The following is a 115,343-nucleotide window of genomic DNA, read 5'->3' on the forward strand; positions in this document are numbered from 1 at the left end:
AGCGGAAATACCGGCCGATCTTCATCTGGTCCAACAGCGGTGCGACGAAACGCTCCGGCTTGTTGGTGATCAGGGCCATTTCCACGCCCTGCTTGTGCAGCCATTTCAGGGTGTCGCGCACGCCGGGATAAACCACGGTCAGTTCGTGGCCGTTTTCGTAGGCCACGTTGAACAGCTCAAGCGCATGCTCGGCTTCCACATCATCGACACCCTCGGCCTCGATGTTGTTGGCCAAGGCCCGACGCACCAGCATCTGCGCGCCATTGCCGACCCACTCGCGCACCGACTCGATACCCGCCGGCTTGCGCCCCAGCTTGAGCAGCATCTGGTCCACCGCCGCGGCCAGGTCCGGCACTGAATCGATCAACGTACCGTCCAGATCGAACATCACCAGCCGTGGCAGTTTGCCGGGGAACAGTTGCTCAAAGCCACTCATGGACGCGCCAGCGCCAGTTCTGCACGCATCTTGGCGATCACTTCCTGATAGTCCGGGGCATTGAAGATTGCCGAACCGGCCACAAAGGTGTCGGCACCGGCCGCGGCGATTTCGCGGATGTTGTTGACGTTGACGCCACCGTCGATCTCCAGGCGGATATCACGGCCCGACGCATCGATCAGCGCCCGCGCTTCACGCAGCTTGTTGAGGGTGCCGGGGATGAACTTCTGCCCGCCGAAGCCCGGGTTGACGCTCATCAGCAACACCATGTCGACTTTGTCCATCACGTACTCAAGCACGCTCAGCGGCGTGGCCGGGTTGAACACCAGGCCCGCCTTGCAACCGCCCTCGCGGATCAGTTGCAGGGTGCGGTCCACGTGCAACGTGGCTTCCGGGTGGAAGGTGATGTAGGTCGCGCCGGCTTCGATGAAGTCACCGACGATGCGGTCCACCGGGCTGACCATCAAGTGCGCATCGATAGGCGCGGTCACGCCGTATTTACGCAGGGCGGCGCAGACCATCGGACCAATGGTCAGGTTCGGCACATAGTGGTTGTCCATGACATCGAAGTGAACGAAGTCGGCACCGGCGGCCAACACCTTGTCCACTTCCTCGCCCAGGCGGGCGAAGTCGGCGGAGAGAATCGATGGAGCAATGACGAAGGGCTGCATGACGCACCTTTTTGAGCTAAATCACGATGGCGCGCATTGTATACCTCATGCTTTGCCGCGCGCACCGTGACCTCGCTCAATGGTTAATAAGCTGCCCGGTAGATTTTCTCGATATCAGCGGCGCTGAGCTTGCGCGGATTGTTGCGCATCAGCCGCTCGATCCCCGCCGCTTCTACCGCCATGGCCGGGATCGCGTCTTCAGGCACACCGAAGCTGCGCAGGCCGGACGGAATCTCGACTGCGGCACACAGTCGCGTCATCGCATCGACGGCCTGGTCGGCGGCATCCACCGCACTCAACCCCGTGATATTCACGCCCATGGCCTCGGCTATCTCCTGCATGCGCTCCACACACGCCAGCTTGTTCCAGTGCATCACGTAGGGCAGCAGCAAGGCGTTGCTTACGCCGTGGGCGATGTTGAAACGCCCGCCCAACGGGTAGGCCAACGCATGCACCGCGCCCACGCCGGCATTCCCGAACGCCATCCCGGCCATCAGGCTGGCGGTGGCCATGTCGTCCCGGGCCTCAAGGTTGGCGGGGTTGGCGTAGGCCTTGGGCAACGCCTTGGCGATCAGTTTGATCGCCCCGATGGCCAGCGCATCGGTGATCGGCGAGGCATTCAGCGACAGGTAGGATTCGATGGCGTGCACCAATGCGTCCACCCCACTGGTGGCGGTGACGCTGCGGGGGCAAGTCAGGGTCATCTGCGGGCTGATCAGGGCCACGTCCGGCAGCAGGTAATCACTGACGATGCCTTTTTTCAGTTGCGCGACCTTGTCCGACAGAATCGCCACGTTGGTCACCTCCGAACCGGTGCCGGCGGTGGTGGGAATCGCGATCAGCGGCGGGCCTTTGCGCGGCACCTGGTCCACGCCGAACAGGTCGGCCAGGGCGCCGTGGTAACCGGCGTAGGCCGCCACGCTCTTGGCGATGTCGATGGCACTGCCGCCGCCGACGCCGATCAGGCCGTCATGCCCGCCTTCGCGGTAGACGCGCATGCAGTCCTCGACGATGGCGATTTCCGGGTCGGGCAGCACGCGGTCGAAAATCTCGTAGGTCCGTTCGCCCAGGTGTTCCAGCGCCAGCGCCACGGTGCCGGATTTGACCAGTGCCGCATCGGTGACAATCAGCGGGTTGTCGACATCCAGCCGCGTCAGCTCGGCGGCCAGTTGCTCGATGGCGCCTGGGCCGGTGAGCAGTTTGTGGGCGATCTTGAATGAGGAAGTACTCATGTGCGCGGCCTCTTATCAGTTATGGGCTGGCACAAGATTAGCTGACTTGGGCTGGTTGTCTTGCATTCAGCTACTGAATAGACACAAACCCAATGTGGGAGCGGGCTTGCTCGCTAAGGCGGTAGGCCAGTCGATATCTCTGTTGACTGACACACCGCCTTCGCGAGCAAGCCCGCTCCCACATTTTGATCTCTGTTTGGCTTTAGACCTGGGCCGTACGCAGTTTCTCGCTGCGCCCGCGCAGCCATTCCAGGGTCAGCAACAACACCACCGAGAACGCGATCAACAAGGTCGCTGCGGCGGCAATGGTAGGGCTGAGATTTTCACGGATGCCGCTGAACATCTGCCGTGGCAAGGTTGCCTGCTCGGGCCCGGCGAGGAACAGCGTCACTACCACTTCATCGAACGAGGTGGCAAAGGCGAACAGCGCCCCGGAGATCACCCCCGGGGCAATCAACGGCAAGGTCACCCGACGAAACGCCGTCAGCGGTGACGCGCCCAGGCTGGCCGCCGCCCGCACCAGGTTATGGTTGAACCCCTGCAAGGTCGCCGACACGGTGATGATCACAAACGGCACGCCCAGTACCGCGTGCACCACGATCAGCGAGAAGAAGCTGTTGCCCAGGCCCAGCGGCGCGAAGAACAGGTAACTGGCCACACCGATAATCACCACGGGCACTACCATCGGCGAAATCACCAGGGCCATCACCAGCGCCTTGCCGGGAAAGTGCCCCCGGGTCAGGCCAATCGCCGCCAGCGTGCCGAACACCATCGCCAGCACTGTAGCCGCCGGAGCCACGATGATGCTGTTCTTCAGGGCGCGCATCCATTCCGCCGAGCCGAAGAAATCCTGGTACCAGTGCAGCGAGAAACCTTGCAGCGGGTAAACCAGGAAACTTCCACTGTTGAACGACAGCGGGATGATCACCAGCACCGGCAAGATCAGGAACAACAGGATCAGGCCGCAGAGGATCCGCAAGCTGTAGAACCAGACCCGTTCCACGGGCGACATATAAGGGCTCAGCATCGCAACGGTCTCCTTAGCTCAGGCGCAGGCGGCTGGCGCCCACCAGCCAGTTGTAGATCAGGTACAGCACCACGGTGGCCAGCAGCAACAAGCCGCCCAAGGCCGTGGCCATGCCCCAGTTGATGCTGGTGTTGGTGTAGAAGGCCACGAAGTAGCTGACCATCTGGTCGTTCGGGCTGCCCAGCAAGGCCGGGGTGATGTAGTAGCCGATCGCCAAAATGAACACCAACAAGCAGCCGGCACCAACGCCTGCGTAGGTCTGCGGGAAGTACACGCGCCAGAAGCTGGCGAATGGGTGGCAGCCCAGGGAGATTGCCGCCCGCATGTAGGTGGGAGAGATGCCTTTCATCACGCTGTAGATCGGCAAGATCATGAAGGGCAGCAGGATGTGCACCATGGAGATGTAGACCCCCAGCCGGTTGAACACCAACTCGACGGGTTTATCGATCAGCCCCATGCCCATCAGCGCGCTGTTGATCAAGCCGCCGGACTGCAGCAACACGATCCAGGCCGCCACGCGCACCAGCACCGAGGTCCAGAACGGCAGCAGCACCAGGATCATCAGCAAATTGCTTTGCCGCGCCGGCAAGTTGGCCAGCAGGTAAGCCAACGGATAGGCCAGCAGCAGGCAGCACACGGTGATGACCAGGCCCATCCAGAACGTACGGGCGAAGATATCGAGGTAGATCGCCTGGTCCGGGGTGGCCGGGGCGATTTCGCCGAGGTCGTCGATGCGGTGATCGACGGCGGCCAGCAAGTAGTATGGCGTGAGGCTGCTGGTGTTGCGCCGGATCGCCTGCCAGTACGCCGGGTCGCCCCAGCGTTCGTCGAGGTTTTCCAGCGCTTCTTTATAGGAGGCAGGCGCTTCGGTGAACGGCAGCGCCCGCGCGGTTTTCGTCAGCAGGCTGCGATAGCCCGCCAGCTCCATGTTCAAGCGTTTGGAGAGGTCGCCCAGGGTCGAGTTTTTCCGGGCTTCGCCCAGGTCCTCGCTGATGGCTTGATACACCGGCTCGCCCGGCAAGCCACGACCGTCCCAGGCCGTCACCGCCACCACCGTGCGCGGCAGGCCGCCCACCACTTCCGGGTTGCCGACGCTTTTGTAGAGCAGCGCCACAATCGGTACCAGGAACACCAGCAGCAAAAACACCACCAATGGCGCGATCAGGGCCTGGGCCTTCCAGCGGTTGAGCCGCTCGGCACGCGCCAGGCGCTGTTTCAGGGTGGGGCTGGGAATGGCGAGGGCCATGGCGAACTCCGGATCGTAAAAAAGAATGCAGACCTGTGAAGGCCCACACCTGTGGCGAGGGGGCTTGTCCCCCGTTGGGCTGCGCAGCAGCCCCAGTAAAGCCACTGTGGTTTATTAGACTGACCGCGGTGGCTGGTTTTGGGGCCGCTTCGCAGCCCAACGGGGGACAAGCCCCCTCGCCACAAAAAGCCCATCCACCCTGGGTGCGGTGGTTACTTGGCAGCCCAGGAATTGAAGCGCTGCTCCAATTGCTCACCGTTATCCGCCCAGAAGCTCACGTCGATCTGCACCTGATTGGCGATGTTTTCCGGGGTAGTCGGCATGTCTTTCAGGATGTCCTTCGCCAGCAACGGTACGGCTTGCGTATTGGCCGGACCGTAGGCGATGTTTTCCGAATAGGTCTTCTGCTGCTGCGGCTGCACCGAGAAGGCGATGAACTTCTTCGCCGCGTCAGCACGGTCCTTGGCCAGGCCTTTTGGAATGGCCCAGGCGTCGAAATCGTAGATCCCGCCGTTCCACACCACTTTCAAATTGCTTTCTTTCTGCACGGCAGCGATCCGGCCGTTGTAGGCAGAACTCATCACCACGTCGCCAGAAGCGAGGTACTGCGGCGGTTGGGCGCCCGCTTCCCACCACTGGATATACGGCTTGAGCTCATCGAGCTTCTTGAACGCACGGTCCTGGCCATCTTTGCCGGCCAGCACCTTGTACACATCCTTCGGCGCCACACCGTCAGCCATCAAGGCGAATTCCAGGGTGTACTTGGCGCCCTTGCGCAGGCCGCGTTTGCCCGGGAATTTCTTGGTGTCCCAGAAATCGGCCCAGCCGCCTGGCGGTGCTTTCAGTTTGTCGGCGTTGTAGGCCAGCACCGTGGACCACACGAAGAAACCCACGCCGCACGGCTGGATCGCGCCCTTCACGTAGTCGCCCGGGTTGCCGAACAGTTTCGGGTCCAGGGGCTCGAACATGTCTTCGTCACAGCCACGGGACAGTTCCGGCGACTCCACTTCCACCAGGTCCCAGGACACGCTCTTGGTGTCGACCATGGCCTTGACCTTGGCCATTTCACCGTTGTATTCGCCGGCGACGATCTTGCCGTTGCCCGCGCTTTCCCACGGTGCATAGAAGGCCTTGACCTGCGCCGCCTTGTTCGCGCCACCAAAGGACACCACCGTCAAATCAGGGCCTGCCATGGCCTGTGTCGCGCCCATCAAGCTCAGGGCCAGGGCGGAATATTTCAGGGATCTCAACATTGTTGTTCTCTCCACGTGCGAGGTTGGTGAAGCAAGGGGGCGATCAATTCGCCTCTAGAAGTGGGTCGAGTGCGCGAACGTGCTCGACTTGCCAGCCAATCGGTACCACGTCGCCGACCGCCAGGGCTGTGTCCAGCTCGGCGATCGGTTGTTTCACAAAAAAATCGGTCTTGCCGCAGACTTCCAGGCGCACCCGCACGTGGTCGCCCAGGTAGATGAACTCGGCCACGCGCCCGGAGAATCGGTTGACGCAGCTTTCACTGGAGCCATTCAGGCTGACGCGCTCGGGGCGCACCGACAGGGTCACCGGGCCGCCGACCTGGCCGACGTTCACCGCCAGCGCCTCGACCTTTTCGCCGCGCGCCAGTTCGACCACGCAGCGGTCGCCGGTGTGGCTGTGCAGGCGGCCATTGAGGCGGTTGTTCTCGCCGATGAAGTTGGCGACGAAGGTGTTTTTCGGTTCTTCGTACAAGGTGCGCGGGGCAGCGATCTGCTGGATCTCGCCCTGATGGAACACCGCCACCCGGTCGGACATGGTCAGTGCTTCGCCCTGGTCGTGGGTCACGTACACCACCGTCACGCCGAGGCGCTGGTGCAGGTGCTTGATCTCCATCTGCATGTGTTCGCGCAGTTGCTTGTCGAGGGCGCCGAGGGGTTCGTCCATCAGCACCAGCTGTGGCTCGAACACCAGCGCCCGGGCCAGGGCCACCCGCTGCTGCTGGCCACCGGAGAGTTGCGCCGGGTAGCGCTGGGCGAAGGCATCGAGCTGGACCATGCTCAGTACACGCTTGACCCGCTCGCTGATGTCGGTCTTGCTCAGGCCGCGTACAGAGAGCGGAAACGCCAGGTTCTCGGAGACGGTCATGTGCGGGAACAGCGCGTAGTTCTGGAACACCATGCCGATGTCGCGCTTGTGGGGCGGCACATTGTTGATGGAGCGGCCGGCCAGCTGGATCTCGCCGGCGGTGGGGGTTTCAAAACCGGCGAGCATCATCAGGCTGGTGGTCTTGCCCGACCCGGACGGCCCGAGCAGGGTCAGGAACTCGCCCTTGCGAATCTCCAGGTTGAGGTCTTTGACGATCAGGTTCTCGCCGTCGTAGCTCTTCTGCACGCCACGAAAGCTGACCAGCACATCATTTGAATCCACCTCGCTCATACCCGCACCTTTTTGTTTTGGACTGCCGTGGAACAAGCGTAGTCCCAGGGCAAGGCCGCGCAAATCGGGGGCCCGGAGAGATTGGCATCAGCAGGATGGAAGGTTTGGGGTAGGGATTGCCCTACACGGATGGCGGGGATAGAACAGAGCAGTTACAAACCCCACGCTACAAGCAGCAAGACCGGGCAGCGCGGCGCTCGGCAGGCAGTCGCAAACAGGTATGCCGCTATAGGAGTTTGTGCTCCATGGCGTACTTCACCAGTTCCGCCAGGGAGGTGATATTGAGCTTTTGCATCAGGCGCGCCTTGTGGGTACTGATGGTTTTGCTGCTCAACGCCAACTGCTGGGCGATGTCGTTGACGTTGGCGCCCTGGGCCAGGCGCTCGAATACCGAGAACTCGCGCTCCGACAACAACGAGTGCAATGGGCGGGAATCGGTGAGGCCGACTTCAAAGACCATGCGGTCGGCCAGGTCCGGGTCGATGTACCGCCCGCCCGCCGCGACCTTGCGGATCGCGGTCAGCAGCAGCGCCGGGTCGCTGTCCTTGGTGGCATAGCCGGCGGCACCGACCTTCAGCGCACGGGCGGCCATTTGCGCTTCGTCGTGCATCGACAGCACCAGGATCGCCGGGGGATTGTTCAGCGCACGGATCCGCGGGATGGCTTCCAGGCCGTTGACGCCAGGCATCGAGATGTCCAGCAACACCACCTCGCAAGGCACGTGGCGCAGGGTTTCCAGCAACTGCTCGCCATTGCTCGCCTCGCCCACCACCAGCAGGTCCTTGGCCAGGCCGATCAGTTGCTTGATGCCTTCGCGAACGATGGTGTGGTCTTCAGCTACCAGTACACGGATCACTGTGGATGTCCTCTTCTTTTGGTTATCAATCCAGCGGCACCGTCACACTCAGGGTGGTGCCTTCGCCCAATGCGCTGTCCAGGCTCAACTGCCCGCCCATGATCAGCACCCGCTCGCGCATGCCAACCAGGCCAAACGATACCGGGCGCCCGGGAGCCTGGACGAAACCTGCACCGTCGTCGCTGATGGTCAGGCGCAAGTGCGCGCCCTCCACCACCAGCGTCAGCTCGACAGTATGCGCCTGGGCATGGCGCATCACATTGGTCAGTGCCTCTTGCAGGATGCGGAACAGGCCGATGGCCTTGGCGTCGCTCAGCGCCGGCAGATTATCCGGCACCTGCACCAGGCACGGAATCTGCGTGCGGGCCTCGAAACGCCGGGCTTGCCATTCGATTGCCGAGGCAATCCCGGCGTCGAGAATCGGCGGGCGCAGGGCAGTAGCCACGTCGCGCACCAGTTGGAACAGTTGGGCGATCAGGCGCTTCATGCTGTTCAGCCGCTCGTGCAGGCCGGGATCCAGTTGGGCGTAGGTCAGCTCGCACATCGAGGTCTCCAGCTTGAGCACGGTGAGCATCTGCCCCAACTCGTCGTGCACTTCCCGGGCGATGCGGGCCTTCTCTTCCTCGCGCACGGTTTCCAGGTGGGCCGACAATTCCCGCAATTGCGCGCGGGAGGCGTCCAGCTCCAGCTCGATGCGCTTGCTCTCGCTGATGTCCCAGACAATTCCGTCCCAAACCACGGCGCCGTCTTCCAGGCGCCGGGTCACGGCCTTGATATCGGCCCAGCGCTGCTCGCCCAGGCGGGTCAGGATACGGCCCTGCCAGGCCCAATTGCTCTCGGTCTCGATGGCCTGGTCCTGGGTGCGGTGATAACTGGCGCGGTCGTCGGGATGCACCAGGCTGCGAATGCCCATGGCCGGATGGCTGAGCACTTCCGGCGCGTACCCCACCAGGCCCTCGCTGCCCTGACTGATGTAGGCGAACTCGATCGCCTCGCTGCGCGGCAAGCGCTCCAGGCGAAACACCAGCCCCGGCACATTGGCGGCGATCCCTTGCAGCCGCGCCTCACTTTCCTGCAAGGCCGCGAGGGCCCGGCGACGCTCGGTGACATCGTTGAGGTAGACCACCAGGTATTCGCCGTCGGCAAAGCGCAGGAAACTCAGGGACACATCGGCTGGCAATACGCTGCCATCGGCGCGCAGGCAATTGGTGGCAAAACTCTGTGGCCCGTCTTCGCTGGCCCGGGCGCGCTTCCACAGGTTGAGCCAGCGGTCCATGGTCAGCGTCGGGTCGAATTCGATCAGCGGGCGTTCGATCAGGGCGCCGGGGGCGTAGCCGAGCATGGTTTCCGCCGCCTGATTGGCGTAGCGCACATGGCTGTCCCAATTGACCCAGAGGATACCGACGGTGCTTTGGTCGATGGAGAACTGGGTCAGGCGCAAGGCTTCGGCACCCGCGGCGCGGGCGGCGCTTTCTTCGCGGGCGGCCAGCAGATTATGCTCCAGGCCGCGTTGCTGGCGGCGCTGCCAGAACACCACGGCCAGGCTGGCGAGCAATAGCAGGCCCAGCAGCAACGTGAGGTTTTGCCAGAAGCCGGGGGACTCGGTCACCCGTGGGTATTTGGGCTGCAGCCAGCGGCTGTGCAACTGGTCCAGATCACGAGCGGGAATCGCGCGCAAGGCGCTTTGCATGATATCGGCCAGCTCGGGCCAGTCGCGCCGCGTGGCCACCCGCAGCAATTGCGGCAGGCCGATATCGCCGACCACGGCAAGGCCGGCGAACTCGGTTTCGCCCGACAACCGGCTCAATTGCGCCTCATCCACCACCGCATACCGCGCCTGCTGGCTCACCAGCAATTGCAGGGCCTGGCGCTCCATGGGCACACCTTGCAGGTTGAGACTCGGGTAGGTGCTGCGCAGGTAATCCGCCACTGCGCTGGGCATGCGCACGGCGACGCGGGATTGGTCGTCGAGTTTCTCCAGGTCGACTGCGGTGCTGCCATCACGAACCCCGACAATGTGCTGGGGCACCCGCATATACGGATCGGAGAACAACCACAGGCGCAGGCCGGCCGGGGTTTGCAGCAGGCCGGGGGCGAGGTCGACCTCGCCGTCACGCACCGCCGCCTCCAGTTGCTCCTGATTGGGAAAGTTGCGCCAGGTCAGTTCGATATTCAGCGCCTTGGCCAACCACTGCATCAATTCGACATTGGCCCCGGACAGCCGCTGCAAGCGCCGATCGTATTGGGCATAAGGCGCCTGTAACACCAGCCCGACCCGCAGGTCGGGATGCTGTTCGAGCCATTCGCGCTGGCCGGCATCGAGCTGCGCCTCGTGAGTGGCAGGCGCAGGCACGGCGCCCGCGATCAAGGGAAAGCATATACAGCCGATAACCAGCAGGTAGCGAAAACCCATGATCCACGTCTCATATCACTGACAAATACTGACCAACCCATTAGGCTGCCGGAATCACTTCTGGCCGGAAATCAACGATGCCACTTTCCCACCGCTCGGCACTGCCAGCATTGTGCCTGTCGCTGCTGTTTACCAGCGCCTTTTGTGTCGAGGCCGCCGACACTCCCGCTCCCGCCCCGGAAAAGCCAGTGGTGCGCCAGCCCTTGCCGGAGCGCAGCCAGGAAGAAGCCAACGCCCTGGAACGACAAATCCCGCAGCAGGAACAACAACAGTTGCAGGCGGGCAGCGATTCTTTCCTGGCTTTGTGGAAGCCGGCCAACAGCGGTGAGCCTGAAGGCGTGGTGATTATCGTCCCGGGCAACGGCGAAAGTGCTGACTGGCCTCAAGCAATCGCGCCGTTGCGCAAGAAATTGCCGGACGCCTCCTGGGGCACCCTGAGCTTGTCGCTGCCGGACCTGACCCTGGATACCTTGCCACCCCGCGTCATCGAATCGCCCAAGGCGACCGTGGAGACCAGCAGCAAAGACGCCAGCACCGTCGCCAAACCCGTGGAGCAAGCCGCCAGCGCCGAAGCGGAAGGCACTGACCCGGCCGTGGTTCCCGGCACCGATGAACAAGACAAGACCGACGCCACGCGAATCTTCGCGCGCATTGACGCCGCCCTCGCCTTCGCCCAGACCCAGAATGCCCGCAGCATTGTGTTGCTCGGCCACGGCACCGGCGCCTGGTGGGCCGCGCGTTACCTGAGTGAAAAACAACCGGCGCAGGTGCAGAAATTTGTCATGGTGGCCGCGCAGACCCCGGCGGGCCGTGCCCCGGACCTGCAACAACTGGCACCGAAACTGAAGCTGGCCACGGCAGACTTTTTCTACCAGGACAACTCCCAGGCACGCAAAGCGGCCCAGGAACGTTCCCAGGCCAGCAAGCGTTTGAAGAATGACAGCTACAAGCAGGTGTCGTTGAAGGCCTTCCCCGATAACAGCCAGGCAGGGCAAGAGCAGCTGTACCGGCGGATTCGCGGGTGGCTGAGCCCGCAAAATCCCGGAGACTGATCGTATAATCTCAAAAACACTGGAGAACAAAATGTGGGAGCGGGCTTGCTCGCGAATGCGGTGAGTCAGTCACTGCATCTGTTACTGATCCACCGCATTCGCGAGCAAGTCGAATCGTCGCACCGCCACTCCCACAGTTGATCCGGTTTACACCATAAAAAAGCAGCGCCTGATGATTCTGTTAGCGAAAGTCTCGCCTTTCGCGAATCAGCGCGTAGGCGTTGTGCAGCTCGCGGGTACGTTCGGTCGCCTCCCGCACCTGGGCTGGACTGGCGCCACTGCCGGCAATCTTGTCCGGGTGGTGCCGGCTCAGCAGGCGCCGGTAAGCGCGCTTGATCACCGAAGGTTCGGTGGTCGACGTCACCCCCAGAATCCGCAACGCCTCCTGATAAGCCCCGCCACGATTGGCCAACGGCTTGCGCTCCGGCTCATAGTCAGCCGCCAGCGCCTGGATCTGCTGGACCGTCCAACCCAGCCATTTGCCCCATTGTTCAATCAACTCGCGCTCGGCCGTACTGGCCTTGCCGTCCGCCCAGGCCATGCGCCAACAGGCACGCAGCACACCTTCCGCCGCATGGGGCTGGGCCTTGAGCACGCCCAGGTAACTGCGTACCCGGTCCGAGCCGGACTTGCCGCGATTGAACGCGGCAATCGCACGGCGCTGGGCCGGCTCGGCCATGTCCAGCGAGCGCATTTCCTGGCGCGCCTGCTGGATATGCCCGTCCACCACCCGGCCGTTGCTCTTGGCCAGGCGACCGAGCAACACGAACAGCAGTTCGTCATTGCGCAACGCCGGCCGGCCGCCAAGGCGCTCGCGTAACTGGGCCCAGCTTTGCAGTTCCAGGCGCCGGTCCAGCGCCTGGCCCAGCAGTGCGCCCAACATGGCCCCCGGAATGCTGGCAATGGCAAAGCCCGCCCCGGCTCCGATCAGAGTCCCTGGCCACAACATCCTAGTGCCCCGCTGTCAGCAGGGTTTCGACTTGCGCCAGACGTTCCAGCGTCCCGACATCGATCCAGCGTCCGTTCATGTGTTCCCCCGTCACCAACCCTTTCGCCATGGCGTCACGCAACAGCGGCGCCAGCTTGAAGGCACCCGCACTGCAACCCGCGAACAGCTGGGGGTGGAGTACGGAAATGCCACTGAAGGTCAGGTTATCGGCACCAGGAGCGGCATCATGAAGTGCGCCGTCCTTTATGTAGAAGTCACCGCCGGACGGGTGATGGGGCGGGTTGTCGACCATTACCAGGTGGGCCAGGCCATTCAACGGCTGTTTCAGGCTGGCAAAGTCGTAGTCGGTCCAGATGTCGCCATTGACCACCAGGAACGGTTCGTCCCCCAACAGCGGCAAGGCCTTGAAGATCCCGCCACCGGTTTCCAGCGGCTCGCCTTCGGCCGAGTACTGGATGCGTACGCCATACTGCGAGCCATCGCCCAGATAGCCTTCGATCTGCTGGCCGAGCCACGCATGGTTGATGACGATATCGGTAAAGCCCGCTTTCGCCAGCGCCTCGAGGTGGTACTCGATCAGGCGCTTGCCGCCGGCCTGGATCAGCGGCTTGGGCGTGTGCAAGGTCAGCGGGCGCATCCGCTCACCTTTGCCGGCGGCCAGGATCATGGCCTTCATACCACCGCCTCGACGCGCAGGCTCGCCAGCAATTCACCCAGTTCGCTCAACTCTGGCCGGTCCGCGAGCACCGCCTCTATATAAGCGAAGAAGCGCGGCACGTCCGCCAGGTAGCGCGGCTTGCCATCGCGGTGGCAGATGCGCGCAAAGATGCCGATCACCTTGAGGTGACGCTGCACGCCCATCAGGTCGCTGGCCCGCAGGAACTCCTCGAAGTCCGCCTGCACCGGGATACCCAGCGCGCCGGCGCGCTGCCAGTAACCGCGCTGCCATTCCCGCACGCGGGCCTGCGGCCAACTGAGGAAGGCGTCCTTGAACAGGCACGTGATGTCGTAGGTCACCGGGCCGTAGACCGCATCCTGGAAGTCCAGCACGCCGGGATTCGGCTCGCTGATCATCAGGTTGCGCGGCATATAGTCGCGATGCACCAGGACCTTGGGCTGGGCCAGGGCGCTGTCGATCAGGTGTTCGCTGACGCGTTGCCACAGGCCAAGCTGCCGGGCGTCGAACTCGATGCCCAGCTCCCGGCGAACGTACCATTCAGGAAACAATTCCAGCTCCCGACGCAACAGCGCGACGTCATAACTGGGCAATGGGGCGTCCATCGGCAATTGCTGGAAAGCCAACAATGCGTCGATGGCATCGGCGAACAATTGATCGGCATTTTCAGCCGTAATCACGTCCAGATAGGTTTTTTTCCCCAGGTCGTTAAGCAAAAGAAAGCCGCGAAGCAGATCTTGCGCATAAATTTTCGGAACATTTATTCCCGATTGACCGAGTAAATGAGCGATATCGACGAAAGGTTTGCAGTTTTCCTGGGGGGGTGGAGCGTCCATCACGACAAAACTGCGACCTCCTCCCTCCCACCGGAAGTAACGCCTGAAACTCGCGTCACTGCTGGCCGCAGTCAACGTGGCCGGGGGTACGACACCCCAGCCCTGGGTGGTAAAGAGGCCTGGCAATTGCTCATCAAGCCAGACTTTCAGCTGTTGCAAACGTAGATCTTGGTCGGGCATTACAAGGGTCTCCGACGGCGCTAGCCGTCAAGCGGGTCATGCTTTATTATCACGCATCTTTTTCAGACCATCGAGAGGCGTGCGGCCCACACCGCGGGCAGATGGCACGCAGGAAGCCCGGACTAATAAGATGGCATTGAAATCCCCCGCGTTTCGTAGAAAATTTCCGTTGCTGGTAACCGGCAGTCTGCTGGCCATGCAACCTTTCGCCACCTCATTCGTGGTCGCCGCGGAACAGTATGACTGCTCAGTCTCTGCTTCGGGTGCCTGGGATTGCGCGCCGAAAACGGCCGCAGCCCCGCTGCCACCGCGCCCGGTGCATGACGGCAGTGCCGTCAGCTCTGCCAGTGGCACGCCGCAAGGCGAGTCCGGCGGCAGTGCCGAGGCCGTGCCGCAGACCACATTGGTCACCGAAGCCAAGGGCCGCGGCCTGCGTTCGCGCAGCGCCGACTACAGCCACCTGGACTGGGTCCCTCGCGAGAAGCTCACCGCCGCACAACTGGCCGAAACCGGCCCGTACTGCTCCGGCGCGTACATCGAGCCGATCCGTCCTGGCATGAACGACAAGACGAACAAGAGCGACGCGCCGACCTTCATCGGCGCCAAAGTCTCTCGTTACGAGCAGGAACAACAAGTTGCTTCCCTGGCCGGTGACGTCGTCATGCGCCAGGGCAGCATGCAGGTCGAGGCCGACGAGGCCAACCTGTACCAGGCCGAGAACCGTGGCGAGCTGAACGGCAACGTCCGTCTGCGCGACAACGGTGCCCTGCTGGTGGGCGACCACGCTGAAGTCCAACTGGACACCGGCGCCGCCAAGGTCGACAACGCCGAATACGTGATGCACAAATCGCGCATCCGCGGCAACGCGCTCTACGCCAAGCGTGCCGAGAACGCGATCATCCGTCTCAAGGACGGTACGTACACCACCTGCGAGCCGAACAGCAACGCCTGGCAGCTCAAGGGCAACAACATCACGCTCAACCCGGCCACCGGTTTCGGTACCGCGACCAACGTGACGTTGCGCGTGAAGGACATTCCGATCCTTTACACCCCGTATATCTATTTCCCGATCGACAACCGTCGTCAATCCGGCTTCCTGCCGCCGAGCTTCAGCACCGGTAGCGAGACTGGCTTTACCCTGGTTACGCCGTACTACTTCAACCTGGCGCCAAACTACGACGCCACGTTGTACCCGCAATACATGACCAAGCGCGGCCTGTTGATGGAAGGCGAATTCCGCTACCTCACCAAGTCCAGCGAAGGCCAGTTCGGCGGCGCGTACCTGAACGATGATAACGACGAGCGCAAAAACCAGACCGACTACGAAAAAACCCGCTACATGCTCAACTGGCAGCACAAGGGCGGTCTGGATTCACGCCTGCTGACACAGGTCGACTACACCAAGATCAGCGACCCGTATTACTTCCAGGACCTGAAGTCGTACCAGATTGGCGTTCAGAGCCAGGAATACGTCAACCAACAGGGTTCCGTAAGCTATCGCGGCGACAGCTATACGGCGCGATTGAACGTCCAGGCTTATCAGCTGGCGACTATCTCCAATATTACGCCTTACAACAGGCTGCCCCAGCTCACGTTCAACGGCACGCTGCCATATCATCCAGCCGGTCTGGAGTTTGCCTACGAGACTGAAGCAGTCAGGTTCGAACGAGACCTTGAGAACGGCACGTTTACCGACGAGGACGGCCTAACATCTGACCGACTCGATAAAAACGTAGCCGGCCTGAACCGTGCGAACGGTAACCGTCTGAACCTGGCACCTAGCGTCTCGCTGCCACTGAACTGGACCTACGGTTTCATCACGCCGAAATTGAAGTACGTTTACACCAAGTACGATCTGGACTTGGACAGCATCGGCAAGAATGACCTGGTCACCAATCGCCTTGGCTCCTCCTCGCTTGGCGAGAGCTTCAAAAGCTCTGAGGACCGTGCAGTACCGATTGCCAGTATCGATAGCGGGCTTTACTTTGACCGCAATACCCAATGGTTCGGCGACAACTATCGTCAAACCCTGGAACCACGCTTGTTCTACCTCTATGTACCTGAGAAAGATCAAACCGACATTCCGGTATTCGACACCAGCGAGACAACGTTTAACTACTCATCGCTGTTCCGCGACAACCGCTTTGTCGGAAGCGACCGTATCGGCGACGAGAACAAACTGTCCCTCGGCGTGACCAGCCGCTGGATTCAGGACAACGGTTTCGAGCGTCAACGCGTCTCCATCGGCCAGGCCCTGTACTTCAAGGATCGCGAAGTCCAGTTGCCAGGTATTGATGCCAAGACCCGCGACGATGCGCATTCGAACGTCTCGCCTATCGCACTGGATTACGAGTTCCGCTTCAACCGCGACTGGCGCGCTACTGCAGACTATAACTGGGACACCGACAGCCACAGCCCACGCTCCGGCAGCGCGATGTTCCACTATCAGCCGGAAGACAACCCGAACAAGGTTATCAACGTCGGCTACCGCTATCGCAATGACCAGGTCGTCTACAACCAGTCGACCGGCAAGTGGCAGTTCGGCGGCGACTATGGCACTCCGGGCACCGACAACTTCGTGAAGGATTACTACAAAATCCAGCAACACGACTTCTCGATGATGTGGCCGATCATTCCGCAGTGGAACCTGATCACCCGCTGGCAGTATGACTATGCCCGCAACCGCACCCTGGAAGCCTTTGGTGGTTTCGAGTACGACAACTGCTGTTGGAAACTGCGTGTGATCAACCGTTACTGGGTCTCCAACGACGAATACACCCAGGCTGCCCCGCTGAACGAAAAGGGTGACCACGGGCTCTTCTTCCAAGTTGTCCTCAAAGGACTCGGCGGCCTGACCGGCGCCAAGGTAGAGAGCTTCCTCGACAAAGGCATTGAAGGTTATCGTGAACGTGAAGACCAAGCTTTCTGATTGTCTGCGCCCGCTGATGCTGGGCGCGCTGTTCCTGGGTACCGCCGCAGCTCACGCTGCGGTTCAACCGCTGGACAAGGTAGTGGCCATCGTCGATAACGACGTGATCATGCAGAGCCAACTGGACCAACGGGTCAAGGAAGTTCAGCAAACCATCGCCAAGCGTGGCGGCGGCGTACCGCCGACCAGCGTGCTGGACCAGCAGGTGCTTGAACGCCTGATCGTTGAAAACCTGCAACTGCAGATCGGCGATCGCTCCGGTATCCGTATCAGCGACGAAGAATTGAACCAGGCTGTCGGCACCATCGCCCAGCGCAACAACATGAGTGTTGATCAGTTCCGCGCAGCCCTGGCTCACGACGGCCTGTCCTATGAGGACGCCCGTGACCAGATTCGCCGGGAAATGATCATCAGCCGTGTACGTCAGCGTCGCGTGGCCGAACGGATTCAGGTGTCCGAGCAGGAAGTGAAGAACTTCCTCGCCTCCGACCTTGGCAAGATGCAGCTTTCCGAAGAACTGCACCTGGCCAACATCCTGGTGCCTACGCCCGACAGCGCCAACGCTGAACAGCTCAATGCTGCCGCAGCGAAAACCCAGGCTATCTATGACCGTCTCAAGCAAGGTGCCGACTTTGCCCAGATGGCCATTGCCCAGTCCGGCAGCGACAACGCCCTCGAAGGCGGTGACATGGGCTGGCGTAAAGCCGCGCAACTGCCACCACCGTTCGACCGCGAGCTGAGTGCCATGGAAGTCGGTGGCATCACCCAGCCTGCCCGTACGCCTGGCGGTTTCATCATCCTCAAGTTGCTCGGCAAGCGCGGTGGCGAAGAAGCGCAGATGAAGGACGAAGTTCACGTTCGTCACATCCTGGTCAAGCCAAGCGAGATCCGTACCGAAGCCCAAACCAAGGAACTGGCCCAGAAGCTCTATGACCGCATCGAAGCGGGCGAAGACTTCGGCGAATTGGCGAAGAGCTATTCCGAAGACCCGGGTTCGGCGCTTAACGGCGGCGATCTGAACTGGATCGATCCGAAGGCACTGGTTCCAGAGTTCCAGAACGTCATGGCCAAGACCCCGCAAGGCGTTCTGTCCAAGCCGTTCAAGACCCAATACGGCTGGCATGTGCTGGAAGTCCTTGGCCGTCGCGCCACTGACAACACCACCCAGGCCCGCGAGCAGCAAGCCCTGACCGTACTGCGTAACCGCAAATACGACGAAGAGCTGCAAACCTGGTTGCGTCAGATCCGTGACGAAGCCTACGTAGAGAACAAGCTTCCTGGTGCCGACCAAACAGGCACCGACCAGGCAGCCCAGTGACACCCAAGCGTTTCGCACTGACACCCGGCGAGCCGGCCGGCATTGGTCCTGACCTGTGCCTGCTGCTCGCCTCGCACCCCCAGCCACACCCCCTGATTGCCATTACCAGCCGCGACCTGCTCATTGAGCGGGCCGCGCAGCTGGGTGTGGTTGTCGATCTGCTGCCGGTGGGCCCGGGCAACTGGCCTGATCTGCCGGCACCGGCCAACAGCCTGTACGTATGGGATACCCCGCTGGCGACCAAGGTCGTGGCCGGGCAACTGGACAAGGCCAACGCTGCCTTCGTCCTGGAAACCCTGACCCGTGCCGGCCAGGGCTGCATCGACGGGGATTTTGCCGGGATGATCACCGCCCCGGTACACAAGGGTGTGATCAACGAATCAGGCATCGCCTTTTCCGGGCATACCGAATTCCTCGCTGAGCTGACCCATACCGAACAAGTGGTGATGATGCTGGCAACGGGCGACCTGCGGGTGGCGCTGGTGACCACTCACCTGCCCCTGCGCGAGATTGCCGACGCCATTACCCCCGAGCGACTGGAGCGTGTAACACGCATCCTGCACGCCGACCTGCAACAGAAGTTCGGCATCGCCCAACCACGCATCCTGGTCTGTGGGCTCAACCCCCACGCCGGTGAAGGTGGCCACCTGGGCCATGAAGAAATCGACATCATCGAACCAACCCTGGAGCGTCTGCGCCTTGAAGGCATGGACCTGCGCGGCCCATTGCCTGCCGACACTCTGTTTACCCCCAAATATCTGGAGCACTGCGACGCAGTGCTGGCGATGTACCATGACCAGGGCCTGCCCGTGCTGAAGTACAAAGGCTTCGGCGCCGCGGTCAACGTGACACTGGGCCTGCCGATCATCCGCACCTCCGTCGACCATGGCACCGCCCTGGACCTCGCAGGCAGCGGCAAGATCGATACCGGCAGCCTGCACGTGGCCCTGGAAACCGCCTATCAGATGGCCGAGACCCGTATATGACCGAGCATTACCAACACCGGGCGCGCAAGCGTTTCGGGCAAAACTTCCTGCACGACGCTGGCGTGATCGATCGCATCCTGCGTTCCATCCATGCCAAGCCCGAAGACCGCCTGCTGGAAATCGGCCCGGGCCAGGGCGCCCTGACCCAAGGCCTGCTGAAAAGCGGCGGCCAGCTGGACGTGGTTGAGCTGGACAAGGACCTGATCCCGATCCTCAACCAGCAGTTCGCCGGCATGCCCAATTTCAACCTGCACCAGGGCGACGCGCTGAAGTTCGACTTCACCAGCCTCAATGCAGCGCCCAACAGCCTGCGGGTGGTCGGCAACCTGCCGTACAACATCTCCACCCCGCTGATTTTTCACCTGCTGAACAACGCCGGCATCATCCGCGACATGCACTTCATGCTGCAAAAGGAAGTGGTCGAGCGCCTGGCAGCGGGTCCTGGAGGCGGTGACTGGGGTCGCCTGTCGATCATGGTTCAGTACCATTGCCGCGTAGAGCACCTGTTCAACGTCGGACCTGGCGCGTTCAACCCGCCGCCGAAAGTCGACTCCGCCATCGTGCGCCTGGTGCCTCACGCGGTGTTGCCACACCCGGCCAAAGATCACAAGTTGCTGGAGCGCGTGGTGCGCGAAGCCTTCAACCAGCGCCGCAAGACCTTGCGCAATACGCTGAAGGCCTTGCTCAGCAACGCTGAAATCGAGGCCGCCGGCGTCGACGGCAGCCTGCGCCCCGAGCAACTGGACCTGGCCGCCTTCGTGCGCCTGGCTGACCAGCTCGCCATTCAGCCTGCGCCAGTGGCTGAATAAATAGTAGGAGCCGGCTTGCCGGCGATGGCGCACTCACGATCGCCATCGCTGGCAAGCCAGCGCCTACGGGCCTAGACTGACCGGCATCCGCTGTTCCCCCGCTTTTGCTTTTAAGGCCTCTTGCATGTCCGATCCTCGTTATCAGATCGACGTCAGCGTCGTCACCCGCTTTCTGGCGGAACAATCGCAACCCGAGCAGAACCGCTTTGCGTTCGCCTACACCATTACCGTACAAAACAACGGCGAGCTGCCTGCCAAGCTGCTGTCGCGCCACTGGGTCATCACCGACGGTGACGGCCAGGTCGAGGAAGTACGCGGCGCCGGCGTGGTCGGCCAACAACCGCTGATCGCGCCAGGCAAGAGCCACACCTACAGCAGCGGCACTGTCATGACCTCCCGCGTCGGCAACATGCAAGGCAGCTACCAGATGCTCGCCGACGACGGCAAACACTTCGACGCCATCATCGCCCCGTTCCGCCTCGCGGTGCCTGGAGCCCTGCACTGATGGCGACGTATGCCGTCGGCGACCTGCAAGGCTGCCTGGAACCGCTCAAGTGCCTGCTCGAGCGTGTGGCTTTCGACCCGGCCAAGGATCGCCTGTGGCTGGTGGGCGACCTGGTCAACCGTGGCCCGCAATCCCTGGAAACCCTGCGCTTCCTTTATGGCATGCGCGACTCCCTGGTGTGCGTACTGGGCAACCATGACCTGCACTTGCTGGCCGCCGGCAATAACATCGAGCGCCTGAAAAAGGGCGATACCCTGCGGGAAATCCTCGAAGCGCCGGATCGCACCGAGCTGCTTGACTGGCTGCGCCGGCAAAAACTCATGCACTACGACGAGAGCCGCGACACCGCCTTGGTGCATGCCGGCATTCCACCCCAGTGGACGCTGAAGAAAGCCCTCAAGTGCGCGAGTGAAGTCGAAGCAGCCCTGGCCGATGACAACCTGTACACCGCTTACCTGGATGGCATGTACGGCAACGAACCCGTTAAGTGGGACAACGAACTGACCGGCGTCGCGCGGCTGCGGGTGATCACCAACTACTTCACCCGCATGCGTTTCTGCACCGCCGAAGGCAAGCTGGACCTCAAGAGCAAGGAAGGCGCCGACACCGCCCTCCCCGGCTACAAGCCCTGGTTCGCCCACAAGGAGCGCAAGACCCGTGAAACGAAGATCATCTTCGGCCACTGGGCAGCCCTGGAAGGCAAGTGTGATGAACCTAGCGTGTTCGCCCTCGACACCGGCTGCGTATGGGGCGGCGCCATGACCCTGATGAACATCGACACCGGCGAGCGCTCGAGCTGCCAGTGCGACTCCCCCGTTCCCGAACAACTGCAGGCCGCGGCAAAGCGCTGAGCCGCGCTTTCATACAGGCCAAAGGAGCCCGCCATGACTGAATTCAAACGTATCCCTCCCGAGCAAGCCCAGGCCCTGCGCGAGCAAGGCGCGGTGGTTGTCGACATCCGCGACCAGCCGACCTACAACGCCGCCCACATCAGTGGTGCCCAGCACCTGGACAACCACAACATCGCCGACTTCATCCGCGCCGCCGACCTCGACGCGCCGGTCATCGTCGCGTGCTACCACGGCAACTCCAGCCAAAGCGCCGCCGCCTACCTGGTGAGCCAGGGCTTCTCCGACGTCTATAGCCTCGACGGTGGCTTTGAGCTATGGCGTGCGACCTATCCTGCAGAAATTGCCGCAGGCGACGCGCAATAATTTTTTTCAAACCCCGCTATCCCGCGTGACGCTTGGCCTCGCGCCGTTTCTGACGAACGGCGCGGCCAAACTAATTTCGTATCGCGCCTTGACCTCCCCGATTCCGAACTATCCTTAAGCGCAGGCCATCCAAAACAGGGGAGAGCCGGTACACCGGCGTGCGGGTCATCGGTAGCGTTTCAGGGTGTTCTGGGGGGAAAACGGCCATTGGTGTCCACCAATGGCTGCCAGCATCGACTGATTGATCCGGCGTCGGCTCCACGTATCGAGCGAGGTGACGACGTCATGAGTATTTTTAGCCACTTCCAACAACGCTTCGAGTCCACCCGCCAGGAAGAGCTCTCGCTTCAGGAGTATCTCGAACTGTGCAAAAAGGACCGCAGCGCCTACGCGTCTGCCGCTGAACGCCTGCTGTTGGCGATCGGCGAGCCGGAGCTGGTGGACACCGCAGCCAATTCGCGCTTGTCGCGGATTTTCTCGAACAAGGTGATCCGTCGCTACCCGGCCTTTGAAGACTTCCACGGTATGGAAGAATGCATTGACCAGATCGTCTCGTATTTCCGCCATGCCGCCCAAGGCCTGGAAGAGAAGAAACAGATCCTCTACCTGCTCGGCCCCGTCGGCGGCGGCAAGTCGTCCCTGGCCGAGAAGCTCAAACAACTGATCGAGAAGGTGCCGTTCTACGCCATCAAAGGCTCACCGGTGTTCGAGTCGCCCCTGGGGCTGTTCAATGCCACGGAAGATGGCGCGATCCTCGAAGAAGACTTCGGCATTCCACGGCGCTATCTCAATACCATCATGTCGCCCTGGGCGACCAAGCGCCTGGCCGAGTTCGGCGGCGACATCAGCCAGTTCCGGGTGGTGAAGCTCTATCCCTCGATCCTCAACCAGATTGCCGTGGCCAAGACCGAACCGGGTGACGAGAACAACCAGGACATCTCGGCACTGGTGGGCAAGGTCGATATCCGCAAACTCGAAGAATTCCCGCAGAACGACGCCGATGCCTACAGCTACTCGGGCGCACTGTGCCGGGCCAACCAGGGCCTGATGGAGTTCGTGGAGATGTTCAAGGCACCGATCAAGGTGCTGCACCCACTGCTTACCGCCACCCAGGAAGGTAACTACAACAGCACCGAAGGCCTGGGGGCGATTCCATTCACCGGGATCCTGCTGGCCCACTCCAACGAATCGGAATGGCACACCTTCCGCAACAACAAGAACAACGAAGCCTTCATCGACCGGATCTACATCGTCAAGGTGCCGTACTGCCTGCGGGTCAGCGATGAAATCAAGATCTACGACAAGCTGCTGTTCAACAGCTCCCTGGCCAAGGCCCATTGCGCGCCTGACACCCTGAAGATGCTGGCCCAGTTCACCGTGTTGTCTCGCCTCAAGGAGCCGGAAAACTCCAACATCTACTCGAAGATGCGGGTGTATGACGGCGAAAACCTCAAGGACACCGATCCGAAGGCCAAGTCGATCCAGGAATACCGCGACACCGCCGGCGTGGATGAGGGCATGAACGGCCTGTCGACACGTTTTGCGTTCAAGATCCTGTCCAAGGTCTTCAACTTCGACCCGCACGAAATCGCCGCCAACCCGGTGCACCTGCTCTACGTGCTGGAACAGCAGATCGAACAGGAACAATTCCAGGCTGAAACCCGCGAGCGCTATCTGCGCTTCCTCAAGGAATACCTGGCACCGCGCTACATCGAGTTCATCGGCAAGGAAATCCAGACCGCGTACCTGGAGTCCTACAGCGAATACGGCCAGAACATCTTCGACCGCTATGTACTGTACGCAGACTTCTGGATCCAGGACCAGGAATACCGCGACCCGGAAACCGGCGAGATTCTCAACCGCGTAGCCCTCAACGAGGAACTGGAAAAGATCGAAAAACCCGCCGGCATCAGCAATCCGAAGGATTTCCGCAACGAAATCGTCAACTTCGTGCTGCGCGCCCGGGCCAACAACAACGGCAAGAACCCTACCTGGCTCAGCTACGAGAAGCTGCGGGTGGTCATCGAGAAGAAAATGTTCTCCAACACCGAGGATCTGCTGCCGGTCATCAGCTTCAACGCCAAGGCCAGCAAGGAGGATCAGCAAAAACACAACGACTTCGTCACTCGCATGGTCGAGCGTGGCTACACCGACAAACAGGTACGACTGCTCTCCGAGTGGTACTTGCGGGTCCGCAAATCGCAGTAAGGCAGCGACAAGCGTGCAATGCCAGGCTCCCGGTGCGCCGGTCAGCCTGGCAATCGACCGCTTGTCTTTAAGCTTCCAGCTTGCCGCTTGAAGCTTGTAACTTGAAGCTGCCCGGAGGGCTCCTGCATGAGCTATGTGATCGACCGACGTCTCAATGGCAAGAACAAGAGCACGGTAAACCGCCAGCGGTTCCTGCGGCGTTACCGTGACCACATCAAAAAGGCCGTCGAAGAGGCCGTCAGCCGCCGTTCCATCACCGATATGGAGCATGGCGAACAGATCAGCATCCCCGGACGCGACATCGATGAACCGGTGCTGCACCACGGCCGGGGCGGCAAACAGACCGTCGTGCATCCCGGCAACAAGGAATTCACCAGCGGCGAACATATCCAGCGGCCCCAGGGCGGCGCGGGCGGCAAAGGCCCGGGCAAGGCCGGTAACTCCGGCGAAGGCATGGATGAGTTCGTGTTCCAGATCACCCAGGAAGAGTTCCTGGAGTTCATGTTCGAAGACCTGGAACTGCCCAACCTGGTCAAACGCAACCTGACCGGTACCGACACCTTCAAGACCGTGCGTGCCGGGATCAGCAATGAAGGCAACCCGTCACGGATCAACATCATCCGCACCCTGCGCTCGGCCCATGCGCGACGTATCGCCTTGTCTGGCAGCAGCCGGGCAAAACTGCGGGATGCCAAGGCGGAACTGGAACGCCTGAAACGCGAAGAGCCGGATAACTTCGGCGATATCCAGGAAATTGAAGCCGAAATCGCCAAACTCAGCGCGCGAATCCATCGCGTGCCGTTTCTCGACACCTTCGACCTGAAGTACAACCTGCTGGTCAAGCAACCCAATCCCAGTTCCAAGGCGGTGATGTTCTGCCTGATGGACGTGTCCGGCTCCATGACCCAGGCGACCAAGGACATCGCCAAGCGCTTCTTCATCCTGCTGTACCTGTTTCTCAAGCGTAACTACGACAAGATCGATGTGGTGTTCATCCGCCATCACACCAGCGCCAGGGAAGTCGACGAAGAAGAGTTCTTCTACTCGCGGGAAACCGGCGGCACCATTGTTTCCAGCGCCTTGAAGCTGATGCAGGAAATCATGGCTGAACGCTATCCGGCCAACGAGTGGAACATCTACGCCGCCCAGGCCTCCGACGGCGACAACTGGAACGACGACTCACCGATCTGCCGCGATATCCTGATCAACCAGATCATGCCGTTCGTGCAGTACTACACCTACGTCGAAATCACCCCGCGCGAGCATCAGGCGCTGTGGTTCGAATACGAGCGCATCAGCGAAGCCTTCGCTGACACCTTCGCCCAGCAACAATTGGTCTCGGCCGGTGATATCTATCCGGTCTTCCGTGAACTCTTCCAGCGCAGGTTAGTGACATGACCGCCAAAGAGCATAAGCGCCAACCCATATCCACGGGGTCCGAATGGACCTTCGAACTCATCCAGGCCTATGACCGGGAAATCAGCCGCATCGCGGCGGGTTATGCCCTGGATACCTACCCCAACCAGATCGAAGTGATCACCGCCGAACAGATGATGGATGCCTATGCGTCCGTGGGCATGCCCCTGGGCTATCACCACTGGTCCTACGGCAAACACTTCCTCAGCACTGAAAAGTCCTACACCCGCGGCCAGATGGGCCTGGCCTACGAAATCGTCATCAACTCCGACCCGTGCATCGCCTACCTGATGGAAGAAAACACCATCTGCATGCAGGCGCTGGTGGTGGCCCACGCGTGCTACGGGCATAACAGCTTCTTCAAGGGTAACTACCTGTTCCGCACCTGGACCGATGCCAGCTCGATCATCGATTACCTGGTATTTGCCAAGCAGTACATCATGCAGTGTGAGGAGCGCCACGGCATCGACGCGGTGGAAGACCTGCTGGACTCCTGCCATGCCCTGATGAACTACGGCGTCGACCGCTACAAACGCCCGTATCCGATTTCCGCCGAAGAAGAACGGCTGCGCCAGAAGGACCGTGAAGAGCATCTGCAAAAACAGATCAACGACCTGTGGCGCACCATTCCCAAACGCGCCGGCAAGAACAACGACAAGGACAATGCGCGCTTCCCCGCCGAACCTCAGGAAAACATCCTGTATTTCATCGAAAAGCACGCGCCATTGCTGGAGCCCTGGCAGCGGGAAATCGTGCGGATCGTGCGCAAGATCGCCCAGTATTTCTACCCACAACGCCAGACCCAGGTGATGAACGAAGGCTGGGCCACGTTCTGGCACTACACCCTGATGAACGACCTGTATGACGAAGGCCTGGTCACCGACGGTTTCATGATGGAGTTTCTGACGTCCCACACCAGCGTGGTCTTCCAGCCGGGCTTCGACAGCCCCTACTACAGCGGTATCAACCCGTATGCATTGGGCTTTGCGATGTACCGCGATATCCGGCGCATGTGCGAGCACCCCACCGAAGAAGACCGCCGCTGGTTCCCGGAGATTGCCGGGAGCGATTGGCTGTCGACCATCAAGTTCGCCATGAGCAGCTTCAAGGATGAGAGCTTCATCCTGCAGTACCTGTCCCCCCAGGTGATTCGAGACCTCAAGCTGTTCAGCATCATGGACGACGACCTAAAGGACGACCTGCTGGTGCCGGCGATCCACGATGAGCCGGGTTACCGCACCATCCGCGAAACCCTCGCGGCGCAGTACAACCTGGGCAACCGCGAACCCAATGTGCAGATCTACAGCATCGACGTACGCGGCGACCGCTCGCTGACCCTGCGCCACCAGCAGCACGACCGCAAACCGCTGGGAGAGTCCACTGAGGAGGTTCTCAAGCACCTGCACCGGCTGTGGGGGTTCGATATCCACCTGGAGACGCTGCAAGGCGACCAGGTCATGAAAACCCACCACGTTCCGCCCCGCAACGAACACGGCGATAACGATTACGGCCGCCTGGACCTGGCAGTCGTGCATCTGTGAAACGGCAAAGCCTCCATTGGCGGGCCGCAGGCGTTATCCTGTGCCGCTAATGGAGGCTTTTCATGCAAATCTACAAAGTCGGTGGTGCGGTACGTGATCGCCTGCTGGGCATCCCCGTTACCGATATCGACCGTGTCGTAGTCGGCGCTACCACTGAAGAAATGCTCGCCCTGGGCTACAAGCCTGTGGGTTCGGACTTCCCGGTATTTCTTGACCCGAAAAATGGTGACGAGTACGCCCTCGCCCGCACGGAGCGCAAGAGCGGCCGGGGTTATGGCGGCTTTGTGTTTCACGCCAGCCCCGAAGTTACCCTGGAAGAAGACCTGATCCGCCGCGACCTGACCATCAACGCCATGGCCGAGGATGACGCGGGCAACCTGACCGACCCTTATCACGGCCAGCAGGATCTGGACGCACGCATTCTGCGTCACGTTTCCCCGGCGTTTGCCGAAGATCCACTGCGTGTCCTGCGCGTTGCACGCTTTGCCGCGCGCTATGCCGGCCTCGGCTTTACGGTAGCGCCCGAAACCCTGGAACTGATGCGCGAACTCAGCGCGTCGGGCGAACTGGAAGCCTTGACGCCCGAACGCAGCTGGAAGGAGATTTCCCGCGCATTGATGGAAAACCAGCCACAGGTGTTTATCCAGGTGCTGCGCGATTGCGGCGCCCTGAAAACCCTGATGCCGGAAATCGACGCACTGTTTGGCGTGCCGCAACCCGAGGCCCATCACCCCGAAATCGATACCGGCGTGCACACATTGAGCGTGCTGGAACAGGCAGCCATCCATGCCCAACCGTTGACCGTCCGCTGGGCCTGCCTGCTGCACGATCTGGGCAAGGGGCTCACGCCTGTGGATAAGTTGCCGCAGCACATCGCTCATGAGCAACGCGGCGTGAAGCTGATCAAGGCGATGAACGAACGCTTCAAGGTGCCAAGGGATTGCCAGGAGTTGGCGTTGCTGGTGGGCGAATATCACACCCATGGCCACCGCGCACTGGAGCTGAGGCCCTCGACATTGCTGGAGTTGCTGCAAAGCTTCGACGTTTACCGTCGCCCGCAACGCTTTGAAGAGTTTGTGGTGGCATGCGAGATGGACGCCCGCGGGCGCAAGGGCCTTGAGCAGAGAAGTTATCCACAAGCCGATTATTTGCGCGGTGCGGCGCTGGCGGCCAGAGGTGTGGCCGTCGCACCGCTACTGGAACAAGGCTACAAAGGTCCCGAACTGGGCGAAGCGCTGAAACGCGAACGGCTCAAGGCGCTAAAAGCCTACAAGAGCGAGTCCGGCGTCAACGGCTGATCCCGCCATTCGAACGCGACCGGCGCCAGTACCTGGTCAATGTGTGCATCCTCCCACAGCGCGGCAAATGACTTGCCCACCTCAGGATGCACACGCTGCGGCGCCATCAACGACAGCGGCCACAGCACAAACGCGTTTTTCAGGATTTCGGCCCGGGGCAGGATCAGGCCATCGAAGTTACCCACCAGCTCGCCATACAGCAGCACGTCGATGTCCAGCGGCAAGCCCTTGCGATCCGGGGCGTAGCGGCCATTGTCGGCCTCGATGAATTTCAGCCGGCGGTCCAGTTCCATCAACGGCAGGTCGGTATACGCCGACACCACCAGATTGAAGAATGGCCCGCTCTTGATGCCCACAGGCTGGCTTTCAAACACCGGCGAACAGCGCATCTGCGTCAGGAAACCCGCCAGCGCATCAAGGCCAGCGTGCAAATGGGCCTCACGCTCGATGTTACTGCCAAGACCAAGGTAAACCTGAGTTAGCGACATCCGCGCTCGATCTCCACGCCCACACCCTTGGCGGCCGGTACGGCGCCGGGCTTGGTCAGTTTGAGGTGCAGCCAGGGAATCTGGAACTCACTCATCAACACTTCAGCCAGGCGCTCGGCGAAGGTTTCCACCAGCTGGAATTGTGCCTGCTCGGCAAAGGCCTGGATCCGTGCGGACACGCTCGCGTAATCCAGCGCCAAAGTCAGGTCATCACCGGCAGCGGCCGGGCGGTTATCCCAGGCGAAGCTCAGGTCCAGACGCAGGCATTGCCGGATACCGCGCTCCCAGTCGTAGGCCCCGATCACGGTGTCGACTTCCAGGCCTTCGATAAACACTCTGTCCAAGCACTCTTCTCCGCTGCACGACAAGGGCGCGATGCCCCGTTAGAATCAGGGCGTCCTCGCCCGGAATAGTTAGCATGTTTTGGTTACTGGCGACTCTCGCCTACCTGCTCGGCTCGCTGTCCTTCGCCATTTTGCTCAGCCGCCTGACGGGAAATCCCGACCCGCGAATGAGTGGCTCAGGCAATGCCGGCGCCACCAATATGTTGCGCCTGGCCGGCAAGAAACTCGCCGTACTCACGCTGTTCGGCGACGTCTGCAAGGGCCTGCTGCCGGTGCTGATCGCCGATCTCGCCGGGCTGTCGCTGCAACAGCAAGCCTGGATCGGCGTCTGCGCGGTGCTCGGCCACCTGTTCCCGCTGTACTTTCGCTTTCGCGGCGGCAAAGGCGTTGCGACGGCGGCCGGCATGCTGCTGGGGATCTACCCACCGGCGGCGCTGCTGGCCATCCTGGCCTGGCTGCTGACGTTCTACCTGACACGCACCAGCTCGCTGGCCGCCCTCATCGCCACGCCCCTGACCCTGCCGTTGCTGGCGTGGCAGGAACCGGAGGCGCTGGTGCCGATGAGCGTGCTCACGCTGTTGATCGTCTGGCGCCACCGGGGCAATTTACGCGACCTGTTTGCCGGGCGCGAACGGCATTTTTAAATACGCCCGGTGAACCCGGCTCACGTTCGCCCGTTACAGCGGCGGCAACTGCTCCATCGGCCAGCGCGCCTGCACGCTGATTGCCAGGCTTTCATGCTGCCCGGCCTGCAAACGCTGGCAACCGGCATAGGCGATCATCGCACCGTTATCGGTGCAGAATTCGGGACGCGCATAAAACACGTCGCCCTTCATGTCGCCGAGCATTTTCTCCAGGGAGCTGCGCAGCGCCTTGTTCGCGCTGACGCCGCCCGCGATCACCAGGCGCTTCATGCCCGCCTGCTTCAGGGCCCGCTTGCACTTGATGGTCAAAGTCTCCACCACGGCCTGCTGGAACGCCAGCGAGATGTCGCAACGGGCTTGCTCACTGTCGTCTCCGGCGCTGACGCTCTGCTGCCAGGTGTTCAGGGCAGAGGTTTTCAGGCCGCTGAAACTGAACATCAGGCCAGGGCGATCGCACATCGGGCGCGGGAAGGTATAGCGCCCCGGAACGCCTTTTTCTGCCAAGCGGGCGATTTCCGGGCCGCCCGGATAATTAAGGCCCATCATCTTCGCAGTCTTGTCGAACGCTTCACCGGCAGCGTCGTCCAGGCTTTCGCCCAGCAGCGTGTATTGACCGATTCCGTCGACCTGAACCAGCTGCGTATGGCCGCCTGAAACCAACAAAGCGACGAACGGGAACGCTGGCGGGTTTTCTTCCAGCATCGGTGCCAGTAAATGGCCTTCCATGTGGTGCACACCAAGGGCCGGAATGCCCCAGGCAAATGCCAGCGCCTGGGCGCAAGAGGCCCCAACCAGCAGGGCTCCGACCAATCCGGGGCCGGCGGTATAGGCAATGGCGTCGATCTCGGTCGGCACGCAGCCGGCCTCGTCCAGCACCTGGCGAATCAATGGCAGCATGCGTTTCACATGATCACGGCTGGCCAGCTCCGGCACCACGCCGCCATAGGCGCGATGCAGGTCGATCTGACTGAACAGTGCGTCGGCCAAAAGCCCGCGTTCACTGTCGTAAAGTGCGACACCGGTTTCGTCGCACGAGGTTTCTAATCCCAGAACTAGCATGGGTTTGCGCCTTGTAGAGGCTGAATTCGAAGGCGCGCATAATAGTCGCCACTCCCCCTCCCGACTAGCGGTTTTCGATCAGAGGCTTTGCATTCCGGGCAATGAGGGGTTAACATCCGCAACCCTTAAAAACCGACGACCTCAGCCGCGAATTTTTTGCGACGAGAACGTTGATTCCCGGTAATGAAAGAAGGTAGCTCTGGATGCCAGCCGTCAAAGTAAAAGAGAACGAACCCTTCGACGTAGCTCTGCGTCGTTTCAAGCGCTCCTGCGAAAAAGCCGGTGTTCTGGCTGAAGTTCGTAGCCGCGAATTTTACGAGAAGCCAACTTCTGAGCGTAAGCGTAAAGCAGCAGCCGCTGTTAAGCGTCACGCCAAGAAAGTTCAGCGCGAGCAGCGCCGCGCCGTTCGTCTGTACTAATACACAGACGTTCGTAGCAAGCTTCTGCCAAGCCCGGCCCTCAGCCGGGCTGTTGGCATTTGCGGATATCGCTTGATGCTTCACCGTTGACGCCGCACACGCGACTGAAACGAACTGCTTCACACGTCAGGACTGGCTCTTTTGCCAGCGGTGCACGTCTCTTCTGACGAGCCTAACAAGGCTACTGACGAGCACACTTATTTTTTAACAGGCGATCAACAGGTCGGCTGCGCCCACCGATGAGCTTCCGAGGCCCCCACATGGCCAAGACCGGACTCCCGGGCAACATTTCTACGCCGGGCACTGATCGGAACTAACGTCAGTGAATGTTCGGCAGATACACTTCCTGACAGACCAAGCAGACGACAGTAGATCGAGCCGCACAACACGCGCGCCTTGAGCACTTTGCGGGCCCTCTTTTACACGCAGTGATGACGAGAACGCCATGGCCGGGCTAATTCCCCAGAGCTTTATTGACGACCTTCTGAACCGCACCGACATCGTCGATGTTGTCAGCTCGCGCCTGCAGATGAAAAAGGCCGGCAAGAACTACACCGCCTGCTGCCCGTTCCACAAGGAAAAGACTCCGTCGTTCAGCGTCAGCCCCGACAAGCAGTTCTACTACTGCTTCGGCTGCGGCGCTGGCGGCAACGCCCTCGGCTTCATCATGGACCACGACAACCTGGACTTCCCCCAGGCCGTCGAGGAACTGGCGAAAGCCGCCGGCATGGAAATCCCCCGCGAAGAAAGTGGCCGCCCGCACAAACCGCGGCAACCCACCGATTCGCCGCTGTACCCGCTGCTTACCGCTGCTGCCGACTTTTACCGCCAGGCACTGAAAAGCCACCCGCAGCGCAAAGCCGCCGTCGATTACCTCAAGGGCCGCGGCCTGACCGGTGAAATCGCCCGCGACTTCGGCCTCGGCTTCGCCCCGCCGGGCTGGGACAACCTGTACAAGCACCTGAGCAGCGACACCCTGCAGCAAAAAGCCATGATCGACGCCGGCCTGTTGGTGGAAAACGCCGAGACCGGCAAGCGTTATGACCGTTTCCGCGACCGCGTGATGTTCCCGATCCGCGACAGCCGCGGCCGCATCATCGCGTTCGGCGGCCGGGTGCTGGGGGACGACAAGCCCAAATACCTGAACTCACCGGAAACCCCGGTGTTTCATAAAGGCCAGGAACTCTACGGCCTGTTTGAAGCGCGCAAGAACAACCGCAACCTCGACGAAATCATCGTGGTTGAAGGCTATATGGACGTGATTGCCTTGGCCCAGCAAGGTTTGCGCAACGCCGTGGCGACCCTGGGCACCGCGACCAGCGAAGAGCACTTGAAGCGCCTGTTTCGCGTGGTGCCCAACGTACTGTTCTGCTTCGACGGCGACCAGGCCGGCCGCAACGCAGCGTGGCGTGCCCTTGAGTCGACCCTGTCGAGCCTGCAGGACGGGCGGCGCGCACGCTTCCTGTTCCTGCCCGAAGGTGAAGACCCGGACACCCTGGTCCGCTCCGAAGGCACCGACGCGTTCCGCGCGCGCATCAACCAACACGCACAACCGCTGGCCGATTACTTTTTCCAGCAACTGACCGAAGAGTCCGACCCGCGCTCCCTCGAAGGCAAGGCCCACATGGTCACCCTCGCGGCCCCGCTGATCGACAAGGTTCCGGGCGCCAACCTGCGCACCCTGATGCGCCAGCGCCTGCTGGAAATCACCGGCTTGAGTGGCGAGGCCGTCAGCCAGCTGGCCCGCAGCGCGCCGCAAGAGGCGCCGCCGGCCTACGACCCGGGCATGGATTACGACGCCATGCCGGACTATTCCGACTTCCACCAACCGCAGGAGGCCTACACGCCCCAGCAGGAGTGGACACCGAAGAAACCCGGCGCCGGCGGCAAGAAATGGGACAAGAAACCCTGGGACAAAAACGGCAAACGTGGCGGTGACCGTGACGAACCGCGCGGCCCACGCGTCCCAGCAGCAGTAGAGCCGCCCACCATGGCAGCCCTGCGTACACTTTTGCACCACCCGCAACTGGCACAAAAAGTCGAGGATGCGGGGCACTTTGCGGCCGAAGACCACACCAATACGCAACTGTTGGTGGCCCTGCTCGAAGCCGTACAGAAGAATCCTAAGCTAAACTCATTCCAGCTGATTGCACGCTGGCACGGCACCGAACAGGGCCGTTTGCTGAAGGCATTGGCAGAAAAGGAATGGCTGATTGATGGCGATAACCTTGAACAACAGTTTTTCGACACCATTACTAGCTTGGTAGCTCGTCAACGCGAGCGAAACCTGGAACAACTTCTTCGAAAAGCGCGTCAGAGTGAATTGACCGCCGAAGAGAAAAATCAACTGCGCGACCTTTTAAGTCGCAATGTTTCCGCATCAAACCCGACCTCAGCTGGCGTGTGAGGTCATAGCTCGGGTATAATCCTCGGCTTGTTTTTTGCCCGCCAAGACCTTCAGTGGATAGGGTGTTATGTCCGGAAAAGCGCAACAGCAGTCTCGTATCAAAGAGTTGATCACCCTTGGTCGTGAGCAGAAGTATCTGACTTACGCAGAGGTCAACGACCATCTGCCTGAGGATATTTCAGATCCAGAGCAGGTGGAAGACATCATCCGCATGATTAATGACATGGGGATCCCCGTACACGAGAGTGCTCCGGATGCGGACGCCCTTATGTTGGCCGACGCCGATACCGACGAGGCAGCCGCTGAAGAAGCAGCCGCCGCGTTGGCAGCGGTCGAGACCGACATCGGTCGCACGACTGACCCTGTGCGCATGTATATGCGCGAAATGGGTACGGTAGAGCTGCTGACACGTGAAGGCGAAATCGAAATCGCCAAGCGTATCGAAGAGGGCATCCGTGAAGTGATGGGCGCAATCGCGCACTTCCCAGGCACGGTTGACCACATTCTCTCCGAGTACACTCGCGTCACCACCGAAGGTGGCCGCCTGTCCGACGTCCTGAGCGGTTATATCGACCCGGACGACGGCATTGCGCCACCTGCGGCTGAAATTCCGCCACCGATCGATGCCAAGGCTGCGAAAGCAGACGACGACACCGACGACGACGAAGCTGAAGCCAGCACCGATGACGAAGAAGAAGTCGAAAGCGGTCCGGATCCGATCATCGCAGCGCAGCGCTTTGGCGCGGTCTCCGATCAGATGGAACTGGCTCGCAAGGCCCTGAAGAAGCACGGTCGCGGCAGCAAGCAGGCAACTGCTGAATTGCTGGCCCTGGCTGAACTCTTCATGCCGATCAAACTGGTACCGAAGCAATTCGAAGGCCTGGTTGAGCGGGTTCGTAGCGCCCTTGAGCGTCTGCGTGCACAAGAGCGTGCGATCATGCAGCTCTGTGTCCGTGATGCGCGCATGCCGCGTGCCGACTTCCTGCGCCAGTTCCCGGGCAACGAAGTCGACGAAAGCTGGACCGACGCACTGGCCAAAGGCAAAAGCAAATACGCTGAAGCCATTGGTCGCTTCCAGGCCGACATCGTTCGTTGCCAGCAGAAGCTGACTGCATTGCAGACCGAAACCGGTCTGACGATTGCCGAGATCAAGGACATCAACCGTCGCATGTCGATCGGTGAGGCCAAGGCCCGCCGCGCGAAGAAAGAGATGGTTGAAGCGAACTTGCGTCTGGTGATCTCCATCGCCAAGAAGTACACCAACCGTGGCCTGCAATTCCTCGATCTGATCCAGGAAGGCAACATCGGCTTGATGAAAGCGGTGGACAAGTTCGAATACCGTCGCGGCTACAAGTTCTCGACTTATGCCACCTGGTGGATCCGTCAGGCGATCACTCGCTCGATCGCCGACCAGGCCCGCACCATCCGTATTCCGGTGCACATGATCGAGACGATCAACAAGCTCAACCGTATTTCCCGGCAGATGTTGCAGGAAATGGGTCGCGAACCGACCCCGGAAGAGTTGGGCGAACGCATGGAAATGCCTGAGGATAAAATCCGCAAGGTATTGAAGATCGCTAAAGAGCCGATCTCCATGGAAACCCCGATCGGTGATGACGAAGACTCCCATCTGGGTGACTTCATCGAAGACTCGACCATGCAGTCGCCAATCGATGTTGCTACCGTTGAGAGCCTGAAAGAAGCGACTCGCGACGTACTGTCCGGCCTCACTGCCCGTGAAGCCAAGGTACTGCGCATGCGCTTCGGCATCGACATGAATACCGACCACACCCTTGAGGAGGTTGGTAAGCAGTTCGACGTTACCCGTGAGCGGATTCGTCAGATCGAAGCCAAGGCGCTGCGCAAGCTGCGCCACCCGACGAGAAGCGAGCATTTGCGCTCCTTCCTCGACGAGTGATCACAAAAACCCCGGCCCAGGCCGGGGTTTTTGCTTCTACAGATTAAATCCTCGCTGACTCCCCTCCCCCGCAATGCCCGTCTACACTCGAAACATTCCCCGTGCCATAACGAGACCGTTATGCCCAGATTGCCGACCGTGTTACTGCTGTCGCTGCTGACCTGGACCGCAACGGCTGGCGCGTTGACTCTCACCGATGAAGAGCGTGGCTGGCTGGCGGACCACCAAGAGTTGCGCCTGGGCGTCGACGCCTCTTGGCCACCCTTTGAATACCGCGATGAAGATGGTCGCTACCAGGGCCTGGCCGCTGATTATGTGCGGCTGATGCAGGATCGCCTTGGCGTCAGGATAAAACTGATCGAGCCGGTGAACTGGAGCGCCGTGCTGGAACAGGCCCGCAACAACCAGCTCGACCTGCTGCCGGGCATCATGTCCACACCGGAACGCCAGGGTTTCCTGTCGTTTACCCGGCCTTATCTCGACTTCCCCATCGTCATCCTCGCCCACGAAGGCGGCCCGCAACCACGCAGCCTCAAAGACCTGTACGGGTTGAAGGTGGCCGTGGTGGAAAACTACGCGCCCCATGAACTGCTGCGCACTCACCACCCGGACCTCAACCTGGTGGCCATGCCCAATGTCAGCGCTACGCTGCAGGCCCTGGCCACCGACAAGGTCGACGCCGTAGTGGGCGATCTGGCGTCCAGCGTGTGGAGCCTGCGCCAACTCAAGCTGGAAGGCCTGTACATCAGCGGCGAAACGCCTTACCGCTATCAGTTGGCCATGGGCGTACCCAAGGACGACAAGATGCTGGTGGGCATCCTCGATAAAGTCCTGGCCGACATCAGCCCGGCTGAGACCGAGGCCATCCAGCAGCGCTGGGTCGGCAACGTCATCGACCACCGGACGCTCTGGACGGATGTGCTGCTCTACGGGTTGCCTGCCGTGCTGTTGCTGAGCATCGTGCTGGCCGTGGTTATTCGGATCAATCGTCGGCTCAGCTCGGAAATTTCCCGCCGGGTCGCCCTCGAACAGGAACTGCGCAGCAGCGAATACCACTATCGCGGCCTGGTGGAGAGCCTTTCCGCGATCGCCTGGGAAGCCAGCATCAGCGATTTCACCTACAGCTACGTGTCGCCCCACGCCGAGGAACTGCTGGGTTACCCCCGTGCCCACTGGCTGATCCCGGGCTTCTGGCGCAACATCATCCACCCCGCGGACCTGACCCGCACCGAATCCTATTGCTACGCCGAAACCCGGGCCAACCGCGACCACAGTGTCGACTACCGGGTGATCACCGCCGATGGACGCTGCCTGTGGGTGCGGGACATCGTCAGCCTGATCGAACACGGCCACGAGCCCGTGCTGCGCGGCCTGATGATCGACATCAGCGAAGCCAAGCGCACCGAGGAAGCGTTGCAGCTTTCGGAACAGAAATTCGCCTCTGTGTTCCAGCAATGCCCGGACATCCTGGTCATCGCCCGGCTGTCGGACGGCTGCCTGATGGAGGTCAATAAGGCATTCGAAGACCAGATCGGCCTGAGCGCCGAAGCAGTCGTAGGAAAAACCGCCACTGAACTGAATATCTGGGGCATCCAGGGCGTAGGCCCCGGCCTGCTGCAACGGGTACAGACCACCAGCATCCGCAACCTGGAAATGCCCTTCCTGCGCAGCAACGGCCAGGCCTTCACCGGACTGATCTCCGCCGAACCCTTTCAACTGGATACCACCGAAGCTCTGGTCGTGGTGGTGCGTGACATCACCCAGCTGAAAGAAACCCAGCAGCGGCTGCAAACCTCCGAAGAGAAATTCGCCAAGGCCTTCCATGCCTCTCCCGACGGCCTGCTGTTGTCCCGCCAAAGCGACGGTTTGCTGATTGAGGTCAACGAAGGATTCAGTCGAATTACCGGCTTCAACAGCGTGATGTCGCTGGACCAGTCAACCCTGGACCTCGGGATCTGGGTCGACCTGAACGAACGCAAAGACATGCTGGAGCGGCTGCAACGGGATGGATTTGTCCGCGACTTTGTCTGCCACATCCGCCGCAGCGACGGCGAAATTCGCCTGTGTGAAGTCTCCAGCCGCCCGCTGCCCATCGGCGACGACGACTGCATGCTGACCATCGCCCGGGACATCACCGAACGCCAACTGATGCAGGAAAAACTGCAACAGGCCGCCACCGTGTTCGAGAGCACGGCCGAAGGCGTACTGATCACCGACACCCGGCAAAATATCAGCGCCGTGAACCGCGCCTTCAGCGAGATCACCGGCTACAGCGAAGCCGAGGCCCTCGGCCAAACCCCGCGCCTGCTTGCCTCGGGCCTGCACGACAGCGCCTTCTACGCGGCCATGTGGCACCAACTGACGGCCAACGGCCACTGGCAAGGCGAGATCTCCAACCGGCGCAAGAACGGCGAGCTGTACCCCAGCTGGCTGACCATCAGCGCCGTGCGCAACCGCGAGGAGTCGATCACCCACTTCGTCGCCGTGTTTGCCGACATCTCCAGCCTCAAGCACGCCCAGGCGCGCCTCGATTACCAGGCCCACCACGACCCGCTGACCGGCCTGCCCAACCGCACCCTGTTTGAAAGCCGCCTGCAAGCCGCCCTCAACAACCAACAGGAAACCGGCAGCCAGGGCGCCGTGCTGTTCCTCGACCTCGACCGTTTCAAACACATCAACGACAGCCTCGGCCACCCGATTGGCGACCTGCTGCTCAAGGACATCGCCGTTCGCCTCAAGGACCAACTGCGAGACGTCGACACCGTCGCCCGCCTGGGCGGTGACGAATTCATCATCCTGCTGCCCGGCCTGCAACAAGCCAGCGACGCCGAACACCTGGCCAATAAGCTGCTGGCCTGCTTCACCCCACCGTTCCAGGCGGGGGAGCATGAGTTCTTCATCAGCGCCAGCATCGGCACCAGCCTGTACCCACGGGACGGCAACGACGTCGCCACCCTGGTCAAAAACGCCGACGCCGCCATGTACCGCTCCAAGGCCAAAGGCCGCAACCGCGTCGAAAGCTACACCCAGGACCTCACCGCGCAAGCCAACGAACGCGTGGCCCTGGAACACGAACTGCGCCGAGCGATCGAGCGCGACGAATTGTCTCTCTATTACCAGCCGAAACTCAGCCTCGACACCCAACAACTGATCGGCGCCGAAGCCCTGATTCGCTGGCGCCACCCCACCTTCGGCGAAGTGCCGCCCGAGCACTTCATTGCCCTGGCCGAAGAGAACGGCATGATCCTGCAGATTGGCGACTGGGTACTGGAGCAGGCCTGCCGACAGATGCACGACTGGCGAGAAATTTTTGATGACTTCGGCCCGCTGTCCGTCAACCTCGCCGGCGCGCAACTGCGCCACCCCAACCTGCTGGCGCGCATCGAGCAACTGCTGCGGGACAACCGCCTGGAGCCTGGCTGCCTGCAACTGGAGATCACCGAAAACTTCATCATGAGCCAGGCCGAAGAGGCGCTGGAGGTGCTGCACCAGCTCAAGCATCTGGGCGTGCAACTGGCCATTGATGACTTCGGCACCGGCTATTCGTCCCTCAGCTACCTGAAACGCCTGCCGCTGGACTTCCTGAAGATCGACCAATCCTTCGTCCGTGGCCTGCCCGACGACCCACACGATGCGGCGATCGTGCGCGCCATCATCGCCCTTGGGCACAGCATGCAATTCACCATCATTGCCGAGGGCGTAGAAACGCCGGCCCAGCAAGCGTTTCTGGCGGCTGAAGGTTGTGAGCAGATGCAAGGCTACATCGTCAGCCTGCCGCTGCCGCCGGACCTTTTCGCCGCTACGTTCCTTCGTATGAGCGTTTCGGACTTTTCGGATGGCACAGCGAAGAAACCATCGCTATAATCCGCGGCCTACTGAGGGCCTATAGCTCAGTTGGTTAGAGCAGGGGACTCATAATCCCTTGGTCGTAGGTTCGAGTCCTACTGGGCCCACCATCTTGAAAGCCGCGCATTGCGCGGCTTTGTCGTTTCTGGCGCGTGAGTCGTGCAGCAATGAAACATTAGTTAGTTGTCCCGAACGGCGACGGCGAAGACCATGACTCCCAGTCAACGCCACTCCAGCACGAGGGAAACTTGTTCCATGCCTCAGAAGAAACGCTCGCCGCGCAACGCAATCCACATCCTGGGCCTGCGTGCCGCAGCCACCGTCGCAATCACCCTCGCCACCTTGAGCGGCGCACAAGCCGCCCCCGCCGCCACTGACTCCATCAAGGCATTCAAGCTCTGCACCGGCGCCGACAACAACTCCCATGTACTGGAAGGCACCATCGACCAGAGCATGCGCAACGACGTGACCGCCATTCACTTCAAGCAAACGGCGGCGCATTCCTCGTATAGCTGGCATAACGACCCGGAGCCACAGTACGTCATGACGCTGTCCGGCACCCTGGCGTTCGTGACACGCGGCGGTGAGAAGTTCACGTTGCATCCGGGTGAAGTACTGATCGCCGAAGACAACACCGGCACAGGGCATCGCTGGAATCTGGTGGACGATCAACCGTGGCGGCGAGGGTACGTGGTGCTGAAGCCGGGCGCGCCGGATTCATTTATCCCGAACGATGCTGCCGCTGCGAAGGTGTGCAAGGGGTCGTAGTCTCGCTGATCACACCTCCTCGAATAAAAGAAAGACTTACGCTTTGCGGTGTAAGCCTTTTTTGTACTGCGTGCTCTACCGGCCCGTTATCAAACGGAAAGTTCGCGCAAAGCCGCCGTCGCCAGGAACCCAGAGCGCGAGGCATAGCGATGGTCTTTTTGCACTCGCTCATCGATACGATTCAAAAGTTGCTCAGGCAGTGAGGCGTTGAACCTGACTGACTTGCCCAGGTAAGGAGTGAGATCAAAGTCGATCACCGCCCACACGCCACCCGCAAAGTCCGGATTCTCCAAATGGACGTCGACCTCTCTAGCCTGAGGAAGCCGCTCCTCATCAGCAACCAATCCCTCGAGGTGCAGCGCTAAAGCTTCGCGGACATTATCCAGAGCTTCGGAAAAGGTTGTGCCCGCAGAAAAGCAACCTGGCACGTCCGGGACGGTCACGCTGTAATCTGAATCAGCGTCTTTGTGTATCACCACTGGAAATTTCATTTTTCCTCCTTTGAATGAGCCGCAGCGGGATCATTCACCACATAACCTACGGTCATCACTTCAGGCCTGCTGATTTCAAAATGCCGTGCAAGGTCCCCTTGGCTATCTCTGATTTAGGATGAGGAACCGTCACCCGGCCGGGCTTGGTTGAGTGCTTGAATTGATGGTGACTGCCTTTCGCCGCCACCTCAAACCATCCATCCGCCATCAGCAAGTCAATTACCTCTCTGCTTCTCATCGCGCCCGCTCCACAGTGTGTATCTTACACACCGAAGGTATCCTGCAGCATCTTTTATACACACAGGACACACCAATGAAAAAAGCCCGCTCATTTCTGAACGGGCTCATGCGAAGAATATGATGACGACGCCTATCGCCGCTTCGCCAGCGAACTAATGTCAGTTTTTGTGCCTTGACTGACTCTCAGCTTACCAACGCATTAACAATGACTTGCGCCGTACCTAGCAACGGCGCATCCCCTCTAAACGCCCCAATTACCTGCAACCCCACCGGCAACTCCCCTTCCCCACGCATCACCGGTACATTCACCTGCGGCAAGCCAAACGCGCCCCAGAACTTGATGAAGTCCGACGGGCCCGTGGTCGCCAACCCCACCGGCGCCAGCATCCCGCAGGAAACACTCAACATCGCATCAAACGGCTGGCAGATTTGCGCAAGCTGCGGGGCCAGTTGTACCAAGCGGGCCTTGGCTGCCGACTCCTGCTCCCAACTCGTCGTCTGGGCGCGCTCGATCATGGCCAACGTCGAGTCGCTGAGTAGTTCGGGATGAGACTGAAACTCCTTGGCCAATGAACGGGCACCTTCGCAATCGTTGATCAACTGGTGATCGTCGAATACTCCGTCGAACGCCTCGGGCAACACGACTTCACTGACAAGAGGCCCCAACCTAGCTATCGCTAGCTCAATCGCCTGGGCCACCACCGGCTGCACATCCGACCAGCGAGAAGTACGGCAGAAACCAAGCCGCAAAGGCCGACGACCGACCTCAACAGCCGGAAACCCTCGAATCAACACCTGCGCCACCCGCTCAAGATCACGCACCGAGCGCCCATACCAACCCACCGTATCGAAGCTCGGCGCCAGGGGTTTCACGCCTTCCAGCGAGACCAGTCCAAGCGACGGTTTGAAGGCAAACAACCCGCAATAAGCCGCAGGCTTGAGCAACGACCCCGCCGTTTGGGTACCCAACGCCAACGGGAAAAACCCGGCCGCCATCCCCGCAGCAGAACCCGCGCTGGAGCTACCCGGCGTGCGGGACAGATCGAGCGGATTACGCGTCGGCCCTGTGTGCATGTAGGCAAATTCGGTGGTGTGGGTCTTGCCCATGATGATCGCGCCCGCCTGTCGTAGCAGCGTCACCACATGGGCATCCCGCGATGGACGATTACCCAGGTAAATCGGCGAATAGAATTCCGTTGGGTGGTCGGCGGTATCAAAGATGTCCTTGACCCCCACGGGCAAGCCCGCCAGCGGACCGGAACAGCCTTCAAGCTGCAACGCCTGCTCGCGCACCGCCTCAGCGTCGAAGGATACAAACGCCTGGATATCTGGTTCGTCGACACCTATGCGCGCAAGAAAGTGTTCAGCAACCAAAGCCGGCGTAATCGCCCCCGAACCCACCGCCACGGCGATGCCCGTTGCATCCAGGCCATTCATCAAAGCGCCCTCATTTGGCAAACAACTGCCCAATGTCCTTGAACGCCTTGAACTCCAGCGCGTTGCCGCACGGGTCAAACAGAAACAACGTCGCCTGCTCGCCCACCTGGCCTTTGAAACGAATATGCGGTTCCAACACAAACTGGGTATTGCGCGCCTGCAAACGCTCCGCCAACGCATGCCAATCATCCCAACTCAACACCACGCCAAAATGCGGCACCGGCACGTCGTGACCGTCTACCGCATTGGTGTGCGCCGCCTCTTGAGAAGCGGTTTTCGGATGCTCATGAATCACCAATTGATGCCCGAAGAAGTCGAAGTCGACCCAGTGATCACTGGCTCGTCCCTCCTCCAACCCAAACACCTCGCCATAAAACTGCCGCGCTGCCGCCAGGTCGAATACCGGAATTGCCAGGTGAAAAGGAGCCAGTGCCATCAGGTTTAACCTCTATGGGTATTAAGTCCTTGCGAGTCTAGCCTTGCCGTAACCGATGGAAAGACGATAATTTTCGCAGCGAGCTCAAATTATTTTGATCAATCGAGACGCCCATGCTGCGGGAACTGAAAACCTTTATCGCCGTTACCCGCCATGGCACGTTCGCCGCAGCGGGCATGCATATCGGGCTGACGCAATCGGCGGTGAGTGCGCAGATCCGTCAGTTGGAGCAGGTGCTCGGCGTGCAGTTGTTCGACCGAACCGGGCGCCAGGCCACGCTGAACGCGGCGGGGATCCGCGCGCTGCCGCTGGCCAGGGAGATTCTCGAGACGTTCAACCGCATGGCTGTGCCGGTGGATGCCAATGAGTACAGGGGCGAGTTGAAGGTCGGCGCCATCACCACCGCCCAGACCGGCCTGCTGCCCCAGGCCCTGGTGCGTTTGCGCCAGGCGGCGCCGACGGTGGAGTGCAAGTTGGTGCCGGGAGTTTCCCTGGAGCTGCTCAGCCAGGTGGATGCAGGCGAACTCGACTCGGCGATCATCATTCGCCCACCCTTTGACTTGCCCAAGGAACTGCACGTGCAACTGCTGCGCAGGGAGCCGTTTGTGTTGATCGCGCCGCTGAAGGTCGAGGGGGATGACCCGCTGCAACTGCTCGCCGCTCATCCTCACGTGCGCTACGACCGGGCTTCGTTTGGCGGGCGGCTGGTCAGTCGCTTTCTGCGGGATCAGCGGCTGGACGTGCAAGTGGCGCTGGAACTGGACGAGATTGAGGCGCTGGTCAAAATGGTCGAATGCGGCCTGGGCGTTTCACTGGTTCCCCACGCCGGGCTATGGCTGGATCGCACGCCACAGGTTCGCGTCATCCCGCTGGGCGAACTGACCTTTCACCGGGAAATCATCCTGCTGAGCCGCTATAGCCAGCGCAACCTCCCGGTGCCACAACTCTTTGCCCGATGCCTGCTGGCTGACGCGATCTGAGACGCAAAAAAAAAGCCGCACATCCGTGCGGCTTTTTCAGGCCCTATTTCTTGGGCAACGCGTAGGCAATCACATAGTCCCCACGGTCCGGCGACTGTCGCGCGCCGCCGGCGGTGAGCACGATGTACTGCGTGCCAGTCTTGGGCGAAACATAGGTCATCGGCCCCGACTGGCTACCCACCGGCAGCCGTGATTTCCAGATCTCGTTGCCGTTGCCGGTGTCGAAAGCGCGCAGGTAGAAGTCCTGGGTGCCGGCGAAAAACAGCAAGCCGGACTGGGTGGCCAGGGACGCGCCGAGGGTCGGCATGCCGATTGGAATCGGCATGTGCATGCGGATGCCCAGCGGCCCGGTGTCTTCAACCGTGCCCACCGGCACTTGCCACATCAGCTTGTGGGTTTTCAGGTCGATGGCCGACAGGGTGCCGAACGGCGGCTTCTGACACGGAATGCCCGCCGCCGAGAGGAAGCGCTCGCGCATCGCACCGAACGGCGTACCTTCTTGCGGCACCACGCCCATTTCGATGCCACTGGCACCGGCGGCGATCTTGTCGCGCGGGATCATGTAGTTGGCCAAACCCAGGCGCATGTCGTTGACGAACATGTAGTGGGTATTCGGGTCCACTGACACGCTGCCCCAGTTCATTCCGCCCAGGGAGCCCGGGAATTGCAGCGCGCGGTCCAGGCCTGGCGGCGTATAGACGCCCTGGTGACGCATGCCCTTGAACTGGATGCGGCACATCAGTTGGTCAAACGGCGTGGCGCCCCACATGTCGGATTCGGTCAGCTGCTGATTGCCGATCGAAGGCATGTCCACCGAGAACGGCTGAGTCGGCGAATAACGCTCGCCGGGCACATTGCCCTGAGGCACCGGGCGCTCTTCGACCCGGGCGATGGGCACGCCGGTTTCGCGGTTGAGCAGGAAGATCTCGCCTTGCTTGGTGACTTGAGCCAGTGCTGGCTGTACGCCGCCGTTGCCGTCCGGAATGTCGTAGAGCAGCGGTTGCGCCGGCAGGTCAAAGTCCCAGAGGTCGTGGTGAGTGGTCTGGAAGTGCCAGCGCACCTGGCCGGTCTTCACGTCGAGGGCGACGATGGAGGAACTCCATTTGTCGTCATAGGCGGTACGTTCACCGGCGAAGAAATCCGGGGTGGCGTTACCGGTAGGCAGGTAGACCAGGCCGAGCTTGGCGTCGTAGGACATGGCCGACCACACGTTCGGCGTGCCACGGGTGTAGGTCTCGCCCGCAGGCGGGCGTTTGGTGGTGTTCGGGTTGCCCGGGTCCCAGGCCCACACCAGTTCGCCGCTGTGCACGTCGAAGGCGCGCACCACGCCTGGCGGTTCGCCGGTGGAGAAGTTGTCCGCCACGCGTCCACCCACGATCACAACATTTCCCGCCACCAGTGGCGTCGAGGTTTGCTGGTAATAACCGGGCTTCACTTCGCCCATGTCGGTCTTCAGGTCGACGGTGCCGTGGTCGCCGAAGTCTTCGCAAGGCGCGCCGGTTTCAGCATTGATCGCAATCAACCGGGCATCGCCGGTCGGCAGAAACAGACGTTTCACACAGGCTTTGGCGCCGGCGGGTTGCTCGCTGGCACTGCTGTCGAAATAACCCAGGCCACGGCAACGCTGCCAGTTGGGGCCGCTGCCCTGGGGGTCGAATTTCCAGCGTTGGGCACCGGTATCGGCGTCCAGGGAAAACACTTTGCCGTAGGCGGTGCACACGTAAACGCTGTCACCGATCTGCAGCGGGGTGTTCTGGTCTTCGGCACCGGCGCCATTGCTCTCGGGGATGTCACCGGTGTGGAAGGTCCAGGCCACCTGCAACTTGTCGATGTTGCCTTTGTTGATCTGGTCCAGCGCGGCAAACCGATTGCCGGCGGTGGTGTTGCCCCAGTGGGCCCAGTCTTTTTGCTCGGTGCCCGGCGTTACCGCAGTCACCGCAGGCTCACTGCTGGCCTTGACCACGTGGGTCGGTACAAACATGTACGCCAGGGTGGCGACCACGCCCAGGCCCAGCAGCCCGGCAACGCCATAGGCGCCGCGCCCGGGTGTCGATCCGGAAGCGCGGGCGAGCTGTGGATAAATCAGCGCGACTACCAGGCCGATGACGGCGAAGGTCAGGACTCGCGAAACCAACGGCCAGTATTCCAGACCGGTATCCCACACCGCCCAGATCGCAGTCAGCACCAATGCCACGGCGTACAGCCATGCTCCCTGAGGCCGGCGCTTGGCGATCAGCACACCAGAGACCAGCATCGCCAGGCCCATCAGCAGGAAATACCAACTGCCGCCCAGCACTACGAGGTAACCGCCACCGCCTGCCAAACCCAGGCCGATCAAGGCGATCAGCAGGCCCAGCCCAACCAGCAACCATCTGCTGCCGGTAGCAGCTCCAAAGTTATTCATCGCGCAAACGTCCTTCCTGTATACCTAACGCAAAATAATGTACCAAACAGTTACTTTTCACAATCTGGCACAAAATAATGTGTTCGATCAGCGGCGAAAATAAATTCCCGGCCGGGCGGGCAGTATCGCCAGGACCGAGCCTGTAACATGCTCGCCCATTGATGCCCGCGCCGGAGAACACCTTGCCCGCCTCTCACCCTCCCGTCCTCGATGAAATCGATCGCCAGTTGATCGCCGCCTTGCAGATCAACGCGCGTGAAAGTGTGGCCATGCTTGCCCGGCAACTGGGCATCGCGCGCACCACCGTCACCTCACGCCTGGCGCGCCTGGAAAAAACCCAGGTGATTACCGGCTATGGCGTGCGCCTCAGCCAGCGGGTGGTGGACGGTGGTTTGCAGGCCTACGTGGGGATCACCGTGCAACCGCGCTCCGGCAAGGAAGTGCTGCGCCGGATCAGTACCATGGCGCAGGTTCAGCAGTTATGTGCGGTAAGCGGCGAGTTCGATTACGTGGCCTGGCTGCGCACCGATTCGCCGGAACAGCTGGATCAACTGCTGGACCAGATCGGCAGCGTCGATGGCGTGGAGAAGACCACCACCTCGATCATCCTCAGTAACAAACTGGATCGCGGACAACCAATCTGACCAGCAAGCTCGTCATTCTGACTAAAAACAATTCAATCCGACGACACATTGCGTCTTATTAACGAACGCTACGCTCCCTAGAATGGCTGCCATCTTTTCCTATACTCAGCGGGTCGCGCCCCGCCGAGCCGCCAGCAAGGTCAGCCATGAGCATTCCTTCCAGCACCATCAGCAAGACCAATCGCCACCCCGCCACCGGTAAAAAGCCGATCACCATCTTTGGCCCGGACTTCCCGTTTGCCTTTGATGACTGGATCGAGCATCCGGCGGGCCTGGGCAGCATTCCGGCAGCCAACCACGGCGCCGAAGTGGCGATCGTCGGCGCCGGGATTGCCGGTCTGGTAGCCGCCTATGAGTTGATGAAGCTGGGCCTTAAACCCGTGGTGTATGAAGCCTCGAAAATGGGTGGCCGCCTGCGCTCCCAGGCATTTGAAGGCGCCGAAGGCATCATTGCGGAACTGGGTGGCATGCGTTTCCCGGTGTCCTCTACCGCGTTCTACCACTATGTAGACAAGCTCGGGCTGGAGACCAAACCCTTCCCCAACCCGCTGACGCCGGCTTCCGGCAGCACGGTCATCGACCTCGAAGGCCAGACGCACTACGCACAGAAACTCGCTGACCTTCCTGCACTGTTCCAGGAAGTGGCTGACGCCTGGGCCGACGCCCTGGAAGCCGGCTCGCAGTTCGCCGATATCCAGCAAGCCATCCGCGACCGTGACGTACCGCGCCTGAAAGAGCTGTGGAATACGCTGGTTCCGTTGTGGGACGACCGCACCTTCTACGACTTCGTGGCGACCTCCAAAGCGTTCGCCAAGTTGTCCTTTCATCACCGCGAAGTGTTCGGCCAGGTCGGTTTCGGCACCGGCGGCTGGGACTCGGACTTCCCCAACTCGATGCTGGAAATCTTCCGCGTGGTGATGACCAACTGCGACGATCACCAGCATCTGGTGGTCGGCGGCGTCGCCCAAGTGCCCATGGGCATCTGGCGCCATGTGCCGGAGCGTTGCGCCCACTGGCCCGAAGGCACCAGCCTCAGTTCCCTGCACAACGGTGCGCCACGGGCCGGGGTCAAGCGCATTGCCCACGCGCCGGACGGCCGTTTCGCCGTCACCGACAACTACGGTGACACCCGCGAATACGCCGCCGTGCTGACCACCTGCCAGAGCTGGCTGCTGACCACCCAGATCGAGTGCGACGAAACCCTGTTCTCGCAAAAGATGTGGATGGCCCTGGACCGCACCCGCTACATGCAGTCGTCGAAGACCTTCGTGATGGTCGACCGGCCATTCTGGAAGGACAAGGATCCGGAAACCGGCCGCGACCTGATGAGCATGACGCTGACGGATCGCCTGACCCGCGGCACCTATCTGTTCGACAACGGCGACGACAAGCCGGGGGTGATCTGCCTGTCCTACTCCTGGATGAGCGATGCGCTGAAAATGCTTCCGCAACCCATCGAGAAACGCGTGAAACTGGCTCTGGATGCGCTGAAGAAGATCTACCCGAAAGTCGATATCGCCGCGCGCATCATCGGCGATCCGATCACCGTGTCATGGGAAGCAGACCCGCATTTCCTCGGCGCTTTCAAAGGCGCACTTCCCGGTCACTATCGCTACAACCAACGGATGTACGCGCACTTCATGCAAAAGGACATGCCGGCGGAGCAACGCGGTATTTTCATTGCCGGTGACGACGTGTCCTGGACGCCTGCGTGGGTCGAAGGTGCCGTGCAAACCTCGCTGAACGCGGTGTGGGGCATCATGACTCACTTCGGTGGCAGCACTCACCCGCAGAACCCGGGGCCGGGGGATGTGTTCGACGAGATCGGGCCAATCGCACTGCCCGAGTAAGGAGTTGCCCATGCGTGTTGCCCTGTATCAATGCCCACCTTTGCCGCTGGACGTGGCCGGTAATCTCAAGCGCCTGCATCAGTTGGCGCAAGAGGCCACCGACGCCGACCTGCTGGTACTGCCGGAGATGTTTCTCACCGGCTATAACATCGGCGTGGAAGCGGTCGGCGCCCTGGCTGAAACCCAGGACGGCCCATCCGCACAGTCCATCGCCGCGCTGGCGAAAAACTCGGGCGTGGCGATTCTGTATGGCTATCCGGAGCGCGGTGCAGACGGGCAGATCTACAACGCCGTGCAGTTGATAGACGCCAACGGCCAACGCCTGTGCAACTACCGCAAGACCCACCTGTTTGGCGACCTCGACAACTCGATGTTCAGCGCCGGGGACGATGATTTTCCGCTGGTGGAATTGAACGGCTGGAAGCTGGGTTTCCTGATTTGCTATGACCTGGAATTCCCGGAGAACACCCGGCGCCTGGCGCTGGCCGGGGCGGAGTTGATCCTGGTGCCGACGGCCAATATGGTGCCCTTCGATTTCGTCGCCGATGTGACCGTGCGGGCGCGGGCTTTTGAAAACCAGTGTTATGTGGCCTACGCCAATTACTGCGGGCAGGAAGGCGAGATCCAGTATTGCGGGCAAAGCAGCATCGCCGCGCCGGATGGCCAGCGGATTGCCCAGGCCAGTCTGGATGAAGCGCTGATCGTGGGCACACTCGATCGGCAGTTGATGGTCGACTCACGCGCGGCCAATCGCTACCTGCTGGACCGTCGTCCCGAGCTTTATGGGGCGTTGCACAAGCACTGATCCCGGCTGCTTTGCGCTAGCATAGGCACTTCCTACGTTTCGGAAGTGCTCATGCCTGCGCCGGCCCACCCTCATCACCTTCAATTGACCCTGGCCAGCGGCCTGCGGGTTTCCTTGCATCATGCGCCGCGCTTGAAGCGCGCCGCGGCTGCCTTGCGCGTTGCAGCGGGCAGCCACGATGTACCCCTGGCGTGGCCGGGACTGGCGCATTTTCTTGAGCATTTATTGTTCCTGGGCACCGGACGTTTTCCTGCAAGCGACGGGCTGATGGCCTACGTCCAGCGCCAGGGCGGGCAGGTGAATGCCAGCACCCGCGAGCGCACTACCGACTTTTTCTTTGAGGTGCCTGTTTCGGCATTTGAAGCCGCACTGGAGCGCCTGGGGGACATGCTCGCCCATCCGCGCCTGGCCCTGGAAGACCAGTTGCGTGAGCGCGAAGTATTGCAGGCGGAGTTTATTGCCTGGTCGCAAGATGCCACGGCGCAACAGCAACAAGCGTTGCTGGGAGGTGTTGCGGCGGGTCATCCGTTGCGCGCGTTTCATGCGGGCAACCGGGATAGCTTGGCGGTAGAGCGTGAGGATTTTCAGCAGGCGTTGCGGGATTTTTATGAAGGTTTCTATCATTCCGGGCAGATGACCTTGAGCCTTGCGGGCCCTCAGTCGCTGGTGGAGCTGGAGGCATTGGCGCATCAGTTTGGCGCTGCGCTGAAGACTGCACCTCTGCGGCGACAGACGCCGGCGCCAGCGTTGCTGGCCGGCAATCAACGTACTTATCAACACACCGATGAACACCACTGGCATCAGGTGGTGGCAAGCGAGGCTTCCCCTGAGGCGCTGGATTTCCTCTGCCTGTGGCTGAACACTTCGGCGCCCGGCGGGTTGCTCGCCGAGTTGCAGTCGCGGCAGTTAGTCAGCGCCATTAACGCAACGGCGCTGTATCAATTTGCCGGACAGGCGTTGTTGGATATCAAGTTCACCCTGGACACTCAGGGTGCGCAGCAGACGACACTGATCGAAGAACTGCTGCACGACTGGCTGAGCTTTTTCGCACACAGTGACTGGGCGCCCTTGCGGGAAGAGTACGCCTTGCTGCTTGCTCGCAAACAACAGGTCAGTGGTGCCCTGGCATTGGCCCGGCAGGACAACGAACTGGTCCTGTCCGAGCAAAGCGCCAGCTCCCTCAAGACCCTGCTGGACTCGCTGCAATTGCCGCCGTCCCGGCACGCCTGGCAACTGCCGCCCACCAATCCGTTCCTGCAGCCGGCAGCCAAGGAAGAGCGCCCGGGGCTGATTCGCGGGCAAACCAGCGCCCATCGCGGCCTGCGCACGTTCGCCCAGGATCGCTCCCGTGGACGGAAGGATCTTTCGGCGCTGACCTTCAGCCAGGCCTTGCCAGGCGACACAGATGAAGGCGCGCTCTACCTGCGCTGGCATCTGGATTCGCCGCTGGATGCAGAGCTTTTCCCACGGCTGCGTGAGAACGCCAGCCAGGCTGGCGTCCAGTTGTCTTTCGAGACAATCGGCGGTCACTGGCAGCTGAAGATGCTAGGGCTGCACGAACCCATGCCCGCGATATTGGAGGAAGTGGCACGCGAGCTGACCCGGCTCGACGAAAATGCCGGAGCGTCATCCTCCCCCGCGCCGGCAATGGCGATCCGGCAGTTACTCAAGGCATTGCCCGGGTATTGCGCCGACATCCAAGCTGCACAGCAGGTTGCTGGGCAAGACCGATGGTCAACCGCTCGCTGGCAAGGGCTTGCCGTGGGACTGCCCGCCGCCTGCGAGACGGCGATAAAAAGTGCAGCCGGGAAACTGCCCGGCCAACCGCAAGCGGCTATCAGCGAACTGCCGTCAATCAGCAGCCAGCATCGTTGGCACGAAGTCAGGACCGATTCCAGCGACGCCGCGTTGCTGCTGTTCTGCCCGACAGCCACACGCTCCCTGGCGGACGAAGCTTGCTGGCGCCTCCTCGCACATCTGGTGCAAGCGCCGTTCTACCAGCAACTGCGTGTTGAGCTTCAATTGGGCTACGCGGTGTTCAGCGGCATCCGACAGTACAACGGGCAAACCGGCCTGCTGTTTGGGGTGCAATCCCCAAGCGCATCTCTTGCGCAAATACTTGATCGCCTGCAGGCGTTCCTGAAGCAACTGCCCGCGCTGATTAACGCCAGCGAACTGCCGAACGATCTGGCCCGGCAATTTTCCCTCGACGCCCTACCCACTTCCCAAGCCGCTGAACTGCTCTGGCACGCGCACTTGGCAGGCCACCCGTCGGATTACATCCAGCAGCTGCAAGATTTCATCCAGACCCGCACCCGCGAGGATTTAATGGTAGCTGCACAGCAACTCGATGCTGCTGCAGGCGGATGGCGCTGTGTGGCCAATGGCGCTTGTGCCGCCGGCTCCTGGCAACGATCTGGCTGATCATTGCCGCTTCGGTAAAAGGCTTTTTCCCGCAGGACAGCGCTATCTTCAAAAGAAGTACGTAACATTCACATGCACACATCTGAACATCTCCGCTTGGAGGTGGACTATATGTATTACTTGGTAGTAAACGTCCCTTCCCTTCGTAGGAGTAAGAACATGACTTGGTCCAAACCTGCTTACACTGATCTGCGTATCGGCTTTGAAGTCACCATGTACTTTGCCAGCCGCTGATTGGCTTTGTATCGCAATGCAACGCCTCGGCTCGCCCGGGGCGTTTTTATTTTTGAGTTGTGTGTAATGGAGCGGCCATGTTTGTCCAGATTCTAGGTTCCGCCGCGGGCGGTGGTTTCCCGCAATGGAACTGCAACTGCGTGAACTGTGCAGGTTTTCGCGACGGCAGCCTGCGGGCCGAGGCGCGTACCCAGTCGTCCATCGCGATTTCCGATGACGGCGTGAACTGGGTGCTGTGCAACGCCTCGCCAGATATCCGCGCCCAGCTTCAAGGCTTCGCCCCGATGCAACCGGGCCGCGCGCTGCGGGATACCGGCATCAGCGCGATCATCCTGATGGACAGCCAGATCGACCACACCACCGGCCTGCTCAGCCTGCGCGAAGGCTGCCCGCACCAAGTGTGGTGCACCGACATGGTCCATGAAGACCTGAGCACCGGCTTCCCGCTGTTCACCATGCTGACCCACTGGAACGGCGGCCTGGCCTGGAACCGCATCGAGCTGGACGCCAGCTTCACGATCCCCGCCTGCCCCAACCTGCGCTTCACACCATTGCCGCTGCGTAGCGCGGCACCGCCCTACTCGCCTCACCGATTCGACCCACACCCGGGCGACAACATCGGCCTGATCGTCGAAGACCTGCGCACCGGCGGCAAGCTGTTCTATGCGCCGGGCCTGGGCAAGGTTGACGCACCGTTGCTGGAAATAATGGCCGGCAGCGATTGCCTGCTGGTGGACGGCACGATGTGGGACGACGACGAAATGCAGCGCCGTGGCGTCGGCACCCGCACCGGTCGCGAGATGGGCCACCTGGCACAAAACGGCCCCGGCGGCATGCTGGAAGTGCTGGAGCAGTTGCCCAAGCAGCGCAAGGTGCTTATCCACATCAACAACACCAACCCGATCCTGGATGAGGACTCGCCCGAGCGAGCCGAGCTGCTGCGACGCAATGTGGAAGTGGCGTACGACGGCATGAGCATTGAATTGTAGGAGCGAGCCAAATGACTGACACACCGCTGACCACCGCCGAGTTCGAACAGGCCCTGCGCGCCAAGGGCGCCTTCTACCATATCCATCACCCGTATCACGTGGCGATGTACGAAGGCCGCGCCACCCGCGAGCAGATCCAGGGCTGGGTCGCCAACCGTTTTTATTATCAGGTGAACATTCCCCTCAAGGACGCCGCGATCCTGGCCAACTGCCCGGACCGGGAGATTCGTCGTGAGTGGATCCAGCGCCTGCTGGATCACGACGGCGCTCCCGGCGAAGACGGCGGCATTGAAGCCTGGTTGCGCCTGGGACAGGCCGTCGGCCTCGACCCGGATCAACTGCGCTCCCAGGAGTTGGTACTGCCGGGCGTACGATTTGCGGTAGACGCCTACGTCAACTTCGCCCGCCGGGCCAGCTGGCAGGAAGCCGCCAGCAGTTCCCTGACCGAGTTGTTCGCCCCGCAGATCCACCAGTCGCGCCTCGACAGCTGGCCCCAGCATTACCCATGGATCGACCCCGCCGGCTACGAGTATTTCCGCACCCGCCTGGGCCAGGCTCGCCGGGATGTGGAGCACGGTCTGGCCATCACCCTGCAGCACTACACCACCCGCGAAGGCCAGGAGCGCATGCTGGAAATTCTCCAGTTCAAACTGGACATTCTTTGGAGCATGCTCGATGCAATGAGCATGGCTTATGAACTGAAACGCCCGCCGTATCACAGCGTGACCGATCAGCGTGTATGGCATAAGGGGATCACCCTATGAGCTTCGATCGCAGCAAAAAACCGACCTGGCGCCAGGGCTATCGTTTCCAGTACGAACCGGCGCAAAAAGGCCATGTGCTGCTGTACCCGGAAGGCATGATCAAGCTCAACGACAGCGCCGCCTTGATCGGTGGCTTGATCGACGGCGAGCGCGATGTCAGCGCAATCATCGCCGAGTTGGACAAGCAGTTCCCTGGCGTGCCCGAGCTCGGTGAAGACATCGAGCAATTCATGGAGGTTGCCCGTGCTCAGCACTGGATCGAACTTGCCTGACCTGCCACCCAAGCCGGAAATCGGCCTGCCGCTCTGGTTGCTGGCCGAGCTGACCTACCGCTGCCCGCTGCAATGCCCGTACTGCTCCAATCCGCTGGATTTTGCCGAGCAGGGCAAGGAACTGAGCACGGAACAGTGGATCAAGGTATTTCGTGAAGCCCGGGAAATGGGCGCTGCGCAACTGGGGTTTTCCGGCGGTGAGCCGCTGGTGCGCCAGGACCTCGCCGAACTGATCGCCGAGGCGCGCAAGCTGGGTTTCTATACCAACCTGATCACATCCGGCATCGGCCTCACCGAGCAGAAGATCAGCGACTTCAAGAAGGCCGGCCTGGACCATATCCAGATCAGTTTCCAGGCCAGTGACGAGCAAGTGAACAACTTGCTGGCCGGCTCGAAAAAAGCCTTCGCGCAAAAACTCGAAATGGCCCGGGCAGTGAAAGCCCATGGCTACCCGATGGTGCTGAACTTCGTCACCCATCGGCACAATATCGACAAGATCGACCGCATCATTGAGCTGTGCATTGCCCTGGAAGCGGACTTTGTCGAGCTTGCCACCTGCCAGTTCTACGGCTGGGCCCAGCTCAATCGGGTCGGCCTGTTGCCGACCCAGGAACAGCTGGTGCGCGCCGAACGCATCACCAACGAATACCGCGCCAAGCTCGAAGCCGAAGGCCACCCGTGCAAGCTGATATTCGTCACGCCGGATTACTACGAGGAACGCCCGAAAGCCTGCATGAATGGCTGGGGCAGCATCTTTCTGACAGTAACGCCGGACGGTACTGCCCTACCGTGCCACGGCGCCCGACAGATGCCGGTGCAATTTCCCAATGTGCGCGACCACAGCATGCAACACATCTGGTACGACTCGTTTGGCTTCAACCGCTTTCGCGGCTACGACTGGATGCCCGAGCCGTGCCGTTCATGTGACGAGAAGGAAAAGGACTTCGGTGGGTGCCGCTGCCAGGCGTTCATGCTGACCGGGGATGCCAGCAACGCCGACCCGGTGTGCAGCAAATCGGAGCACCACGGCATGATCCTCCAGGCCCGCGAAGAAGCGGAGCACGCCACCCAGACCATTGAGCAACTGGCCTTTCGCAATGAGCGCAACTCACGGCTGATCGCGAAAGGCTGAGGTCTTTTTAGCGTTTGGCGATGATGTACACCGCGTGCACGATACCCGGGATATAACCGCACAAGGTCAGCAGAATATTCAGCCAGAACGCGCCAGCGAAACCCACTTGCAGGAACACACCCAGTGGCGGCAGCAGAATGGCGATGATGATGCGAATGATATCCATGGGTTCAGCTCCAGAAAATCGGCTCGTGTGAGCCGTACAAGCTAATCGACCTTGGCCGTTGGTAAGGGTTCAGTGGGATCTGGCACTCAGCCATCGTCTAATTCGCGGACAAAAAAACGCCCCCAGCCAAAAGAATCAGGCTGGAGGCGCCGCGTATACCGCGAGACGGTTCAGGAAATATGGGACTTAAACGGCAATGCCCTTGCGGCATTGCAGCTGTGCAGTGCGCACCCGGGAGAAGGTACGGGCCAGACGCAGGAGCATTTCGTCGACGTTGCTTTTGCTCAATGTGAGCGCCGGGGTGAAGCGCAGGCAATCGGGTTGCGGCGCGCTCAGGATCAGGCCTTCACTGAGCGCGGCGTTTACCACCGCATCTGCCGAATCCTCCGACAGAGTCAGTCCCCACATCAGGCCCTGGCCGCGCAGTTCACCCTGGTCATAGCGATGCGCCAGGCGGGCAAGCCCTTCGCCCAGGTAAGTGCCGACCTCGCAGACGTGTTCAAGAAATCCGTGGTTCAGCACCGTATCAAGCACCGCCACACCGGCGGAAGCCATCAGCGCGTTGCCGTGGTGGGTGCCTTCCAGCTCACCCAGCTCAAAACAACACGCTTTGCCCCGTGCCAGCAACGCCGCCAGCGGCACACCGCCCCCCAAGCCCTTGCCCAGGGTGATGATGTCGGCGCGAACGCCATAGTACTGTTCGGCGAGCAACGTGCCACAACGGCCGGTGCCGGTTTGCACTTCATCGAGGATCAACAGGATTCCCAGCTCACGGCACAGGCGTTCGACACCCTTGAGGTAATGCTCGGTCGCGGGAATGACACCGGCATCGTTCTGGATCGGTTCCAGCATGATTGCCACGGTTTGCGCATCCACCGCCGCGTGCAGCGCCGGCAGGTCGTTGAACGGCACGTGGCTGAAGCCTGGCAACTGGGGCTCAAAACGGTTTTCACTGGCGGCTGCCGAGGCCGACATCGCGGCAAAGCTGCGGCCATGGCAACCGTTGCTCGCGGTGATGATGCGATAGGCGCCGCCACGGTGCAGTTGGCCCCATTTGCGCGCCAGCTTGATAGCCGCTTCGCAGGCTTCGGCGCCGCTGTTGAGCAGGTAGGCCTGGTCGCTGCCGGTGCGATGGCACAGGCGGTCGGCGAGGTTCAGTTGAACGCGGTTGTGCAGGCTGTTACCGGGATTGATCAGCGATTGGGCCTGATCGGCCAGCGCCTTGGTCACTGCCTGTGGGCTATGGCCCAGGCTGTTGGCGCCGCCACCCTGGCTGAAGTCGAGATAGGCGCGGTCTTCGCTGTCCCACAGCCAGGAGCCCTGGCCGCGTACAAACACCTGGGGCGGGCGGGCCACGCTGGGCATCAGGCAATCGCTGGAAAGATCGTCTCGCAGAGCCGGGGTCTTCGCCTCGAGGATCAGATCATCCAGGCTGGGGGCGGGGCGACGCAGGTTGAACAGGTTCATGGATGAACCTCTTTGGCAATCGCACCTTGGTCGGTATTACCGATAAACCCATGGCGGAGGTTTTTTGCCTTGCCTATGCAAACACCGTCAACATAAACACTACTCATCTTGCTTTCCGGCCCTGTAAGCCCTGTGAATAGGCGCTAGACTAGGCGCCTTGGGGGCACTCGGCCATTTCGATTTTCCAGCATTTTCGATAAGCATTACTTATGGATTTCAAGCAACTGCGTTATTTCGTCGCGGTGTACGAAGAAGGCCATGTGGGGCGGGCAGCGGAGCGCCTGTCGATCTCCCAGCCAGCTTTGTCGCAGCAGATTCGCCAGCTCGAGCAAAACCTTGATGTGAGCCTGTTCGAACGCAGCAGCAAGCGCCTGCTGCCGACCCTCGCCGCCCACACTTTGTATAACCACGCCCTGCCCTTGCTCGACGGTATGCAGCACGCGGTGGAAGCACTGCGCAACTTCAAGGGCCAGGCACTGCGCACCTTGGCGATCGGCGTGCTGCAAACCGTGCACACCAGCCTGGTGCCGCAGATGCTCGAACGAGTACGCAAGGCCCAGCCGCACCTGGTCGTACAGATCTACGAGCTGACCGGGATGGAAATCGAACGCCGGCTGCTCAACGGCTCGCTGGATATCGGCATCAGCTACCTGCCGCCACGCCAGCCGGGGCTGCACGGCGTGCTGCTGTATGAAGATGAACTGAAGGTGGTCATCCCGGCTGATCACCCGCTGCGGGAATTCAAGAAAGTCTCCCTGAAGCAAGCCGCCGAGTTACCCATGTTGCTGCTGGGGGAAGAGTTTCAGGTGCGCCAGATATGGCAAGGTCAATTGGCCAACCTGGGCCGACGCCCGCAAGTGCAGGCCGAGTTGAATACGATGGCGGGGATTCTCGACAGCCTGCCCCACACCAAGCTGGCGACGGTGCTTCCCGGACGCTCCCAGGATGAACACAACAGCAAGGCGTTGCTGTGGAAACCCTTGAGCGAACCACGGGTGCCGTTGAAAGTGGGGTTGGTGTGCCGGGATGTGCAGCGCCAGCAGGCGACGCTGGAATTGTTGCGCACGCTGCTGGAAGACGTGATGAACGCGCCCGCCTGACTTTTTCGCAGGCAAAAGAAAACCCCGCCGAAGCGGGGCTTTGCAGACTGTTTCCCTGACATCCATTTCACTCCGCCTTCCTGGCAGAATCCTACGTGTCCGTGTTGTTGCTTTGCGCTTCCTGCGCGACGTCCATGTGAAGTAGATTATCCGTGGATCCAATTTGGCGATAGAGGACGAATAGCAGCACGTCATGTAAGAGAATGCTTACACGCCCTCCAAGTCCTTAGAACAGTGCTTCATCCAGCAAGAACAGCGATTCGCTACCGGCTTTTACCGAGGCGCTGAGGGACGCGATCCGCGGCAGCAAGCGCGCAAAGTAGAAACGCGCGGTGCCCAGCTTGCTCGCGTAGAAGTCTTCCTGAGCCTCTTTACCGAGAGCCGCCTTGGCCATCAGGGCCCACATGTAGGCATAAGCCATGTAGCCGAACGCGTGCAGGTATTCCACGGATGCCGCGCCGATTTCATTCGGGTTGGATTTGGCGCGGTCCAGCAGCCAGGCGGTCAGTTCGTCCAGGTCATCCACGGCCGCGTTCAGCGGCTTGGTGAATTCGGCCAGTTCGGCGCCGGCAGTGGCGGTGAAATGGCGGATCTCATCAGCGAACAGCTTGTAGAACGCTCCACCGCTACCGACGATCTTGCGTCCCACCAGGTCCAGGGCCTGAATGCCGTTGGTGCCTTCGTAGATCTGGGTGATGCGCACATCACGCACCAGTTGCTCCTGGCCCCATTCGCGAATGTAGCCGTGGCCGCCGAAAATCTGCTGGCCGTGCACGGTGGTTTCCAGGCCCAGGTCGGTCAGGAACGCCTTGGCAACCGGGGTCAGCAGAGCAACCAGATCGTCCGCGCGTTTGCGGGCGGTGGCGTCTTCGCTGAACTTGGCGGTGTCGAGCTGCATCGCCACATAGGTGGAGAACGCACGGCCACCTTCGTTCGAGGCTTTCATGGTCAGCAGCATGCGCCGCACGTCCGGGTGGACGATGATTGGGTCAGCGACCTTGTCCTTGGCTTTCGGACCGGTTGGCGAACGGCTTTGCAGGCGGTCGCGCGCATATTCGATAGCGTTCTGATAAGAGCGCTCACCGGAGGCCAGGCCCTGGATGCCCACACCCAGGCGCTCGTAGTTCATCATGGTGAACATCGCGGCCAGGCCACGGTTCGGCTCGCCCACCAGGTAGCCCACGGCTTCGTCGAAGTTCATCACGCAGGTCGCAGACGCCTGGATGCCCATCTTGTGTTCGATGGAGCCGCAGGTCACCGGATTGCGCGCCCCCAGGCTGCCGTCGGCATTGACCATGAACTTGGGCACCAGGAACAGCGAAATACCCTTGGGACCCGCCGGTGCGTCCGGCAGCTTGGCCAGCACCAGGTGGATGATGTTCTCGGTGAGGTCGTGCTCGCCACCGGTGATGAAGATCTTGGTGCCGCTGACCTTGTAGGAACCGTCTGCCTGAGGCTCGGCCTTGGTCCGAATTATCCCAAGGTCAGTGCCGGCATGAGGCTCGGTCAGGCACATGGAACCGGCCCACACGCCGGAGTACATATTCGGCAGATAAGTGGCCTTGAGCTCTTCACTGGCGTGGGTGTTGATCGACACGCAGGCGCCGGAGGTCAGCATCGGGTACAGGCCGAAGGCCAGGCCCGAGGAGTTGATCATCTCTTCTACCTGGGCCGACACTGCCTTGGGCATGCCCATGCCGCCGTACGCCGGGTCGCCGCCAACACCTACCCAACCGCCTTCAGCGTAGGTTTTGTAGGCGTCCTTGAAGCCAGCCGGGGTGAAGACCGCGCCATTCTCCCAGCGGCAGCCTTCTTCGTCGCCGCCGCGGCTGAGCGGGGCGACGGTCTTGGAGGTGACTTTGCCGGCTTCTTCGAGGATTGCCTCAACGGTCTCGGCGTCGACGGTTTCTGCCAGCGCGGGCAGTTGGGCCCAGAGTTTGGCGACCTCGAAAACTTCGTTGAGGACGAAGCGCATATCGCGCAGCGGCGCTTTGTAGTCAGCCATGGCAAACCTCGTGAGAACTTTAACGTTATTCGGGTGGGGTCGGTTTTACAGACCCCGAGTGTAACCGAACAACTTTTGTGACACATAGGGTCTGCTTGTGACCAACAAGTATTTTACGGTCACTAAAGCGCAAACAGCTCCGCCGGCAGACTCATCAGGCACTCACTGCCCGCCTCCACCGCCGCCCGGTGCGCGGCCGTGCGCGGTAGCAGGCGCTTGAAGTAGAACTCGCAGGTCGCCAGCTTGCCTCGGGCGTAATCGGCATCACCGCTACCGCTGTCCAACTGCTCTTGTGCCACCAGCGCCATGCGCAGCCACAAGTAGGCAAGGATGATGTAGCCGCTGTACATCAGGTAATCCAGGGCTGCGGCGCCGACTTCATCCGGGTTTTTCATGGCTGCCATGCCTACCTTGACCGTCAGCTCACCCCACTGCTGATTCAACTGGTTGAGCTGAGCCACATGGGCCTTGAGTTGCGGATGTTCGGCGTTGGCCGCGCAAAACTTGTGGACGATTTTGGTAAAGCCGCGCAGCAGCTTGCCCTGGCTGCCGAGCACCTTGCGCCCGAGCAAATCCAGGGCCTGGATGCCGTTGGTCCCTTCATAGATCGGCGCAATCCGGCAATCGCGAACCAGTTGCTCCATGCCCCATTCACGAATGAAGCCATGGCCACCGAACACCTGCATGCCGTGGTTGGTCACCTCCAGCCCGGTTTCGGTCATGAACGCCTTGCAGATCGGCGTAAGGAAGGCCAACAGGTCTTCGGCTTCCTGGCGTTGCCCCTCGTCGCCACTCAGGTGTGCGGTATCGAGCAACTGTGCCGAGAAGTAGGTCAATGCGCGGTTGCCTTCATTGAAGGCTTTCATGGTCAGCAACATGCGCCGCACATCCGGGTGGACGATGATCGGATCAGCGGCTTTTTCGGGTGCCTTGGCGCCGGTCAGCGAGCGCATCTGCAAGCGGTCGTTGGCGTACTTGATCGCACCCTGGAAGCTCGCTTCCCCCAGGCAAAGGCCCTGCATGCCGGTGCCCAGGCGCGCATGGTTCATCATGGTGAACATGCAGTTGAGGCCTTTGTTCGCCTCACCGATCAGGAAACCCCGGGCGCCATCGAAGTTCAGCACACAGGTGGCCGACGCCTTGATGCCCATCTTGTGCTCGATGGAGCCGCAACTCATCGTGTTGCGCTCGCCCGAGTCGGCATGGAACTTGGGCACGATAAACAGCGAGATTCCCTTGGTGCCGGCCGGCGCATCCGGCAGCTTGGCCAGCACCAGGTGGATGATGTTGTCACTCATGTCATGCTCGCCGGCCGAGATGAAAATCTTGCTGCCGGTGACTGCATAACTGCCGTCGGCCTGCGGTACGGCGCGGGTCTTGATCAGGCCCAGGTCGGTGCCGCAATGGGCTTCAGTCAGGCACATGGTGCCGGTCCACTGGCCCGCGGTGAGTTTGCTCAGGTAGGTGTTTTTCTGCTCTTCAGTGCCGTGGGCACGGATCGCCGACATCGCACCGTGGGTCAGGCCAGGGTACATGCCCCAGGACGTATTGCTGGAGGAGATCATCTCCGCGAGCACCAGGCCCAGGGACATTGGCAAGCCCTGCCCGCCGTAGGCCGGGTCAGCCGCCAAACCGTGCCAGCCGCCTTCCACGTACTGCGCGAAGGCTTCCTTGAAGCCCTTGGGCGTGGTCACCACACCGTTGTCGAAATGGCAGCCTTCTTCATCGCCGGAGCGGTTCAACGGCGCCAGGACGTTTTCGCAGAACTTCGCACCTTCCTCGAGGATCGCGCCGACCATGTCCGGGCTGGCATCGCTTGCACCCAGCGCGGCGTAGTGGCCGTGGAAGTCAAAGACGTGATCGATCAGAAAGCGCATGTCGCGCAGGGGAGCTTTATAGTCAGGCATGGCAATGTCTCCGGCAGCAGATGCCTTCAACCTACTGCCCCACGGCCCACCGGACAATCACTGTAGGGCCGCTGAATACACCACCATCACTCAACCGGCAGCGCTGTCCATGCGGACCGCGCCGCGGCGGGTCTGCCCCGCAGCGACCACGCAGTTACGCCCCGCGCCCTTGGCGTTGTACAGCGCCTGGTCGGCGGATTTGAGCACTTCTTCAGGGCTGCGCTGCTCGGCCTGGCGTTCGGCCACGCCGATGCTGACGGTCACCGACACGCTGGAAGCGCCATTGCCTACACGACGCTGGCGCCCCTGCTGGTCGTCGTGGGGACGGTCCGGGTTACGCAGCTTGATGTCGTAGTTGGCGATGATTTCGCGGATCTCTTCCAGGTGCGGCAGGCATTCATCCAGGGTCTTGCCGGCGAATACCACGGCAAATTCCTCACCGCCATAGCGGTAGGCCCGGCCGCCGCCGTTGACCTTGGACAGCTTGCTGGCCACCAGGCGCAGTACCTGGTCGCCCACGTCGTGGCCATGGGTATCGTTGAAACGCTTGAAGTGATCGACGTCGCCCATGGCCAGCACATAATTGCGCCCCAGGCGTTGCATGCGCTCATTGAGCGCGCGGCGGCCCGGCAACCCGGTCAGCTCGTCACGGAAGGCCATTTGATAAGCCTCGTGGGCCACCCCGGCAGCGATCATCAGCATCACCTGGCTGCACATGATGTTCAGGGTGAACGGCAGGATGAACGTCTGCGGCAACATCCAGAACAAGCCCAGCAACCCTACCAGCTGCGCGGCGTGCAGCGGTCTTGGTTGATACCAGTACTGCGCGGCCAGGGTCACAAAACCAATCAGGAACATCGGATAGGACAGCTGGATCAGGCTCATCCAGCGTCCATGCAAGGCGGGCCAGCGAATTTCGGCCAACCAGCTTAACAAGGCATGGGGGAAACTTTGTTCAAGGGCAAGCGCCACGCTGCCTACCGCAAACAGCACCGCGCAGCGTGCGACGAAGTCGCGAAACAGGTGGGTTTTTTCTTGCCAGACCGCGTAGATGCCGAACAGCAACGGTAACAACAGGCAACACAGATGGAAGACCACGGCCGCGTCGTCCCGCACGCGACCGTTATCGCGGTAGTAATCGGTCTGGGTATCCAGCAGGAAATAGACCACGTACACCGTGATCATCAGGAACAGCTCTCGCTGGCGCCGGTAGACCGCGCAGTACGAGCCGCCCAGCAGCAGCACGAGGGTCGGCAGCACATTGAACAGTGAAGTGAAGAACACATTGAGATCCTTCACATACGCAGCCGAGAGCCCCGCCAGCAGTAAAAGCAGTGAAGGTAAAAAATGACTGAAACGTACAGCAGACGCGCGCGACAAGGGTAAAGCTCCGACCCACAAAAAAAGATGGCACAGTGCCTTCACTGATCACAGTTAAGCACATTCAATGTGATGCGTATCACATTGCCATCACTGTAACGGCCGCTCGGAGCAATCCCTGAGTGCGGTACTGTGGTTTTTTATCGCGCAAAAAAAACCGCCGCTCCCGAAGGAGTGGCGGCTTTTGAAGCGAACTGGCCGAGGCTTAGTAGCCCAGGTCGAAGTTCTCTTCTTTCATGTCCATCAGGTTGTTGGCGCCCGACAGCATGGTTGCAACGTGGGTGCGGGTACGCGGCAGGATGCGCTGGAAGTAGAAGCGCGCAGTCTGCAGCTTGGCGGTGTAGAAGCCTTCTTCGGTGGTGCCGGCAGCCAGTTTCTCGGCGGCCAGGCGGGCCATGTCGGCCCAGAAGTAAGCCAGGCAGGCATAACCGGAGTACATCAGGTAATCCACCGAAGCGGCACCGACTTCTTCGCGGTCTTTCATGGCCGCCATGCCGACCTTCATGGTCAACTCGCCCCACTCTTTGTTCAGTGCCGCCAGCGGTGCAATGAATTCCTGTACCGCTTCGTTGCCTTCGTTGGCCTGGCAGAACTTGTGGACGATCTTGGTGAAGCCCTTCAGCGCTTCGCCCTGGGTCATCAGCACTTTGCGGCCCAGCAGGTCGAGGGCCTGAATGCCGGTGGTGCCTTCGTACAGCATCGAAATGCGGCTGTCGCGAACGTTCTGCTCCATGCCCCACTCGGCGATGAAGCCGTGGCCGCCGTAGATTTGCACGCCGTGGTTGGCGGCTTCAAAACCGACTTCGGTCATGAACGCCTTGGCGATCGGGGTCATGAAGGCCAGCAGTGCGTCAGCCTGTTTCTTGGCTTCGTCGTCAGTGCCGTACTTGACCACGTCAACCTGCTTGGCGGTGAAGTACACCATCGCGCGGTTGCCTTCGGCGAAGGCTTTCATGGTCAGCAGCATGCGGCGCACGTCAGGGTGCACGATGATCGGGTCAGCGGCCTTGTCTGGCGCTTTCGGGCCAGTCAGGGAGCGCATTTGCAGGCGGTCGCGAGCGTATTTGAGGCCGCCCTGGAAGCCGATTTCAGCGTGGGACAGGCCTTGCAGCGCGGTGCCCAGGCGAGCGGTGTTCATAAAGGTGAACATGCAGTTCAGGCCTTTGTTCGCCGGGCCGATCAGGAAACCGGTGGCCGCGTCGAAGTTCATCACGCAGGTGGCGTTGCCGTGGATACCCATCTTGTGTTCCAGGGAACCACAGGACACCGCGTTGCGTTCGCCAATCGAACCGTCGGCGTTTGGTACGAACTTGGGAACGATGAACAGCGAAATGCCTTTGGTGCCAGCCGGTGCGTCCGGCAGGCGAGCCAGCACGATGTGGACGATGTTGTCGGCCATGTCGTGTTCGCCGGCCGAGATGAAGATCTTGGTACCGGAAACCTTGTAGGAACCATCAGCCTGAGGCTCGGCCTTGGTGCGCAGCATGCCCAGGTCGGTGCCGCAGTGCGGTTCGGTCAGGCACATGGTGCCGGTCCACTCGCCCGACACCAGTTTGGTCAGGTAAGCCTCTTGCTGCTCGGGGGTGCCGTGCTCGGAAATGGTGTTCATCGCGCCATGGGACAGGCCCGGGTACATGCCCCACGACCAGTTGGCTTCGCCGACCATTTCGCTGACCGCCAGGCCCAGGGATTCCGGCAGGCCCTGGCCACCGTGCGCCACGTCGTGGGCCAGGCTTGGCCAGCCGCCTTCAACGAACTGTTTGTAGGCTTCTTTGAAACCGGTAGGGGTCTTAACGCCTGACTCGCTCCAGGTGCAACCTTCGATATCACCCACGCGGTTCAGCGGTGCCAGTACCTGCTCACAGAACTTGGCGCCTTCTTCGAGAATGGCGTCAACCATGTCCGGGGTAGCGTCCTGGCAAGCCGGCAGGCTCTGATAGTGCGCTTCATAGCCAAGCAGTTCGTCACGAACGAAGCGAATATCACGCAAGGGGGCCTTGTAGTCAGGCATAGCGATAAACCTCTGCTGATGTATCTGGGATGAACAACCGCATGGATGTGTTGTGGCGGTCAAACAGTTGTTTGAAACATACGTTTACGACCAATCCTTGTCAAGCGTCGCGCAAACGCCGTTTGTCATGACGCAGGTCAACGTCAGGCACGGCAAGGCCTGCAGCGAAATGCCGCATGACGATTCAGGGGGAAAAAGATTATTGAGCGGTGAAGATCAATGTGGGAGCTGGCTTGCCTGCGATGCGGGCGCCGCGGTCTATCAGAAGGATCGAGGTGACGCTATCGCAGGCAAGCCAGCTCCCACAGAGAAGCCAGCTCGCACGATAAGAGGGGGGTTATGCGTAAGTATCGATCAACGTGCCGAGCATTTCGTCGGAAGCCTTGGCGACTTTGGCGCCCAGTTCAACCTGGAACTTGCCTTGGGCCATCTCGACCATGTTGCTCGCCGAGTTGCTGGCCTGATTGGCGTCTACCGAACGCAAACGATCATTTTGCGCGTCCGAAGGCTGGGAAGTGGCGGCGCTGGCAATCTTGCCGGCGGCCTGGTCGACACGGTTCTGCCCGGTCTGAATCGCGCTCAGTCCCGAGTAAAACGCACTGCTACCAGAGATTTCCATGGCGTGAACCTGCCTATAAGAGAATCGTGAACTGTTATTGAAGCAGACCTACCGGCAAAACGCCCGTCAAAAACACTAATGGCATAATGCCTTCGCGATAGGCAAAACTAGTCAAGCAGGTCCAGTTGCAAGTACGCGGCGACCGCTTCGGCGCTGGGATGCTTGAGCTTGGGCACCCTTCCCAGGCATGGCGCGGGGAGTCGTTCAGCCAGGGTCGCGAGGTTTTCTTCCAGACGAGAGGTCTTGGGGTCGATGATATTGGCCACCCAGCCCGCCAGCGGCAACCCGTCCCGGGCGATGGCTTCTGCGGTCAACAACGCGTGACTGATACACCCCAGCCGCACACCCACCACCAGGATCACCGGCAGCTTCAGCGCCTGGGCCAGGTCCGACAAATTGTCCTGGTCCGCCAATGGCACACGCCAGCCGCCCGCACCTTCGATCAAGGTGAAGTCCGCCTGCTTGGCGAGAACGTGCTGCATGGGCTTCAACAACGACTGCACCGTCAGCGCCACGCCGGCTTCACGGGCCGCCAGATGCGGCGCGATGGCCGGCTCGAAGGCCACCGGGTTGACCTCGGCATAACTCAACGGCAACGAACACTCGGCCAGCAACGCCAGGGCGTCCGAATTGCGCAGGCCCTTGGGCGTCAGCTGGCACCCAGAGGCTACCGGCTTGCCCGCCGCCGTACTTTTGCCGGCTTGCCGCGCGGCATGCAGCAGGCCGGCAGCGACGGTGGTCTTGCCGACGTCGGTGTCGGTCCCCGTGATGAAGTAAGCGGCATTCATAGAGGTTTCTCCAGGACGGCGTACACCACTTGATAAGTTGCCGGCAGGCCCTGGGCCTGGCGGAACTGCTCGTAGGCTTGCACCAGTGCAACAATCCGCGCCCGGCCCGTCAACCCTCCTGGGCGCCCCGGGTTCAGATTGTGCGCACCCAACGCTTTCAGTTCGTGGGTCAGGCTGCGCACGTCGGGGTAATGCAACACGTGGGGACACTGCTCCAGGCTGCGCACCCGCAAACCACTGGCTGCGCACAGTTGCTCATAAGCACTGAACGGCCGGAAGCGGTTCACATGAACCATGCCATCCGCTGCGCGCCAGCTTTCGCGCAACTCATCCAGCGTACCCACGCAGAGGCTGGCAAACGCCAGCACGCCGCCGGGCTGCAATACGCGCCGCGCTTCGCTGAGCACTGCGGCAAAATCCGAGCACCACTGCACCGCCAAACTGGAGTAAATCAGCCCGCAACTGGCGTCCTGCAACGGCAAGCGCTCGGCATCGCCAGCGATGAAATGTTGTGCACCGCCCAGCGGCCGGGCGTGTTTGAGCATGCCCTCGGCGATATCCAGGGCGAAACCCTGGCTACCCGCAAATGACTGGCCCAGCACACGACTGAAATAACCCGTGCCGCAGCCCAGGTCCAGCCAGCGTTGTGGAGAAAGACCTTCGGGCAAACGCCGCAGCAGCTCGCTGCCCACCGCACGCTGCAACTCGGCAACGCTGTCGTAACTGGCGGCTGCGCGGGAAAAGGAGGCCGCTACCTGGCGCTTGTCTGGCAAGCCGCCGGGCAGCACATGGGACAAATCAGTCATCACCGCACTCATGCAAAAAAGCCTGGATGGCCCCCGCCACACCGTGGGGGTCCTCCAGTAGAAAAGCGTGACCGGCCTGTTCAATCAGGCCGATTTCAACGTCAGGCAACAAGGCGAACAACTCACTCGCCACTTCAGCCGGAACCAGCCCGTCCAGCCCGGCAAACAGATGCAACTGCGGCCCTTGAAAGTCGACCAACGCCTGACGGGTGTCCAATCGGCCCAACAGCTCCAGACCACTGAGCAAGGTCTGCGCGGAGGTTTTAGGGGCACCCGCCAGCAATAACCGAGCAAGTGATCGGGGATCGCTGGAACCCCGGGCGCAAAGCAGACTGAAGCGTTTTAACGTCGCAACCGGATCAAGGCGGCAACCGTCAAGAAACGCAATAAAATCCTCTTCGTGCATGCCATGGTCCCAGCGGGGCCAGGCCACGAAGCTTGCGTTGCTGGCAAAGGTGAGCAAACCGCAACAATGATCACCGCGCCGGGCGGCCAACTCGGCAGCAAGCATGCCGCCGAGGGACCAACCACCCAGCCAGACGTCTTGGGGCAAGGTCGAATCCAGCTCATCGAGCCACTCTTGAAGGTCGTCCGACTCCACGTCCGGCAACGGTTCGATCTGCACCTGCCAGTGTTCATCCAGCCCCTGCAACGCCGCCGCCAGCGGTTCCAGCGGCGAAACGCCGAGGCCCCAGCCAGGCAGCAATATCAGTCGATCACGCATGGTCGGGCTCCTGGCCTAACAAGCAGAAACACTCTTCCAATGCGCTTAACAATAGCTGCACCTGGGCTTCACTGTGGGCCGCCGTGAGAGTCACCCGCAGACGGGCACTGCCGGCGGGCACGGTCGGTGGGCGGATCGCGGTGACCATCAGCCCGCGCTCGCGCAGCATCTGCGACAAACGCACGGCGCGGGCACTGTCGCCAATCATGATCGGCTGGATCGGCGTGAAACTGTCCATCAGTTCCAGGCCAATCTGCTCGGCGCCCTGGCGGAACTGGCGGATCAGCCCATTGAGATGCTCCCGCCGCCAATGCTCGGTGCGCAGCAATTCCAGGCTTTTCAGCGTGGCGCAGGCCAATGCCGGCGGTTGGCTGGTGGTGTAGATATACGGGCGGGCGAACTGGATCAGGCTTTCGATCAGCTCTTCGCTGCCCGCGACAAACGCGCCGGCGGTACCGAAAGCCTTGCCGAGGGTGCCGACCAGCACCGGCACATCTTCCTGGCTCAAGCCAAAATGCTCGACGATCCCGCCACCGTTGGCGCCCAAAGGCCCGAAGCCATGGGCGTCATCCACCATCAACCATGCGCCCTTGGCCCGGGTTTCACGGGCCAGCGCCGGCAAGTCGGCCAGGTCACCGTCCATGCTGAACACGCCGTCGGTCACCACCAGCGTATTGCCGGTGGCTTTCTCCAGGCGCTTGGCCAGGCTTTCAGCATCGTTGTGCAGGTAACGATTGAAGCGCGCACCCGAGAGCAAACCGGCATCCAGCAACGAGGCGTGGTTAAGGCGGTCTTCCAGCACCGTATCGCCCTGCCCCACCAGCGCGGTGACGGCGCCAAGGTTAGCCATGTAACCGGTGGTGAATAGCAGCGCCCGCGGGCGACCAGTGAGGTCGGCCAGGGCCTCTTCCAGTTCATGGTGCGGCGTGCTGTGGCCGATCACCAGATGCGAAGCGCCGCCACCCACGCCCCAGCGAGCCGCGCCCGCGCGCCAGGCTTCAATCACTTGCGGGTGATTGGCCAGGCCCAGGTAATCGTTGTTGCAGAACGCCAGCAACGGCTGGCCGTCGACCACCACGTCAGGGCCTTGCGGGCTCTGCAGCAGTGGACGTTGGCGATACAGGTGTTCGGCACGACGAGCCGCAAGACGCGCGGCGAGATCGAAAGACATGAGACCTCGGTAGATCAGGTTGAACGCAGTCAAAAATGTGGGAGCGGGCTTGCTCGCGAAAGCAGTGGATCAGTCAGCTTATGTATTGGCTGACACACCGCCTTCGCGAGCAAGCCCGCTCCCACATTTGGATGGCATTCCAAAGTGGACGTATCAAACAGCCGCGTTATAGAACTGCTCGCTGCTCTTCTGCTCCACCAGCGCCTGCTCGATCGCCGCCTGGTGCACTTCATCGGCGTGCTCTTCACGAGCTTCCGGCAAGATGCCCAGGCGCGAGAACAGTTGCATGTCCTTGTCCGCCTGCGGGTTGGCAGTGGTCAGCAGCTTGTCGCCGTAGAAAATCGAGTTGGCGCCAGCAAAGAATGCCAGGGCCTGCATCTGCTCGTTCATCGCCTCACGCCCGGCCGACAGCCGCACATGGGACTGCGGCATCAGGATGCGCGCCACCGCCAGCATGCGGATGAAGTCGAACGGGTCGATGTCGTCGGCGTTTTCCAGCGGCGTGCCGGCAACTTTCACCAGCATGTTGATCGGCACCGATTCCGGATGCTCCGGCAGGTTGGCCAACTGGATCAGCAGGTTGGCGCGATCGTCCAGGGACTCGCCCATGCCGAGGATGCCGCCGGAGCAGATCTTCATCCCCGAATCACGCACGTACGCCAGGGTTTGCAGACGCTCACCGTAGGTGCGGGTGGTGATGATCGAACCGTAGAACTCCGGCGACGTGTCGAGGTTGTGGTTGTAGTAATCGAGGCCGGCCTGGGCCAGGGCTTCGGTCTGGTCCTGATCGAGACGGCCGAGGGTCATGCAGGTTTCCAGGCCCATGGCTTTCACGCCTTTGACCATCTCCAGCACGTAGGGCATGTCTTTGGCTGACGGATGCTTCCAGGCGGCGCCCATGCAGAAACGGGTCGAACCGATGGCCTTGGCGCGAGCGGCCTCTTCGAGGACCTTCTGCACTTCCATCAGCTTCTCTTTTTCCAGGCCCGTGTTGTAGTGGCCCGACTGCGGACAATATTTGCAATCTTCCGGGCAGGCGCCGGTCTTGATCGACAGCAGCGTGGAAACCTGGACGCGGTTGGCGTCGAAATGCGCGCGGTGCACGGTCTGCGCCTGGAACAACAGGTCGTTGAAGGGCTGTACGAACAGCGCTTTGACTTCGGCTAAAGACCAATCGTGACGCAGGTTGGCAGTGATGCTGGCGCTCATGGGCGATTCCTTGATTATGCTTTGGCAAGCCCTGTGGGAGTAATACCCACAGGTACGACACGGATGCTCGGCATATTTAAGGAAGATTCATGCACTGTCAACTTGAGAACAAACACGAGGTTTACATCTGGTTAAAAAGCAACCAAACCTGTTTAGTCTGCGATGAAAGCAGCGGAACGGCCGATCCTGTCTGCAGCGCCTGCGAAACCGAGCTGCCCTGGCTGATGGAACATTGCGAGGTGTGCGCACTGCCATTGCCGGCGACTGGCCTGGTGTGCGGCCAGTGCTTGAAGCAACCTGCGGCGTTCAAGCAGGTTGTCGCGCCGTGGACCTACAGCTTCCCCATCGACAGCCTGATCAGCCGTTTCAAGCATCAGGCCCGCTGGCCGCTGGGGCACCTGCTTGCGCACCTGTTGGGACAATTCCTGCAACACCGCTATGAAGATGCCGCGCTGGCTCGCCCCGACTGCCTGCTGCCCGTGCCCCTGGCCCGCAAACGCCTGCGGGAACGGGGCTTCAACCAGGCGGCGATGCTCGCCCGCTGGCTGAATGAGGACCTGAACATCCCCTGGGATGAGCACCTGCTGTCACGGCCGCGTGAAACCGTGGCGCAGCAAGACCTCGACGCCAGGACCCGCAAGCGCAACCTGCACCAGGCCTTCGCCCTGGCCGACGACGCGCAAGTCAAAGGCCGGCACTTGGCGCTGATCGACGACGTACTGACCACCGGCGCCACCGCCAGCAGTCTCGCCCGCCTGTTAATGGATGCCGGCGCCCGACAGGTGGATGTGTATTGCCTGGCCCGTACGCCCAAGCACGGCACATAACTTGACTCGCGGGCGCCCTGCCCGCAACGTCAGCCCATTCCATCGAAGCGTGTAACCATGTCCCTGCCAACCCTCTTGAGCCAACACATCGTCCGTCGCCCGCAGCGCATTGCACTGCTGCAACATATTGCCGAACAAGGCTCCATCACCCGCGCCGCAAAGAGCGCGGGGCTGAGCTACAAGGCGGCCTGGGACGCCATCGACGAACTGAACAACCTGGCGCAAAAGCCCCTGGTGGAACGCAGCGTCGGCGGCAAGGGCGGTGGCGGCGCCAGGTTGACGGCCGAGGGTGAGCGGGTATTACGCCTTTACCAACGCCTGCAGGTACTGCAAGCCCAGGTGCTGGATTGTGCCGAAGACGCCAGCGACTTCAACCTGCTGGGCCGCCTGATGCTGCGCACCAGCGCACGTAACCAGTTGCACGGCCGGGTGATCGCCATCGACAGCCACGGCCGCAATGACCTGATTCGCCTGGAGCTGGCCGCTGGGCTGCGCCTGGATGCGCAGATCACCCACGACAGTACCTTGCGCCTGGAGCTGGAGATCGGCACCGAAGTCGTCGCCCTGATCAAGGCCGGCTGGCTTGAAGTACTGGCCGTCACGCAGGCAGCAACACCTGGACACAATTGCCTGGAAGGAAAAATCGACGCCATTCTCGATGCCGAAGACGGCCCCAGCGAGGTGCGGATCACCTTGCCCAACGGCCAGGTTCTCTGCGCCCTGGCCCGGCCCGACGCGCTTGCGCAGATCCATGCCGCCGAAGGCCTGCAGGTGAAGGTGCAGTTCTCCCCCAGCAACGTGCTGCTGGGCACTCCGGTGTAGCGCTTCAAACTGCAACAATTTCGTCACGACTGCTCCCTAAGGTGGCTGCAAAAACCCGCAGGGAGCCTGAAATGAGCCTATTAGAAGAAAACCAAGCCACCGACCTGGAACAGATGGTCGGCCTCAGCCGCCGGCGTTTTATCGGCGCCGGCGCCCTGTGCGGTGCCGCGATGTTCCTCGGCGGCAACCTGCTGACCCGCAGCGCCCTGGCGGTCAACGCCGCGTCGAACAGCCCGCTTCTGGGCTTCGCCAGCATCGCCTCGGCCACCAGCGACACCATCACCCTGCCGCCCGGCTACAGCGCCTCGGTACTGATCAGCTGGGGCCAGCCGCTGCACAAGAACGCGCCGGCCTTCGACCCCAGCGGCAACGGCACGGCCAAGGCCCAGGAACAGCAGTTCGGCGACAACAACGACGGCATGAGCCTGTTCGCCTTCCCCGGTGACGACAACCGCGCGCTGATGGCGATCAACAACGAATACACCAACTACCGCTACCTCTACGCCCACGGCGGCGCGCCGCAGTCGGCCGAAGACGTGCGCAAGGCGTTGGCCAGCGAAGGGGTGTCGGTGATCGAAGTGCGGCGCAAGGGCGACACCTGGCAGTTCGTTCAGGACTCGCGCTACAACCGGCGCATCCACGGCAACTCGCCCATCCGCTTCGGCGGCCCTGCGGCGGGCCATGCCTGGCTGAAAACCAGCGCCGACAAAACCGGCAAAAAAGTCCTCGGCACCTTCCAGAACTGCGCCAACGGCAAGACCCCGTGGGGCACGTATCTCACCTGCGAAGAGAACTTCACCGACTGCTTCGGCAGCAGCAACCCGCAACAGACCTTCGACGCCGGGCAGAAACGCTATGGCGTGGTCGCCGCGAGCAAAGACATCAACTGGCACCCCCACGACCCGCGCTTCGACATGGCCAAGAATCCCAACGAACTCAACCGCCATGGCTGGGTAGTGGAAATCGACCCGTTCGACCCGCAATCCACACCGGTCAAACGCACCGCCCTGGGCCGCTTCAAGCACGAAAACGCTGCCCTGGCGGAAACGCGCGACGGCCGCGCCGTGGTGTACATGGGCGACGACGAGCGCGGCGAGTTCATCTACAAGTTCATCAGCCGCGACAAGATCAATCACAAGAACCCCAAGGCCAACAAGGACCTGCTGGACCACGGCACCTTGTACGTGGCGATTTTCGATGCGGGCGACGGCAATGCCGACCATCCCAAGGGCCAGGGCCAATGGGTCGAGCTGACCTACGGCAAGAACGGCATCGACGCCAACAGCGGTTTTGCCAGCCAGGCCGAAGTGCTGATCCACGCGCGCCTGGCCGCCAGCGTGGTGAAAGCCACCCGCATGGACCGCCCGGAATGGATCGTGGTCAGCCCCACCGACGGCCAGGTGTATTGCACCCTGACCAACAACGCCAAGCGCGGCGAAGACGGCCAGCCGGTGGGCGGCCCGAACCCGCGGGAGAAAAACGTCTACGGGCAGATCCTGCGCTGGAAGGCCAATGCCAACGACCATGGCGCGCCGGACTTCAGCTGGGATTTGTTCGTGGTGGCCGGCAACCCGGCGGTGCATGCCGGCACGCCAAAGGGCGGCTCGTCCAACATCAACCCGCAGAACATGTTCAACAGCCCGGACGGCCTGGGCTTCGACAAGGCCGGGCGGTTGTGGATCCTCACCGATGGCGACTACAGCAACGGCGGCGACTTTGCCGGGATGGGTAATAACCAGATGCTGTGTGCCGACCCGTCGACCGGTGAAATTCGGCGGTTCATGGTGGGGCCGGTGGCCTGTGAAGTGACCGGGATCAGCTTCTCGCCGGACCAGAAAACCCTGTTTGTGGGGATTCAGCATCCGGGGGAAACCGGTGGGTCGACCTGGCCGGAGCATCTGCCAAATGGCAAGCCACGGTCCTCGGTGATGGCGATTCGTCGGGATGATGGCGGGATCGTCGGCGCCTGATAAGGCCTCTTCGCGAGCAAGCCCGCTCCCACATTTGACCGCATTCCAAAGCCAGGACTCGGTTTAATGTGGGAGCGGCGGTGCGACGATTCGACTTGCTCGCGAAGGCGTCAGAACAGTCACCACCTATCCAACCCTGGGTGCGTTACCATACCCGGCCGGACGCGGCGCCCTGCTGCGCGCAGGAGTTCGCATGGCACACCCGTTTGAAACACTGACCCCTGACCTGGTGCTCGACGCAGTCGAAAGCATCGGTTTCCTCAGCGACGCCCGCATCCTCGCGCTCAACAGCTACGAAAACCGTGTCTACCAGGTCGGCATCGAAGACTCCGAGCCCTTGATCGCCAAGTTCTATCGGCCGCAACGCTGGACCAACGAAGCGATCCTCGAAGAACACAGCTTCACCTTCGAACTGGCCGAGTGCGAAGTGCCGGTGGTGGCGCCGATGATTCACAACGGTGAAAGCCTGTTCGAGCACGCGGGTTTCCGCTTCACCCTGTTCCCGCGCCGTGGCGGCCGCGCACCGGAGCCGGGCAACCTCGACCAGTTGTATCGCCTCGGCCAATTGCTCGGCCGCCTGCATGCGGTCGGTTCCACCCGCCCCTTCGAACACCGCGAAGCCCTGGGCGTGAAGAACTTCGGTCACGACTCTTTGAACACCCTGCTGGAAGGCAACTTCATTCCTCGCAGCCTGCTGCCAGCCTACGAGTCCGTGGCCCGCGACCTGCTCAAGCGTGTGGAGGAGGTCTACAAGGCCACGCCCCACAAGAACATCCGCATGCACGGCGATTGCCACCCCGGCAATATGATGTGCCGCGACGAGATGTTCCATATCGTCGACCTCGATGACTGCCGCATGGGCCCCGCCGTTCAGGACCTGTGGATGATGCTCGCCGGTGATCGCCAGGAATGCCTGGGGCAACTGTCGGAATTGATGGACGGCTACCAGGAATTCCACGACTTCGACCCGCGCGAACTGGCCCTGATCGAACCCCTGCGTGCCCTGCGCCTGATGCACTACAGCGCCTGGCTTGCACGGCGCTGGGACGACCCGGCGTTCCCCCACAGCTTTCCCTGGTTTGGCAGCGAACGTTACTGGGGCGACCAGGTGCTGGCGTTGCGCGAGCAGTTGTCGGCGCTCAATGAAGAACCCTTGAAACTGTTCTAACGCACACCACAATCCCCTGTAGGAGCTGGCTTGCCGGCGATGCAAGCGCCTCGGTGTATCAGTGGAACCGAGGTGAAGCCATCGCCGGCAAGCCAGCGCCTACAGAAAAGCACATCCCACTGACTGACAAATATCCTTACAATCGCGGCTTTGTTAGCTGCCTAAGCAAGGATTCTGCATGCAAGCCGCCAACCCCCGTCGCGGGTACATATTGGGCCTGAGCGCCTACGTCATCTGGGGCCTGTTCCCGATCTACTTCAAGGCCATCGCCAGCGTTCCCGCCGCAGAAATCATCGTCAACCGCGTGCTGTGGTCGGCGCTGTTCGGCAGTCTGCTGCTGATAGTCTGGAAACACCCGGGCTGGCTCCGAGAACTGCGGGACAACCCCAGGCGCCTGGCGATCCTGGCCCTGAGCGGCACCTTGATCGCAGCCAACTGGCTGACCTACGTGTGGTCAGTGAACAGTGGCCGCATGCTGGAGGCCAGCCTGGGTTACTACATCAACCCGCTGGTGAACGTGCTGCTGGGCATGGTGATCCTCGGCGAGCGCCTGCGCCGCCTGCAATGGGTGGCCGTGGGCCTGGCAGCGGTAGGTGTGGCGCAACAGGTATGGCAAGTCGGCAGCCTGCCGTGGGTATCCCTGGTCCTGGCGGCGACCTTTGGTTTCTACGGGTTGATCCGCAAGCAGGCGCCGGTCAAGGCATTGCCCGGGCTGGTGGTGGAAACCTGGATGCTGGTGCCGATTGCCATCGCATGGTTGCTGTTCAACCCCTCGGCCCACAGCGCACAGATGGAATTCTGGAGCACCTCCGAAGCGTGGTGGCTGGTGGCCGCAGGCCCGGTGACGCTGATCCCGCTGGTGTGTTTCAACGCCGCCGCACGGCATTTGCCCTACACCGCCCTGGGCTTCCTGCAATACGTGGCGCCCACCCTGGTGCTGCTGGAAGCCGTGCTGTTATTCAACGAACACCTGGCACCCGCCACGCTGATCGCCTTCTGCTTTATCTGGGCCGGCCTGGTGGTTTACAGCATCGACGCCTGGATGACTGTGCGGAAAAACTGATCAAATAACGTACAAACCTCTGCAAGCCACAGCTGGTGTGGCTTGCAGGCATTCACCCCAAGGTTATCCACAGCCTGGTCCCCGGCGTTTGTGCACAAGCCCTTGAAACTGTTCGTTTTTTAGCCAGCTGGCGAAGAGACACGGCCCGCCTGGGCCGGACGCGAGTCTCTACAGGTTATCCACAGGCCCATGCAAGATTTCCATGCATAACCTTGTGGGCAACTATTCCTCGCTGCGTAGTTCCAGTTCCACCATCAAGTCGTCGGCCAGGGTTTCCAGCGCCGCCTGCAAGGTTTCCAGCGGCAGCGTCAACGGCACCGCCAGCAAGGCTTCGGCGTGGAACAGCAGGTCGCTGCTCATGGGCGCCGGGCGCACGTCGGTGATCAAGCGCTCCAGGTTGACACCCTGCTTGCTGAGCAGCGCGGTGATGTCGCGAACAATCCCCGGCCGGTCGTTACCGACCAGTTCCATCGCGATGGGTTGCGACTCGCTGGGGGCGAGCGAACTGCTTTCGCCCAGCAGCACGCGAATGCCGTGGGTGGACAAGTCTTCCAGCGCGCCAATCAAGTCCAGCCGATTTTCCGCCGGCACGCTCACCCGCAAAATCCCGGCAAACTGCCCGGCCATGTGCGCCATGCGGCTTTCCAGCCAGTTGCCGCCATGGGCGGCGATGCATTGGGCGATGCGTTCGACCACACCGGGTTTGTCCGGGGCGATGACAGTCAGTACGAGATGGTCCATGGTGTCGTCCTCTTCTTATGAAAATCAGGTAGGAACCAGGCGTTCCCCTCGTACCTACCAAGGTGGACTCAGGTAGCCACGAAAACAAATCGTGTACCATTTTTATATTTATATGGAACAATCCAATAGTTTTTTGAGAACATCCCGTACCCCACTGTGACCGTACGACCAAAGTGGGTCGCTAAACGACGTATTTAGTCTAATTTTCACAACCGCAACTCATCATGTAGTATGCCCAATCGCGCACTACATAACGTTAGGTCGATGTCTGCCAAGGCAACCACGCACCGCGACGCAGCCCGCCCAGCCGCCTTCTACGGCATGTACTGGTGCAGCGTGTTCACGGTTTACATGGCCAGAGGCTTCATTGGTAAATTGAAAAGCTGAAAAGCGCATAAGCTCCGCAGAGTGAGGCAAGCAATGACTGAACACGTTCAAGTCGGTGGCCTGCAGGTCGCCAAAGTCCTGTTCGACTTCGTGAACAACGAAGCCATTCCTGGTACCGGCATTACCGCCGACCAGTTCTGGGCCGGTGCCGATAAGGTCATCCACGACCTGGCGCCGAAGAACAAAGCCCTACTCGCCAAACGCGACGATTTTCAAGTGCGGATCGACACCTGGCACCAGGCACACGCCGGCCAGGCCCACGACGCGGTGGCCTACAAAGCCTTCCTTCAAGATATCGGATACCTGCTGCCAGAAGCCGCGGATTTCCAGGCCTCGACCCAAAACGTCGACGAAGAAATTGCCCACATGGCCGGCCCGCAGCTGGTAGTGCCGGTGATGAACGCCCGTTTCGCCCTCAACGCTTCGAATGCGCGCTGGGGCTCACTGTATGACGCGCTCTATGGCACCGATGCCATCAGCGAAGCCGACGGCGCCGAGAAAGGCAAAGGCTACAACAAGGTGCGTGGCGACAAGGTCATCGCCTTCGCCCGCGCCTTCCTCGACGAAGCCGCACCACTGGCTGCCGGCAGCCATGTGGATTCCACCGGCTACAAGATCGTCGACGGCAAGCTCGTGGTCAGCCTCAAGGGCGGCAGCAACAGCGGCCTGCGCAGCGATGCCCAGTTGATCGGCTACCAGGGCGACGCAGCCAAGCCGACCGCCATCCTGCTGAAGCACAACGGCCTGCACTTCGAAATCCAGGTCGACGCCAGCACCCCGGTCGGCCAGACCGACGCCGCCGGCGTGAAAGACGTGCTGATGGAAGCCGCCCTGACCACCATCATGGACTGCGAAGACTCCGTCGCCGCCGTCGATGCCGATGACAAGGTGGTGATCTACCGCAACTGGCTCGGCCTGATGAAGGGCGACCTGTCGGAAGAAGTCGCCAAGGGTGGCAAGACCTTTACCCGCACCATGAACGCCGACCGCGTCTACACCGGTGCCGACGGCAAGGAAGTGACCCTGCACGGTCGTTCGCTGCTGTTCGTGCGTAACGTTGGCCACTTGATGACCATCGACGCGATCCTCGACAAGGATGGCAACGAAGTGCCGGAAGGCATTCTCGACGGCCTGCTCACCAGCCTGTCGGCGATCCACAGCCTTAACGGCAACACCCGCCGCAAGAACAGCCGCACCGGTTCGGTGTACATCGTTAAACCGAAAATGCACGGCCCGGAAGAAGCCGCGTTCACCAACGAGCTGTTCGGTCGCATCGAAGACGTGCTGAAGCTGCCGCGCAACACCCTCAAAGTCGGGATCATGGACGAGGAGCGCCGTACCACGGTCAACCTCAAGGCCTGCATCAAGGCCGCCAGCGAGCGCGTGGTGTTTATCAACACCGGCTTCCTCGACCGTACCGGCGACGAGATCCACACCTCCATGGAAGCCGGCGCGATGGTGCGCAAGGCCGCCATGAAGGCTGAGAAGTGGATCGGCGCCTACGAAAACTGGAACGTGGACATCGGCTTGAGCACCGGCCTGCAAGGCCGCGCACAAATCGGTAAAGGCATGTGGGCGATGCCCGACCTGATGGCCGCCATGCTGGAGCAGAAGATTGCTCACCCGCTGGCCGGCGCCAACACGGCGTGGGTTCCTTCGCCGACGGCGGCTGCGCTGCATGCGCTGCACTACCACAAGGTTGACGTGTTCGCCCGCCAGGCCGAACTGGCCAAGCGCGAACGTGCTTCGGTAGACGATATCCTGACCATTCCCCTGGCCCAGAATACCGATTGGTCCGACGAAGAAATCCGCAACGAGCTGGACAACAACGCCCAGGGCATCCTCGGTTACGTGGTGCGCTGGATCGACCAGGGCGTGGGTTGCTCGAAAGTCCCGGACATCAACGACGTCGGCCTGATGGAAGACCGCGCCACCCTGCGTATCTCCAGCCAGCACATTGCCAACTGGTTGCGCCACGGCATCGTCAATGAAGCCCAGGTGATGGAAAGCCTCAAGCGCATGGCGCCGGTGGTGGACCGTCAGAACGCCGGGGATGCGCTGTACCGTCCGCTGGCTCCGGATTTCGACAGCAACATCGCGTTCCAGGCAGCGGTGGAGTTGGTGATTGAGGGGACGAAGCAGCCGAACGGCTATACCGAGCCGGTGTTGCACCGTCGGCGTCGGGAGTTCAAGGCTAAAAACGGCCTGTAAATAAAAAAGCCCTGGTCGAGAGATCAGGGCTTTTTTGCAGCGGTTTAAGAAGAACTGAGTTTATAACCGCCATTGAGAACGACCGTATTACCATCCGACTCGAACCGCACATTCAAAAAGTTACCCTTGTGCGTGAAAGCGGTACCGGTCGGAGGGCGTTCAACTTCAAGAAAGATTTTCCCTTCAGTAGGTCCGAAATAATCCTTACCGTCCGGCGCCCGGTAAGTCACGCGCCTGCCCCTTGCCTCGAATTCATGAAGGCCGTTCGGCACATCGTGCCCATAATCCAGGTCAATACGCTCTTGACCATCCCCAAGCACCGCTGTCCATGACAGGAACCCGAGGACTTCCTTGGTGCTGAAAAACCGAAACTTGCCGGGAGCAAGCACAAGAACAAAAGCATCCCCGGATAGTGCCCTCACCCTTGCGTCCTGCAAGGCCTTATCTTCAACTCGAAAAAGTTTGGTGCTCATAGCGAACTCCTGTTCATGGCTTTGTGAGGCGCTAATCGACGATCAGCACACCCCAAACCAGTAAACAGACGCTCTCAAGCTATTCCTACTGTCAGAATTGACAGTTCTTCGCGAAATCAGACCAATGGCACCGTCTAGGACGCCATCCCCAACTCCCGCTTCACCATCTTCGCCAGCTTCACGCTATCAATCGGCTTGAGCAAAAAGTCCACCACGCTCAAGTGCATCGCATCAATCACATCCGGCGCTTCGGCGTCACCCGACATGATGATGATCGGCAGCGCCGCCCGGGTGGATTCGCGCACCTGGCGAATCAATTGCAGCCCGTTGCTCGGCGTCATGCGCAGGTCGGTGATCAGCAAGCCGATGGAGCTGCTGGAACTCAACAAGTCCCATGCAGCCTCGCCGCTGTCGGCGGTCATGCAACGAATGCCGTCCAGGCCAAGAATTTCTGCCAACAGTTCGCGCGCGTCCTTGTCGTCATCCACGATCAAAACCCGTTGTGGCGGCAAATCCGGCTCCTGCATAACAGCACTCAGGGCCTCGCGCTCGGCATCACTCAAAATATCGTGGTCGGACATACGTTTCTCGGCAGTTCTATTCAATCTCCCAGCACAGAAGTCAGACATCGCCGGAAGGGCGAACAATGTGCACTTCGTCGGAAAGTTTGCCTAGTGGGCGTTCTACGGGGTTTGGACGATATTCATGTAAGGTTTTTCCCTAGTAAGTGAGGGCGAATCGCTACCTAGACTTACGTCCAATGGGCACCCGCAGCGCAGGAGTCGACCATGGGGCACGATAACGACAAAAAAACTGCGGTCATAGGTATGAGTAAAGCTGATGCTTTCACACAAGCGGGGAAAACCGCTGTGTTGCAGAACATCCACGGCACCCTGCAATTCCTGCAACGTTTCCCGCCGTTCAACCAAATGGAAAACGCCCACCTGGGATTTCTGGTAGAGCAGTGTCAATTGCGCTTCTACGGCCCCGGCGAGAGCATCCTCAAGCCCTCGGGCGGGCCGGTGGAACACTTCTATATCGTCAAGCAGGGGCGCGTAGTCGGCGAGCGGCCGGACTCGACAGAAACCACCTTTGAAATCACCACCGGTGAATGTTTTCCGCTGGCGGCGCTGTTGGGGGAGCGGGCCACCCGTACCGAGCACAAAGCCGCCGAAGACACCTTCTGCCTGCAACTGAACAAGCCGGCCTTTATCAAGCTGTTCGCCCTTTCCAGCGCGTTTCGCGACTTTGCCTTGCGCGGCGTGAGCAGCTTGCTGGACCAGGTCAACCAGCAAGTCCAGCAAAAGGCCGTGGAAACCCTCGGCACCCAATATTCGCTGAACACCCGCCTGGGCGAATTGGCCATGCGTCACCCGGTCACCTGCAGCCCGCTGACGCCGCTGCGTGAAGCGGTCACGCAAATGCACGAGCAGCAAGTGGGCAGCATTGTGATCGTCGATGAACACAAGGCGCCCCTGGGGATTTTCACCCTGCGGGACCTGCGCCAGGTGGTGGCCGACGGCACCAGTGATTTCAACCAGGGCATCGAGCGCCATATGACCCAGGCGCCGTTTTTCCTCACGCCGGACCACAGCGCCTTCGACGCGGCGATTGCGATGACCGAACGGCATATCGCCCACGTGTGCCTGGTCAAGGATCAGCGCCTGTGTGGCGTGGTGTCCGAGCGTGACCTGTTTTCCCTGCAGCGGGTTGACCTGGTGCACCTAGCGCGCACCATCCGCAATGCACCCAGGGTCGAAAACCTGGTGGCGATTCGCGGCGAAATCGGCCAGTTGGTGGAGCGCATGCTCGCCCACGGCGCGTCGTCTACGCAGATCACCCACATCATCACCTTGCTCAACGATCACACGGTGTGCCGTGTCATCGAGTTGACCCTGGCCGACAAGGGCGACCCGGGCGTGCCATTCAGCTGGCTGTGTTTCGGCAGCGAGGGCCGCCGCGAGCAGACGCTGTATACCGACCAGGACAACGGCATCCTGTTCGAAGCCCGGGACGCCGCCGAAGCCGCCGAGATTCGCGGGCGCCTGCTGCCGCTGGCACAACAGATCAACCAGAGCCTGGCGCTGTGCGGCTTCAGCCTGTGCAAGGGCAATATCATGGCCGGTAACCCGGAGCTGTGCCTGTCCCGGGCGGAATGGGCGCGGCGCTTTGCCGGGTTTATCCGTGAGGCGACGCCGGAGAATCTGCTGGGTTCGAGCATCTATTTTGATTTGCGGGTGGTGTGGGGCGATGAGCAAGGGTGCGAGCAACTGCGCCAGGGCATTCTCGACCAGGTGGCAGACAACCGCTTGTTCCAACGCATGCTGGCCGAGAACGCGTTGCGCCAGCGCCCGCCGGTAGGGCGCTTCCGGGATTTTGTGTTGACGCGCAAAGGCGCCGACAAGGCAACTCTCGACCTCAAGGTGCAAGGCCTCACGCCATTTGTCGACGGTGCCCGGCTGCTGGCATTGGCCAACGGCATCAGCGCCATCAACACCCTGGAGCGCTTGCGCCAACTGGTGGCCAGGGAAGTCATCGAACGCCTTGATGGCGCCGCCTATGAAGAGGCCTATCACTTCATCCAGCAAACCCGCATGCAACAACACCAACTGCAAACCCGCGAGAACCTGCCCTACTCCAACCGCGTCGATCCCGACAGCCTCAACCACCTCGACCGGCGCATCCTGCGCGAATCCCTGCGCCAGGCCCAACGCCTGCAAGGCAGCCTGACGTTGCGGTATCAGCTGTGAGCTGGTTTGGCTGGTTGCGCAAACCCAAACCTGGCCTGGATGCGGCGCAACAACGGCGCGTCGAACAATTGCCCACACCTGGGGAGCTGGGGGACGGATCGCTGCGGACCCAGCGCTGGGTGGTGGTGGACCTGGAAACCAGCGGCCTGAACCTCAATCGTGACCAGGTGCTTTCGATTGGCGCCGTGGTGATCGAGGACGGCGCAGTGGACTTCTCGCAATTATTCGAGCGCACCCTGCACCGGGCCGAGACCAAGCTCAGCCCCAGCGTGCTGATCCATGGCCTGGGGCCCAGCGCCATTGCAGCGGGCAGTGACCCGGCAGAAGCGCTGATGGACTTCATGGAGTTTGTCGGCGACAGCCCGCTGCTGGCGTTTCATGCGCCCTTCGATCAACACATGCTGTGCCGGGCACTCAAGGACAGCCTGGGCTATCGCTTGAACCACCCGTTCCTGGACGTGGCCGACATAGCCCCGCTGCTGTGCCCCGACGCCAACATCCGCGAAGCCGGGCTGGATGACTGGATCACGCATTTCAAGCTGCAAGTGGGCGAGCGTCACCATGCCAGTGCGGATGCGCTGGCAACGGCGGAACTGATGCTGATTTTGTTCAGCCGCGCACGGCAGCAGCAGATCGACAGCCCGCACGCGTTACAACAGCGCCTGGGCCAATGGAAACGCCGCAAGCAAGCCCCCTCATTCTAATGGTGGCGAGGGAGCTGCTCCCGCTGGGGTGCGAAGCGCCCCCAAATCAGCCAACCCATTTCCAACTGAATAAATGCACTGCCTGGATTACGACTGCTGCGCAGCCGAGCGGGAGCAAGCTCCCTCGCCACAGTAAGCGGCATCATCATGATAGATATCATTACGCCGCCGCCCGACCAACGCCAATTGCACCCGCCTTACACCTCTGCCACAATCGCGAATAATTCTCGTTAGTTTAAACTTTCCGATCGGTGTCGCCTTGTCGTCAATCCAAAGTCCCCACAGTGAGCTTGTTGGCGCGTTGTACCGCGACCATCGCCGCTGGCTGTTGGCGTGGCTGCGACGCAACGTGGCCTGCCCCAGCCGCGCCGAAGACCTCAGCCAGGACACCTTCATGCGCCTGCTGGGCCGTGAAGAACTGCGTGAACCCCGCGAGCCGCGGGCGTTCCTGGTGGCCATCGCCAAGGGCCTGCTGTTCGATTATTTCCGCCGCGCCGCGCTGGAACAGGCTTACCTCACCGAACTGATGCTGATCCCGGAAAGCGAGCACCCGTCCCCGGAAGAACAGCAACTGATCCTCGAAGACCTCAAGGCCATCGACCGCCTGCTGGGCAAACTCTCGAGCAAGGCCCGCGCGGCCTTCCTCTATAACCGCCTGGACGGCATGGGCCACGCCGAAATCGCCCAGCGCCTGGGGGTTTCCGTGCCGCGGGTGCGGCAATACCTGGCCCAGGGTATCCGCCAGTGCTACATCGCCCTGTATGGCGAGCCGCTGTGAGCCCGGTCAGTTCCAAGCCGGTGTCGGCGCGGGTGCTCGACGCGGCCATTGCCTGGCAACTGTCCCTCGACTCGGGCGACGGCAGTGCCGTGGAGCAGGAAGAATTCGCCAAATGGCTGGCCAGCAACGAAGAACACGCCCGCGCCTGGCGCCAGTTGGGCATGCTCGATCAGCGTTTCAGTGTGGCCTCGGGCCCGGCCCGTGCGGCATTGCTGCAGTCACGCGAAGGCATTCGCCGCCGCGTGCGCAAGCTCGGCAGCGGCCTGGCCAGTGTGGTGCTGGTGTGCGGCCTGGCATTGTTCGTCGGCCAGCGCTACGTGCCGCTCAACTATTGGCTGGCCGACCAGCGCACCGCCACCGGTGAACAGCGCACCCTGAAGCTGGCGGATGGCACCGTGATCAACCTCAACACCCACAGCGCCATTGACGTGCGCTTTGACGAGAAACGTCGGCTGATCGTATTGCAGGAAGGCGAGATCCTTGTCGAAACCGGCCACAACGACGCCCGCCCGTTTTTTGTCGAAACCCGCGAAGGCAGCCTGCGCGCCCTGGGCACACGGTTTATCGTCAAGCGCGAGGAAGATGGCACCCGCCTCAGCGTGTTGCAGTCTGCCGTCGGCGCACAGCCTGAAGCGCTGCATCAAGAGCAGATCTTCAAGGAAGGCCAGCAAGTGCTGATGCGCCGCGGCAGCCTCGGCCCGATGCTTGCCGTCAGCCCCGGCACCGACGCCTGGACGCGCGGCATGCTGGTGGTGGACAACGCGCGGCTCGGCGATGTGGTTGCCGAACTGAGCCGCTACCGCACCGGTTACCTGGGTGTGGATAAACAGGTGGCCGACCTGCGGATCACCGGCAGCTTTCCGTTGCACGACACCAACCTGGCACTGAACGCGCTGCTGCCGACCTTGCCGGTGCAGATTCAACAACACACGCCGTGGTGGGTGACGGTGGCGCCCAAGCCGTAGGCTCCTGTGGTGCATAGGCCATTGTCATCGCAGGCAAGCCAGCTTCCACAGGTGGAATGCGTTCCCCTGTGGGAGCTGACTTGCCTGCGATGAGGCCCTCAAAAACAGCACTCACCCACTAATCGAAATTATTTTCATCGAGCCCTATCACTTTTTGCATCTCGCTCGGCACATAGGCAATTGAGAAATATTTCCATTCAGGAGCCGCCCTATGTCCCGCACGCTAGACACCTTGTTGCGCCCCAGCCTGTTGGCCGTGGCCATTGCCCTCAGCGCCCCGCTGGCCAGCACCCAGTTGCTCGCCGCCGAACAAGCGTCCAGTGTGCGCGCCTACAATCTGCCGGCAGCGTCGCTGGCCACCACCCTGAACCAGATCGCCAGCCAGGCCGGTTTGGCGCTGACGCTGAACCCGGGGTTGGCAGCGGGCAAGACTTCCGCGCCGGTAAAAGGGCAATTCGATGCACAAGGCGCATTGCGTGAAGCGTTGCGCGGGACCGGGCTGCAACTGGAGCAAAGCAGTGCAGGCACGTTCAGCCTGGTAGCGATCCCGGATGGGGTCGTGGCATTGCCGGAGACCAGCATTACCGGCCAGGCCGACGCGGAAAGCGCATGGGGGCCGGTTGATGGTTACCTGGCGACCCGCACCGCTGCCGGCACCAAGACCGATACCGCACTGGTCGAAGCCCCGCGTTCGATCTCCGTCGCCACTCGCCAGCAAATGCAGGACCGCAACGTCCAGAACCTGGATGACGCCGTCAAATACATGCCCGGTATCGTGTCCGCCAGCTACGGCAGTGACACCCGCTACGACTGGATGCGTGTACGCGGCTTCGAACCCACCCAGTTCCTCGACGGATTGCCGCTGCCACGCGGCGTGTATGCCAACCCGAAAGCCGAAACATGGAACCTCGACCGCCTTGCGCTGCTGCGTGGGCCGGCCTCGTCGGTCTACGGCCAGACGCCACCGGGTGGCCTGCTGGATATGGTCAGCCGCCGCCCCAGCGCTGAATCGAGCAATGCCATCCAGGTGCAGTACGGCAGCGACAACTACCGCCAGATCAACTTCGCCAGCACCGGCAAGATCGATGATGAAGGCCAGTTTCTCTACGGCCTCAGCGGTGTGGTGCGCGACGCCGGCACCCAGGTCGATCACATCGACAACAAGCGCTACAACATCGCGCCCAGCCTGACCTGGAATATTGATACCGACACCAAGCTGACGTTCCTGTCGCAGTTCACCCGCGACGATACCGGCGCCACCAGTCAGTTCCTGCCCATTGTCGGCACCAAGATCAAATCGCCGCTGGGGGACATCTCTCATCACAAGAACCTCGGCGACCCGGACTACGAGTACTACGACCGCACCTACTACGCGCTGGGCTACGCCTTCGAGCATCGCTTCAACGATACCTGGCAGTTCAAGCAGAACCTGCGTTACACCAAGTCGGAGCTGGCTTTCCAGCAACTGACCGTGGGTTCCTACGGTTACTCGACCATTGATGCCGAGGGCAATACCAGCCGCGGGTCGACCAACGTCGACGAAAACATCGGCCAGTTCGCCGTCGACAACAATTTCCAGGCTGACTTCGCCACCGGTGATATCACCCACACGCTGTTGCTCGGCCTGGATCACCAGCGCACCGACACCTCGTACCTGTCGATCTTCGGTGACGGCGGCACAGTCAACCTCTACAACCCCGTCAACACCAAGCCGGTGGTGCGTCCGGCGCGCTCCACCGCTTATTACGACTACAACCAGAAAACCATCCAGACTGGCCTTTACGCCCAGGACCAGATGGCCCTGGACAAGTGGCGCCTGACTCTTGGCGGGCGTGAAGACTGGGTGCACCAAGGCACCACCTACTTCAACAAAAACGATGCAACCAATACCGACCGCAGCAAGAACTTCAGTGGCAACGCCGCGCTGAGCTATGTGTTCGATTCGGGCTTCGTTCCGTACCTCTCCTACGCCGAATCGTTCCAGCCAGCGAGTAACGCCAGCGTCTCGCCAACCGAGTCGTACAAACCCACCGAAGGCAAGCAATGGGAATTGGGGGTCAAGTACCAACCACCCGGCTCAAATACCCTGCTGAGCGCCGCGGTGTACGACCTGACCCAAAAGAACGTGCTGGTTACCAGCTTCGGCGCCGGTGGCCAGTCAATCACCAACCAGACCGGCGAAGTGAAGGTCAAGGGCCTGGAATTGGAAGCCGTCTCTGACGTGACCGAGAACCTTAAGGTCATCGCTGCATACACCCTGGCCAAATCCGAAGTGCAAAAAGGCCAATACAAAGGCAACCGCCTGCAACTGATGCCAAACCAGCAAGCCTCACTGTGGACCGACTACACCTGGCACGCCGGTGTGCTCGACGGTTTCGGCATTGGCGCGGGTGCCCGCTACACCGGCAATACCTATGGCGACCAGGGCAACACCTGGCTGGGCAAGGCCAATGCCTACACCGTGTTCGATGCCTCCGTGCATTACGACCTCGGCCGCCTGGACAACAGCCTCAAGGGGGCTTCGGTGAAACTGAATGCCACCAACCTGTTCGACAAGGACTACATTTCCACCTGCGATGCTTCCTACTGCTACTACGGCGACCAACGCAGCGTCGTCGCCAGTGCCACCTACCAGTGGTAATCGGCTGAGTTAACAACCGGGCCGCCCCCGTGGGCGGCTTCGGTGTGTCTGAAGGCTAGAAAATGAAAAGCAAAACCATCCGCCGCTGGTCCTTCATCCACACCTGGACCAGCCTCGTCTGCACCGTATTCCTGCTGCTGCTCGCCCTCACCGGCCTGCCGTTGATCTTTCACCACGAGATCGACCACCTGCTGGGCAACGAACCCGAGCTGGCACAGATGCCCGCCGATACCCCACAGCTGAACCTCGAACAGCTTGTTGCCAAAGCCCAGGCCCATCGCCCCGGCGAAGCCATGCAATACCTGGCCTGGGACGAAGACGACAAGAACGGCGTGATCGCGATCATGGCCGCCACCGCCGGCACCGAACCCAATTCCTCCCACACCTTCATGCTCGACGCCCGCACCGGCGAGGCCGTGGAAACGCCTTCGGCCAACGGCGGGCTGACGATGTTCCTGCTGCGCCTGCACGTCGATATGTTCGCCGGGCTGCCGGGCAAGTTGCTGCTGGCGTTCATGGGCATTCTGTTTGTGCTGGCGATCATCTCCGGCACGGTGTTGTACCTGCCGTTCATGCGCCGGCTGAAATTCGCCACCGTGCGCCAGGACAAATCCACGCGCCTGCGCTGGCTCGACCTGCACAACCTGATCGGCGTGGTCACCCTGACCTGGGCGCTGGTAGTGGGCGTGACCGGCGTGATCAGCGCCTGCGCCGACCTGATCATCGCCGCGTGGCGCACCGACAGCCTCAGCGCAATGATCGAGCCTTACAAAAACGCCCCGCCGCTGACCCTGCGCGCCCCCGCCACCGACCTGCTGACGATTGCCGCCAAGGCCGCGCCCGGGATGGAGCCGGACTTTATCGCGTTCCCCGGCACGCGTTTCTCCAGCGAGCATCACTACGCGGTGTTCATGAAAGGCAGCACCCACCTGACTTCACACCTGCTGACGCCGGTATTGATCGACGCCAGCAACCTGCACGTCACCGCCATCGCCGAACGGCCGTGGTACATGGACACCATGGGCATGTCCCAGCCGCTGCACTTCGGTGACTACGGCGGCATGCCGATGAAGATCCTGTGGGCGGTGCTGGATGTGCTGACCATCATCGTCCTGGGCAGTGGCGTGTACCTGTGGCTGGTGCGGCGCAAGGCGGCCAAGTCATGAAGCCGAGGCAATCGAGTTTCTGGAAGGTATTCGGCATTCCGCTGGCCATCGGGTTGTTGAGTGCTGCCGGATTGTTTGCGGCATTGCTGGGGGACGGCTTGTGGGATTCGCTGAGCTGGGTGGGGCTGGGCATTCCGGCCGCCATAGGTAGCTGGGCGTTGCTCAAGCGTTGAGATAGATTAGCGCTGCCCTTTTCCGAGGAATGCCCATGTCCACCCCCAGCATGACGTTGTTCCACAACCCTGCCTCGCCGTTTGTGCGCAAAGTACGGGTGTTGTTGCACGAGACCGGTCAACTGGACCGCGTGACCTTGCACGCCTGCGTGCCGACGCCTGTCAAGCCTGACGCCGACGTAATCCAGGACAACGCGCTGGGCAAGATCCCCGCCCTGCGCCTGGCCGACGGCAATGCGCTGCACGACAGCCGGGTGATCCTCGATTACCTCGACTACCAACACACCGGGACTCCACTGATCCCCCGTAACGGCCCGGCCCGCTGGCGGCGCCTGACCCTGGCCTCGACCGCCGACGGCATCATGGATGCCGCCGTACTGGTGCGTTATGAAACCGCCATGCGCCCCGAGGAAAAACATTGGGACCTGTGGCTGGAAGGCCAGCGCGACAAGATCCGCCGCGCCCTCGACATGCTCGAACAGGACGCCATCGCCGAACTGGCCGGGCCGTTTGACGTGGCCGCGATCAGCGTGGCGTGTGCACTGGCTTATCTGGACTTCCGCCACCCGGACATGCAGTGGCGGTCGAGCCATCCGAAGCTGGCGGCGTGGTATGCCGAGGTGAGTCAGCGGCCGTCGATGCTCCAGACCCAGCCACCGGCCTAACCTGCTGCAAGGGTTCTTTTGTGGTGAGGGAGCTTGCTCCCGCTGGAGTGCGAAGCGCTCCCAAGATTTTTGGGGCCGCTGCGCAGCCCAGCGGGAGCAAGCTCCCTCGCCACAAAAAGCTCCCGGGCCAAAGGGAATAGCGCGTTAATCCTCACCACTAACTGCGCGCCCTCTTGCTGATCTTCCCGCAACCCCAACGACCTACTCATCACCCACCTCCTTGCGTTTGCCCACCCCATACCAATCCAGCTTGCGGGTCAGCACCATCACCGTGCCCAGCAACCCGAACAGCAGCAACGAGCCCATCAACAACGCGTAATCCTCGGCACTCAGCAACCCGTACAGCAAGCCATACAACGCCGCCAACCCTGCTGAAAACCCCAGGCCATGGGCGACACTGCGCAGCACATGGCAGACGTAAAACCCGATCAGCAACACACAGGCCGCCGCCGATATCAGGTAAGCCGGGCCAAACCCGATGTGCTCGGACAACGACAACAGCAGCAGGTAGAAAAACGCCAGGGCAACCCCCACCAGCGCGTACTGGATCGGGTGCACCGCCAGGCTCTTGAGCACCTCGAACAGGAAGAAACCGGCAAACGTCAGGGCAATGAACAGCAGCGCATATTTGATCGCCCGATCGCTCTTGAGGTACTGGTCCACCGGGTCGATAAAGCTCACGCCGAAGCTGCGGCTGTTGAAGTCGTCACAGCCGCGCTCGGCCAGGCAACCGCGCAGTGCTTCTTCCAGGTTGGTGGAGAAGAATGTGGTCTGCCAATTGGCGCTGAAGCCTTGGGCGGTGACCTCGCGCTGGGTCGGCAGGAAGTTGCCGATAAAGCTGGGGTGCGGCCAGTTGGACGCGAGCTTGACCTGGCTGGTCTTGCCCACCGGCACCACTTGCAACTGCTCGGTTCCTTGCAGGCGCAGGTCAAAGGCGAAGTCAAAAGGTGACGGATTGTGGCTGTCCTGCTCGGGCAGCATCACGTGCACACCCTCCCCCAGCCAAGCCACTTGAGTGCCCGGGGAAAACGCCAGTTGCTGGCTGCCCAGCTCCAGCTTCAACGCATTTTCGATGCCGCGAATGTCGCTGATACCCACTGCCAGATACGCCGGCTCAAAGCGGTAATCGGCAAAGTTTTCCGTGATGCCCCACTGCTCCGGCAACACAAACCGCCCACTGATACGGCTGTCGGCGTGGAACAACCGCGCCTGGTAGATGCCCCGGGCGCGCACTTCGGTTTGCACCTGCCCGTCGAGGGCAAATTGCTCCGGCAGGAAATACAGATGACCACGCACCTCGCGGGTTTCTTCGTAGCGTTCGTTGAGCTTTTCATTGAGCTTCCACTCCCGGACGGTCTTGCGATAAGGCACCACCAGCACCGGGCCATTGAGGCGCTGGCTGTAGCTGGAACTGCGGGCGATATCCTGCAAGACGTCGTCGCGCAGTTGCTGACGGTCGGTAATCACCCCGTGGATCATCAGCAACGGAATCAACAACAGCACGATCAGCAGCGCGATGGCGCCCAATTTGAAAAGCAGATTGCGGTTCATGAAGCTCTCCCTGTTTTGATGGGGGAGAGTCTGGCGGGCGCTTAAGGGGGATTTATGAAGGGAATGTGGAGACTGTGTGGAGATGCAGTTTTACCTGCACGCCGCCGGGCACGTTGCCGATCTGCAATGAGCCGCCGTGCAGCTTCATCACCTCTTCGACAAAATTCAGCCCAAGGCCGGTGCTCTTGCGCCCGCTGGCCGGGCGCGGCAGGGAATAGAAGCGCTCGCTCAGGCGCGGCAACGCGTACTCGGGAATGGCTTCGGCCTGGTTGAACAGGGTGAATTCGATCCCGTCATCCAAGGCCTTGGCGCTGAACCGCAATGTGCCACCGGGCGGTGTGAAATCCAGTGCGTTTTCCAGCAGGTTACCCAGTGCCTGGCGCAGCAGGAACGGCTCGCCGTACACCTGCAGATCCGCGTCAATCGCCTGCTCGACCTGCAACCCGGCGCCTTCAATGCGCGCACATTGAGCCCTGAGCACTTCGTCCACCAGCGCCGCCAACGACAGGCTGGCCTGGTCCTCAAGGCCCTGGCGCTGCTCCACCTGCGCCAGGTTCAGCAGGCGTTCGATCAACTGCTGCAAGCGCGCACTTTCACTGTCGATATTGCTCACGAAACGCTGCTGCTGGTCACGGGACATGTCGCCCTGCAACAGCTCCGCCGCACCACGAATCGCCGCCAGCGGGCTTTTCAATTCGTGGGTCAGGGTGTGCACATAACGTTCGACGTACGCCTTGCCTTCCAGCTGGGTGCGCATGTGTTCCACGGCGGTGGACAACTGCTCCAGTTCACCGCCGCGATAGTGCGGCAACTCGGCACGCCGGCCTTCACTCACCGCCTGGGCATACGCCGTCAGCCGGCGCAGTGCGACACTCAACCACCACGACAACAGCGCACCAAACAGCAAGCCCAGGGCGACCAGCCCGGCGCCGTACCACAGCAGCCGGTCTTCGGTGCGGTCCACATAGGGTTGCAGTGAACTGTTGGGCTTGGCCACAGTAACCACGCCGATGATCTGCCCGCTATCGCGGATCGGCGCGCCGACGTGCATCACCGAAGAGGCAGGGTCGTCCAGTTCGCTGCGGGTCGAGCGCGCACCGTATTCGCCGCGCAGGGTCAGGTACACGTCATTCCACTTCGAGTAATCCTCGCCTACGGCCTCGCCGCTGGAGTCCAGCAGCACAATGCCCTTGGCGTCGGTGACGTAGATGCGGTGGTTGACCTGGTTTTTCGGCAGGCCCCAGATATTCGCGCCGGGCTGACGCTCACCGTAGGCCTTGAGCAGTTCGGGCCAGTGGCTCTGGCCGAGGGTGCCGTTCTTCACATCGTCGCGCAGGATTTCCGCCAGCAGGTTGGCGGTGTCTACCAGGGTTTCTTCGGTGGACTGGCGCACGCCGGGGCGGATTTCCTTCATCACGGTGCTGAGTACGAAGTAGCCGGTCAGGCCGATAAACAATGCGTACACCAGGAAGAACCGGATCCCCAGGCGCATCAGCTGTTGCCCGGGCTGTAGCTGTAGCCAAGGCCGCGATGGGTCTGGATGGGCTCCGCCTCGGGCGCCACCGCGCGCAATTTGCTGCGCACGCTTTTGATGTGGCTGTCGATATTGCGCTCGTAGCCTGCGTCCGCCGCCACGCCCACCGCATCCAGCAGTTGCTCGCGGCTGAACACGCGCTCGGGTTGCTCCAGCAGGCTGTGCAGCAGACGGAATTCATGGCGAGTGAGGCTCAGGGGCTGGCCGCGATAACTGATCTGCATGCGCTCCAGGTCCACCTGGAACACCGCCGGAGCAGCACCGGGGCCCACGCGCTTGAGAATGGCCCGTACCCGCGCTGCCACTTCCCGCGGGCTGAACGGCTTGACTACATAGTCGTCAGCGCCGATCTCAAGACCCACCACGCGGTCGATCTCACCGTCCCGGGCGCTGAGGAACATCACCGGTACTTCGCTGAAACGCCGCAGTTGCTTGCAGGTTTCGAAGCCGGTGATGTCCGGCAGGCCGATGTCGAGGATGACCAGGTCCGCCGGGGTTTGCCGCTGATGGGCCAGCGCCGCCTGGCCGAGGCTCAACCAGGTGGTGGTGAAGCCCTCGCCTTGCAGGGCGAAAATCAGCGTGTCGGCGATAGCCGCTTCGTCTTCGACAATCAGGATATGCGCCATGGTGTTCCGTCAGCAGTCCGGTTTGTCCGCAGTGTAACGGCGGGCCGGGTTTACCGCAGCGCCGAATTCACGCAGGGCCTTGGCGCCGATCAGCAGCGGGTAGTTGAAGCTGCTGCGGTCGGTGAGGTTGACCTCGACGGTGCGCTTGACGTTGCCCAGGCACATTTCCAGGTCGATCACCGGGCGCTTGGCCACGGTGGCTTCGTCCTTGTCGTCATCTTCGTCGGCGCGGCTCTTGATTTTGCTGATGCGCGAAACCTTGTGCTCGTACACCTTGTTGGTGGCGTCCTTGCCGCCGAGGCGGAAGCGTACCCAGTCGTCGCCATCACGGGTGAAGGTCTCGATGTCCCGGGCCGACAGCGAGGCGGTCAGCGCGCCGGTGTCCATCTTGGCCTTGAAGGTCTCACCGATTTCCGGCAGTTGGATGTATTCGTAGCGACCGTAAAGGGTCGGCTCGGCGGCCATGACAGGCAAGGCCACCAGCGTTAGCAGGGCAAGGATGGATTTCACGTAGGAGGTTTCCTTGAAATAAGTGGGCCAATTCTAGACTGCAAATTCGCTGCTTAGTTAGATCACAGAGCATACCCAGCCCGCTGTGAAACATTCGTAAGCTTATTTGCGATTTGGTCTCCAGGCCCAAGCTGCTTATCATGGCGGGCCAAAAATGATTCCAAGAGTTACTTATGCGCCGCCTGCTCACCGGCTGTTTCGTCACATTGCTGCTGTTGCTCAACACCCTGGTGCTGTTCGGGCCGCTGATGGTGTTTGCCCTGCTCAAGCTGGTGGCCCCCGGTCGCTTTCGTGACTATGCCTCCTGGGCCGTCATGTGGATCGCCGAAACCTGGGCCGAGATCGACAAGCTGATCTTCGCCCTATGCATCCCTACCCAATGGGACATTCGCGGCGGCGGCGACCTGCGGGGTGACACTTCTTACCTGGTGATCAGCAACCATCAATCCTGGGTCGACATCCCCGCACTGATCCAGGCCCTCAACCGGCGCACGCCGTTCTTCAAGTTCTTCCTGAAAAAGGAACTGATCTGGGTACCCTTCCTGGGCCTGGCGTGGTGGGCACTCGATTACCCGTTCATGAAGCGCTACAGCAAGGCGTTCCTGGCCAGGCACCCTGAACTGGCAGGCCAGGACCTGAAGATCACCAAAGAGGCCTGCGAGTTGTTCAAGCGCCAGCCGGTCACCGTGGTGAATTACCTGGAAGGCACGCGGTTCACCCCGGGCAAGCGCAAACAGCAGGCTTCACCCTTCGAACGTCTGCTCAAACCCAAGGCGGGTGGCGTGGCGTTCGTGCTCGCGGCGTTGGGTGAACAGCTGGATGCGGTGCTCGACGTCACCGTGGTTTATCCACAGGAAAACATTCCCGGCTTCTGGGACTTGATCAGTGGCGCAGTGCCGAAGGTGATCGTGGATATCCGTACCCGAGAGCTGGATCCGGCGTTGTGGCAGGGGGATTACGAGAACGATCCGGCGTTTCGCCAGACCGTCCAGAACTGGGTCAACCAGCTCTGGATGGAGAAGGATGCGCGCATCGCCCAACTGCGCGCGGAGCGGCCTTAGCCGCCAGTGCCCCAGGCCGAAGCCAGTTTGCCCAGCACCGATTCGCTGGCGCCTTGGCCGCCCAGGTATTTCAGGATAACCGGCGCAAACTGGCCCACCATCCCGCTGTCCATGCCCAGCGCGCTGAACGCAGTGTTCAAGTCATTGGTGTTTTTCACGTTACCCAACACGCCATCCAGGCCCGAGGTCTTGCTGCCGCCGCTCTGGCCGAGCATGCCGCTCAGGGCGCCGAGGCTGCCCAGGGAGTTGCTGCCGGAGAGCTTGTCCAGGCCCGGTACGCTTTTGGTCAGTTGCGAGTAATCACCGCCGCCCAATTTATTCTTGGCCAGGCCCAGCATTGCGCCGGTACCACCAACGGCCTGCTCAGGGGTCACGTTCAATTGCGAGGTCAGTGCCTGCAGCAGACCAGCGGTCTGTGAAGTGGGTGCAGCCGCTGCTGCCTTGTCGCCACCTTGTGCACCGGACACGGCGTTGGCCACGTCGCCGAGGCTGAAACCTGCCGCAAATACCGGGCTGGCCGCCACGGTCAACAGGCAGGACAGGGCAAAACCGCGTGAAATCTTCATCAAGACAACCTCTGAAAGTAAGCGCAAAAAGCAGGAGTTTGACTGGGTACGCCGAAGGATTGTTCCCTCCCTGCAGATTAGTTCAGAAAACCACTGCATCCGATGCGCCTTGCGCTGCGTATATCCACCACGAGCCGCACGGAGGTAGATGGAATGAATGCCCAAGCTGGACTAACCTCAGCCTGCCCTCTTTACCGTGCGCCGTCCCATCGCCCTGTTGCAAGCGCCTGGAGAAGCCCTATTTCGACCCACGATGCAGATCAGCTACGGCAATTGCTGGCCCAGTGTTCACTGGGTAATCGCCAGGCGTTCGAAACGCTCTATCGCAGCGTTTCCCCGCGTTTGCATGGTGTTGCCTTGCGTTTCATGGGTCGCAAGGATCTGGCCGAGGAGGTGTTGCAGGAAAGCTTCGTGCGCATCTGGTACAACGCCTCACGCTATGAGGCCCATCTGTCGGCGCCCATGACCTGGATGGTCAATATCACCCGCAACCTGGCGATCGACCAGTTGCGCAAACACCGCGAACAACCCTTGAACCAAGGCCAGGAGGACGCCACCGCCGACGAAAGCCCCAGCGCCCATGAACAGCTCGACAGCGAGCGTGAAGCCCTCGCCCTGAACCGCTGCCTCGACAGCCTCGAAGGCATGCAGCGCCAGTCGATCACCGTGGCTTACTTCCAGGGCTTGTCGTGCTCGGAATTGGCCGAACATCTGGCCGCGCCCCTGGGCTCGGTCAAATCCTGGATTCGCCGCGGCATGGAGCGCTTGCGCAGGTGCCTTGAATCATGAACTACCAGACCACCGCCCTGCGCCGCGCCCTGGCGGCTGACTACGCCATCGGGCTGATGCCTGCCACCGCCCGCCGACGCTTTGAAGCGCTGCTGCGGGATGACGCGGCGCTGCGCGTCGAACTCGGGCACTGGCAGGATGCCCTCGCCAGCCTCACCGGGCCGCTGCCTGAACGGCCGGTGCCGGACCACGTATGGGAAGGGATCAAGGCGCGCATTGAGCCGCAAGTGCTGCATATGCCGGCGAAGAAACCGTTCTGGATGAACCTGCGCTTGCTGGTAGCGGCGTGCGGGGTGGTGATCGCGGTGTTGGTGGGCGTGTTGTACCAGCGCGATCTTGGGGTGGAGTACAACGCCACGCTGGTGGCGGCTGATCAGCAGCCGGCGCTGAAGATCCAGGCCTACGCGGATCACCTGCAAGTGGAACCGCTGACCCTGGCGGCCGTGGAGCCGGCCCGCGCGTTGGAACTGTGGGCAATCCCGGCAGGCGGCAAACCCATCTCCCTGGGGTTGTTGCCGGTGTCGGGTAACGGCCGAATCCAGTTGAGCAAAGAACACCAGGCGCTGCTGACGGCGCCGCTGACCCTGGCAGTGAGCCTTGAGCCTCAGGGGGGCTCGCCGACCGGACAACCCACCGGGCCAGTGCTGTATCAGGGCCAATTGGCATCACTCTGATCCGAGGCTCAATACGACGGATGAGGAACCGATCGCCGTTAACTGGGTCCATGAAAGACTACAAAACATGTCAGGAAGAGCCTAATGACTGCGATCAACCCCCAAGTGATTGAGCACAAGCCTTCATTCTGGAACCGCCCACGCCTGTTCGTCGGCGCCTGTTTGGTGATAGTGGCAGGCGTCGGCGGCGCCCTCTACACCCAGGACAGCGTCAAGGCTGCCGCGCTGCTGGTGAACACCACCCAGCAACCGGCCACGCAGATCGTGGCCCACAAGGATTACCTCGAAGTGCAGCCGATTGCCGCCACCGCACCGGCTCCGGACCAAAGCCTGGAGCTGTGGGCGGTTCCGGCTGACGGCACGCCAGTGTCGCTGGGCCTGCTGCCGGAAGACGGCAAAGGCATTATCGGCATCAACCCTCGCCAGCAGGAGTCGATCAGCAAGCCGGTGACACTGATGGTCAGTTCGGAAACCAAGGGCGGCTCGGTGAGCAAGCAGCCGACGGGGCCAACGGTGTATCAGGGGGCTTTGGCGATTCGCTGATTCTCCCACCCAACCGCAGATGCAAAAAAGGCGACCCTGAGGTCGCCTTTTTAATTGCCCGCGATTTAAGCCGCGCTGAACAACTTGTGCGGATCAATCACAAACTTCTTCGGCACGCCCGCATCGAACTCACCGTACCCGCGTGGCGCGTCATCCAGGCTGATGACTTCCACACCGACGATGTCGGCAATGTTGATACGGTCCCACATGATCGCCTGCATCAGTTGGCGGTTGTACTTCATCACAGGGGTTTGCCCGGTGTGGAAGCTGTGGGACTTGGCCCAGCCCAGGCCGAAACGAATGCTCAGGCTGCCCATTTTTGCAGCGGCATCCACGGCGCCCGGGTCTTCTGTCACGTACAGGCCCGGAATACCGATTTTGCCAGCCACCCGCACCACGCCCATCAACGAGTTGAGCACGGTGGCCGGAGCCTCTGCCTTGGCCCCTTCATGACCATGGCCACGCGCTTCGAAACCCACGGCATCGACGGCGCAATCCACTTCCGGCTCGCCCAGCAACGCAGCGATCTGTTCGTGCAGCGGAGTGTCTTTCGACAGGTCGGCAATTTCAAAACCCTGGGCCTTGGCGTGGGCCAGGCGGATCGGGTTGACGTCACCGATGATCACCACCGCAGCGCCCAGCAGGCGAGCGGAAGCGGCAGCCGCCAGGCCTACCGGACCGGCACCGGCGATGTAGACCGTGCTGCCCGGGCCAACGCCCGCAGTGACTGCGCCGTGGTAGCCGGTGGGCAGGATGTCGGAGAGGCAAGTCAGGTCGCGGATTTTCTCCATGGCCTTGTCGCGGTCCGGCAGTTTCAACAGGTTGAAGTCGGCGTAAGGCACCAGCACGTATTCGGCCTGGCCGCCAGTCCAGTCGCCCATGTCGACATAGCCGTAGGCGCCACCGGCACGGGCCGGGTTGACGGTCAGGCACACGCCGGTGTGCTGCTCTTTGCAGGAACGGCAACGGCCGCATGCGACGTTGAACGGCACCGACACCAGGTCGCCGATCTTCAGGTTCTCGACGTCGCTGCCCTTCTCGATCACTTCGCCGGTGATTTCGTGGCCCAGGACCAGGCCGGTCTGGGCAGTGGTGCGGCCGCGCACCATGTGTTGGTCGGAGCCGCAGATGTTGGTGGAGACCACGCGCAGGATGACGCCGTGCTCAATCTTCCTGCCACGGGGGTCCTGCATTTTGGGATAGTCGATTTTCTGTACTTCGACCTTGCCGTTGCCGAGATACACGACACCACGATTACCAGACATGCTTTCACCTCGCTGTTGTTTTTATGGAACCGCGTTGCCCAGGCAGGCAGCGCGTTTAAGTGCTCGGGTACAGATGCTGTTTTTGCGTTGTTAGTAAGGGCCTCTTCGCGAGCAAGCCCGCTCCCACAGTTGACCGAGTCCTACCTTTGAAATGCGGTCGAATGTGGGAGCGGGCTTGCTCGCGAAGGCGTCCATCAGAGCACCACTGTCCGATTGGCGTTCAAGAACACCCGCCGCTCAATGTGATACCCCACGGCCCGGGCCAGGGTCAGGCCTTCGATATCCCGTCCCTTGGCAATCAAATCTTCCGGATAGTGACTGTGGTCCACCACCTCCACGCCCTGGGCGATGATCGGGCCTTCGTCCAAATCGTTATTGATGTAATGCGCAGTGGCGCCCACCAGTTTCACCCCCTTGTTGTAAGCCTGGTGATACGGCTTGGCGCCCTTGAAACCGGGCAGCAGGGAGTGGTGGATGTTGATAGCTTTACCGTCAAGCTTGCGGCACAGCTCCGGCGACAGCACTTGCATGTAGCGCGCAAGAATCACCAGCTCGGCGCCGGACTCTTCGATCACCTGCCACACCTGGCGCTCCTGCGACGGCTTGTCGTTGGGGTCCAGGGGAAAGTGGTAATAGGGAATCTGGTGCCAGTCGGCCAGGGGCTTGAGGTCCGGGTGGTTGGAGACTACGGCGACCACGTCCATCGACAGTTGGCCGATGCGCTGGCGGTAGAGCAAATCGTTGAGGCAGTGATCGGCCTTGGAGACCATGATCACCACTTTCGGCCGGTAGTTCGGCGCGGTCAGTTCGAAGATCATGCCGAAGGCTTCGCCACGGGTGGCCAGGCCATCGCGGAAGGCTTGTTCGTCGAAACCATCGGGCTGGCGGAACTCCACGCGGATGAAGAACCGGCCCGAGAGCCGGTCATCGAAGGAGTGGTGCTCAGTGACGTAGCAGCCCTGCTCGAACAGGTAGCGAGTGACCGCGTCCACCGTGCCGAGCACGCTGGGGCAGTCGGCGGTCAAAATCCATGTATCGGGTACGCGGCTCATTATTCGTGACTCCTTGATCGTTCCCACGCTCTGCGTGGGAACGCCGCAATGGACGCTCTGCGTCCGCTCTTGGGACGCGGAGCGTCCCGGGATGCATTCCCACGCGGAGCGTGGGAACGATCAGGCCTGGACGCTTAAACCATACTCAGCCGCCGCATCCTGCAACCACAGCCACCAGTAATCCGAGAAGCTGCGACGAATCACCAGCTCCCAGGTGTCTTCAGCAGTATGGCGAATCACCAATTGCGACTTGGCGAACACCGTGCCCACCGCCTTGCCCACCGGGAAGCTGTTGGGGTGCACGTCGTAGCTGGTGGATTTCATCAGCACATCGCGCACGTTGGGGCCGCTGAGTTCGAGAATCTGCTGGCCGCCGCTGACGTTGACGACCTGGATATGCAAATCACCCAGCGCCTCACGCAAGCTTTTCTCGGCGGCGAATTCCTCACCGCCTGGCACTACCAGCAACCACTCATCCGGACCGAGCCATTGCAGGCTGGTCTCACCCTTGACGATGACTTGCAGGGCACCGGGCAATTCGATACCCAAGGCTTTGTGCACACCGGCGGCGAAGGCTGCGTCATGGCCATCGCCACGAATGGTCAGGTGGCCCAGCAGTTTCTTTTCACGCACGGTCACGCCGGCGTTCTTGCGGCCCTTGCCTACCAGGCTGGCGAGGTCGGCATGGTGCAGCGACGACTCGGCCTTGGCTCCGGAGGTGGGGCGTTGTTGGTAAACATTGGCTGCTGTCATAAAGCACCTGTGTTGAATTTGATCGTTCCCACGCTCTGCGTGGGAATGCCGCCATGGACGCTCTGCGTCCGCTCTTGGGGCGCAGAGCGCCCCGGGATGCATTCCCACGCGGAGCGTGGGAACGATCAGGTGTCAGATGTTCTGACGATCGCCTTTAGGATCAAAGAACACCGAAGAAACAATCTCCGCCTCGATCACGCTGCCATCCGCCAGCGGTGCAAACACCCGCTCGCCGATGCGCTTCAAGCCGCCCTTCACCACGCCCATGGCAAACGAATAACCGAGGGAGTTGTGGGCATAACTGGAGGTGACGTGGCCGACCATCTTCATCGGGATCGTCTGCTTGGCGTCGAACACCAACTGCGCGCCTTCCGGCAGCCACACGTTCGGGTCGATCGGCTTGAGTCCGACAAGCTGCTTGCGGTCTTCACGCACGCAATCCTCGCGATTCATCCCGCGCCAGCCGAGCCACGAGAACGGTTTGGTGCGGCCTACACACCAGCCCATGTTCAGGTCGTCCGGGGTCATCGAGCCGTCGGTATCCTGGCCAACGATGATGAAACCCTTCTCGGCCCGCAGCACGTGCATGGTTTCGGTGCCGTACGGGGTCAGGTTGTACTGCTTGCCGGCCTCGACGATTTTCTCGAGCACGCCCATGGCGTAGTCGGCCTGCACGTTGACTTCGTACGACAGCTCACCGGTAAACGAAATCCGGAACACCCGCGCCGGCACGCCGCCAACCAGGCCTTCTTTCCAGGTCATGAACGGGAAGCCGTCCTTGTCCAGGTCGATGTCGGTGACTTCGCTCAGCAGTTTGCGGCTGTTGGGGCCGGACAAGGTCATGGTTGCCCAGTGGTCGGTGACCGAGGTGAAGTACACCTTGAGGTCCGGCCATTCGGTCTGCTGGTAGATTTCCAGCCACTGCAGCACGCGCGCTGCGCCGCCGGTGGTGGTGGTCATCAGGAAGTGGTTGTCGGCGAGGCAGGCAGTCACGCCGTCGTCGAAGACCATGCCGTCTTCCTTGCACATCAGGCCGTAGCGGGCCTTGCCCACGTCGAGCTTGGTCCAGGCGTTGCTGTAGATGCGGTTGAGGAACTCGCGGGCATCCGGGCCCTGGATGTCGATCTTGCCGAGGGTGGACGCGTCCAGCAGGCCGACGCTGTCACGCACGGCCAGGCATTCGCGCTTCACTGCGGCGTGCAGGTCTTCACCGTTGCGCGGGAAATACCATGGGCGTTTCCACTGGCCGACGTCCTCAAACTCGGCGCCGTTTTTCACGTGCCAGGCTTGCAGCGCGGTGTAGCGCACCGGCTCGAAGATGTGCCCACAGTGCCGGCCTGCTACCGCGCCGAAGGTCACCGGCGTGTAGTTGGGACGGAACATGGTGGTGCCCATCTGCGGGATGGTCACGTTCAGCGAACGGGCCGCGATGGCCAGGCCGTTGACGTTGCCGAGCTTGCCCTGGTCAGTGCCGAAGCCCAGTGCGGTGTAGCGCTTGACGTGCTCCACCGACTCGAAACCCTCGCGGGTGGCGAGTTCGATGGCGGCCGCGGTGACGTCGTTCTGCAGGTCGACAAATTGCTTCGGCGCCCGTGCGGTAGCTTTCTCGTGAGGTACCTGGAACAGCGCCAGGGTCGGTTCTTCCAGACGGCTCAAGGCTTTGGGCAGCGTACCTTCCACCGGCGCAAACCCGGCTTCGCTGGCAGCGCGCACGCCACCTTCAAAACCGTCGGCCAGGGAATCGCCGAGGCCGTAGACGCCATTGATGCCACCGACGCACACGCGTTTCTGCGGTGCTTCGCCCGGTACAAAACCGAGGATGTCTTCACGCCAGGTCGGCTTGCCGCCCAGGTGCGAGGCCAGGTGAACCACCGGGCTGTAGCCGCCGGAGCTGGCGACCAGGTCGCAGTCCAGCCATTCGCCGGGGCTGGTGACTTTATGGGCCTTCACATCAATGGCCGCAACGCGGGCGCCAGTGACGTGCTTGCTGCCACGGGCTTCGATCACGGCGCTGCCGGTGAGGATGCGAATGCCTTTGGCGCGAGCTTCTTCAACCAGTGCGCCGCGTGGGTTGTGGCGGGCATCGGCTACGGCGACAACGCTGAGGCCGGCGTCGAACCAGTCCAGCGCCACGCGGTAGGCGTGATCGTTGTTGGTGGACAGCACCAGCTTCTTGCCCGGTGCCACGCCGTAGCGACGCACGTAAGTGGAGACCGCTCCCGCCAGCATGTTGCCCGGTACGTCGTTGTTGCCGTACACCAGCGGACGCTCGCACGCACCGGTGGCCAACACCACGTGCTTGGCGCGAACCCGGTGGATACGCTGACGCACCTGGCCGATCGGCGCACGGTCACCGAGGTGGTCGGTGAGGCGTTCGTGAATGGTCAGGAAGTTATGGTCGTGGTAACCGTTGACGGTGGCGCGAGGCAGCAGCACCACGTCCGGCAGGGCCTTGAGTTCAGCAATCACACTGGCAACCCACTCGGCCGCAGGCTTGCCATCGAGGCTTTCGCGGGAGTCCAGCAAGGAGCCGCCGAACTCTTCCTGCTCGTCCGCGATGATCACCCGGGCGCCACTGCGGGCAGCGGCCAACGCAGCCGCCAGGCCGGCAGGGCCCGCGCCCACAATCAGCACGTCGCAATGACGGTTCATGTAGTCGTAGGTGTCCGGATCGTTCTCGGTCGGCGAGCGGCCAAGACCGGCTGCCTTACGAATGTACTTCTCGTAAGTCATCCAGAACGATTGCGGGTACATGAAGGTTTTGTAGTAGAAACCCGGAGGCATCAGCTTGCCGCCGACCTTGCCGAGAATGCCCATCATGTCGTTGTTCACGCTCGGCCAGCCGTTGGTGCTGGTGGCGACCAAACCCTGGTACAGCGCCTGTTGCGTGGCGCGCACGTTGGGGATTTGCGTGGCTTCGGTGGCGCCGATCTGCAGCACCGCGTTCGGCTCTTCGGCACCGGCGGCGAAGATGCCGCGCGGGCGGGAATACTTGAAGCTGCGACCGATGATGTCGACGCCGTTGGCCAGCAGCGCGGCGGCCAATGTGTCGCCTTCAAAGCCTTTGTAGCTCTGGCCGTTGAAGGTAAAGCTCAGGGCTTTGTTACGGTCGATGCGACCACCGTTGGACAGGCGATTGATCTGGCTCATACCTTCTCTCCAGAAGCCTTGGCGGTGAATTGCGGCTTGCTGCCAATCTTGTAGGTTTCAAGAATTTCGTAGGTCACGGTGTCGCGGGTCGCGTTGAAATACTGGCGGCAACCGGCAGCGTGAATCCACAGCTCGTGGTGCAGGCCGCGCGGGTTGTCGCGGAAGAACATGTAGTCGCCCCACTCCTCGTCGGTGCAGGTGTTCGGGTCCAGTGGGCGCGGGATGTGCGCTTGGCCGGAGGCGTGGAATTCCTCTTCGGAGCGCAGTTCGCCACAGTGAGGACAGAAGATATGCAACATAGGGAATTTCTCCTGTTAGTGGGCGACGGCCGCAGCGCCGTGTTCGTCGATCAGCGCACCGTTGTGGAAACGGTCGATGGAGAAAGGTGCAGCCAACGGGTGCATTTCACCCTTGGCGAGGCTCGCGGCAAATACGTTGCCTGAGCCGGGTGTGGCCTTGAAGCCACCAGTGCCCCAACCGCAGTTGAAGAACATGTTCGGGACCGGGGTCTTGGAGATGATCGGGCAGGCGTCCGGCGTGGTGTCGACGATGCCGCCCCACTGACGGTTCATGCGCACGCGGGACAGCACCGGGAACATCTCGACGATGGCCTGGATGGTGTGCTCGATCACCGGGTACGAGCCGCGCTGGCCATAGCCGTTGTAGCCGTCGATACCGGCGCCGATCACCAGGTCGCCCTTGTCGGACTGGCTGATGTAACCGTGCACGGCGTTGGACATGATCACGCTGTCGATAATCGGTTTGATCGGCTCCGACACCAGTGCTTGCAGCGGGTGGGATTCGATCGGCAGGCGGAAGCCCGCGAGCGAAGCCATGTGGCCGGAGTTACCCGCCGTCACCACGCCGACGCGCTTGGCACCGATGAAGCCTTTGTTGGTTTCCACGCCGATGCACACACCGTTTTCCTTGCGGAAACCGATGACTTCGGTCTGCTGGATCAGGTCCACGCCCAGTGCGTCAGCGGCGCGGGCAAAGCCCCAGGCCACGGCATCGTGACGGGCCACGCCGCCGCGCCGTTGCACAGTGGCGCCCATTACCGGGTAGCGAGTGTTCTTGGAGCAGTCGAGGTACGGGATCTCGTCGGCCACTTGTTTGGCGTTAAGCAGCTCGCCGTCCACGCCGTTCAGGCGGTTGGCGCTGACGCGACGCTCGGAGTCACGGATGTCCTGCAGGGTGTGGCACAGGTTGTAGACGCCACGCTGGGAGAACATCACGTTGTAGTTCAAATCCTGGGACAAACCTTCCCAGAGTTTCATCGCGTGTTCGTACAGGTGCGCCGACTCGTCCCACAGGTAGTTGGACCGCACGATGGTGGTGTTGCGCGCGGTGTTACCGCCGCCCAGCCAGCCTTTCTCGACCACGGCCACGTTAGTGATGCCGTGCTCCTTGGCCAGGTAGTAAGCCGTCGCCAGACCATGCCCGCCGCCGCCAACGATGACCACGTCGTAGACCTTTTTCGGGGTGGGCGTGCGCCACATCTTCTGCCAGTTTTCGTGGTGGCTGAGTGAGTGCTTGAAGAGGCCGAAGCCCGAGTAGCGTTGCATAGTCATTACTCCAAAACCGCGCTCAGCGATAAACCGGGAAATCAGCGCACAGGGCGGCCACATGCTTGGCGACGTTGGCCTCCACATCGGCGTCGCCGAGGTTGTCGAGGATGTCGCAGATCCAGCCGGCCAACTCCAGGCATTGGGTCACTTTGAAGCCGCGTGTGGTCACCGCCGGCGTGCCGATACGCAGGCCCGAGGTCACGAAGGGCGACTGCGGGTCGTTGGGCACGGCGTTCTTGTTGACGGTGATGTGAGCGCGACCGAGGGCGGCGTCCGCGTCTTTGCCGGTGAGGCCCTGACGGATCAGGCTGACCAGGAACAGGTGGTTATCGGTGCCGCCGGACACTACATCGTAGCCGCGTTTGATAAACACGCCGGCCATGGCCTGGGCGTTGTCGATCACTTGCTGTTGATAGGCCTTGAAACCTGGTTCCTGGGCTTCCTTGAAGCACACCGCCTTGCCGGCGATCACGTGCATCAGCGGGCCGCCCTGGGCGCCCGGGAATACCGCAGAGTTGAGTTTCTTTTCAATTTCTTCGTTGGACTTGGCCAGGATCAACCCGCCACGTGGACCGCGCAGGGTCTTGTGGGTGGTGGTGGTGACCACATCGGCGTAGGGCAGCGGGTTCGGGTACAGACCAGCGGCCACCAGGCCGGCGACGTGGGCCATGTCGACGAACAGCAGCGCACCGACCTTGTCGGCGATCTGGCGAAAGCGCGGGAAATCCAGGGTCTTGGAGTAGGCGGAGAAACCCGCCACGATCATCTTCGGCTTGTGCTCCACGGCCAGGCGCTCGACTTCGTCGTAGTCGATCAGCCCGGTGTTGGTGTCGATGCCGTATTGCACCGCGTTGTACAGCTTGCCCGAGGACGACACTTTGGCGCCGTGGGTCAGGTGGCCGCCGTGGGCCAGGCTCATGCCGAGGATGGTGTCACCGGCGTTCAACAGCGCCAGGTACACCGCGCTGTTGGCGGACGAACCGGAGTGCGGCTGCACGTTGGCGTAATCGGCACCGAACAGCTGCTTGGCACGCTCGATGGCGAGCACTTCGACCTTGTCCACGTGCTCGCAGCCGCCGTAGTAACGCTTGCCCGGGTAACCTTCGGCGTACTTGTTGGTGAGGCCGCTGCCCTGGGCTTCCATGACACGCTTGCTGGTGTAGTTCTCTGACGCGATCAGCTCGATATGATCTTCCTGGCGCTGCTCCTCGGCATTCATGGCCGCCAGCAGTGCATCGTCATAACCCTGGATCTGGTCTTGCTTGCTGAACATCGCGTCTCTCCCAGCGGCGGCGGTGCGCCAATCGTATTGTTGGGGCCGCCGCACGACGGAGGGGCCCTTTGATGCGATGGTAGGGCTGGCGCAGAGAGGTCAAATGCCTATGGACGCCACGCAAAGGTGCGTTTACGACATGGCCGGAGCAACACAGAACAAATGTGGGAGCGGGCTTGCTCGCGAATGCGGTGGGCCAGCCAATATAGGTGCAGCCTGACACACCGCTTTCGCGAGCAAGCCCGCTCCCACAGGGGTTAGGCGATGATCTTGCGGACCAGTAGCAGCAGCAGGAAATGCGCCGGATAAAGCGCATACGCCCAGCGCCGCATGGCCGGTGGCGATACCTGCCCGGCATGTCGCAACAAGACCAATCCGGCCAGCGGCGCAATCAGGCATGTCGCCAATCCCAGCATCGCCACCAGCGTGCCGCTATTGAGCAGGATCTGCCATTGGTTGGCAGCCAGGCACACCACACCCGGCAGCACGCTGAAGTACCACGGCCGGCGAAACACCAGCAGCATCGCCAACGGCAGCAGCACACCAAAAAACCCGAACATCAACTGAGCCGAAAACAACCCCGCCAAAACCAGCGCGATCAACGCCAATCCTCGATCAATAACCGTCTTCTGCTGCCATCCCCGGGCAACCAGCAAACCCAGCGCCAGGGTCGGCAGTACGTTCAGCGTGTCGGCGTCGTCGATGAACATCCGGTACGGCACCTCACTGATCACACTGAACAGCAGCAACCAGCCCAGATAGCGCCACTGCCCCGCCACCGGCGCGTCCTTGACCCGATGCAAATTCGCCGCGATCGCCAGGCAAAACCACGGGAACGCCAGGCGCCCCGGCACATACAGCCCGTCCAGGCTCAAACCGACATACCGCAGGTGGTCCAGCACCATACTCAGCAGCGCCAGCCACTTGAGCAGGTCCAGGGCGCCATCGCGGACGCGGCTTACAGGAACGCTTTCAGAACCGTGCATAATTCCCCAATGACTTTGCATTAACAGTGCGTGCGCCCGCCCGACAATCTTGGGTAAAGTGCGCACCAACATCGACCACAGGACTGGGCCATGACCGACAAGAGCCAACAATTCGCCAGCGACAACTATTCCGGCATCTGCCCGGAAGCCTGGGCCGCCATGGAACTCGCCAACCAGGGCCATCAACGCGCCTATGGCGATGATGAATGGACCCACCGCGCCGCCGACGGTTTCCGCAGACTGTTCGAAACCGACTGCGAAGTGTTCTTCGCCTTCAACGGTACCGCAGCCAACTCCCTGGCGCTGTCCTCCTTGTGCCAGAGCTACCATAGCGTGATCTGCTCGGAAACCGCCCACGTCGAAACCGACGAATGCGGCGCGCCGGAGTTTTTCTCCAACGGCTCCAAGCTGCTCACCGCCCGCACCGAAAACGGCAAGCTGACCCCGGAGTCGATCCGCGAGATCGCCCTCAAGCGCCAGGACATTCACTACCCGAAACCCCGCGTCGTGACCCTGACCCAGGCCACCGAAGTCGGCAGCGTCTACACCCCGGAAGAAATCCGCGCCATCAGCGTCACCTGCAAGGAACTGGGGTTGAACCTGCACATGGACGGCGCACGCTTCTCCAACGCCTGCGCATTCCTCGGCTGCTCGCCGGCCGACCTGACTTGGAAAGCCGGGGTCGACGTGCTGTGCTTTGGTGGCACCAAGAACGGCATGGCCGTGGGTGAAGCGATCCTGTTCTTCAACCACAAGCTGGCCGAAGACTTCGACTACCGCTGCAAACAAGCCGGGCAGCTTGCCTCAAAGATGCGCTTCCTCTCCGCCCCGTGGGTGGGCCTGCTGGAAAACGACGCCTGGCTCAAACACGCCCGCCACGCCAACCACTGTGCACAATTGCTCAGCAACCTGGTGGCGGATATTCCGGGTGTGGAGTTGATGTTCCCGGTACAGGCCAACGGCGTGTTCCTGCAACTGTCGGAACCGGCAATTGCCGCGCTGACGGCCAAGGGCTGGCGCTTCTACACCTTCATCGGTAAAGGCGGCGCGCGGTTCATGTGCGCGTGGGATACCGAGGAAGAGCGCGTAAGAGAATTAGCCGCAGATATTCGGGAAGTAATGAGCGCCTGAAGTAGGCATCAGCCCCTCAGATAATGGCGAAAGGCCGAGACTGTTTTTTGATATTTCTGACAGCAACCAACTCAGCTTTCATTGACTAGCCTCTTGGAACCCGAAAGGAAAAGGCCGCCTTTCGGGACTAACCGCCAGCCGAATAATCGGCCGGAAACGGAAATCCAGCAGAGGGCAATACCATGGAAGCGCAACGCTACGGAAACAACTTGCTAGGCGAAGGCACTATCAGCACCACCGTCATCGACTGGGACGAATTCAGAAAATCCGCGAAAATCGGTGACACCATCAGCGAACCGACGAGGACATTGCGGATCACTGACAAGGTCTATGAACTGACAGCATCCGGCCAGCACTTCGTCGTGCATATCTATGCCCAATAACCTCTAACTGATCGTTCCCACGCTCTGCGTGGGAACGCCTCCCCGGACGCTCCGCGTCCAGGCCACACCACGGTTCAAGGACGAATTGATGGGCAGAAGCCGCTACACCATTACCGAACCTGAAAAACCACACTTCCTGACATGCACCGTCATGGAATGGACACCGCTATTTACCCGCGACTACCTTGTCGGCCACCTATTGAGTTGCTGGCGATATCAACAAACCCACGAACATTTCAATCTCTACGGCTACGTCGTTCTCGAAAACCATCTGCACTTCGTCGCTCAAGCACCTGACCTGGGTAAATGTGTCAGCCAGTTCAAATCCTTCACCGCTCGAACCATCATTGACGACCTGCAGAAACGAGGAGCGGAGCGAGTGTTGCAGCGTTTGCGTTTCAGCAAACGGGCGCATAAAACGGACCGGATTTATCAGCTATGGCAAGAGGGGTCACACGCCGAGTTGGTGTACAGCGAAGCGGTGATGCGCCAAAAGCTTGATTACATTCACCACAACCCTGTGAAGCGTGGTTATGTGGACTTGGCCGAGCACTGGCGGTATTCCAGCGCCCGCAACTATGCAGGACAGGATGGCCTGATTGAAATTCAGCGCTGGGCCTGATCGTTCCCACGCTCTGCGTGGGAACGCAGCCCGTGACGCTCCGCGTCACACAGCGGGACGGGACGCGGAGCGTCCAAGGAGGCATTCCCACGCGGAGCGTGGGAACGATCGATTCCTGTGAAGCGGGGTTGTGTGGACTTGGCCGAGCACTGGCGGTATTCCAGCGCCCGCAACTATGCAGGACAGGATGGCCTGATTGAAATTCAGCGCTGGGCCTGATCGTTCCCACGCTCTGCGTGGGAATGCAGCCCGTGACGCTCCGCGTCACACAGCGGGACGCAGAGCGTCCAAGGAGGCATTCCCACGCGGAGCGTGGGAACGATCGATTCCTGTGAAGCGGGGTTGTGTGGACTTGGCCGAGCTGGCGGTATTCCAACGTCCGTAACTATGCAGGACCGGACGGCCTGATCGAGATTCAGCGCTGGGCCTGATCGTTCCCACGCTCTGCGTGGGAATGCAGCCCGTGACGCTCCGCGTCACACAGCGGAGCGTCCAAGGAGGCATTCCGACGCGGAGCGTGGGAACGATCATTAGAACTCGATGCGCACATCACCCTTCGGCACGCTGCAGCACGACAGGATGTAACCCTCGGCTTCGTCTTCCTCGGTGATCCCGCCGTTGTGGTCCATCTCGACCTCCCCGCCCAGCTTCAGCACCTTGCACGTCCCACAGATCCCCATGCCGCAAGCTTTCGGAATCAGCAGGCCAAGCTTGGCTGCCGCTGCGTGAACGGTTTCGCCCGGTGCCACGCGGATGCTCTTGCCAGAGGCAATGAATTCCACCTGATGCAGGTCCGCCAGGTCGATTTCCGGCGCATCCGCCGCTTGTTCGGCTTGCTCCACCGCGTCGGCCCGGGCTTCCGGTGGCGTCGCGCCGAAGGATTCTTCGTGATAACGCGCCATGTCGAAGCCGGCGGCTTCCAGCAGGCGCTTTACCGCGTTCATGTAAGGCGTCGGGCCGCAACAGAAGACTTCCCGCTCCAGGAAGTCCGGCACCATCAGTTCGAGCATCTTGTGGTTGAGGTAACCGCGATAACCGGCCCAGGGTTCACCCAGGCCGTGTTTCTCGCAAATCAGGTGCAGGCTGAAGTTATCAATCCGCGACGCCATATGCTCCAGCTCGCGGTGGTAAATGATGTCCTTTGGCGAGCGGGCGCTGTGGATAAACGTCATGTCGACGTTGGCGTTGGTGTCGTAGAACCAGCGCGCCATGGACATCACCGGGGTAATACCGACACCACCACTGAGGTACAGCACTTTCGGGCTCGGGAAGTCGATGGCATTGAACAGCCCCACCGGCCCGTGCACCGCCAGCTCCTGGCCTTCGTGCAGCGTGTCATGCAACCAGTTGGATACCTTGCCGCCCGGCACGCGCTTGATGGTCACCGAAAAGCTGTAAGGCACCGACGGCGAACTGGAAATAGTGTACGAACGCATGATCGGCTGGCCGTCGATTTCCAGCTCCAGGGTGACGAACTGCCCGGGCTTGAAAAAGAACAGGATCGGCTGGTCGGCCATAAAGCAGAAGGTGCGCACGTCCCAGGTTTCCTGGATGACTTTGACGCAACGGACGATGTGCCGACCATTGGCCCAGGTCTGGGTTGTTACCGGGTTCAGGAAGCTGTTGGACATGCTGTTCTCCATAGCCGTGTGATCGGCCTTATGGTGGCGATTCTGCGTAACGCGCGAATCACCCATTTACCTATCTGCGACATTCACATACTTATCGCGACCAGCCCCCATACCACGGGGGTTGCGCGTCGGGAACAGAGTGGGCCATGTCGTTCATGGATAAGGTTCTGGCCGTTGTGGGGCCCACACTCGCTCCCAACAAAGACGCTTTCTTTACGCCTTGCTGCAAAACCTAGCCACTATTCGCCGGCCACACAGAATGGCCATGAGGACACACACGATGGACGTCACCGCAACCTTAAGCTTGGGCGATCCGCTGGAACCCGCACGCAAGGCCACTGCGCAAATGCTGCAAGAACGCGAGCGGACCTTTTCGCTGCCGCAGCCGTTTTACTCTGATGAACGGCTGTTCGATATCGACATGCAGGAAATTTTCCAGAAAGAGTGGTTGATCGCCGGCATGACCTGCGAGATCCCCGCCAAGGGCAACTACATCACCCTGCAAGTGGGCAAGAACCCGATCATCGTGATCCGTGGCGCCGATGGTGTGGTGCACGCATTCCATAACGTGTGCCGCCACCGCGGTTCGCGCCTGTGCACCAGCGACAAGGGCAAGGTCGCCAAGCTGGTGTGCCATTACCACCAGTGGACGTATGAACTGGACGGCCGCCTGCTGTTCGCCGGTACCGAAATGGGCGCCGACTTCGACATGAAGCAATACGGCCTCAAGCCGGTGAATGTGAAGACCGCCGGTGGCTACATCTTTATCAGCCTGTCGGAGAACCCGCCGGCCATCGACGACTTCCTGTCGACCTTGAGCCACTACATGGAACCCTACGACATGGAGAACACCAAGGTGGCGATCCAGACCACCTTGTTTGAAAAAGCCAACTGGAAGCTGGTGCTGGAAAACAACCGCGAGTGCTACCACTGCAACGCGTCGCACCCGGAACTGTTGAAAACCCTGCTGGAATGGGACGACGTCACCGACCCGCGGGCCGACCAGGCCTTCAAGGACCACGTGGCCGCCTCCGCCGCCGCCTGGGATGCCGAAAAGATCCCTTACGCCCACGCCAGCTTCGGCCTGCGTAACCGCATCGTGCGCATGCCGCTGCTCAAGGGCACCGTGTCGATGACCCTCGACGGCAAGCAAGGCTGCAACAAGCTGATGGGCCGCATCAAGAACCCGGACCTGGGCTCGATGCGCATCCTGCACCTGCCTCACTCGTGGAACCACTGCATGGGCGACCACATCATTGTGTTCACCGTGTGGCCGATCAGTGCCCAGGAAACCATGGTCACCACCAAGTGGATCGTGCACAAGGACGCCGTGGAGGGTGTGGACTACGACGTCGAGCGCATGCGCAAAGTGTGGGACGCCACCAATGACCAGGACCGTCGCCTGGCCGAAGAGAACCAGCGCGGCATCAACTCCACCGCGTATCAGCCAGGTCCGTACTCCAAGACCTATGAGTTTGGCGTGGTGAACTTTGTGGACTGGTACAGCGAGCGGATGCTGAGCAACCTGGGGGCGGCGCCAGCGCCGTATCTGAAAGGCGTCGCCGTACACGAGTAACCGGCTGACACGCCGCCGATCAAAATGTGGGAGCCGGGCTTGCCCGGCCCCCACACTGGTTTGTGACTGTACAAAATTCATCCAACACCGTGACAGACCGCTGCCCGCCTTACTTCCAGCCATTGCCCAACAACTTATCCACAAAGCCACCCACAGCAATTGTGGGCAACTGCGCTTTCCCGTCGAAATAAAACCAAGAAAATCCGTGACTTATTCAAAGGTACCGGTTTTATCCCACATTGATCATTTTTTGACCTAAAGCCTGAAATCCACGTCCTGCATGGGCTACAGAGGAACGCAAACACCTTATCCACAGAAGCGCCAACAGACTTTGGGGGCAACTTTGGACCATCTGTGGAAAACCGGCTTAAACCGAGCAAAATCGCGGCTTTGAGAGCAAAACTCAGTTGGAACGGCGATATTGGTTATATTTTAACCATCACACTGTAAGCCACGTTTTATATGGCCTACAGCGGATAGCGAACATCTTATCCACAGAAGCACCAACAGACTTTGGGGGCAAGTCTGCGCCGGGTATTTTCCTTATCCACAGAAAAACCCAAGGAAAAACCGTCAGTTAGGTTGGTTATTTTTCGTACAGCGAGCTGGAGGGCTTGATTTGCATGGGGTGTGGACAGCCGCGAACAGGTTATCCACAGGTGGGTTAACAGGGATTGTGGGTAAAGGCACAATCGCCGCAAAACAGTGTGGGAGCGGGCTTGCTCGCGAAAGCGGCGGATCAGTCGGTACATGAGTTACCTGACACACCGCCTTCGCGAGCAAGCCCGCTCCCACAGTGGATCAGCGCACTACACCTTCTTCTATAAGCAATTTAAGAATGGCTTCAGCGCCCGCCTCCGGACTCACGCCCTTGAGCACCTGCCCACCGCCGCCGCTGGCCTTGGCCGTAGCGGCCTTCATCCGGTCGGCACCGCTTTTGGCCTTGATCACCTTGAGGCGCTTGGGCCGAGGCTTGGCCGGCTGCAATACAGCGCCTGTGAATAACTCATCCTCCAACACCTCGACGTCATGGGCCGTCAGCTCACCGCGTTGCGCCGGGCCGTAGGCGCTTTGCCGTGGCTTGGGCGCGGCGTTATCCACCGTGGCCATAAACGGCAGGCGCACCTTCAGCCGCCGCCGTTGGCCGCGAGGCAAGGCCTGCAGCACATGGGCCACACCGCCTTCGATGGATTCCACCTGGGCCAGGCCGACAATCAACGGCCAACCCAGTTGCTCGGCCAGCAGGAACGGCAACATGCCCGAGCCTTCGCCGGTTTCCGCCTGGCTGCCGGTGAGCACCACCTGGGCACCCGCGTCCCGCAGATAGTCGCCGAGCACCGGCAAGGCGTCTGCCCCGGCCGGTTGTTCAAGCACGTGCAACTGCGGCAAGCCCATGCCCAGGTAAGCGCGCAGGGTGGGTTCGCCGATGTCGCCGGCGTGCAGCACTTGCAGGTTATCCCCAGCCAGTTGCAGGCCCAGTTCCACTGCGCGCGCGTCTTGCTCGGCCCGGCGTGGACGGCCGGAAGTCGGGTGGGCACCGATGGACACCAGGCTGATTACATTCGTCGTCATGGCCATTTCCTTAAGCCGCATCGCGCTTGGCGCCGTGGCGGTAGGCCTCGACCGCAACAATCAAGGCTTGCAGTATCGCGGCGCTTTCGCCGATCACCGACAGGTCGGCACGCTTGATCATGTCGCAGCCCGAGTCGAGGTTGATCGCCACCACCTTGTCGCAGGCACCAATGCCTTGAAGGTGCTGGATCGCCCCGGAAATCCCCACCGCCACGTAAACCCGTGCAGTGACCCATGTGCCGCTGGCGCCCACCTGGCGATCGCGCGCCATGAAGCCGTCGTCCACCGCCACCCGCGAAGCACCTTCGGTGGCGCCCAACGCGGCAGCAGTCTGGTGGAACAGCGCCCAGTCCTTGACCCCGTTGCCACCGGAGAAAATAAACTCGGCTTCGGCCATGGGAATCGCCGCCGGGTCCACGGCCACCGCACCCAAATCTTCGATACGCGCAAGGCTGCGGGCCAGGCTTG

102 protein-coding genes, 1 tRNA gene and 2 pseudogenes (2 of these 105 running past the window's edge) are annotated in these 115,343 nt (G+C 61.3%); 54 read left to right on the forward strand and 51 right to left on the reverse strand.

Annotated features, from left to right (window positions below; translation table 11 throughout):
* The 9 genes from V6607_RS29895 to V6607_RS29935 form a co-directional block, all read right to left on the reverse strand.
* Nucleotides 1–436, reverse strand: partial view of a phosphoglycolate phosphatase gene (locus V6607_RS29895; protein ID WP_003210964.1) — the 5' portion only. The gene continues 383 nt to the left of window position 1, outside the view; the window shows 436 of its 819 coding nt (coding positions 1–436); the start codon lies at nt 434–436; its stop codon lies beyond the left edge, outside the window.
* Nucleotides 433–1,107, reverse strand: coding sequence for a ribulose-phosphate 3-epimerase (gene rpe, locus V6607_RS29900; protein ID WP_003210966.1), 675 nt, complete (start codon nt 1,105–1,107; stop codon nt 433–435). The genes V6607_RS29895 and rpe overlap by 4 nt, the downstream gene beginning before the upstream one ends.
* Nucleotides 1,108–1,190: 83 nt before the next feature.
* The gene (locus tag V6607_RS29905; protein ID WP_134327404.1) at nt 1,191–2,339 is read right to left on the reverse strand and encodes an iron-containing alcohol dehydrogenase; all 1,149 of its coding nucleotides are present in this window, start codon (nt 2,337–2,339) and stop codon (nt 1,191–1,193) included.
* A gap of 202 nt (nt 2,340–2,541) precedes the next feature.
* Nucleotides 2,542–3,366, reverse strand: a complete 825-nt coding sequence (locus tag V6607_RS29910) for an ABC transporter permease (RefSeq protein ID WP_003210970.1) — start codon at nt 3,364–3,366, stop codon at nt 2,542–2,544.
* A 13-nt stretch (nt 3,367–3,379) separates the two neighbouring features.
* Nucleotides 3,380–4,612 carry an ABC transporter permease gene (locus V6607_RS29915; RefSeq protein WP_003210972.1) on the reverse strand — a complete coding sequence of 411 codons (1,233 nt, stop codon included), beginning with the start codon at nt 4,610–4,612 and terminating at the stop codon, nt 3,380–3,382.
* Nucleotides 4,613–4,824: 212 nt separating this feature from the next.
* A complete protein-coding gene (locus tag V6607_RS29920; protein ID WP_003210973.1) occupies nt 4,825–5,865 on the reverse strand; it encodes an ABC transporter substrate-binding protein in 1,041 nt (346 codons plus the stop codon).
* A 43-nt stretch (nt 5,866–5,908) separates the two neighbouring features.
* A complete protein-coding gene (locus tag V6607_RS29925; protein WP_003210974.1) occupies nt 5,909–7,021 on the reverse strand; it encodes an ABC transporter ATP-binding protein in 1,113 nt (370 codons plus the stop codon).
* 226 nt (nt 7,022–7,247) lie between these two features.
* Complete coding sequence (locus V6607_RS29930) at nt 7,248–7,877, reverse strand: response regulator transcription factor (RefSeq protein ID WP_003210977.1); 630 nt, start codon at nt 7,875–7,877, stop codon at nt 7,248–7,250.
* 25 nt (nt 7,878–7,902) lie between these two features.
* Nucleotides 7,903–10,290 (reverse strand): sensor histidine kinase, encoded by a 2,388-nt coding sequence (locus V6607_RS29935; RefSeq protein ID WP_134327405.1) that lies wholly within the window; start codon nt 10,288–10,290, stop codon nt 7,903–7,905.
* Nucleotides 10,291–10,367: 77 nt separating this feature from the next.
* Here V6607_RS29935 and V6607_RS29940 point away from each other — a divergent pair, with 77 nt between their 5' ends.
* Nucleotides 10,368–11,342, forward strand: a complete 975-nt coding sequence (locus V6607_RS29940) for an alpha/beta hydrolase family protein (RefSeq protein WP_134327406.1) — start codon at nt 10,368–10,370, stop codon at nt 11,340–11,342.
* 181 nt (nt 11,343–11,523) lie between these two features.
* Here the strand turns inward: V6607_RS29940 and V6607_RS29945 are convergent, their stop codons facing one another.
* Genes V6607_RS29945 through V6607_RS29955 form a run of 3 tightly spaced genes read right to left on the reverse strand, consistent with a single transcriptional unit; the run spans nt 11,524 to nt 13,983 of the window.
* A complete protein-coding gene (locus tag V6607_RS29945) occupies nt 11,524–12,291 on the reverse strand; it encodes a TerB family tellurite resistance protein (protein ID WP_102370013.1) in 768 nt (255 codons plus the stop codon).
* A gap of 1 nt (nt 12,292) precedes the next feature.
* Nucleotides 12,293–12,967, reverse strand: a complete 675-nt coding sequence (gene murU / locus V6607_RS29950; protein ID WP_134327407.1) for an N-acetylmuramate alpha-1-phosphate uridylyltransferase MurU — start codon at nt 12,965–12,967, stop codon at nt 12,293–12,295.
* Complete coding sequence (locus V6607_RS29955) at nt 12,964–13,983, reverse strand: phosphotransferase (RefSeq protein WP_134327408.1); 1,020 nt, start codon at nt 13,981–13,983, stop codon at nt 12,964–12,966. The genes murU and V6607_RS29955 overlap by 4 nt, the downstream gene beginning before the upstream one ends.
* A gap of 130 nt (nt 13,984–14,113) precedes the next feature.
* Between V6607_RS29955 and V6607_RS29960 the strand changes: the two genes are divergently transcribed.
* The 11 genes from V6607_RS29960 to V6607_RS30010 all read left to right on the forward strand — a co-directional run bounded on the left by V6607_RS29960 (nt 14,114) and on the right by V6607_RS30010 (nt 28,207).
* Nucleotides 14,114–16,912: an LPS-assembly protein LptD gene (locus V6607_RS29960; protein ID WP_134327409.1), complete on the forward strand. Its 2,799-nt coding sequence runs from the start codon at nt 14,114–14,116 to the stop codon at nt 16,910–16,912.
* A complete protein-coding gene (locus V6607_RS29965) occupies nt 16,887–18,230 on the forward strand; it encodes a peptidylprolyl isomerase (protein ID WP_338742531.1) in 1,344 nt (447 codons plus the stop codon). The genes V6607_RS29960 and V6607_RS29965 overlap by 26 nt, the downstream gene beginning before the upstream one ends.
* Nucleotides 18,227–19,216: a 4-hydroxythreonine-4-phosphate dehydrogenase PdxA gene (gene pdxA, locus V6607_RS29970; protein ID WP_003210992.1), complete on the forward strand. Its 990-nt coding sequence runs from the start codon at nt 18,227–18,229 to the stop codon at nt 19,214–19,216. Before V6607_RS29965 ends, pdxA begins: the two co-directional genes overlap by 4 nt.
* Nucleotides 19,213–20,025 (forward strand): 16S rRNA (adenine(1518)-N(6)/adenine(1519)-N(6))-dimethyltransferase RsmA, encoded by an 813-nt coding sequence (rsmA, locus tag V6607_RS29975; protein ID WP_003210994.1) that lies wholly within the window; start codon nt 19,213–19,215, stop codon nt 20,023–20,025. Before pdxA ends, rsmA begins: the two co-directional genes overlap by 4 nt.
* 124 nt (nt 20,026–20,149) lie before the next feature.
* Complete coding sequence (gene apaG, locus V6607_RS29980) at nt 20,150–20,530, forward strand: Co2+/Mg2+ efflux protein ApaG (protein ID WP_003210996.1); 381 nt, start codon at nt 20,150–20,152, stop codon at nt 20,528–20,530.
* The gene (locus V6607_RS29985) at nt 20,530–21,381 is read left to right on the forward strand and encodes a symmetrical bis(5'-nucleosyl)-tetraphosphatase (protein ID WP_134327410.1); all 852 of its coding nucleotides are present in this window, start codon (nt 20,530–20,532) and stop codon (nt 21,379–21,381) included. The genes apaG and V6607_RS29985 overlap by 1 nt, the downstream gene beginning before the upstream one ends.
* Nucleotides 21,382–21,414: 33 nt before the next feature.
* Nucleotides 21,415–21,744 (forward strand): thiosulfate sulfurtransferase GlpE, encoded by a 330-nt coding sequence (glpE, locus tag V6607_RS29990; RefSeq protein WP_008434417.1) that lies wholly within the window; start codon nt 21,415–21,417, stop codon nt 21,742–21,744.
* A gap of 285 nt (nt 21,745–22,029) precedes the next feature.
* Complete coding sequence (locus V6607_RS29995; protein WP_003210999.1) at nt 22,030–23,952, forward strand: PrkA family serine protein kinase; 1,923 nt, start codon at nt 22,030–22,032, stop codon at nt 23,950–23,952.
* Nucleotides 23,953–24,078: 126 nt separating this feature from the next.
* Nucleotides 24,079–25,350 (forward strand): YeaH/YhbH family protein, encoded by a 1,272-nt coding sequence (locus V6607_RS30000; protein ID WP_003211000.1) that lies wholly within the window; start codon nt 24,079–24,081, stop codon nt 25,348–25,350.
* On the forward strand, nt 25,347–26,909 hold the full coding sequence (locus tag V6607_RS30005) for a SpoVR family protein (RefSeq protein ID WP_003211001.1): 1,563 nt from the start codon (nt 25,347–25,349) through the stop codon (nt 26,907–26,909). Before V6607_RS30000 ends, V6607_RS30005 begins: the two co-directional genes overlap by 4 nt.
* A gap of 62 nt (nt 26,910–26,971) precedes the next feature.
* Nucleotides 26,972–28,207, forward strand: a complete 1,236-nt coding sequence (locus tag V6607_RS30010) for a multifunctional CCA addition/repair protein (RefSeq protein WP_008434412.1) — start codon at nt 26,972–26,974, stop codon at nt 28,205–28,207.
* Here V6607_RS30010 and folK read toward each other — a convergent pair.
* Nucleotides 28,177–28,695: a 2-amino-4-hydroxy-6-hydroxymethyldihydropteridine diphosphokinase gene (folK, locus tag V6607_RS30015; protein WP_102370018.1), complete on the reverse strand. Its 519-nt coding sequence runs from the start codon at nt 28,693–28,695 to the stop codon at nt 28,177–28,179. The genes V6607_RS30010 and folK overlap by 31 nt on opposite strands.
* Nucleotides 28,686–29,039, reverse strand: a complete 354-nt coding sequence (folB, locus tag V6607_RS30020; RefSeq protein WP_003211007.1) for a dihydroneopterin aldolase — start codon at nt 29,037–29,039, stop codon at nt 28,686–28,688. The genes folK and folB overlap by 10 nt, the downstream gene beginning before the upstream one ends.
* A gap of 74 nt (nt 29,040–29,113) precedes the next feature.
* On the opposite strand from folB, the gene plsY reads away from it, so the two are divergent.
* The gene (gene plsY, locus V6607_RS30025) at nt 29,114–29,683 is read left to right on the forward strand and encodes a glycerol-3-phosphate 1-O-acyltransferase PlsY (RefSeq protein ID WP_003211009.1); all 570 of its coding nucleotides are present in this window, start codon (nt 29,114–29,116) and stop codon (nt 29,681–29,683) included.
* Nucleotides 29,684–29,716: 33 nt separating this feature from the next.
* Here plsY and tsaD read toward each other — a convergent pair whose 3' ends face one another.
* Nucleotides 29,717–30,742: a tRNA (adenosine(37)-N6)-threonylcarbamoyltransferase complex transferase subunit TsaD gene (gene tsaD / locus V6607_RS30030; RefSeq protein WP_087694726.1), complete on the reverse strand. Its 1,026-nt coding sequence runs from the start codon at nt 30,740–30,742 to the stop codon at nt 29,717–29,719.
* A 203-nt stretch (nt 30,743–30,945) separates the two neighbouring features.
* Here tsaD and rpsU point away from each other — a divergent pair, with 203 nt between their 5' ends.
* The 6 genes from rpsU (at nt 30,946) to V6607_RS30060 (ending at nt 40,100) form a co-directional block, all read left to right on the forward strand.
* Nucleotides 30,946–31,161 carry a 30S ribosomal protein S21 gene (gene rpsU / locus V6607_RS30035; protein WP_002551877.1) on the forward strand — a complete coding sequence of 72 codons (216 nt, stop codon included), beginning with the start codon at nt 30,946–30,948 and terminating at the stop codon, nt 31,159–31,161.
* 445 nt (nt 31,162–31,606) lie between these two features.
* A complete protein-coding gene (dnaG, locus tag V6607_RS30040; RefSeq protein WP_003211012.1) occupies nt 31,607–33,568 on the forward strand; it encodes a DNA primase in 1,962 nt (653 codons plus the stop codon).
* 67 nt (nt 33,569–33,635) lie between these two features.
* Nucleotides 33,636–35,486, forward strand: a complete 1,851-nt coding sequence (rpoD, locus tag V6607_RS30045; protein WP_003211014.1) for an RNA polymerase sigma factor RpoD — start codon at nt 33,636–33,638, stop codon at nt 35,484–35,486.
* Nucleotides 35,487–35,606: 120 nt separating this feature from the next.
* On the forward strand, nt 35,607–39,350 hold the full coding sequence (locus V6607_RS30050) for a bifunctional diguanylate cyclase/phosphodiesterase (protein WP_134327411.1): 3,744 nt from the start codon (nt 35,607–35,609) through the stop codon (nt 39,348–39,350).
* Nucleotides 39,351–39,365: 15 nt separating this feature from the next.
* A tRNA-Ile gene (locus V6607_RS30055) sits at nt 39,366–39,442 on the forward strand.
* Between the two features lie 145 nt (nt 39,443–39,587).
* Nucleotides 39,588–40,100 carry a cupin domain-containing protein gene (locus V6607_RS30060; protein WP_134327412.1) on the forward strand — a complete coding sequence of 171 codons (513 nt, stop codon included), beginning with the start codon at nt 39,588–39,590 and terminating at the stop codon, nt 40,098–40,100.
* Between the two features lie 89 nt (nt 40,101–40,189).
* Here the strand turns inward: V6607_RS30060 and V6607_RS30065 are convergent, their stop codons facing one another.
* The 4 genes from V6607_RS30065 to V6607_RS30080 all read right to left on the reverse strand — a co-directional run bounded on the left by V6607_RS30065 (nt 40,190) and on the right by V6607_RS30080 (nt 42,704).
* Nucleotides 40,190–40,591 (reverse strand): type II toxin-antitoxin system HicB family antitoxin, encoded by a 402-nt coding sequence (locus tag V6607_RS30065; RefSeq protein ID WP_003211020.1) that lies wholly within the window; start codon nt 40,589–40,591, stop codon nt 40,190–40,192.
* A 55-nt stretch (nt 40,592–40,646) separates the two neighbouring features.
* Nucleotides 40,647–40,829, reverse strand: coding sequence for a type II toxin-antitoxin system HicA family toxin (locus V6607_RS30070; protein WP_134327413.1), 183 nt, complete (start codon nt 40,827–40,829; stop codon nt 40,647–40,649).
* A gap of 185 nt (nt 40,830–41,014) precedes the next feature.
* Nucleotides 41,015–42,268 carry an amidase gene (locus V6607_RS30075; protein ID WP_134327414.1) on the reverse strand — a complete coding sequence of 418 codons (1,254 nt, stop codon included), beginning with the start codon at nt 42,266–42,268 and terminating at the stop codon, nt 41,015–41,017.
* Nucleotides 42,269–42,278: 10 nt separating this feature from the next.
* Nucleotides 42,279–42,704 (reverse strand): VOC family protein, encoded by a 426-nt coding sequence (locus tag V6607_RS30080; RefSeq protein ID WP_003211024.1) that lies wholly within the window; start codon nt 42,702–42,704, stop codon nt 42,279–42,281.
* A 113-nt stretch (nt 42,705–42,817) separates the two neighbouring features.
* On the opposite strand from V6607_RS30080, the gene V6607_RS30085 reads away from it, so the two are divergent.
* Nucleotides 42,818–43,684, forward strand: coding sequence for a LysR family transcriptional regulator (locus V6607_RS30085; protein WP_134327415.1), 867 nt, complete (start codon nt 42,818–42,820; stop codon nt 43,682–43,684).
* Nucleotides 43,685–43,727: 43 nt separating this feature from the next.
* Here V6607_RS30085 and V6607_RS30090 read toward each other — a convergent pair whose 3' ends face one another.
* A complete protein-coding gene (locus V6607_RS30090; protein WP_134327416.1) occupies nt 43,728–46,088 on the reverse strand; it encodes a glucose/quinate/shikimate family membrane-bound PQQ-dependent dehydrogenase in 2,361 nt (786 codons plus the stop codon).
* Nucleotides 46,089–46,249: 161 nt separating this feature from the next.
* Between V6607_RS30090 and V6607_RS30095 the strand changes: the two genes are divergently transcribed.
* From V6607_RS30095 to pqqE, 9 genes are all read left to right on the forward strand, one after another.
* Nucleotides 46,250–46,732 carry an Lrp/AsnC family transcriptional regulator gene (locus V6607_RS30095; RefSeq protein WP_134327417.1) on the forward strand — a complete coding sequence of 161 codons (483 nt, stop codon included), beginning with the start codon at nt 46,250–46,252 and terminating at the stop codon, nt 46,730–46,732.
* Between the two features lie 167 nt (nt 46,733–46,899).
* Entirely contained in the window at nt 46,900–48,582 is a 1,683-nt protein-coding gene (locus V6607_RS30100; RefSeq protein ID WP_032899288.1) for an NAD(P)/FAD-dependent oxidoreductase, read from the forward strand.
* 10 nt (nt 48,583–48,592) lie between these two features.
* Nucleotides 48,593–49,387, forward strand: coding sequence for a carbon-nitrogen hydrolase family protein (locus V6607_RS30105; RefSeq protein WP_134327418.1), 795 nt, complete (start codon nt 48,593–48,595; stop codon nt 49,385–49,387).
* Between the two features lie 51 nt (nt 49,388–49,438).
* Nucleotides 49,439–51,811 carry a pyrroloquinoline quinone biosynthesis protein PqqF gene (gene pqqF, locus V6607_RS30110; protein WP_134327419.1) on the forward strand — a complete coding sequence of 791 codons (2,373 nt, stop codon included), beginning with the start codon at nt 49,439–49,441 and terminating at the stop codon, nt 51,809–51,811.
* Nucleotides 51,812–51,970: 159 nt separating this feature from the next.
* Nucleotides 51,971–52,045, forward strand: coding sequence for a pyrroloquinoline quinone precursor peptide PqqA (gene pqqA, locus V6607_RS30115; protein ID WP_003194766.1), 75 nt, complete (start codon nt 51,971–51,973; stop codon nt 52,043–52,045).
* Between the two features lie 77 nt (nt 52,046–52,122).
* A complete protein-coding gene (gene pqqB, locus V6607_RS30120) occupies nt 52,123–53,034 on the forward strand; it encodes a pyrroloquinoline quinone biosynthesis protein PqqB (RefSeq protein ID WP_003211040.1) in 912 nt (303 codons plus the stop codon).
* Nucleotides 53,035–53,045: 11 nt separating this feature from the next.
* On the forward strand, nt 53,046–53,798 hold the full coding sequence (gene pqqC, locus V6607_RS30125; RefSeq protein WP_003211042.1) for a pyrroloquinoline-quinone synthase PqqC: 753 nt from the start codon (nt 53,046–53,048) through the stop codon (nt 53,796–53,798).
* Nucleotides 53,795–54,070 (forward strand): pyrroloquinoline quinone biosynthesis peptide chaperone PqqD, encoded by a 276-nt coding sequence (gene pqqD / locus V6607_RS30130; protein ID WP_003211043.1) that lies wholly within the window; start codon nt 53,795–53,797, stop codon nt 54,068–54,070. Before pqqC ends, pqqD begins: the two co-directional genes overlap by 4 nt.
* Entirely contained in the window at nt 54,063–55,202 is a 1,140-nt protein-coding gene (pqqE, locus tag V6607_RS30135; RefSeq protein ID WP_008434380.1) for a pyrroloquinoline quinone biosynthesis protein PqqE, read from the forward strand. The genes pqqD and pqqE overlap by 8 nt, the downstream gene beginning before the upstream one ends.
* A 7-nt stretch (nt 55,203–55,209) precedes the next feature.
* Here pqqE and V6607_RS30140 read toward each other — a convergent pair whose 3' ends face one another.
* Together V6607_RS30140 and V6607_RS30145 are read right to left on the reverse strand one after the other, a co-directional pair.
* A complete protein-coding gene (locus tag V6607_RS30140) occupies nt 55,210–55,368 on the reverse strand; it encodes a YqaE/Pmp3 family membrane protein (RefSeq protein ID WP_003211049.1) in 159 nt (52 codons plus the stop codon).
* A 186-nt stretch (nt 55,369–55,554) separates the two neighbouring features.
* Nucleotides 55,555–56,835 carry an aminotransferase class III-fold pyridoxal phosphate-dependent enzyme gene (locus tag V6607_RS30145; protein ID WP_134327420.1) on the reverse strand — a complete coding sequence of 427 codons (1,281 nt, stop codon included), beginning with the start codon at nt 56,833–56,835 and terminating at the stop codon, nt 55,555–55,557.
* A gap of 209 nt (nt 56,836–57,044) precedes the next feature.
* Here V6607_RS30145 and V6607_RS30150 point away from each other — a divergent pair, with 209 nt between their 5' ends.
* Nucleotides 57,045–57,935, forward strand: a complete 891-nt coding sequence (locus V6607_RS30150; RefSeq protein ID WP_003211052.1) for a LysR family transcriptional regulator — start codon at nt 57,045–57,047, stop codon at nt 57,933–57,935.
* A 226-nt stretch (nt 57,936–58,161) separates the two neighbouring features.
* Here V6607_RS30150 and V6607_RS30155 read toward each other — a convergent pair whose 3' ends face one another.
* The 10 genes from V6607_RS30155 to bioB form a co-directional block, all read right to left on the reverse strand.
* Nucleotides 58,162–59,940: an acyl-CoA dehydrogenase C-terminal domain-containing protein gene (locus V6607_RS30155; protein ID WP_102370043.1), complete on the reverse strand. Its 1,779-nt coding sequence runs from the start codon at nt 59,938–59,940 to the stop codon at nt 58,162–58,164.
* A gap of 122 nt (nt 59,941–60,062) precedes the next feature.
* Nucleotides 60,063–61,847, reverse strand: a complete 1,785-nt coding sequence (locus V6607_RS30160) for an acyl-CoA dehydrogenase C-terminal domain-containing protein (RefSeq protein WP_087694737.1) — start codon at nt 61,845–61,847, stop codon at nt 60,063–60,065.
* Nucleotides 61,848–61,937: 90 nt separating this feature from the next.
* Nucleotides 61,938–63,227, reverse strand: coding sequence for a GGDEF domain-containing protein (locus V6607_RS30165; protein WP_023659318.1), 1,290 nt, complete (start codon nt 63,225–63,227; stop codon nt 61,938–61,940).
* 205 nt (nt 63,228–63,432) lie between these two features.
* Nucleotides 63,433–65,238: a phenylacyl-CoA dehydrogenase gene (locus V6607_RS30170; protein WP_134327421.1), complete on the reverse strand. Its 1,806-nt coding sequence runs from the start codon at nt 65,236–65,238 to the stop codon at nt 63,433–63,435.
* A gap of 337 nt (nt 65,239–65,575) precedes the next feature.
* Complete coding sequence (locus tag V6607_RS30175) at nt 65,576–65,857, reverse strand: hypothetical protein (protein WP_008434375.1); 282 nt, start codon at nt 65,855–65,857, stop codon at nt 65,576–65,578.
* A 107-nt stretch (nt 65,858–65,964) separates the two neighbouring features.
* The gene (gene bioD / locus V6607_RS30180; protein WP_008434374.1) at nt 65,965–66,645 is read right to left on the reverse strand and encodes a dethiobiotin synthase; all 681 of its coding nucleotides are present in this window, start codon (nt 66,643–66,645) and stop codon (nt 65,965–65,967) included.
* Nucleotides 66,642–67,451 carry a malonyl-ACP O-methyltransferase BioC gene (gene bioC, locus V6607_RS30185; protein WP_134327422.1) on the reverse strand — a complete coding sequence of 270 codons (810 nt, stop codon included), beginning with the start codon at nt 67,449–67,451 and terminating at the stop codon, nt 66,642–66,644. Before bioC ends, bioD begins: the two co-directional genes overlap by 4 nt.
* Nucleotides 67,444–68,175 (reverse strand): alpha/beta fold hydrolase, encoded by a 732-nt coding sequence (locus V6607_RS30190; protein WP_134327423.1) that lies wholly within the window; start codon nt 68,173–68,175, stop codon nt 67,444–67,446. Before V6607_RS30190 ends, bioC begins: the two co-directional genes overlap by 8 nt.
* Nucleotides 68,168–69,346, reverse strand: a complete 1,179-nt coding sequence (gene bioF / locus V6607_RS30195; RefSeq protein WP_134327424.1) for an 8-amino-7-oxononanoate synthase — start codon at nt 69,344–69,346, stop codon at nt 68,168–68,170. Before bioF ends, V6607_RS30190 begins: the two co-directional genes overlap by 8 nt.
* 153 nt (nt 69,347–69,499) lie before the next feature.
* A complete protein-coding gene (bioB, locus tag V6607_RS30200; protein ID WP_003211072.1) occupies nt 69,500–70,555 on the reverse strand; it encodes a biotin synthase BioB in 1,056 nt (351 codons plus the stop codon).
* A gap of 89 nt (nt 70,556–70,644) precedes the next feature.
* Here bioB and V6607_RS30205 point away from each other — a divergent pair, with 89 nt between their 5' ends.
* The 5 genes from V6607_RS30205 (at nt 70,645) to rarD (ending at nt 76,405) form a co-directional block, all read left to right on the forward strand.
* Nucleotides 70,645–71,382, forward strand: a complete 738-nt coding sequence (locus V6607_RS30205) for a ComF family protein (RefSeq protein ID WP_338742575.1) — start codon at nt 70,645–70,647, stop codon at nt 71,380–71,382.
* Nucleotides 71,383–71,439: 57 nt separating this feature from the next.
* Nucleotides 71,440–72,204, forward strand: a complete 765-nt coding sequence (locus V6607_RS30210) for a TOBE domain-containing protein (protein ID WP_134327426.1) — start codon at nt 71,440–71,442, stop codon at nt 72,202–72,204.
* A 71-nt stretch (nt 72,205–72,275) separates the two neighbouring features.
* Nucleotides 72,276–74,174 (forward strand): PhoX family phosphatase, encoded by a 1,899-nt coding sequence (locus tag V6607_RS30215; protein ID WP_134327427.1) that lies wholly within the window; start codon nt 72,276–72,278, stop codon nt 74,172–74,174.
* A 193-nt stretch (nt 74,175–74,367) separates the two neighbouring features.
* Nucleotides 74,368–75,342, forward strand: a complete 975-nt coding sequence (locus V6607_RS30220) for a serine/threonine protein kinase (protein ID WP_003211077.1) — start codon at nt 74,368–74,370, stop codon at nt 75,340–75,342.
* A 178-nt stretch (nt 75,343–75,520) separates the two neighbouring features.
* Nucleotides 75,521–76,405 (forward strand): EamA family transporter RarD, encoded by an 885-nt coding sequence (rarD, locus tag V6607_RS30225; RefSeq protein ID WP_003211079.1) that lies wholly within the window; start codon nt 75,521–75,523, stop codon nt 76,403–76,405.
* Nucleotides 76,406–76,627: 222 nt separating this feature from the next.
* On the opposite strand, the gene V6607_RS30230 is transcribed toward rarD, so the two are convergent.
* A complete protein-coding gene (locus tag V6607_RS30230) occupies nt 76,628–77,146 on the reverse strand; it encodes an ACT domain-containing protein (protein WP_003211081.1) in 519 nt (172 codons plus the stop codon).
* Between the two features lie 420 nt (nt 77,147–77,566).
* Between V6607_RS30230 and V6607_RS30235 the strand changes: the two genes are divergently transcribed.
* On the forward strand, nt 77,567–79,744 hold the full coding sequence (locus V6607_RS30235; protein ID WP_087694745.1) for a malate synthase G: 2,178 nt from the start codon (nt 77,567–77,569) through the stop codon (nt 79,742–79,744).
* A 44-nt stretch (nt 79,745–79,788) separates the two neighbouring features.
* Here the strand turns inward: V6607_RS30235 and V6607_RS30240 are convergent, their stop codons facing one another.
* A complete protein-coding gene (locus V6607_RS30240) occupies nt 79,789–80,217 on the reverse strand; it encodes a hypothetical protein (RefSeq protein WP_134327428.1) in 429 nt (142 codons plus the stop codon).
* Between the two features lie 134 nt (nt 80,218–80,351).
* Entirely contained in the window at nt 80,352–80,798 is a 447-nt protein-coding gene (locus tag V6607_RS30245; protein WP_003211086.1) for a response regulator, read from the reverse strand.
* A gap of 246 nt (nt 80,799–81,044) precedes the next feature.
* Here V6607_RS30245 and V6607_RS30250 point away from each other — a divergent pair, with 246 nt between their 5' ends.
* From V6607_RS30250 to V6607_RS30285, 8 genes are all read left to right on the forward strand, one after another.
* A complete protein-coding gene (locus V6607_RS30250; protein WP_003211088.1) occupies nt 81,045–82,967 on the forward strand; it encodes a putative nucleotidyltransferase substrate binding domain-containing protein in 1,923 nt (640 codons plus the stop codon).
* Entirely contained in the window at nt 82,964–83,671 is a 708-nt protein-coding gene (locus V6607_RS30255; protein WP_134327429.1) for a 3'-5' exonuclease, read from the forward strand. The genes V6607_RS30250 and V6607_RS30255 overlap by 4 nt, the downstream gene beginning before the upstream one ends.
* A 259-nt stretch (nt 83,672–83,930) precedes the next feature.
* Nucleotides 83,931–84,449 carry an RNA polymerase sigma factor gene (locus V6607_RS30260; RefSeq protein ID WP_134327431.1) on the forward strand — a complete coding sequence of 173 codons (519 nt, stop codon included), beginning with the start codon at nt 83,931–83,933 and terminating at the stop codon, nt 84,447–84,449.
* Nucleotides 84,446–85,414 carry a FecR family protein gene (locus V6607_RS30265; protein ID WP_134327432.1) on the forward strand — a complete coding sequence of 323 codons (969 nt, stop codon included), beginning with the start codon at nt 84,446–84,448 and terminating at the stop codon, nt 85,412–85,414. Before V6607_RS30260 ends, V6607_RS30265 begins: the two co-directional genes overlap by 4 nt.
* Nucleotides 85,415–85,625: 211 nt before the next feature.
* Complete coding sequence (locus V6607_RS30270) at nt 85,626–88,055, forward strand: TonB-dependent siderophore receptor (RefSeq protein ID WP_134327433.1); 2,430 nt, start codon at nt 85,626–85,628, stop codon at nt 88,053–88,055.
* A gap of 62 nt (nt 88,056–88,117) precedes the next feature.
* On the forward strand, nt 88,118–89,221 hold the full coding sequence (locus tag V6607_RS30275; protein WP_134327434.1) for a PepSY-associated TM helix domain-containing protein: 1,104 nt from the start codon (nt 88,118–88,120) through the stop codon (nt 89,219–89,221).
* Nucleotides 89,218–89,394 carry a hypothetical protein gene (locus V6607_RS30280; protein ID WP_003209216.1) on the forward strand — a complete coding sequence of 59 codons (177 nt, stop codon included), beginning with the start codon at nt 89,218–89,220 and terminating at the stop codon, nt 89,392–89,394. Before V6607_RS30275 ends, V6607_RS30280 begins: the two co-directional genes overlap by 4 nt.
* Nucleotides 89,395–89,429: 35 nt before the next feature.
* Complete coding sequence (locus V6607_RS30285; RefSeq protein WP_008434349.1) at nt 89,430–90,059, forward strand: glutathione S-transferase; 630 nt, start codon at nt 89,430–89,432, stop codon at nt 90,057–90,059.
* A 201-nt stretch (nt 90,060–90,260) separates the two neighbouring features.
* Here V6607_RS30285 and creD read toward each other — a convergent pair whose 3' ends face one another.
* The 4 genes from creD to V6607_RS30305 are packed head-to-tail and all read right to left on the reverse strand — an operon-like array spanning nt 90,261 to nt 94,280.
* Nucleotides 90,261–91,610, reverse strand: a complete 1,350-nt coding sequence (gene creD / locus V6607_RS30290) for a cell envelope integrity protein CreD (protein WP_008434346.1) — start codon at nt 91,608–91,610, stop codon at nt 90,261–90,263.
* Nucleotides 91,611–91,662: 52 nt separating this feature from the next.
* Nucleotides 91,663–93,102, reverse strand: coding sequence for a two-component system sensor histidine kinase CreC (creC, locus tag V6607_RS30295; RefSeq protein ID WP_008434344.1), 1,440 nt, complete (start codon nt 93,100–93,102; stop codon nt 91,663–91,665).
* A complete protein-coding gene (creB, locus tag V6607_RS30300; protein ID WP_003209207.1) occupies nt 93,102–93,770 on the reverse strand; it encodes a two-component system response regulator CreB in 669 nt (222 codons plus the stop codon). The genes creC and creB overlap by 1 nt, the downstream gene beginning before the upstream one ends.
* A 9-nt stretch (nt 93,771–93,779) precedes the next feature.
* A complete protein-coding gene (locus tag V6607_RS30305; RefSeq protein ID WP_003209205.1) occupies nt 93,780–94,280 on the reverse strand; it encodes an ATP-dependent zinc protease in 501 nt (166 codons plus the stop codon).
* Between the two features lie 173 nt (nt 94,281–94,453).
* Between V6607_RS30305 and V6607_RS30310 the strand changes: the two genes are divergently transcribed.
* On the forward strand, nt 94,454–95,341 hold the full coding sequence (locus V6607_RS30310; protein ID WP_134327436.1) for an acyltransferase: 888 nt from the start codon (nt 94,454–94,456) through the stop codon (nt 95,339–95,341).
* On the opposite strand, the gene V6607_RS30315 is transcribed toward V6607_RS30310, so the two are convergent.
* Complete coding sequence (locus V6607_RS30315; protein WP_003209203.1) at nt 95,338–95,907, reverse strand: DUF2780 domain-containing protein; 570 nt, start codon at nt 95,905–95,907, stop codon at nt 95,338–95,340. The genes V6607_RS30310 and V6607_RS30315 overlap by 4 nt on opposite strands.
* 153 nt (nt 95,908–96,060) lie before the next feature.
* On the opposite strand from V6607_RS30315, the gene V6607_RS30320 reads away from it, so the two are divergent.
* The 3 genes from V6607_RS30320 (at nt 96,061) to V6607_RS30330 (ending at nt 97,913) form a co-directional block, all read left to right on the forward strand.
* Complete coding sequence (locus tag V6607_RS30320) at nt 96,061–96,696, forward strand: sigma-70 family RNA polymerase sigma factor (RefSeq protein WP_166742180.1); 636 nt, start codon at nt 96,061–96,063, stop codon at nt 96,694–96,696.
* Complete coding sequence (locus tag V6607_RS30325) at nt 96,693–97,370, forward strand: anti-sigma factor (protein ID WP_087694755.1); 678 nt, start codon at nt 96,693–96,695, stop codon at nt 97,368–97,370. Before V6607_RS30320 ends, V6607_RS30325 begins: the two co-directional genes overlap by 4 nt.
* 84 nt (nt 97,371–97,454) lie before the next feature.
* Nucleotides 97,455–97,913, forward strand: coding sequence for an anti-sigma factor (locus V6607_RS30330; RefSeq protein ID WP_003209196.1), 459 nt, complete (start codon nt 97,455–97,457; stop codon nt 97,911–97,913).
* Nucleotides 97,914–97,978: 65 nt separating this feature from the next.
* On the opposite strand, the gene fdhA is transcribed toward V6607_RS30330, so the two are convergent.
* The 8 genes from fdhA to V6607_RS30370 all read right to left on the reverse strand — a co-directional run bounded on the left by fdhA (nt 97,979) and on the right by V6607_RS30370 (nt 107,960).
* Nucleotides 97,979–99,178 (reverse strand): formaldehyde dehydrogenase, glutathione-independent, encoded by a 1,200-nt coding sequence (gene fdhA / locus V6607_RS30335; RefSeq protein ID WP_003209194.1) that lies wholly within the window; start codon nt 99,176–99,178, stop codon nt 97,979–97,981.
* Nucleotides 99,179–99,372: 194 nt separating this feature from the next.
* Nucleotides 99,373–100,230 (reverse strand): formyltetrahydrofolate deformylase, encoded by an 858-nt coding sequence (gene purU / locus V6607_RS30340; protein WP_003209192.1) that lies wholly within the window; start codon nt 100,228–100,230, stop codon nt 99,373–99,375.
* A gap of 120 nt (nt 100,231–100,350) precedes the next feature.
* Nucleotides 100,351–100,983, reverse strand: a complete 633-nt coding sequence (soxG, locus tag V6607_RS30345; RefSeq protein ID WP_102604381.1) for a sarcosine oxidase subunit gamma family protein — start codon at nt 100,981–100,983, stop codon at nt 100,351–100,353.
* 132 nt (nt 100,984–101,115) lie between these two features.
* The gene (locus V6607_RS30350; RefSeq protein WP_134327438.1) at nt 101,116–104,133 is read right to left on the reverse strand and encodes a sarcosine oxidase subunit alpha; all 3,018 of its coding nucleotides are present in this window, start codon (nt 104,131–104,133) and stop codon (nt 101,116–101,118) included.
* On the reverse strand, nt 104,130–104,432 hold the full coding sequence (locus tag V6607_RS30355; protein ID WP_093204269.1) for a sarcosine oxidase subunit delta: 303 nt from the start codon (nt 104,430–104,432) through the stop codon (nt 104,130–104,132). Before V6607_RS30355 ends, V6607_RS30350 begins: the two co-directional genes overlap by 4 nt.
* Nucleotides 104,433–104,447: 15 nt before the next feature.
* Nucleotides 104,448–105,698, reverse strand: coding sequence for a sarcosine oxidase subunit beta (locus V6607_RS30360; RefSeq protein ID WP_003209185.1), 1,251 nt, complete (start codon nt 105,696–105,698; stop codon nt 104,448–104,450).
* Between the two features lie 22 nt (nt 105,699–105,720).
* Nucleotides 105,721–106,974, reverse strand: a complete 1,254-nt coding sequence (gene glyA / locus V6607_RS30365; RefSeq protein WP_008434333.1) for a serine hydroxymethyltransferase — start codon at nt 106,972–106,974, stop codon at nt 105,721–105,723.
* A 257-nt stretch (nt 106,975–107,231) separates the two neighbouring features.
* A complete protein-coding gene (locus V6607_RS30370; RefSeq protein ID WP_338742609.1) occupies nt 107,232–107,960 on the reverse strand; it encodes a TraX family protein in 729 nt (242 codons plus the stop codon).
* Between the two features lie 90 nt (nt 107,961–108,050).
* On the opposite strand from V6607_RS30370, the gene V6607_RS30375 reads away from it, so the two are divergent.
* From V6607_RS30375 to V6607_RS30395, 5 genes and pseudogenes are all read left to right on the forward strand, one after another.
* The gene (locus tag V6607_RS30375; RefSeq protein ID WP_003209178.1) at nt 108,051–109,091 is read left to right on the forward strand and encodes a low specificity L-threonine aldolase; all 1,041 of its coding nucleotides are present in this window, start codon (nt 108,051–108,053) and stop codon (nt 109,089–109,091) included.
* Between the two features lie 182 nt (nt 109,092–109,273).
* Entirely contained in the window at nt 109,274–109,474 is a 201-nt protein-coding gene (locus V6607_RS30380; RefSeq protein ID WP_003209176.1) for a hypothetical protein, read from the forward strand.
* Between the two features lie 88 nt (nt 109,475–109,562).
* Entirely contained in the window at nt 109,563–110,096 is a 534-nt protein-coding gene (locus tag V6607_RS30385; protein WP_008434329.1) for a hypothetical protein, read from the forward strand.
* 114 nt (nt 110,097–110,210) lie between these two features.
* Nucleotides 110,211–110,315, forward strand: a pseudogene (locus tag V6607_RS30390) (transposase); the annotation flags it as partial.
* A 109-nt stretch (nt 110,316–110,424) separates the two neighbouring features.
* Nucleotides 110,425–110,527, forward strand: a pseudogene (locus V6607_RS30395) (transposase); the annotation flags it as partial.
* Nucleotides 110,528–110,626: 99 nt separating this feature from the next.
* Here V6607_RS30395 and gbcB read toward each other — a convergent pair.
* A complete protein-coding gene (gbcB, locus tag V6607_RS30400; protein ID WP_003216947.1) occupies nt 110,627–111,727 on the reverse strand; it encodes a glycine-betaine demethylase subunit GbcB in 1,101 nt (366 codons plus the stop codon).
* A gap of 280 nt (nt 111,728–112,007) precedes the next feature.
* Between gbcB and gbcA the strand changes: the two genes are divergently transcribed.
* The gene (gbcA, locus tag V6607_RS30405) at nt 112,008–113,303 is read left to right on the forward strand and encodes a glycine-betaine demethylase subunit GbcA (RefSeq protein WP_003216945.1); all 1,296 of its coding nucleotides are present in this window, start codon (nt 112,008–112,010) and stop codon (nt 113,301–113,303) included.
* An 801-nt stretch (nt 113,304–114,104) separates the two neighbouring features.
* Here gbcA and V6607_RS30410 read toward each other — a convergent pair.
* Together V6607_RS30410 and V6607_RS30415 are read right to left on the reverse strand one after the other, a co-directional pair.
* The gene (locus V6607_RS30410) at nt 114,105–114,875 is read right to left on the reverse strand and encodes an electron transfer flavoprotein subunit beta (RefSeq protein WP_102370063.1); all 771 of its coding nucleotides are present in this window, start codon (nt 114,873–114,875) and stop codon (nt 114,105–114,107) included.
* A 10-nt stretch (nt 114,876–114,885) separates the two neighbouring features.
* Nucleotides 114,886–115,343 carry the 3' portion of an electron transfer flavoprotein subunit alpha/FixB family protein gene (locus V6607_RS30415; protein WP_134327440.1) on the reverse strand. Its footprint extends 763 nt past the window's final position, so only the last 458 of its 1,221 coding nucleotides appear in the window; the start codon falls outside the window, past its right edge; its stop codon occupies nt 114,886–114,888.

It is taken from the genome of Pseudomonas sp. KK18 (genome assembly GCF_037094675.1).
GTDB lineage: Bacteria > Pseudomonadota > Gammaproteobacteria > Pseudomonadales > Pseudomonadaceae > Aquipseudomonas.

Excerpts from the sequence above, each read along its gene's own strand:
- rpe (WP_003210966.1), bottom strand. The coding sequence starts at position 1,107 with ATGCAGCCCTTCGTCATTGCTCCATCGATTCTCTCCGCCGACTTCGCC.
- V6607_RS29905 (WP_134327404.1), bottom strand. The coding sequence starts at position 2,339 with ATGAGTACTTCCTCATTCAAGATCGCCCACAAACTGCTCACCGGCCCA.
- V6607_RS29910 (WP_003210970.1), bottom strand. The coding sequence starts at position 3,366 with ATGCTGAGCCCTTATATGTCGCCCGTGGAACGGGTCTGGTTCTACAGC.
- V6607_RS29915 (WP_003210972.1), bottom strand. The coding sequence starts at position 4,612 with ATGGCCCTCGCCATTCCCAGCCCCACCCTGAAACAGCGCCTGGCGCGT.
- V6607_RS29920 (WP_003210973.1), bottom strand. The coding sequence starts at position 5,865 with ATGTTGAGATCCCTGAAATATTCCGCCCTGGCCCTGAGCTTGATGGGC.
- V6607_RS29925 (WP_003210974.1), bottom strand. The coding sequence starts at position 7,021 with ATGAGCGAGGTGGATTCAAATGATGTGCTGGTCAGCTTTCGTGGCGTG.
- V6607_RS29935 (WP_134327405.1), bottom strand. The coding sequence starts at position 10,290 with ATGGGTTTTCGCTACCTGCTGGTTATCGGCTGTATATGCTTTCCCTTG.
- V6607_RS29940 (WP_134327406.1), top strand. The coding sequence starts at position 10,368 with ATGCCACTTTCCCACCGCTCGGCACTGCCAGCATTGTGCCTGTCGCTG.
- V6607_RS29945 (WP_102370013.1), bottom strand. The coding sequence starts at position 12,291 with ATGTTGTGGCCAGGGACTCTGATCGGAGCCGGGGCGGGCTTTGCCATT.
- murU (WP_134327407.1), bottom strand. The coding sequence starts at position 12,967 with ATGAAGGCCATGATCCTGGCCGCCGGCAAAGGTGAGCGGATGCGCCCG.
- V6607_RS29955 (WP_134327408.1), bottom strand. The coding sequence starts at position 13,983 with ATGCCCGACCAAGATCTACGTTTGCAACAGCTGAAAGTCTGGCTTGAT.
- V6607_RS29960 (WP_134327409.1), top strand. The coding sequence starts at position 14,114 with ATGGCATTGAAATCCCCCGCGTTTCGTAGAAAATTTCCGTTGCTGGTA.
- rsmA (WP_003210994.1), top strand. The coding sequence starts at position 19,213 with ATGACCGAGCATTACCAACACCGGGCGCGCAAGCGTTTCGGGCAAAAC.
- apaG (WP_003210996.1), top strand. The coding sequence starts at position 20,150 with ATGTCCGATCCTCGTTATCAGATCGACGTCAGCGTCGTCACCCGCTTT.
- V6607_RS29985 (WP_134327410.1), top strand. The coding sequence starts at position 20,530 with ATGGCGACGTATGCCGTCGGCGACCTGCAAGGCTGCCTGGAACCGCTC.
- glpE (WP_008434417.1), top strand. The coding sequence starts at position 21,415 with ATGACTGAATTCAAACGTATCCCTCCCGAGCAAGCCCAGGCCCTGCGC.
- V6607_RS29995 (WP_003210999.1), top strand. The coding sequence starts at position 22,030 with ATGAGTATTTTTAGCCACTTCCAACAACGCTTCGAGTCCACCCGCCAG.
- V6607_RS30000 (WP_003211000.1), top strand. The coding sequence starts at position 24,079 with ATGAGCTATGTGATCGACCGACGTCTCAATGGCAAGAACAAGAGCACG.
- V6607_RS30005 (WP_003211001.1), top strand. The coding sequence starts at position 25,347 with ATGACCGCCAAAGAGCATAAGCGCCAACCCATATCCACGGGGTCCGAA.
- V6607_RS30010 (WP_008434412.1), top strand. The coding sequence starts at position 26,972 with ATGCAAATCTACAAAGTCGGTGGTGCGGTACGTGATCGCCTGCTGGGC.
- folK (WP_102370018.1), bottom strand. The coding sequence starts at position 28,695 with ATGTCGCTAACTCAGGTTTACCTTGGTCTTGGCAGTAACATCGAGCGT.
- plsY (WP_003211009.1), top strand. The coding sequence starts at position 29,114 with ATGTTTTGGTTACTGGCGACTCTCGCCTACCTGCTCGGCTCGCTGTCC.
- tsaD (WP_087694726.1), bottom strand. The coding sequence starts at position 30,742 with ATGCTAGTTCTGGGATTAGAAACCTCGTGCGACGAAACCGGTGTCGCA.
- rpsU (WP_002551877.1), top strand. The coding sequence starts at position 30,946 with ATGCCAGCCGTCAAAGTAAAAGAGAACGAACCCTTCGACGTAGCTCTG.
- dnaG (WP_003211012.1), top strand. The coding sequence starts at position 31,607 with ATGGCCGGGCTAATTCCCCAGAGCTTTATTGACGACCTTCTGAACCGC.
- rpoD (WP_003211014.1), top strand. The coding sequence starts at position 33,636 with ATGTCCGGAAAAGCGCAACAGCAGTCTCGTATCAAAGAGTTGATCACC.
- V6607_RS30050 (WP_134327411.1), top strand. The coding sequence starts at position 35,607 with ATGCCCAGATTGCCGACCGTGTTACTGCTGTCGCTGCTGACCTGGACC.
- V6607_RS30060 (WP_134327412.1), top strand. The coding sequence starts at position 39,588 with ATGCCTCAGAAGAAACGCTCGCCGCGCAACGCAATCCACATCCTGGGC.
- V6607_RS30065 (WP_003211020.1), bottom strand. The coding sequence starts at position 40,591 with ATGAAATTTCCAGTGGTGATACACAAAGACGCTGATTCAGATTACAGC.
- V6607_RS30070 (WP_134327413.1), bottom strand. The coding sequence starts at position 40,829 with ATGAGAAGCAGAGAGGTAATTGACTTGCTGATGGCGGATGGATGGTTT.
- V6607_RS30075 (WP_134327414.1), bottom strand. The coding sequence starts at position 42,268 with ATGAATGGCCTGGATGCAACGGGCATCGCCGTGGCGGTGGGTTCGGGG.
- V6607_RS30080 (WP_003211024.1), bottom strand. The coding sequence starts at position 42,704 with ATGGCACTGGCTCCTTTTCACCTGGCAATTCCGGTATTCGACCTGGCG.
- V6607_RS30085 (WP_134327415.1), top strand. The coding sequence starts at position 42,818 with ATGCTGCGGGAACTGAAAACCTTTATCGCCGTTACCCGCCATGGCACG.
- V6607_RS30090 (WP_134327416.1), bottom strand. The coding sequence starts at position 46,088 with ATGAATAACTTTGGAGCTGCTACCGGCAGCAGATGGTTGCTGGTTGGG.
- V6607_RS30095 (WP_134327417.1), top strand. The coding sequence starts at position 46,250 with ATGCCCGCGCCGGAGAACACCTTGCCCGCCTCTCACCCTCCCGTCCTC.
- V6607_RS30105 (WP_134327418.1), top strand. The coding sequence starts at position 48,593 with ATGCGTGTTGCCCTGTATCAATGCCCACCTTTGCCGCTGGACGTGGCC.
- pqqF (WP_134327419.1), top strand. The coding sequence starts at position 49,439 with ATGCCTGCGCCGGCCCACCCTCATCACCTTCAATTGACCCTGGCCAGC.
- pqqB (WP_003211040.1), top strand. The coding sequence starts at position 52,123 with ATGTTTGTCCAGATTCTAGGTTCCGCCGCGGGCGGTGGTTTCCCGCAA.
- pqqC (WP_003211042.1), top strand. The coding sequence starts at position 53,046 with ATGACTGACACACCGCTGACCACCGCCGAGTTCGAACAGGCCCTGCGC.
- pqqD (WP_003211043.1), top strand. The coding sequence starts at position 53,795 with ATGAGCTTCGATCGCAGCAAAAAACCGACCTGGCGCCAGGGCTATCGT.
- V6607_RS30140 (WP_003211049.1), bottom strand. The coding sequence starts at position 55,368 with ATGGATATCATTCGCATCATCATCGCCATTCTGCTGCCGCCACTGGGT.
- V6607_RS30145 (WP_134327420.1), bottom strand. The coding sequence starts at position 56,835 with ATGAACCTGTTCAACCTGCGTCGCCCCGCCCCCAGCCTGGATGATCTG.
- V6607_RS30150 (WP_003211052.1), top strand. The coding sequence starts at position 57,045 with ATGGATTTCAAGCAACTGCGTTATTTCGTCGCGGTGTACGAAGAAGGC.
- V6607_RS30155 (WP_102370043.1), bottom strand. The coding sequence starts at position 59,940 with ATGGCTGACTACAAAGCGCCGCTGCGCGATATGCGCTTCGTCCTCAAC.
- V6607_RS30160 (WP_087694737.1), bottom strand. The coding sequence starts at position 61,847 with ATGCCTGACTATAAAGCTCCCCTGCGCGACATGCGCTTTCTGATCGAT.
- V6607_RS30170 (WP_134327421.1), bottom strand. The coding sequence starts at position 65,238 with ATGCCTGACTACAAGGCCCCCTTGCGTGATATTCGCTTCGTTCGTGAC.
- V6607_RS30175 (WP_008434375.1), bottom strand. The coding sequence starts at position 65,857 with ATGGAAATCTCTGGTAGCAGTGCGTTTTACTCGGGACTGAGCGCGATT.
- bioD (WP_008434374.1), bottom strand. The coding sequence starts at position 66,645 with ATGAATGCCGCTTACTTCATCACGGGGACCGACACCGACGTCGGCAAG.
- bioC (WP_134327422.1), bottom strand. The coding sequence starts at position 67,451 with ATGACTGATTTGTCCCATGTGCTGCCCGGCGGCTTGCCAGACAAGCGC.
- V6607_RS30190 (WP_134327423.1), bottom strand. The coding sequence starts at position 68,175 with ATGCGTGATCGACTGATATTGCTGCCTGGCTGGGGCCTCGGCGTTTCG.
- bioF (WP_134327424.1), bottom strand. The coding sequence starts at position 69,346 with ATGTCTTTCGATCTCGCCGCGCGTCTTGCGGCTCGTCGTGCCGAACAC.
- bioB (WP_003211072.1), bottom strand. The coding sequence starts at position 70,555 with ATGAGCGCCAGCATCACTGCCAACCTGCGTCACGATTGGTCTTTAGCC.
- V6607_RS30205 (WP_338742575.1), top strand. The coding sequence starts at position 70,645 with ATGCACTGTCAACTTGAGAACAAACACGAGGTTTACATCTGGTTAAAA.
- V6607_RS30210 (WP_134327426.1), top strand. The coding sequence starts at position 71,440 with ATGTCCCTGCCAACCCTCTTGAGCCAACACATCGTCCGTCGCCCGCAG.
- V6607_RS30215 (WP_134327427.1), top strand. The coding sequence starts at position 72,276 with ATGAGCCTATTAGAAGAAAACCAAGCCACCGACCTGGAACAGATGGTC.
- V6607_RS30220 (WP_003211077.1), top strand. The coding sequence starts at position 74,368 with ATGGCACACCCGTTTGAAACACTGACCCCTGACCTGGTGCTCGACGCA.
- rarD (WP_003211079.1), top strand. The coding sequence starts at position 75,521 with ATGCAAGCCGCCAACCCCCGTCGCGGGTACATATTGGGCCTGAGCGCC.
- V6607_RS30230 (WP_003211081.1), bottom strand. The coding sequence starts at position 77,146 with ATGGACCATCTCGTACTGACTGTCATCGCCCCGGACAAACCCGGTGTG.
- V6607_RS30235 (WP_087694745.1), top strand. The coding sequence starts at position 77,567 with ATGACTGAACACGTTCAAGTCGGTGGCCTGCAGGTCGCCAAAGTCCTG.
- V6607_RS30240 (WP_134327428.1), bottom strand. The coding sequence starts at position 80,217 with ATGAGCACCAAACTTTTTCGAGTTGAAGATAAGGCCTTGCAGGACGCA.
- V6607_RS30245 (WP_003211086.1), bottom strand. The coding sequence starts at position 80,798 with ATGTCCGACCACGATATTTTGAGTGATGCCGAGCGCGAGGCCCTGAGT.
- V6607_RS30250 (WP_003211088.1), top strand. The coding sequence starts at position 81,045 with ATGAGTAAAGCTGATGCTTTCACACAAGCGGGGAAAACCGCTGTGTTG.
- V6607_RS30270 (WP_134327433.1), top strand. The coding sequence starts at position 85,626 with ATGTCCCGCACGCTAGACACCTTGTTGCGCCCCAGCCTGTTGGCCGTG.
- V6607_RS30275 (WP_134327434.1), top strand. The coding sequence starts at position 88,118 with ATGAAAAGCAAAACCATCCGCCGCTGGTCCTTCATCCACACCTGGACC.
- V6607_RS30280 (WP_003209216.1), top strand. The coding sequence starts at position 89,218 with ATGAAGCCGAGGCAATCGAGTTTCTGGAAGGTATTCGGCATTCCGCTG.
- V6607_RS30285 (WP_008434349.1), top strand. The coding sequence starts at position 89,430 with ATGTCCACCCCCAGCATGACGTTGTTCCACAACCCTGCCTCGCCGTTT.
- creD (WP_008434346.1), bottom strand. The coding sequence starts at position 91,610 with ATGAACCGCAATCTGCTTTTCAAATTGGGCGCCATCGCGCTGCTGATC.
- creC (WP_008434344.1), bottom strand. The coding sequence starts at position 93,102 with ATGCGCCTGGGGATCCGGTTCTTCCTGGTGTACGCATTGTTTATCGGC.
- creB (WP_003209207.1), bottom strand. The coding sequence starts at position 93,770 with ATGGCGCATATCCTGATTGTCGAAGACGAAGCGGCTATCGCCGACACG.
- V6607_RS30310 (WP_134327436.1), top strand. The coding sequence starts at position 94,454 with ATGCGCCGCCTGCTCACCGGCTGTTTCGTCACATTGCTGCTGTTGCTC.
- V6607_RS30315 (WP_003209203.1), bottom strand. The coding sequence starts at position 95,907 with ATGAAGATTTCACGCGGTTTTGCCCTGTCCTGCCTGTTGACCGTGGCG.
- V6607_RS30320 (WP_166742180.1), top strand. The coding sequence starts at position 96,061 with ATGAATGCCCAAGCTGGACTAACCTCAGCCTGCCCTCTTTACCGTGCG.
- V6607_RS30325 (WP_087694755.1), top strand. The coding sequence starts at position 96,693 with ATGAACTACCAGACCACCGCCCTGCGCCGCGCCCTGGCGGCTGACTAC.
- V6607_RS30330 (WP_003209196.1), top strand. The coding sequence starts at position 97,455 with ATGACTGCGATCAACCCCCAAGTGATTGAGCACAAGCCTTCATTCTGG.
- fdhA (WP_003209194.1), bottom strand. The coding sequence starts at position 99,178 with ATGTCTGGTAATCGTGGTGTCGTGTATCTCGGCAACGGCAAGGTCGAA.
- purU (WP_003209192.1), bottom strand. The coding sequence starts at position 100,230 with ATGAGCCGCGTACCCGATACATGGATTTTGACCGCCGACTGCCCCAGC.
- soxG (WP_102604381.1), bottom strand. The coding sequence starts at position 100,983 with ATGACAGCAGCCAATGTTTACCAACAACGCCCCACCTCCGGAGCCAAG.
- V6607_RS30350 (WP_134327438.1), bottom strand. The coding sequence starts at position 104,133 with ATGAGCCAGATCAATCGCCTGTCCAACGGTGGTCGCATCGACCGTAAC.
- V6607_RS30355 (WP_093204269.1), bottom strand. The coding sequence starts at position 104,432 with ATGTTGCATATCTTCTGTCCTCACTGTGGCGAACTGCGCTCCGAAGAG.
- V6607_RS30360 (WP_003209185.1), bottom strand. The coding sequence starts at position 105,698 with ATGCAACGCTACTCGGGCTTCGGCCTCTTCAAGCACTCACTCAGCCAC.
- glyA (WP_008434333.1), bottom strand. The coding sequence starts at position 106,974 with ATGTTCAGCAAGCAAGACCAGATCCAGGGTTATGACGATGCACTGCTG.
- V6607_RS30370 (WP_338742609.1), bottom strand. The coding sequence starts at position 107,960 with ATGCACGGTTCTGAAAGCGTTCCTGTAAGCCGCGTCCGCGATGGCGCC.
- V6607_RS30375 (WP_003209178.1), top strand. The coding sequence starts at position 108,051 with ATGACCGACAAGAGCCAACAATTCGCCAGCGACAACTATTCCGGCATC.
- V6607_RS30380 (WP_003209176.1), top strand. The coding sequence starts at position 109,274 with ATGGAAGCGCAACGCTACGGAAACAACTTGCTAGGCGAAGGCACTATC.
- V6607_RS30385 (WP_008434329.1), top strand. The coding sequence starts at position 109,563 with ATGGGCAGAAGCCGCTACACCATTACCGAACCTGAAAAACCACACTTC.
- gbcB (WP_003216947.1), bottom strand. The coding sequence starts at position 111,727 with ATGTCCAACAGCTTCCTGAACCCGGTAACAACCCAGACCTGGGCCAAT.
- gbcA (WP_003216945.1), top strand. The coding sequence starts at position 112,008 with ATGGACGTCACCGCAACCTTAAGCTTGGGCGATCCGCTGGAACCCGCA.
- V6607_RS30410 (WP_102370063.1), bottom strand. The coding sequence starts at position 114,875 with ATGACGACGAATGTAATCAGCCTGGTGTCCATCGGTGCCCACCCGACT.